Genomic DNA, 98,472 nt, shown 5'->3' with positions numbered 1-98,472 from the left:
CTGTATTGGCATAGTTTCCTGTAGCATTTACAGTAGCAGTAACTGTTAAGGTAGCGTTGGCTCCATTGTTTAAAGTACCAACGGTCCATAATCCTGTCCCGCTGTTAAATGTCCCAACACTTGGTGTAGCGCTAACAAAAGTATAGCCATTCGGCAGTACATCTGTAACTTCAACCCCTGCAGCATTGTTCGGTCCTGCATTGTCTGCAGTCAGAGTAAAAATGACGTTGCTCCCTATATTTGGAGTAAGATTATTAACTGTTTTGGTAATACCTACATTGGCTTGCAATATTGTTATTTGAGCAGTATTAGATATTATTGGACAAATTTTTCCACTATGAGAAACTACAGCTCTAAATTGATTGCCATTTTGAGCGGCAGTTGTATTGTTTACTGAAAGCGAAGCAGTAGTTGCTCCACTATATTGCCCTCCATTGCTTATATTGGTCCATGTCGAGCCACTGTTAGTGCTTATTTGCCACTGATAAACAAGGCCAGCATTTGCATTTGTTGCCGGTGGTATGGTATAATTAGCGGTACCTGCGTTAAATGTAGTAGTATTTATTCCGGTAGCACCTACTGTGAAACTGGTATTAGCTCCCGCATTTACAATTGAATTCGATGGCTGTGAGGTAATATTAAGTTGTGTGGCAACGGTTACATTGTTATAATTACCTGTATAAGATGCCGTGGTGACCTGACCTTCCGAACCTACTAAAGGCGTTCCTGTGCCATAAGTACCACCATCACCACCATCCGCAATTGCTGAATTATAATATTCGTTGGCATCTGTGCAACCATCATTATCAGAGTCTAAATCAAGATAATTGGATATTCCATCAGCATCAGAATCAACTATGGAATAATCGGAACAATAAATCAAACTTGTAATTCCAGTTGTAACAGTATTAGAATTGGTTCCTGTGAGGTTTTTATAAGATCGTATCTCAATTCGTGTAACCGCTCCCGTAATTGTAGTTGTAAATAGGTTCTGATCAACATCAGCACCACCCGCTGCAAGAGCATTTGTAACTTTTAATCCATTCCCCAAGTCACTAACGGTCCATGTACCTGCCGTTCCCAATGCAGGGCTAAAATTAGAAAGGTTAGAGGGATTTAAAGGAATTGGAGTAGCCCCGTTGAAGGCATAAATTTCGTAAGCATCGTCAGAATTCAATCCTGCTGAAATAAACTGAAAGTTATCCGTTTTATAGGGAAGTAGTAAAGTATACAATGCATAATTACTAGGATTTGCCACTGCACCCGTATTCGTTGTTCTGGTATTTATAGGTTGTAAATAAATATAGTCACCAACAGCCGAAAAGTTGTTTTTAATCTGAACACCTCCTACACGATTGACATTTCCAGATGTACCGCTGGCAGCACCCCACGTTGCAGTCCCAACTAAGGAGGCAGTAAAGTTTAATGTGCCGTAGGAAAGGTTGTCAATTGTAACTGGTGTCGTATTCTGCGCGGCATTGAACAGCGTATTTAAAGGATACGGTACGGTGTTCATACTTGTAGTTACAGAATTTGTACACGTAAAGCGACCCTCAACAATATCTGTAATTCCATCATTATCACTATCGGTATCACAACTGTTGGCAAATCCGTCTCCATCAGTATCCGGATTCGACCCTGATGGTGCACATTGTGCATTTGCTATAATTGATGTAAAGAAAAATAAAACTATAGTGGAAATAATTTTTGCATAATGCAACAAAAAGTCCAGTTCAGTGCGTTTATTTTCTTTCTTTTTTGAAGTAATGATTTTCATAGTTACTGCTTTAAGATTATAGTACTGGTATAAAAAATTGCATTTTGGTTATTCAAGGCATCTCGAACTCTTTCCCCAAAAAGAGAAGCAGTTCCGGTAGTTACCATACTATTAAAATCAACTATTGAAAAAAAGAATGAATTATAAAAAGATTTTTTTGCCGGACCTTCCTGTAAAACAGGAGCGGCAACTAAAGGTGTTTTCGAATAACTTTTATTCGCGCATATTAACAATATAAAACAGAGGAGAAATATATTTAATCTCAGCTTTACGGTGTTTGTTAAAATTTTCAAAAAAGTAAAGTTCATCATATAATTAAAATTTAAAAAAAGTATTTTTTAGTCATTCCTGGGATTAGTCCTACACATAAAATTTATGTGCTTTGTTTATCCGGATCTCATTTTTTTATAGTAGTGCAAAACTGATGAATCTCTCTTTAAAAAAGGATAAATATGTTTTACCTATTACGCAATAACTAAAATACGTATCTAAAAAATAAAACATAAACAACTGACAAACAATTAGTTATATTTATTTCAAATATTTTCAATTGTGACCTCATAAACTTCATTGTCAGGCAAAAAATCATTTATTTTTATTTTTAGAATTGCGATAAACAAATAACAGTTTCACAGATCGTATAATACCTGTTGAGTTTATAATTATATAGAGTAGAAACAATTGATATAATGAAAGAAAGAAGGAAATACAAATACAGTTTTTAAACTAGTTTTGAATAAAAATGCATATTTTTGTTTCTGTCAGGCAATAAACAGGAAATTTAGATTTTCAAAGAGAGTTCCTGAATATTTCCTGTACTATATTAAATTTCAGCAAATTAAAAAATCATATAGTCTATATGACTAATTAAAAAGAAACTATGGTAATTATAGTAGTATCTTAATTTATATTTATTCTTTTTATATGCGTTTAAAATCACTTATCCTCCTTGCAATAGCTATTCTTTCACATCAATTAAGTTATTGCCAAAATTCGAAATACGATCGTATTTTTTCAGAAACAGCCCAGATATTGCTTGCTTCAAATCCGAAAAAAGCTTTACAAAACACCGATTATCTTTACAGGATTTCAAATAATAATTTAGAACGCATTAAAGCCTGTATGCTAAAAGCGACTCTTCTGCGTCAGTATGGCTTACGTACTGAAGCCATTGCGTCTTTAAAAACTGCAGACAGCCTTGGGATAATTGACAAGAATTATACTATGCAGGCAAGAATAAATGGCTTCTTATCAACACTGTACAGAGAAAATGATATTTACAGTGTAGGGAAAATTCATTTACATAAAGCAGTTGCCGTAAGCAGAAAAATCGAGAATAAAAGTGAAATGTATAAATTTCAGGGAAATTTATCTCAGGAAATAGCCTACTATGAAATGTATGCTTTAAATTATTCAAAAGCAATTTCAAGTCTTAAAGCAGGAAATCAATTATTCAAAAAAGCCGGATCGAGTATTGATGTAAATTTTCAAACAGCCGTAAATGACGAACTTATTGCCAAAAATTACCTTTTAATGAAAAAGGTTGATTCCTCTTTAATTTATTATCAAAAAGCATCTAAAGAACTTGAAGTTTCTCAGTCCTCAAACAGCCCTTTGAAAGGTTTTCTTTATAACGGCTTTGGAAATGTATATGCTTCAACAGGCAATTATGATAAAGCGCTGCAGAATTACCAAAAAGCCGAGCAAATAGCTGAAGATTCAAATTTTTTCACACTTAAGCAGGAGGTATATACATCTTTATTGGATTTTTATAAAAAAACAGATAACAAAAAATACATCACTTATAATGAAAAGAATTTAAAGCTACATAAGGATGATGAATACAATCGTAAAATTATTGCAGATGATTTAATTAAAACACTTCATAAAAAACAGGCAGATAACCAGTCTAATTATCAGAAAAGTAAATATATGATTATTGGTATTTGTATTTTTATTGTTTTAATTACGATTGGAATCTACATCTTTAGACGAAAACAGGATTATAAAAAATTTAAAGATTTTATAGACAAAAGTGAAACAGCGCCTGCGAATGAAGAAGAAAATCCAGAAAAAAGCCAAAAAGAATATCCGGAAATAACATCTAAAAAAGAGATTTCAAAGGAATATATGTCAGAAGCGACTGAGATGAGTATTTTAAAAGGATTGCTCGATATTAAGAAGTCACATTATTACCTGAATAAAGATATATCCTTAAATTCTGTTGCAACAGAACTTAATATAAACCAGCGTTACTTATCGTATGTCATTAATAAACATAAATCAAAAGATTTTGCCAGTTACATAAATGAATTACGAATAAACTATATTATTGACCGATTAAAAAATGACGATACGTACTTAAAATATAAAATAAGTTATCTTGCCGATCAATCCGGTTTCTCATCACATAGCAGATTTACCATTACCTTTAAAAAAGTAACAGGTGTTTCACCATTGAACTTTATTACCTATCTGCAAAAAGAGCGTGAAGAAAATAAGAACATTAAGTAATACACTCAAATAGCTTTTTAGTTTTTTTATTATTGGAATCCAAATAAACAGGAGTGGTTTGCTTTGTTGTATTTCAGTAATTTCACTGCACAAAACTCAAAATTACATTTTTACTGAAATTGTATTTCCCGTGTAATCCACTACTTTACTAAATTTAGTTAGGTTTTGTTGATTTTCAGGATTTGCAGAAATTCTGACAACTTTAAACTGCCGTTGTTTGATCATTCCATCGAATTGTCCCTTTTGTTTTTCAATTGTTAAAACCTTCTTAGAATCGTTCCACTTGAATGTAATGTTCGTATATTTCCCTTTTTCGTAATTATAATTATCCCCTTCATCTTCATAAAGCGTAAATTCACCATCAGCTCCTTCATAAACTCTAATTTCAAGGTTGTCCCATTTCTTTTCATCAGCATATTGTACTTTGGGTCCAAAAGGAATAATACTGCCTGCCCTAATATATAATGGTATTTCATCAATACGGGTTTCCTTTTCAATTTCCTGTCCTCCCTTGTATTTATTATTGGTCCAGAAGTCGTACCACTGCGTTCCGGCTGGAAGATATATCTTTTTTGATTTTTTCTCGCTAAAGTCTATCCCGGGATTTTTAGCATTGTCCTTATTTTCTTTTTTGTCCCACCCTGTCTCTTCATTAGTTTTTACGATGACTTCAGGAGTATACTGAGCATTAACAACAGGGGCTACCAGTATGGACTGACCAAACAAATATTCATTGTTGATATCTTTGACTCTTTCATCATGATTAAAATCCATGACTAAAGCCCGCATCATGCTAGACTGTCCATTTGTCACTTTCCAGGCATTTGAATAAATATAGGGCAATAATGAATAACGCAAATGAATTGTTTTTTCAATAGCATCGTAGATGGTTTCTCCTTTTTGTCCAAACTGGTATATTTCTCGTGGTATGTCTGTACCGTGGGAACGCATCATGGGCGTAAATGCTCCAAACTGCAGCCATCTTAAGTATAGTTCCTGGTACGATGAATTTTTAGCCCCCGAACCGTTATTTCCATTTTTATTGTAGGCACCGGCAAAAAAACCGCCAATATCACTATTCCAGTATGGAATACCACATAAAGAAAAATTTAATCCCGCAGGAACTTGATTTCGGAGATTTTCCCAGGAAGAATTCACATCACCCGACCATGTATTAGCTCCATAACGCTGTTGCCCGGCAAAGGCCGAACGTGTTAAGATAAAAACCCTTTTTTCAGATGATTGTGCACGTTGATGGTCATAAACTCCTCCCACTGTCATTAATGGATAAGCATTTCTGACCTTTCTGAAGGATCCCAAAAATGTTTTATTGTCAAAGTCTTCCAGCTTAATATCTAAATGATCCGGTTCTGTAGAATCCATCCACCAGCCGTCAATACCTAAAGAAAATAAGCCTTTGTTAAGGTATTTCCAATAAATATCTCTTGCCTCAGGATTATAGGCATCATATACCTGTACCCCTGAAGGGAAGTTCATATCCGGCGGCCATATCTCTTTTGCTGATTGTGGCCAGGTCTGAAAGTCCATCAGCATATTTTTACTTTTCATCTCCTGAAATTGTGGTGTTTTCGGGCCAAAGGACGACCAGATTGAAATAAGCAGATGTGCATTCAAATTATGAATATCATCTATCATTTCCTGAGGTTTTGAAAATTCCGGATTTAAAAAACTCATCCCATTCCAGTGATAATTATCGCCCCAATATTGCCAATCCTGAATAATTCCGTCTAACGGAACTCCTAAATCACGATATTTTTTTACCACCTCAACGGTTTCGTTTTGGCTTTTATAACGCTCTTTACTTTGCCAGAAGCCAAAAGTCCATTTAGGAAACATCGGTACCTGCCCGGTTAAATCACGCATTTGGGCGATTACACCATCAGCATTGTTGCTCTTCATAAAATAATAATCTACCCCATCCCCTACTTCAGATTTAAAAGAAGTTGCTTCAGGAGTATCGCTAAAGTCGGTTGGTGAGTAATTATCCCAAAAAAGTCCATATCCTTTATCAGACTGAAAAAAGGTAACAAAATCCCAAGTGTTATTCTGTACCATGTGGATTTTTTGATTTCTTTGGGACATTTTCCCATTTTGGAGAATCCCCAATCCGTAAATTGACTCTTTTTTATCAAGAATAAAAGATTGTGCTACGCTGTTCGTCTGAATACCTGAATCATTAAAATCTGTAAAAAGTGCTTCTGAAGTTTTTTCACTTAACAATGGACTACCATTAATTGTTTTAAAAGTTATTGTTGCACTATTCAGATTCAAAATGGCTTCAATACTTGTGCTCTTCAAAGAAAGAATGCTATCTTTTTTATTAATGGTGAACTTTGTGTTTTCAGCAGCCTTTATAACCGACAGGCTTTTTTTATCAAATTTCTTTCCGACAGGATATTTTACAACCCGAATTATTTGAGAACTGTAAAACTGGATTTCTACAATGGCAGTTTTAGTGGATGCTTTTATCCCAAAATCTGTTTTTTCATAGGATTGAGCAAAGCCAGTCAGGCTGGTAAAAAATATTGTTGTGAATAAGAAATAAAATTTTAATGACATAATTTATAATTTTAATAAATATTTTTTCTTTCTATTTTTTTTATGCTTTTGCTTACACCAAACAATTGGAACAGCAATAAATGCTATTGATTTCCCTATAATTTAATGGAACTCCTTACTACAATTTTTACTTGTGGCCCATTAAATACAAATAGTCGGAATTGCAGCCTTTTAATATATCAGTGACAGCCTGCCATGGTAAACTTAAAACTACTTTAAACTTTCAACTCCCGTATGGGTAGGAATTACTTCTTTTATTGTTCCGTCCGGGTTGAATTCTAATTTATCAATGCAGACTTCACGATGAAAACCTCCGGCATCGCCCATTTTTATTCCGGTCGGATACGAAAATCTATGGTACACCAGATACCATTCGTCTTTGTCAGGAATTTGTACTACTGAATTATGTCCGGTAGCATAAATTCCAATATCAGGATTTCCCTGTATTACAATATTATTTTCCGGAATTTCAATTGGCCCTAATGGCGATTTTGAAGTTCCGTATCTTACTTTATAATTTGGACTTCTGGTATCATCTTCACTCCACATAAAATAGTAAGTCCCTTTTCTATAAATGACATAGGTGCCTTCACGGAAGGTATCATCAACTTTAATTACTTTAGTACTTCCTGATTTTATTGAAATCATATCAGCATTTAGTTCGGCTACAGCCATATAACCATTTCCCCAATACAAATAACTTTTACCCGTTTTTGGATCTGTAAAAACATCCGGATCAATTTCCTGTCCTCCTTTTATCCCCTCTGGCCTTGTACTTACTAATGCTTTACCGCTATCCTTAAAAGGTCCGGCCGGATGGTCTGACGAAGCAACACCTATTTTTTGAGCTGCCGTAAAATAGTAGAAATACTTGTATTTCCCTTTTATTTTTTTCTCTACAATACAAGGCGCCCAGGCATTTCTGTTGGCCCAGCTCACATCTTTTCTCAGATCAAGAATAATTCCTTCCTCCTTCCAATCCGTTAAATTATCTGATGAAAAAGTTTTAAAATAATTTCCTGACCATCCGTCAAACCCATCACTTGTTGGATAGATATAATATTTCTTTGTTTTATTTGAATATAAAATTTCAGGATCAGCGTAATAACCTTCTAAAACCGGATTATTATTTATTTTTGGGAATTTCTCCGGCATTCCCCATTTCGCAATAAGCCTTTTCAATTCAGAACGCGTTATTGGCAGGATAGTTCCGTGACGCGGGTTAAAATCCATTGAAATGTCGTTATCAATAACGGTGAAATGCTCCAGATCTTTAGTTTTCGTAAACTGATATTTCCCTTTAGTGTAAACATCGTACATCAGGATATATTCATCGGAATTGTTGAGTTTGAAAACGCCTGAACCTTCAACACCATCATTGGTTTGTTGCAGATAATTGTCGTTTTCAATCCATTTTCCTGAAGTTAAATCGGTTGTTGTTGCTACTTTTATTCCTGCTTTCTCTGTTTCAGTTTTGTAAAAAAGATGGTAAATTCCATCTTTTTCGATAATATCCCCGTCAATACAAGCCCGCTCTGATTTTGGAACAAATAACAATTTTGGAGCACTTTCCAAAGCGGTGAAATCTTTATTCGCATACCCATAATAAATCTTATCGGGTCCTCCGGCATATTGCAAACTGAAATAAACCAGGTATTTTCCTGCTTTCGCATCATAAATAGTTTGCGGTGCCCAGACACGTTTCAGGTTTTCATTTCCGGGAAAAGCAGTCTGAATATTAACGACGCTGCTTTTCCATTTTACAAGATCGGTACTTTTAAGCAAAATCATCGCCCGATTACTGTCCCAGCCTTTTGATGAAGTCATATCGGTCAAAACCATATAAAATGTTTTGCCATCTTCCCCTCGTAAAATATGTGGATCACGAACGCCTCCGGTTGAACTAATCGCTTTACTGTCGATGACCGATTTATTATTATTTAAGTGATAATAATGATAACCATCGGCACTTATGGCGTACCTAACCGCTTCTTCTTCAACAGAATTCCCGGTGAAATAAACGAATAAATAGGCGGTCAAATCTTTATCAGCAATAACAGGCGGAGTTCCTTTTGTAGTATCCTGCGCTTGTAAGCAATTAAAAATCATTACAAATAATACAAGGCTAAAATATGTTTTTTTCATTATGCATGCTGTTTATTATGGTTTCCATCTTTCAAAATATAATTTTAAATAGTTGAAAAATTATTTGGTTTTAATACGAATTACAGTAAATGAATAAGGAGGCAATTCTTTTGAAAATGCTTCTGTTACTGTTATAGTTTGGGAAATAGGTCTGACAGTTGTGCTCTCGGGACTTCCTGAAAATGTAGTGTAATTTGCTTTTTCAGTCGTCGTTACATTCGATACATCAATTGATGGAATTACCGCAACCGGAAGCATATTGACCAGCTTTACAATCAAATCTCCTGAAGCATTATCCTGAACCACTGACACACCAATTCGTTTATGAACTTCATTAGTAGTATCTGATAGTTTTATTTTACGCTGCAAATAAATATCGCCCGGATTTTGGCCGTACAATTTCTGTACAAAATAATTTACTGTGGGTTTTACTTCATTTCCTGTAAAATAAATCAAATCCGGATTCCATTGCGTGTGTTTCTCACGAGCTAATAAAGGCGCATAAGAAGCCATTGTAACTACATCGCCATTTCGTTCAATCGCTGTAAGATAAAGTGCCTCGGCTAAAGCGTTGTAAAATTTATTGCCACGGGACGCATATTCTCCCAAATACACTTTTGATTCAGAGCGGTCGTAGCGGTCATAAAAATCCTGATTATTAATAAACCAGCCCGGACTCTGATAATAATGTTCGTCTACCACCGGAAGTTTTAAATCATTGGCAATTGCCCATCCTTCGTTATAATCTGTACCTTCAAAAAAGGGTCCTACAGTGCCTATAATGATAATTTCCGGATATTTTTTCTGCACGGCTTTCACAATCATTCGATAACGTTCTTCAAAAACATCACTAATCAAATCTTCATTACCAATACCAACATATTTTAAATTAAAAGGTTTAGGATGCCCTGCTTCAGCACGTTTTTTGCCCCAAACACTTGTCACGGGTCCGTTGGCATATTCAATTAAATCCAGAACATCCTGCACGTATTCATCCATGTCTTCCATCGGAATACCAAATTGTTGTCCGGCACCTCCGTCAGATGAATTTTGACAAGGAACTCCCGCTGCTAAAACCGGAACAGGAAGCGCACCTAAATCTTCACAAAACTGAAAATATTCAAAATATCCTAATCCAACAGATTGGTGATACCCCCAAATATTACGCATTGGAGTTCGGCTTTCTAAAGGCCCGATCGTGTTTTTCCAACGGTAAATATTTCCTATTCCATCGCCGTGAGCGACACAGCCACCGGGAAAACGCACAAACTTCGGATGCATATCGGCAATGGTTTCAGCCAAATCAGCACGAAGTCCGTTTTTATGATTTTTGAACGTTTTCTGAGGAAAAAGAGATACCATATCAATGGCAACTTCTCCATCAGAACTAATTTCTAAATGCGCATCGCTTAGCGTTTTTGATACTTTTAGCACTACGGTAATTTTTTTCCACGAAGGATTTGGTTTTAGTGTGGCTTGCGCCAAAGTTTCTCCTCCGGACCCAACTAGTTTTACCGTAAATTTTGCTCCTTTTGCAAAAACACTAAAATCGTATTTTTCATTCGCTTTAAGCGGAATTCCGTCAAAACCGGAATTGCTGATGGTACTCTTTGTAAGTACGGCATAATGTGAATTATTAGGGTGAACCGGATTTTCCTTTTCGACCTTAAAATTTCCGCCCCAGGCCATTGTTTCATTCCAGTTTTTATCGCTGCCTTTTTTATCGTGCAGCGAATATTCAAAATCACGATTCTGGATCAATTCAGCATATAAACCACCATCTGCAGCGTAATTAATATCTTCAAAAAATATTCCGGTAAGCATATTGCTTATTTTTTTAGAATCTTTTCCGTCAATGCTAATTTGAGCTGTTACGGGTTTCAGGCCAACAAACAGCAAACTATCACTTTTAGGTGAAGTGTTGTCTTGCTTGTCTCTAAACTTTGATGATTCCATGTTTTTAATCAACGAATCGATTAAATTCCAGTCGACCGAAGTAATGGTTCCTTTTTGGGTTTCTCCCAGTACTGTAATTTCACTAAATTGAGGACCGTTATTGTCTTCAGTTATTGCTTTAGAATAGGTTTTAAAATCTTTGGTAACACTCGTATAATTAGTGTTATCTGCCTTCCAGTGAATGGCATACGCTCCTTCTTTTTTGCTTACTTTTATATTTTGAATAATTGATTTTCCCGATTCTTTTTTCGTCACATTTTTCATTGCCTGAATGTAACTTTGTCTTGTCCAGTTTATCAAATCTTTACTTGAAGCAGCTGCAAAAACATCATCCTGCACTCCCCAGAAACAATGAAAAATTCCGTTATCGTCCTGAATTAAAAAAGCTTCGGCCATTGATTTACCCGTTGGTCCCCAACTCCCGTAATCTGATTTCAAAAAAGGATATTCAGGACCTATACCAAACCAGTTTTTCTGATCTGTACTCCAGGCAAAATGAAGCCCGTTTCTTCCATTATCTTTTGATGTCGAGTACGCGAAAAGATACACCTTGTCCGGTTTGTCTTCTTTTGGTTTTAAACCAAATGCAAATGAAATAAAAACGGCAAAAAGTACAATCAGAATTCGATAAGACAGTAAAAACTTCTTCATTATTTTTTAGCTTTTAATTGAAAAAGCACTGAACTATGAGGTTTTAATTCTGCCGAAATTGCTGCAGTTGAAACTTTTGATTGAGCACCTGTCCAAAGATTTAAAACGGTAACATTTCCTGAAATTCCGAGATCTGATACATTTACCGAAATCGTTTCTGTCGCAGTATCCGAGATATTGAATAACGCCAGATAAACACTTCCGTCTTTAGGATTTTTCGAAGTCACAGCAATTTTTCCGTCTTTTTGAAAAAGTTGTTTTACTGCCGTGCTCTCCTTATGCATTTTCACTACCTCTTTGTTCGTTAATAATGATAAAGTAAAAGCATCGTTGCTCGGTAAATCTCCACCAAAAAACAAGGGCGATTTAAAAATATTGAAGAATGTAATTAAGGTATATTGCTCGTCTTTTGTTAAGCGCGTCATTCTGTCTTCGCCACGTTCTCCCCTGAGTGAGATACGGCCTAATGGGATCATATCGCAGTCCGGCCAGGTTCCCGGAGCAATGTAGGGATACCATTTTTCGCTTACTTTCATTAAATGTGTAAGGTGTGGCCAGGTGTCCCAAACGTCATCGACCATTCTCCACATATTGGCATGTTCAGTTACGTGTGGGGCAGCTTCAATTGGAGTTTCTCCCGGCGAAGTACTCAGTACAATTTTACGTCCGCATTTGTCAATTGCCTTTCTGATTAAGTTAATCTCACCTTCGTGATACGGTCTTGATAAATCATCAATCTTAATAAAATCTACACCCCATTGTGCATAAAGCTCAAATATTGAATCGTAATATTCCTGTGCTCCCGGCTTATCAGCCAAAATCGTATAATTGTCTTTTAACCATTCGCATTGCAATGCCGTAGTATAGATTTGATCTGCTGTAATTCCGTTTGTTCCTTTAATTGGCAGTTTGTCTTCAACTGCTTTTTTAGGAATTCCGCGCATGATATGAATTCCAAATTTCAATCCTTTTTTGTGGATATAATCTGCTAAAGGTTTAAAACCATGTCCGTCTTTTGCCGTTGGAAAACGATTTAAAGCGGGCTGATATCTTCCGTACTGATCGATTACATAACGTGGATCTGTCTGATTATAGCCTCCTGCTTTGTCATTCTCAACAAACCATCTGATGTCCACCACAATATATTCCCAACCGAATTTTTTCAGGTTTTTCACCATATAATCGGCGTTGGCTTTTACTTCGTGTTCTTCAACAGTCGAACCATAACAATCCCAACTGTTCCAACCCATTGGCGGTGTTTGTGCCCATTGTTTAAACTCTGAATTTTTCACTTTTTTAGTTTGAGCACTTGCAGCCGATACTAAAACAACACCTAAAACCAGAGCAATTCTGTTTTTTATTTTCATCTTAATTTAAATAAATGTAAATATAACACTTTAAATATAGTGTTTTTTTATTACAAACAATTAACCCGCCGGCAAAACCAAAAATGCTGACAGGTTAATTGACAATTTAAAAAACTACTAATTTATGATCTAAGGAAAAACTTATTTTGTATTAATGGTAACCTCAGTCGGTCTTAACCACTGACTGGTAAAAGTAACTTTGATCGGTTGTGCTTCACCGGTTGCCTGAATATAGGCTGCAATATGCCCGTGAAATGCTCTCTGAACATTATCTGTATAATCGGTCATGTCGCTGTTATTTCCGGCCTCGAGTCCTAATAAAATCCCAGGCCCGTTAATTGTACAAGTCACTTCATTGTCTGAAAGCATCACCGGCAGACCATTTTGATCCTTGATCTGAACCATTATTTTGGCAACTCCTTTCTCTTTATTGATCGTGATATTGGTATCGGCAATTGTTAATTCAAAAGGCTGCTGTGTAGCATTAATAGCATATCTGCTCACTTCTTTGTCGTCACTGCTTAAACCAATTGCTTCTAATTTCCCGGGAGCATAAGGAATATCCCAATACATAATTCCCGTTTTTTCGTCGTATTGTTTTACGCCACCCACTATTTTTCCGTTTAATTCCAGACGTGCTTTCTGAGCATTTGTATAACACACCACACGAATATTTTCTCCTTCTTTGTAATTCCAAATGGCCCAGGCATCTTTAGAAATATCTTTTTCATTTTTCAACGGATAAGTTCCTATATAAACCATTGGTTTATCTGACCATAATGACTGACGGAAATATCCTCTTGGCTTTATAACCCCTGCAAAATCCACTAATCCTGAGTAAAATCCTCTTGAAGGCCATCTTCCGGATTCTCCTAAATAATCAATTCCTGTCCATAAAAACTGCCCAAAAATATGTTTGTTATTTTTTACCGCCAGCCAGGGTTCCATATCATGAACATTTTCACTTCCAAAAATTACCCGGTTTGGATATTTTTCATGATCCGATTGGTATTTACTTTCCGTATAATTGTATCCTGTAATATCCAAAGCGCCGGGATATTCTGTTTCGTTAGACATTGCAACACCTGCTAATCCAGCCGTTACAGGACGGGATTTATCGTATTTTTTTACTGCTCCCACCAAACGTTTTGCAATTACTCCAAGACGCATGGCATCCGGTGCCTCCTTTTTATAACCTCCGTAAGCTGCTTGTCCGAAACCGTCTTTCCCCTTATCCAAAACCGGATGAGAATAAGGATCATTAGGATAATCCACTTCATTACCAATACTCCATGCAAAAACTGAAAGGTGATTTCTGTCACGACGAACAAAATCTTCAAGATCTTTTTCTCCGTATTCAGCAAAAATATCAAACGTTCCTTCAAATCCAGGAGTTCCGTAATTCCAGCCTTCCAGCCATTTACGTTTTGGAAATTCCCATTCGTCATAGGCTTCATTTAAAACCAATAATCCTAATTCATCACAAAGCTCATAAAAAACCGGGGCTTGCGGATTATGACTTGTACGTATGGCATTTACGCCAATTTCTTTCAGTGTTTTGAGTCTTGTTTCCCAAACTTCCCTTGGAACGGCCGAACCCAAAACTCCGGCATCGTGATGCAGGCAGACTCCTTTCATTTTCATCCATTTCCCGTTTAATGCAAAACCATTATTTGGGTCAAATGTGAATGTTCTGAAACCTGTTTTTGTAACTGTTTCATCGATTTGTTTTCCGTCTTTTAAAACAGTGGTTTTAAGCTGATACAAATTCGGGTTTTCCAAATCCCATAATTGAGGATTCTTTACGTTTATTTTAGCCGAGATTTTTCCGGTTTTGTTTGCCGCAACTTCCACTTTAGAAGCTGTTTTTGCAGCTGATTTTCCATCTTTTGCAATTAACTCATTAATTACTGTAATGTTTGATTTTGTTGAAGCGCCATTTTCAACCTCAACTTCAACATTTAAAGTGCCATTTCCATTTTTCACTTCCGGATAAGCGTAAACTCCCCATTGTGCAATATGAACCGGATTTGCATAAACTAACCAGACATTTCTGTAAATTCCTGAACCTGTGTACCATCTTGAATCGGCACTCTGGCTATGATCGACACGAACTGAAATCGTATTTTCTGCTCCGTATTTTATAAAAGGAGTTGCATCATAAGCAAAAGAAATATATCCATTTGGGCGTTTTCCCAAAGAATGTCCGTTGATAAAAACTTCACTTCTGTTGTAAACACCTTCAAAATACAAATAGACTTTCTCCCCTGTTTTACTTTGAGGAATATTGATTGATTTTCGGTACCAGCCTATTCCGCCCGGCAAATAACCGGTACAACTTGCTAAAGTCGGACTTAATTGTCCTTTTACACTCCAATCGTGAGGAACATTTACCGATTGCCATTTGGTATCATCATACGTTGTTTTTTGAGCGTCCGGAGTGTCCTGAAGATTGAATTTCCAGTTGTCATTGATTTTTTTTGAATCTCCAAATGATATCTGACTGAATGCAGACAAACACGAAAAGAGAAATACGGGTAATAAGATCTTTTTTGTAAACATTTCTTTAAGGTTCTAAGCTTTTATTATTTTTTTGTTGTTATTTTTTTGTTTCAGGTTTCAGGTTTCAGGTTTTTAGTCGCAGTCGCAGTTTTCAGTTTTCAAAATGTGACTGAAAACTGTGACTGAAAACTGAAAACTGCGACTAAATACTAAAACTCTAACTCCCCCACAAACGTTACAATTGATTTTGCAGGGATTTCGAGGTTGTCCATTTTCTGAATGTCAGCTCTTTTTAAATTAGACGTATCCGAGGTAATGTAAGGTGTAAGTTCATTCCTTTTTACAGTTCCTCTTGATAAGTCAAACTTATATTTCTGATCCGATTTTCCACAGTTTACAGCCACAATGATCAGTTTTTTGTTTTCGGCATCTTTATAAGCTGTCAGCATCACATCGTTTGCTGCATCCAATTCGTTTTGGTCCGGAATATCCACTCTAAGCATTCCCGGGCGTACAAATAAAGAGTAGTTTCCTAGTGCCCAAAGCAATTTCGAATCATGAAATTCGCCATCCTTTCTCACATAATCCGGAGCTGTTCCTCCAGTACTTTTTCCGTCATCGAGATAAATCAGACCGTCTTTATAATCAACACGGGTGATAGCGGTCCACCATTGCCAGGAAGCGGCATTTGCAACAGCAATATCATTATGAATTAAACGCGCCACAAATAAAGCTGTCTGCATTCCCAAATCCCGTCCTCCGCCTGAACCTCCCGGAATTTCAGCTTCACCCGGATTTTCTAAAATGCAATACTCCGATTGCCAGTATTTTAATCCCGGGGTTTGCCTGATGTTTGCCGCTATTAATTTTCGGCTTAAAACCTGTCGTTCCATTGGCCAGGTTGTAAAATAACTATGCCCTGAAATGGCATTTTTTACATTGGGGAATTTTGAAATATTAGTTTTTGTTTTTCCGAAGAAATACTCCATTTGATTGTCGCGGTTTTCTGCATTTACATTTCCATATAAATAATCAATTTGCGCAGCCTCGGCAATCACAATTTCTGTACTCATTTTTTTAGCATTGAGTTTTTCAGAAAGTGATTTCGTTACATCATAAATTTCCTGATTGGTTGCCGGTGTTCCTTCCTGACTATTTGTATCGCCTTGTTTTGGCATCCACTCCCACTGCGGCTCGTTTATCGGACTTACGTAATCGAATTTTATTCCCTCTTTTTTCTCCAAACCCTGAATACTTTGAACTAAGAAATCGGCAAATTTTGGAATTGCTCCACTTTTTAGATTCAGTTTATTCTTCTGAGAGGCAAAAGACAATCCGTTATTTGTCATATAAACCGGAGGGCTGTTTGTGAAAATCAGAAATTTTTCAACCCCGCGTTTTTTGGCTGCCTGTAAAAACCATCTTTGCCCTTCCTGTTTCGAAAAATCGTAAGTTCCGTCAGCTTGCAGAAAAGATTCACTTCTTCTCCATTCGTCTGAAACTTTACTTTTTTCGCCTTGTTCGGCACTTCCTGCACCAAGATTAAACCTCCAGATCGAAAGCCCGATTCCTTTTGGATTTCCCTGTGCATCAATTTCTTTACTAAATAGCAAATCGGCAATAGCATTCCTTTTTTGTTCCGGCCAGTTCTTTCCGATAAACTGGCATCTCCAGGCATCAGAAGCTCCGAAACCGTCTATGGTTTGTACAACATTATCCGTGCTAATGGTAACGGCCCGCTGTCCAAAAGACAGCGAGCTCACGACCAGTAAAAGTGATAGAGATACTATTCTCATTATTTTATTATTTTTTTGTATTTAAATAATCATTCCGCAATCTTGTCATTTCGACAGAGGAGAAATCTTCGCAAGTAGTACTACAAAGATTGTCGTTCCTGATTGCAGAGTTACTTACGTGTCCTTCGACTTCGCTCAGGATGACAATGCTCTGCGGTTATAATCGCAATTTTGTCATTTCGACGGAGGAGAAATCTTCGCAAGTAGTACTACAAAGATTGTCGTTCCTGATTGTAGAGTTACTTACGTGTCCTTCGACTTCGCTCAGGATGACAATGCTCTGCGGTTATAATCGCAATTTGTCATTTCGACGGAGGAGAAATCACACTAGGAACTCTACAAAAGAATTCGTTAATCATTGTCGAATACTGGATGTGATTTCTCCCTTTGGTCGAAATGACAAACCTTGTCGGGCTACTTGTTTCCTTCGACTTCGCTCAGGATGACAATATTATGGTTATTACTGCGGTTACAACCTTTGTCAAAGTTTAAAATTTTGACAAAGGTCTTTACGGTTAATCACAATAACTTTTTAGGCATATAACAAAAACCTTAGTCCCTTAGCAGCTTAGCCCCTTAGAACCTCTTATTTATATGTTCCAACATACGTCACAATTGACTTAGCCGGAATTTCAAAATTAGTAGCATCAACTGCTGCCCCTTTTTTCAGACTCAGCGTTTCAGAAGTCGTATAAGGCGTAAATTTATTGTCTGCCAAAGTTCCTCCTGTAAGATTCAACTTGTATGTTTTTGCCAATTTGCTGATATTCACTGCTACCACAACCAGTTTTTTAGTTGTCGCGTCTTTGTATGCCGTCACCATTACATCATTTACGGAAGCGGCATTATCTACAGTCGGAATCTGCACTCTTACCATTCCCGGTTTTACGAAGAATGAGAAGTTTCCTAAAGCCCAAAGTATTTTGGCGTCTCTAATATAACCATCGTTTTTGCAATAATCAGCATTTCCCGCTCCTTTGCTGGAACCATCATCAACGTGAATTAATCCGTCTTTATAATCGCCGCGACTAACCGCTGTCCACCACTGCCAGGAAGTAACACCTCCCACTGCAATATCTGTACTAATGATACGAGCCGTCCAAAGTGCGGTCTGAATTCCTAAATCTCTTCCCGGGCCTCCGCCACCTGGAAGTTCAGCTGTTCCCGGACTTTCTAAAACACAATATTCAGTTGACCAAACGCTTAATCCTGCCACTGATTGTGCTCTTGTTGCGGCAGATTGTCTGGAGTAAACCAACTCTGTCAAAGGCCACGCCTGCCAATAGCTGTGTGCTGAAATGGTTTTCTTTACATTGCTTAATCCTGCAATATTTTTAGCTGAATTCACACCAAAGAAATAATCAATCTGATTGGATCTGCTTTCTTTTCCTGAAATTGTTTTGTACAAAGGCTCATAGGAACCTCCTTCACCAACTACAATTTTAGCGTCTAATCCTTTTGATTGTAATTTTGGCGAAAGGATATTTACAAAACTGTAAATCGCAGCATTTGTAACCGGAGAACCTTCTTGTGCGGTTCCGTCCCACTCGTATTGCGGTTCGTTAAACGGGCTTACATAATCGATTGTTAAACCTTGTTCTGTTTTTAATTTATCTAAAGATGTTGCCCAAAAATCAGCTAAATCCGGCATTTTCCCATCTTTCAGATTATAATATTCTTTGATGGTTGCGTGTGCTTTTCCGTTTTGAGTTAAATAAACCGGAGCACTATTTGTGAACGCTAACAGCTTGTCAACACCACGTTCTCTGGCGGCTTTCATGAACCAAACCTGACCGGCCTGTTTGTTCATATTATAGGATACGCCATCTGTGGTGAAACATTCTGTACGTCTCCACTCGTCGCTAATATCACTGGCATCGCCTTGTTCTGTACTTCCTGCTCCAAGGTTAAAACGCCATAATGATAATCCAATTCCTTTTGGATTTCCATCAGCGTCAAATTCTCTGCTAAAAAGCAAATCAGCTATTTTATTTTTTTTATCCGAAGGCCAGTTTTTACCTATAAAATTACATTGCCAGGCATCAGAAGCTCCAAAACTTTCCATCGTTTGAAGGTTTGCATCGAGATTGATACTCAATTCGGCGATAGTAGATTCAGAATTTGAATTTTGATTGTTTTCAGAATCGCAGCTCACTAAAATAGAGTTTGCGAAAAGCAAGCCTGCGCACAGCAGACTTACTTTATTGTTGTTGATAAACTTCATAATTAGTAACCGGGATTTTGTGTAATTAAACCTCCACTTAAATCAATTTCCAGCTGTGGTATTGGCCACAATAGGTTTTTAGCCGGATTAAAATTGATTCCTTTGTCTTGTGGTTCTCTTAAGTTTGTAGTTTCATACGGATCTGCAGAATTCAGGTTGTACTTAACAAAAGTTCCGTTTGGTCCCATTAAACCTTCAATAACCGGTCTTCCTGTTGATGGATCTTTTTCACGACGAATGTCATATAAACGTAATCCTTCGAAAGCCAATTCAAGACGTCGTTCTTTATAGATTTGTTTTAAAAGTGTTGGTCCTGCCAACCCTGTTTTTGGATCTAATTTTACACGCGCTCTTAAAATATTGATATCTGCCAAAGCATCTCCGCCTGTATGATAAGTAGCTTCTGCTCTTGTCAAATACATTTCGGCCAAACGAATCAACGGAATATTCAATGGTAAATGCCCGTCTTTTTTGTCTAATGCACGACGTGTTGCTACCGGAATATAATATTTACGGCAGATACGTCCTGATTTATTATCGTTTAAACTGAATTTGTGCGTTGGGTTTAAAACCTCATCCCCATAAGCTGCTTCTCCCCATTTGGTGATGGTGCTTCTGCGACGGATTACATCATTTTCAGAAAGATAAGCGTTCTCTAAATCACTCGTTGGCATACACCATCCCCAACCATCAAGAACATCCTGAGCATCATTACTGGGAAAGTTTTTCTTATCCTCACCTCTTGCACCTGATAATGTTGGCAACATCGAACCTAAACTTTTGTCCTGAACTGATGATGATTGTGCTTCAAGAATCGATTCTACTCCGTTATGATTGTTTACATTCCAGATGTTTAAGAAATCACTTTCCAGAGCATAAGGTCCTTCTGCAATCACTTTGTTTGAATATTGTTTTGCTTCTGCCCATTTTTCCTGAAATAAAGATACACGGGCCAATAAAGCATACGCTGCCCATTTGTTTACTCTTCCTTCTCTGTTTACCGGAATGCTTTCTAATTTTGCAGCAGATTCTTTAAGATCGGCTTCAATTTGTGCATAAACAGCAGCAGCAGAACTGCGTTGTAATTTTAAATCGGCAGTACCGAGAGATTTTGTATATAACGGAACTCCTCCAAAAAGATTCACTAATTCGTAGTAACAATAAGCACGAACGAATAATGATTCTCCCATATATTGATTTCTTTGAGTTTCTGAAATTGGTGATGCGGCCATTTTCTCCAAACCAATATTAACCGATTGAATCGTGTAATAATGAGCGGTATAGGCACTGTTCATATCCCCCATATTATCAGGCGTAATAACGTATTGCGAAGACGGTCTGTGTGCACTGTTATCCTGCCCGGTGTTACCCATCCAGGCATCATCTGTAGCCATTTCGTTGGTCACTCTTGGCGCTACTAATGCATACCAATCATTAGGAATCAACAATCTTCGTGTTAATTCATTAACGTAATTCTCACATTCCTGTGCAGTTTGAAAGTAGTTCTCTAAGGTTTGCGTCCCTCTTTCTTCTTTTTCTATAAAATCACTGCATGAAACTGCCAGTAATGAAAAAGTTACTATTGCTATTATTATTTTTTTCATGTCGTTTTTATTAAAATGCTACATTAAGACCCATCAAAATTGTTGGCTGAACCGGATAATTCCATCCTCCAAAACCTGATCCTTTAACTCCATCATCCTGCTTAGGATCTCCACCTGCAACTTCAGGATCAACTCCGGTGTATTTTGTCCAGGTCCATAAATTTTGACCTGACAATGAGATTCTCAATTTGTCTAAACCAAATTTATTGTAGAATGAAAATCCAAGCTGAAGGTTTTTCATGCGCACATAAGAACCATCTTCTACATAAAAAGAAGAGAATTTAGTGTAGTTTTCGTTGTTATCGTCTTTAGACAAACGCGGAACATAATTTGAAGTTCCTTCGCCATGCCAGGCCATTTGCTCTAATCCATTAACTTTATTGGTTAAACTTGCACCGTTGTATAAGTCTGAAATGTTCTGATTTACAATATCGTTTCCTATACTTGAATAGAAATTTGCTACCAAATCAAATTGTTTGTAGGCAAAATTCAAATTCAAACCAACATTATAATCTGCCCAGGGAGAACCAATTTTAGTTCTGTCTTTATCGTCCAGTTTTCCATCGCCGTTTACATCTTTAAAACGAATATCCCCTAATTGTGCATACGGCTGTAATTTGGTTCCGTGTTCGTCTGTGTGCGCATTTAGTTCCGTTTGGTTCTGGAATAAACCATCGGCTACATATCCATAAAAATATCCCGGTTCTTCACCTTGCACCGTTAACGTTCTGTTTCCTGCTCCGTATAATCTTTCTCCGTTTGCAGATAATGACAACATTTTTACATTTACGGTGGTGAAAGTCACGTCAACTCCATACGTGAAATCTCCTTTTTTGTCTTTGTAAGAAACCAATAAATCAATTCCGCTGGATTGCATTGATCCCACATTTGTCCAGATTGTTGAATAATTTGGAAAACCACTGTAGGTTGGAAATTGTTTCTTAAACAACATATCTTCTGTTTTCTTCTGATAATATTCTAATGATCCGGATAGTTTGTTTTTCCATAATCCAAAATCAAGTCCAAAACTGATATCTTCAACCGTTTCCCATTTAATGTCTTTATTCGCCATTGATGACGGAAAAGAAGTATCTGTAACCACAGATCCGATAGGATAAAAACCTTGTCCTATGTTTGATTGATAAACGGCTGTTGGCAAGCCTTGATTACCTACTTTACCCCAACCTGCTCTAAATCTTAAATCGCTTAAAACATCTTTTGCAGACGACATAAATCCTTCATTTAAAATTCTCCAGGAAACGGAAGCCGAAGGGAAATTTGCCCATTTGTTATTGGTCATAAACTTTGAAGAACCATCACGTCTAAATGTTCCTGTGAAGTAATATTTACTGTCGTAGTTATAAGAAAAACGCGAAATATAAGACATCAGAGAACTTGACCAGCTGTTACCGCCACTGTTACGATTTTTGGTTGCTGCATTCAGCTCTCTCATTGCATCACTGTTGTTAGGAACACCTTCTCCGTATCCCCAAAGATCCTTGCCATTATACTCTTCCATAGTATTACCTACCATCAAAGACACATTGTGTTTGTCTGCAATTTTTTTAGAATAGGTAATTGTATTTTGCCATGTCCAGTCGACATTTGTTGTATTCCATCTTTCGATTGTATTAATCTCTGCTTTTTCATGTGCTGCATCGATAATGAAATCGGGGTTAAATCGGCTTCTTACCTTATCCCCAACTTCTATAGAAGCTTGTGTCCGAAACACTAATCCTTTGATTGGCGTGTATTGCAGGTACCCATTTGTGTTTAAATTGTACTGATCTGTATAATCGTCATAACGTTTTACAGCTGCAACGGGATTCCAAATGTATGATGGAGAACGTGCATAAATACTATATTCGTTTTCTAATCCTGTCAATTGATCTGCCGGTTTGTAGATTGACGTAATGGGATCGATTTTATCAAAATCTGACCAGTTTCCAGGTCCTCCGTAAGTTTCATAACGCGGGTTTAAAGTAACTCCTGCTGAGAATTTATCCGAGAATTTAAAATCATTATTGATTCTCATCGTAATTCTTTCCCATCCTCCGACTTCGTAAATAGATTCTGAGTTGTAATAGTTTAAACTAACAGAAAAAGTATGTTTTTCTGAACCTCCGCTAACTCCAAGAGAAGCATTGGTTACGGGTGAAGCTTTTCTAATTCCGGCATCCCACCAATCTGTAGTTTTTCCCCGGTATTGAGACGGATTAGGCAAATAATCAGCATAACCCGAATTATTATACGCTTTATTCATAATCGAAGCATAACTCTCGGCATTTGCCATATTGTAGGGATTATTCATAAGCTGCATACCGGAACTCGTGTCAAAACTGAATCTGGTTTTTCCAACTTTTCCTTTTTTAGTTGTAATCAGAATAACTCCATTAGAAGCACGGGAACCATAAATGGCACTTGCCGATGCATCTTTTAAAACCTCCATTGATTCAATCTCGTTATTACTCAGGAAATTGATACTTGTTCCCATCGGAATACCATCAACCACATAAAGCGGGTCTGTACTCAGGTTTACTGTCGAAATACCGCGAATTAAAACCCTGGGCTGTGCTCCGGGACCACCTTGCCCCGTAATCTGAACACCGGCCACTTTACCTTGTAATGATTCTGCTACATTACCAACGGTCATGGTTTGAAGCTCTTTTCCCTTTATGGAAGAAATCGAACTCGTTACATCGCTCTTTTTAACAGCCGCATAACCAACCACCACAATTTCATCCAAAGCCTGGCTGGATTCTTCCATAACCACCTCTAAAACTGTTTTATCTCCTACCGGTATAACTTTATTGGTAAAACCAACAAATGAGAATTCGATCTGAGCATTTTTATTAGGAACTGAGATAGAGAACTTTCCGTCAAAATCTGTTGCAGCAGTTGTTCCTGTTCCCTTCACAATTAGGTTAACTCCGGGAATTGGTATAGCACCCTTATCCTTAACAGTCCCTTTTATTGTTATTTGCCCAAATGTTGCTACACTGCACAACATGGCAATAAATAACCCTATAAATCTATATTTCATAGTAAGATTTTTTTTAATTAAATGTTATAACTAAACGTATAACAGCTTATTTTTTCGTGATAAAGACTCTTTCTAACTCGGTATCAAGTACAACTTTGTAAACCCCCGGAGCGGCAGGATATTTTGCATTTCCATTTTCTCCCGGCGACATTGTAGCAATACCATTTTTGATTAATCTCCAGGACGGACTCCACCACTGTCCTGTAAAAGTTGCTTCCACAGTTCCTGTCAAAGTATATTCGCCAAGTAATTGGTACGGGTTATTTGGGTTATTTGCCAAATGCAGTCCGGTTTGAACCCAGGCAGTCCAGGTGTCCCAGTCGGCACCCTGAATTCCTCCGCCGCAAACACTCACGAAAGGTCTTCTTTGCGCTTCTACATCGTGCCATAATCCATTGGCAACATCTGCCCAGACTTTGCTGGAAGGTGTATATTTAGTAACCGTATACACTAAGGTATTTGGATTTACTTTTATGCTGTAATATCCTTTTGACGGCAAAACAATTGGAGCGGATGCAACATCATCTGTCAAGTTTCCTGACTCATTCAGACCAAAACAATGTGGGGCAAAATCAGATTCCTGCCCTAAGAAATAAATTTCTTTATTGTCTTTGTCGGCATAATATTTAAATTCGAAGTCTTGTCCGTTTTTCTCGTGGAAATACATTGGAACGCCCACAGCATCCGTTGTAAGATTAGTACCTTTTGGCTGGTCACATAAATAAATCGCCGGATACTCATTTGTAGCCACAATATTTATATTTAAAGTTCCCGTGTTAGGAATTGCGAATTTATCTTTTGCCGTAATGGTTAAAACATAGTTAGCAGCAGTTACCGGTAAGGTATAGGTTTTATTAAAAGTATACGATTGAGGGCTGTTGGATAACTGAATCATATCATCGATACCCAATTCAGCACATTTTACCTGAACATAATCGATACCTGAATCATCGTTAACAACAAAATTTACGGGCATTTCTTTACTGGTAGACAAAAGAATAACGGCGCCTTCCTTAGGTGAAATCATGCTAATAGCAGGAGCTGCAAATTCTCCGTCTAAACGTAAATTAATATCTTCATCAATTGAATTTCCTGAAACGTCTGTTATTGTCAATTTGATTTTAAAAACTTCAGAAGTTCCTCTATTGGCCGGAATTTCGAAAAAATAACTCAAATCATACGTTTTAAGTAATGGATTTGTAGCAAACGTGATTACTTTATCAAGGGATAATTCAGGAATTTGAATTTGTACACTCTTTAATCCTAAATCATCTGCCAAAGTGGCTTTAATTTCAAATTTTCTGGTTGGTGCCCCATAAATTTCTTTTGTAGCAACAACAACCGTTGGGTTGTCTGAACTGGGAAATCCAGTTTCATTATTTTGACATCCTGTAAAAAGGACAGCAAAAAGGGCAAGAAAAAATAAAAATACATTTTTTTTCATTTCTTTAATTTTAAGGTTGGTTAGTTAGTTTTTATTCTAAAAGTGAAAGTTTGTAATGAATTCTATTGTTCCTTTTTAGGAGCAATGTCGATAGCGATCGTTTTTTGCGGGGAAAAAATCAGGACTATTAAAAATTGATTTTTCGGTTTTTCTCATAATTATTCAGGTTTGGTTAAATGTTAGTCTTTTTTATATTTTCCTGTTTACAATTCTCTTCTTATTTTTTTGTTTCGGTTCCGAATTTGTTTTGGGTTTGTAAACCCGCAGTTTTTAACCTGCGGGTGTAGTCACTAATACACAAAACCAACTTTTACATATTATCTTAAAGAAAGCTCAATTCTTTAAGCAGACAAAAACGTAACAAAAAGTAAAACTCATAATTTTATACAGTAATGCAGCTTAGCCATTACTATAAGTGCAAAGAAATGTTTAATTCACACTTTTAAGGAGGGGTAAAATGGAAAAAAAAGGAGGTCAAAACAGTAATTAACTATTTATTTTGGATTAAAATTAATAAGTATGAAAAAATAGCCGCTTATTTTTAAACAATACGCAATTATCAATTTACACCCTGTCTTAAACTAAAACGTTTGAGTTTTATAAAAAGAAGACTTTTTTCCTGATATAAAAAATAAAAGAGAGCTCAGAAAACAAAGCAATTGGTACACTAAAATTTATTTGATAATATTCAAATCGGAGTTAAAAGAGCTCTTATATTTTTTAATATATTCTGAAGGAGTCATTCCAAAAAGTTTTACAAATTGCTGCCTGAAATATTTCGGATCTTCAAAACCTACCTGAGCACTTGCCTGCGCAATGTTGATATCTTCTGTCAGCATCAGCATTGCTGCCCGCCTGATTCGGACTGAGCGAATAAAAGCATTTAAAGTTTGCCCTGAGATGATTTTAATTTTTGTGTATAACGTTCTATGGCTCATTCCCATTTCTAAAGCAAAGTTTTTAATTGTAAAATCTCTTTTATGAATATTAGATTCTACGATATCAATACATTTTTTTAAGATTTCCTGATATTCCACCGGAACTTTAAGCGTGTTTTCCTTAAGGGTTATACTGTCCAGAAAATATTTACGCAAATTACTTCGATTCTTTAATAAAGACTCTACCCGGGCTACAAGTATATCATCGTCAAATGGTTTTATGATATAATCATCGGCTCCGTCGCTTATTCCCTGAAGATGGGTTTCAGGATTTTTTGATGCCGTCAATAGTATTACCGGAATATGAGACAATTCATTATTTTCTTTAATTTTTCTGCACAATTCAAGACCGTCCATTTCTTCCATAGTAATATCGCTTATTACTAAGTCCGGCAGGTGTTTTTTGGTCAGTTTTAAACCTTCTTCCCCATTTTCAGCACTATAAACGATATAGGTTTCAGAAAACAATTTAATCAGATACGCTCTTATTTCGGCATTATCATCAATAATTAAAACGGTGCGTTTGTCTGTCAGCATAATTTTCTGAAAATCATTTCCGGAAACGCTGTTAGAAGACGAATTGTTTTCCTCCATTTCATCCACTAAAAGTTCATCAAATAATTGGCTTCTTTGCGGTACAACATTTGTAATTTCAATGTTTTCAAAATGACTGTTTCCTTTTAGGAATATCAGTTTAAATTTACTTCCTTTTCCAATTTCGCTGGTGCAGCTTACAGTTCCTTTGTGTTTATCTACAAAATATTTCACAATATAAAGTCCAATTCCGAAACCCGTTCCAACAGCTGCTTTTGAATTTATTTGCCTGAATTTTTCGAATATGACAGCAATATCTTTTTTCTCGATTCCGTCACCGTTATCAGAAATTTCGAGTTCAACTTCATGCTCATTTTCAGCAAGTTTAAGATTGATTTCTCCTCCAATTGGCGTATACTTAAAAGCATTCGACATTAAATTGAATAAGGAAATTTCAATTTTCTCATAATCGCCTATAATTTCAATATCATAATCCGGAATGGTAAAATTGTAATTGATATTTTTCTCTTTTGCCTGATTTACAAAACACTGATATACTTCATTGCAAAGGCTATTTACATTGATAGCAGACAATCTGAGCGAATCAGCATCATTTTCGGCTTTACGAAAAAGCAGCAACTGATCCACCAGACTCAGAAGTCTTCGGGCATTTCGGTGTGCAATCGCCAAATCACTTCCGGAAGAACCATTTTGAACGCTTTCTTTTTGAACTGCTTTTTTTAGCGGATTTATAATCAGCGAAAGGGGCGTACGAAATTCGTGCGAGATATAGGTAAACATTGACGATTGTTTCTCTGCCACTTCCTTTTCTTTCTTCCTTTCCAATTCTGCAATCTTTACTTTATATTTCAGCTCTTCTTTGTTTTTATTGTACGCTATGTAAGCAAAAACAGCTCCGATGCCTGCCAATAAATATAATGTGTAAGCCCACCATGTCCTGTACCAGGGTGGTAAGACAAATATTGTAATCAGGCTTTCTTCTTTATTCCAGCCTCCTTTAAAATTGGTTGTTTTTACCTTAAAAGTATATTTTCCTTCGGGTAATCTCGAATAATTTGCTTTTCGCGACTGACCTACAAAATTCCATTGCTCGTCCCAGCCCTCTAAATAGTAAGCGTAATTTATTTTGTCGGCATTATTATAATCTAATGCGACAAATTCGAGCGATAAAGTAGTTTGATCGTAAGGCAGGCTTACTTCTTTGATTTTTCCCGAATCCCATTTTGACACTAAATCTGTTTTACTTTCTTCAATCGGTTGATTGTTGACATAAAAATCACTCAGCAATAAGTTATTTTCCTGATTAAAACTTTTAATTGCTTCCGGAAAAAAGATATTGAATCCATTTATTCCTCCAAACAGAAATTCTCCTGTTGCTAATTTTAAACCGGCATTAAAACTGAACTGATTGCTTTGAAGTCCGTCATTTACGGAGAAATTCCTAAATGTTTTTCTTTTCTTGTCAAATCTGCAAACACCATTATAAGTACTCATCCATAAGTTTCCTTCTTTGTCCTCAAGCAATCTTAAAATCGTATTTGAAGGTAAGCCATCGTCGGTAGTAAATCTTTTAAACGTTTTTGTTTTCCGGTCAAATAATAACAATCCTCCTTCTTGTGTACCCAGCCAAAGATTTTTATCCTTATCTTCATGAATACATCTTACGGGATTTCCAATTGTAATTTTATTGATTTTTTTCGTCCTTTTTTCAATAGAAAATAAGGATGTATAATTTCCTCCCCAAAGTTTTCCGTCGCTTGTTTCAGTAATGCATTGCAAATTATTGATTGAGGAGTCAAAAAGAGTAAAGCTGTTTTTGTTTCTGTCAAAAATGTAAAAAGAACCTTCGTTAGTGGCACTTGCCCAGATATTTGCCTGAGAGTCTTTGTAAACGAACCAAATATTTTTTTCAGTTTGTCTTGTAAACGGATTGTAACAGGGATATTGCGTAACTGCATTTGTTTGAGGATTAATCCGGTTTACGCCGCCGGCCCATGTAGACAGCCAAATATCGTTATTATTGTCTCTTATAATACTGGTAATGAAACTGCTCGAAAGTTTATTGGCATAATTTATATAGGTATTGTTTTTTCGATTCCAGTATTTTAAACCGGCACCATCTGTTCCTACCCATAAATTATTTTTTTCATCTTCACAAAATGACAAAATAAAGTTTTCTGCAGGATCATTTCCTTTTGCATTATATCGAATACTTTTAAAATATTTAGGCGCATTGCTCAGCATACTGATGCCACCGCGCAGAGTTCCGATCCATTTGTTTCCAGCTTTATCTTCGAATAAACTCCAGACCGAATTGCTTTTTACCAGCTGATTGTTTGTAACAGCATTGTAAGAAGTCACTTTTTTATTTGTTCCAATGACTTTATAAATACCACAGCCATCTGTAGTAATCCACATTTCCTTTTTCTTATCAATAAGAATATCGGTCACGCTGCATTTATTCGAAAAATAATTGTCTGAAAGTAAACCTGATTGTGTATTAAAGAGATAAAGTCCTTCATCAGTCCCTAACCAAAGATTTCCATCTTCTGTAATTTTCATTTTTTTTACTTCCATCGAAACCGGAAATACTGCTTCTAATTTTTTTGACTTGTACGTATAAGTACAAATTCCGACGTTACGGACATAGATCCAACAACCTGTTTTTTTTTGGTTTTCCTGAATTGCGGTTGCATCGTAATTATTGACATTTCTGTTGTCTGATAGTGTTTTTAGCGGAATATGAACTCCGACAAATGAGCCGTTTTCAAAAGCAATTAACCCCAGACTCTGAGAAGCAACCAGAACCAGTTTATTAGATACGGCACATATTTGATGTATAATATCTTTTAATACCTGCGGTTTGTTAGTAGCAAAAGTATATGCTACAGAATGAAATGCGGCGGCGGTTTTGTCATAAATGCAAACGCCATTTGCTCCTCCTAACCAGATATTTTTTTGAGAGTCGCCTTCGATATTATAAATCGTATTGAACTGTAATGACTTTTTATCATTAATCCTATTCCGGAATACTTTAAAATTATAACCATCATAGCGGTTTAATCCATCATAAGTTCCAAACCACATAAAGCCTTCCTTATCCTGATATATTGTAGTAACCGAATTGTTAGATAAACCATCGGATATATCCAGGAATTTAACCGGATCATCTTGTGAATATCCAGCAGCAGGAATGCACAGCAATAAGATAAGATATAGGCAAAAATGCTTCAAAATATTTTTTTTTATTGTAGAAAGTACAATTATAAGGTAATTTTATAAAATTTCAGAAAAATAAGGATCAAAAGATACATTTTCAATGTTCGTCATAAATACCCATATTTATCTGTCTTTAAGAAAATGTCGTACTCAAAAAACAATTAAAAACAACGATTTTTCATATCATACAGCCCATACGGCTATTCTCTGACTGCTTTCAGTTTACAATCTATTCTAATGGTGTCAGGGTGTAAGTCATTCCTTTTTGGGTGTCGAATACAGCAGTATAGCCTATAGAAGATTTCTCACTTTTGATATTAAGCTTTTTAATTATAAATGGGGATAAAGCCCGGACGGAACATTTGCCACCCCTATTCGAACGTATTTTTGCCTCGCTCATTTTTCCATAATTCCATTTTATACCTACGGTAAAATTACCCTTTGCCGAAATACCTTTTATTTCACCGTCTGTCCATGAATCGGGAAGAGCCGGAAGCAGATGAATTTCATTATTCTGGCTTTGCATTAACATTTCTATTACACCGGCGGTTCCGGCAAAATTCCCATCTATTTGAAAAGGCGGATGCGCATCAAAAAGATTCGGATAACATCCACCATGTCTGCTGTACTCCGGATCATTATCTTTTGTCAGTCTCAATTGATTTTTGAATAATCTGTAAGCATGATTGCCGTCTAAAAGTCTTGCCCACATATTAACTTTCCAGGCAAGACTCCAGCCCGTACCATCGTCTCCCCTAAGTTCTAATGTTTTCTTTGCGGCTTCAGCCAGTTCCGGTGTTTTCAGGGGTGATATTAAATTGGCAGGATGTAAAGCATATAAATGGGAAGTATGCCTGTGATGCGGGTCTTCATCTTCAAAATCTTTATACCACTCCTGAAGCTGTCCTTTGCTGCCAATTTGAAAAGGAAGTAATTTGTCTGCCGCCTGGCTTACTGTTTGTCTGAATTCTAAATCGGTATTGAGCACTTTAGAGGCTTCTATTGTATTTTCAAATAAATCTTTTATGATTCCAATATCCATCGTCGAAGCAGTGGTGACAACACCTCCTTTTTTTCCATCATAATAATATTTGTTTTCCGGTGATGTCGAAGGCATAGTTACCAGATAACCATTCTTGTCTTTTTGAAGCCAGTCTAAACTAAATTCTGCTGCTCCCTTTATGATTGGATATACTTTTTTCAGATACGCTGTATCTCCTGTGTATTGGTAATGCTCCCATAAATGTCTGCTCAGCCAATTGGCTCCCATGTACCAGTTGGCCCACATAGGGTCTCCTTTTCCAAAATCACCTACAGGATTTGTTGTTGCCCATATATCTGAATTATGATGCAATACCCAGCCATTAGCATGGTAAAAACTTTTGGCAGTTTCGGCTCCTGTTACAGAAACATTTTTAATGAATTCGTCAAGCGGAAAAAACAATTCAGATAAACTTCCTGATTCAACAGGCCAGTAATTCATCTGTAAATTAATATTTGTCGTATAGTTGCTGCTCCAGGGGGCTCGAAGTTTATTGTTCCATATGCCCTGCAAGTTGGCTGGCGTATTGTGTGTGCGAGAAGAGGAAATTAACAAATAGCGTCCGTATTGAAAAAATAAAGCTTCAAGTCCGGCATCTTTTTCTCCTTTTGCGTATTGTTCCAGTCTTGTATCTGTAGGCAGATTAGATTTATTGGTTTCTTTTTCATTGAGTTTTAATGAAACTCTGTTAAAGAACTGCTGAAAATCTGCAATATGCTCTTTTAATAAACGATCGTACTTTTGGGAAGCTGCTTTTTTAAGAGGCCTTTCAGCGAATTGATGTTCGTCTTTTCCCTGACTGTCCGGACATTTATCAAATCCGTTAAAACTGGTTGCAGCTGAAACGAAAAGTAAAATTTCAGATGCTTTTTTAATAATTATTTTATCTCCGTCATAACTTATCTCACCGTCTTTGATAACGGGTTTAATAATTAATTCAAAACGCATTCCCCTACAGCCTGTTACATCATCGTACACAATCGGTTCTTTATTGTAATCTATATAATTAGGATCGGCATGTGAAGGTGCTTTTCCTTTTAAAACCAGTGATTGATTTTGTATTGATTTTTCATTTCTTAAAAGACTTGCGGCGTCAATTACCACAGAAAGTTTTTTTATCTCATCTGCCGAAAGTTTAATGACAATACACTGTGCAGGTGCCGAAGCAAATATTTCCCTTTGGTACTTCACACCGTCAATAGTAAAAGTGGTCACCGCCAATCCGGTTTGTATATCCAGGCTTCTTTGGTACAGACCGGGTTTCTTTCCATCAAAATCCTGTGTCAGGATAAGATCTCCCAACGGCATAAAACTTTCGCTGTAGGCGCCCTGCATATTCTTGGTCAAATCATACGCTTTTTCGAAATTTTCATTCGTTAGCGCTTCCCTAATCAGAGCAAGATTTTTAAAAGCATCCGGATTTACATTATTCTGCACCGGTCCGCCGCTCCACAAAGTCGCTTCATTCAATTGAATTAATTCAGCATCGACTCTTCCAAAAACCATTGCGCCGAGTGTACCGTTTCCTATTGGTAAAGCTTCTGTCCATTCAACCGCAGGCTGGTTGTATTGCAATTTTAAATCCTGCTGCGCATAGGAAGAAAATCCTGCCGTTATCGACAGAAGAAAAAAACTTTTTTTGATAGAATTGTATAGCATCTACTTTTAATTTAAGATTGAAATAATATTCTAAGCCTATTACATAATTAAATCATTTTGAGTCTTAAAACAGTCACCGAATAAGCCGGAAGATTTAATTGCTGGTTTCCTTTTGTTATTTTGTACTCAGCTTGTTTCGGAGTGATTTTTTTTGGTTCCGCAAAAGTATTTTCATCTTGTGTATTTGGACTTGCAAGTCTCGTAATTGTTCCTTTTGATCCTAATTTTACTCCTTTAAAATCAAGACTAACATCCTGCGCTGATGCGGCTGTATTTACCAATTTCACAATTATTTCTTTGCTGTTTATATCTTTTACTGCCGATGCATATAAATCGTTTTGTCCCGTTAAAGCTTTCCCGTCTTTGGTAATGCTTAACAAATCTGTTCCTTTATTGGTTGAAAATAATTGCTGCACATAATAATTGGCGGAACCATAGGATTCTAAATTGTTGAACCAAATCATGTCGGGAGTCCATTGCCAGGCATCTTCATGAGCCATCAGAGGTGCGTAAGAAGTTAAATGCACTACTTCTGCATTTCGTTCCAGCCCGGTCATAAAAGCGGCTTCAGAGAACGCGCATTCCCAATTGTTTCTGTTGTTCGGATTGGCTCCTGACACACTTTGTGCCGCATATTCCCCTGCAAATATTTTTGGGCCTTTTCTGTCGTAGTTATCATAACGACCCGCGTTTTCCCTAAACCATTTTGGACTTTGATAATAATGTTCATCGACAAGTTCCGCATTTAGTTTTTTAAGTTCCTGCATCGCAAAATCAAAATGCTCGCCATCCGGAGAAGGTCCGCTTCCTGAAACAATAATGATATCCGGATATTTTGCTTTTATTGCTTTCTCAAAAACTTTATATCTGTCAATGTAATCCGGTCCCCATTGTTCGTTTCCAACGCCTATATATTTTAGATTAAAGGGTTTCGGGTGTCCCATATCTGATCGGATTTTTCCCCAGCTTGTAGTGACAGCACCATTTGCAAATTCAATCAGATCTAAAGCATCCTGCACATACGGATCAAGTTCGTTTAATGGAGTCAGTTCTCCTGTATTGTACTGACAAGCCATTCCGCAGCTCAGAATCGGAAGCGGTTCTGCCCCAATATCTTCTGAAAGCTGGAAATATTCAAAAAAGCCTAATCCAAAACTTTGAAAATAATCGGGCGTTAGTTTGTGATTGAATTCTACATTCCAACGGTTCATCATGGTTTTTCTTTCCTCTACATTGCCAATTGATTTTTTCCATTGATAACGGTCTGATAAGGTTCTTCCTTCAACAATACAGCCACCGGGAAAACGCAAAAAACCAGGTTTCATATCGTATAAAAGCTGCACCAGATCCTTACGAAGTCCGTTTTTTCTGTTCTTCCAGGTATCTTCAGGAAAAAGTGAAATCATATCTAAATCGATAGTTCCTGTTCCTTCAAAAGTTATTCTGAGCTTTGCTTTTGCTTCGGTTTGGGTCGCTGTAATTTGTGCCGTATAATTACTCCATTGCTCTGATTTTGGAACAATGCTGGTTTCTCCAATCACTTTTTGATCTTTATCAATAAGCTGAATTATAATCTTTTTAATAGCTGAATTATGATTGGCTGCTTTTAAAGAAAGATTGTATTTTGCATCCCTTTTCACGCCCATTCCCCTGAAACCTTCATTTACTAAAACAAAACCTTTATCATTATTGATTTCGACCCTGCAAAAATTAGTATTATTTGCCGATAAATTGATTGGTGTTGCACTACCTGATTCTTTGTTTAAAGAAGATCTTTTTGTATTGGGCTGATCCCATCCCATTAAAGGTTTATCAAATTCAAAAGACCTGTTTTTAATCATTTCGGCATATAATCCGCCATCTGCCGCAAAATTGATGTCTTCAAAAAACAAACCGAACATGGTAGGCTGGATTTTGGTAATAGTCTTTGTGGCATCAACTTCTAAGGTTGTTTTTTGAGCATTCACACAAAAACTGCTTAACAGCAGACTGCAAATAGTAAATTTGGTAAGGATATTATTTTTCATATTTTTTGAAATGGAACTGATTATTTTTTTACTGCCTCTAATTTAGCAGGAAAAGCTGATTGTCCGTCTAAATTTGTTACAATTAATTCATCTACATTTTTACTTTCGACTGCGTATTTAAAATATTCGGGTTTGTTTTTCCCCCATTGTACGGTACAATTCTGCACTTTAATACGTTCTGCAGAATCAAAATAAAACCCCGAAGTACTTCCTTTTACAAAACCTTCGACATTAGAAGGTCGTCTGTCATAGACTCCGCCCGGAAAAGAGGTGATTTTATCAATGAAAACACTCACATTATCAAAAACAATATTACTAATTTTATCTTTTGATTCTCCGCTAACAAACACGCCATTTTCTCCTGTACACTGAATATTGGAAAAATAGATGTTTTTTATTTCGCCCACTTTTCCTTCTGTTGCTCCTTTTGGAAAACGCCAGTTGGCATCTTTATGATTCCCTTTCGCTCTGCTGAAAGCCGTTACATAAATTGGTTCTGCCTTTCCCCACCAGGTATCTGTCGTCAATTTACTTTCAATAATGATATTGGAAAAAATAACATCACTCACTGTTCCTTCATCTCTATTTTGAATTCCCAAAGCCCGATTGCTGTTTTTAATGATACAATTATTGAAAACTACTTGTCTGATTGCGTCCATATTTTCTGAACCTATTTTAATCGCACAGCTGCTGCTGGTCATCGTACAGTTGGTCACCGTAATGTTTTCGCAGGCGCCAAATTCTTCAAACTCTCTTCTGTTTTTTAAACAGATACAATCATCACCGCTTTCGATATAACAATCGCTGATTCTCACATTTTTGGAATGATCCAGGTCGATTCCGTCACTGTTACGGACTTTTAGACTGTTTAACAAAGTAATACCGCTAATAACAACATCATTACAGCCAACCAAATGAATGGTCCAATAGGCCGAATTTCCGATATGGACATCTTTGATTCTTATATTTTTTCCTCCAATAATAGTCAGTACGTGTGGTCGTGGATCGAGCACGTTAAAAGGCTTTAAAACATAGGAATCTTCCAGTTCTTCCCCCATAAAAGAAATTCCGTTTCCATCTATTTTTCCGCTTCCGCTAATGGTAAAATCCTCTACATTTTCTCCACCAATCCAAATTGTCCCTTCTCCCGGATTGGTTCTAAAGGCACTTTTTGTGTATAATTTCTCCTCCGGACTTGCCAATAATTTTGCTCCGGCTTCGATATGAAGATCCACTTTGGATTTTACCTCAATTGGTCCGGCCAGAAATGTAAACGGTGCCGGAATTAAAACTCTTCCGCCCGTTTTACTGCAGGCATCAATTGCTTTTTGAATAGCCGCCGCATCATTGGTTTTGCCATCTCCTTTTGCTCCGTATTTTTTTACGTCGTAAATGTTTTGTGCTGCAACGGTAAACGAGAGACAAAAAATCAGGATTGCGATTATAGATTTCTTTTTCATTCTTTATTTTTTATTTTTTAATCCCGCCAAAAGGTTGATTAAGATGAATCTCTATGTTTCCTGCGGTTGAAACCGCAGGCTATGTTATATTATGAAAATTTATTTTACGGGTAACTCAAATTTATTCTGTTCCGGTTCTGTTTTTCTTTTTAAGGATTCACTATCCAGATTGCTGGATGGAACATCTTTAAAAACAATCTGATTGATTTTATCCGAAGGCATATCAATCGCTTTCATCGTGAGATTTTTTACATTATCAAAAACAAAGGCGGGACGAAAATCTTCTTTCTCTAAAATCAGTTTTATATTCTTCATTTCGATTCCGTTGACGTGACGCACATAAAATCCCCAGGAAGGCAATTCCCCAAACATGGAAAATTCAGGATAACCGTTTATGTTCTCTTTTACATCTTTTAATCGGCTCAAAGGATGATAAGCCATTCCTTTTGAAGCTCTTCCCGGATAGGTAATTTCAATATTCTCTAAAGTCACATTTTCTATCAAATGTCCCGGAATTCCTGCAATTGAAGCCGGAAACGGATTATGGAAATAGTCCACTTCCGGTCCGCGCATATCATAATCGATATCCGGACGGCCAAAAGGAACCTGCACTTTTACATTTTTAATCGATACATTTTTGATATAACCCGGCTTGTCTCCATTTCTATGTCCCAAACGAATCAGTATTGCATTTCCTGTATTTACGGCTGTGATATTTGAAACTTTAATATTCTCAATCTCGGCTCCGTCTACAGATTCGATCGCGATTGCTGATCTGAAAGTATCATAGACCTCAATGTTCTCGATCGTTACGTTTTTGAAACTGCCATAAGAACCTGTACCAAATTTAACGGCATTGGCACTCGATCTGATCCTGCAGTGTGCAATGTAAATATTATTGTTCTGCAATCCGGGCGTCTCCGATTTTAGGCAAATTCCGTCATCTGCGGCATTTACGTTGCAGTTGGTAATTCGAACATTCTCACATCCGTCAACGTCAATTCCGTCATTGTTCCAATAAGCAGTACTATTGACTTTCATTGCATCAATTACAATGTTTTTACAATTTGTAAAACACTGTACCCAGCCCGGACTGTTTTTTAAGGTGATATTGATCATGGTGACCGAATCGCATTTTACAAACGAAATCAGTTTTCCTCTTCCGTCTTCCGGACGCATTCTTCTGTAATTGTATTTGGGATCAATTCGAACTCCGGTATGATGCAGACTGTCAATTGCCAATGCCAGTTCTCTTCCTTGTCCATCTATGCTTCCTTTTCCGTTTACTGCAATATTTTTTGCTTCATTGGCTATAATCAAAGCTCTTATTCCTTCATACTTCGGATAATCATCCGGATTGGTACTTCCTAACAAAATGGCTCCTTCTTCAAAAAACAATTCCACTCCGCTTTTTAAGACTATACTTCCTGATAAAAATTCACCTTTAGAAAACACAACTTTTCCGCCTTTATTTTTGTTAGCGGCATCAATGGCTTTCTGGATTGCTTTTGTGTTTAAGGTTTTGCCGTCTCCTATGGCACCGTATTTTTTAATATCAAATACCTTTTGTGCAGAAACGGTTAAGGAAATACAGAAAATTAGGATTGCGATTATAGATTTCTTTTTCATTTCTTTTTATTTATTAAAAACCTTGTTTAAGACAGTCTACGCAAAGTTTTTGGTTTATTTTTTAATGTCGCAAAGTTTTTTTGTTTCACGCAGATGCTGCAGATTTAATTAGATTCTTAAAAAAATCTGCAGCATCTGTGTGAATCTTCTTAAATCTGCGTGAAGCAAAAAATTTCCAATCTGTGGCAAAAAACTTTGCGCCTTTGTCTTTGCGATCAATTTCCCTTAGCTTACCAAAAAACGGTATATAAAGCCACTAATATTCCGCAGATAATAAAAGACCCTACAATAAACTCTGATGACACTTTAAACATCGAATTATCGACTTCTATTTTATGTATTTCAGCTTCTTCTTGAGATGCTGGATTTGCCAGGCTAATCGCAACCATTATAAACACAATTAAAAAGAATACAATAGTCATTCGGTCTAAGAAAGGATAATCAGGAAATGCACCATCTGTCCACATTGGCAGGAATTTCAATATAGCAGCAAGCGGCACTGTTAACAATGCTCCCGCAAGTCCGGCTGATGGTGTTGTTTTTTTCCAGAACATTCCCAATAAAAAAACTGCTAAAACACCCGGAGAAAAGAATCCAACGTATTCCTGTATAAATTGATACGCCTGATCTAATGATTTCAATGCCGGCGCTACGATAGCGGCAATAATCATACAGACCACGACACACCATCTTCCGGTACGTACCAGCTTTTTTTCTGTAGCCTGAGAATTAAAATATTTTTTATAAATATCTAAAGAAAAAATAGTCGAAATACTATTTGCTTTTCCGGCCAAAGAAGCTACGATTGCCGCTGTAAGAGCTGCCAAAGCGACGCCTTTTAATCCGGCAGGAAGCAAATTCATTAAAGTCGGATACGCATGATCTGGCTTTAAAACTCCTGCTGCATCTGCCATTTCCTGTTGAAACATTCCGTTTGAATGCATTACAAACATTGCAATACCCGGTAAAACAGCAATAATTGGCACTAATAATTTAAGAAAAGCGGCAAATAAAATTCCTTTACGGGCCGTTTTTAAATCGGCTCCCAAAGCTCTCTGAACGATATATTGATTGCATCCCCAATACGCCAGATTGTTGATTAACATACCGCCAACCAAAACAGACATTCCCGGTAATTCATTATAATGCGGATTTGTCTTGTCTAATATCATGTGTAAATGTCCTGGTGCTTCATCAGCAATAATGGCAAGTCCCTTTAAAATATCTTTTCCAAAACCAAATTGATCTGAAAGTAAAGTCAATGCCAGATAAGTGGTTACTAATCCTCCCAGAATTAATACAATAACCTGAAACATATCGGTGTATCCGATCACTTTCATTCCTCCTAAAGTAACAATCACAGAGAATAGACTCAGCGCAATAACGCAAAACTGAAAGCTGACCGGCGCAATAGATGAAATAGCCAAAGCGCCTAAGTAAATTATAGAAGTAAGATTTACAAATACATAAATTAACAGCCAGATAATAGCCATAATAGTACTTACTGTTCCGCTGTATCTTTTGGCCAGAAACTGCGGCATGGTAAATATTTTATTTTTAAGATAAATCGGCAGGATAAACATGGCCACGATAATTAATGTGGCAGCAGACATCCATTCGTAAGAAGCAATGGCCAATCCGATGGCGAAACCTGAACCGCTCATGCCGATAAAATGTTCTGCTGAAATATTGGAAGCAATCAATGAGGCTCCAATGGCCCACCAGGTAAGTGATCCTTCGGCTAAAAAATATTCGTTGGAGCTTGTCGCTGCAGTTTTCTTGCTTCTGTAAATGTACATTCCATAAGCGGTGACTATGACAAAGTAAATAAAGAAAACAATATAATCTGCGGTTTGTAATACATTCATGATTCGTGGTTATTGTGTGGTTAGTTAGTAAAATGTATTTAAAATTTAATCTCTTAAATTTTTAGAAACCATTTCCTTTTATATAGAAAATAAAGTAAAAGAAGCTGTATGACAGTTACTGATAAAGCGGCAAATACAGGCTGCCAAATAAGCGGCAGAAAATTTATAAGTCCGCCAAAGACGTAATCTGCCGTATGTTTAAAATCTACTAAGCCTTCAGCAGCTATGTAAATTAAAATAGAATTTGAACCGATTAAGATTAAAGGAAATGCCCATTTATGAAAACCAAAAAGGTCAATTATCAAATAGAAAAAGACAAAAAACAAAATACTGAACCCTCCGACAAAACATACAAATGAACTTGTCCATAAATGTTTATTGATGGGAAAATTACTATCCCAAATCAGGCCTGCACTAATAAGAACTACAGCCGTAAGAGCCATTAAAAGCAATTTTACTTCTACCGAAAAAGCGCCTTTTGCTTTTAAAAATGTTCCTGTAAAAACGCCCAATAAGGCTGTCGCAATTGCAGGTATGGTAGAAAGTATTCCTTCCGGATCATAAACTTTACTGTGCAGTCTGCCCGGTAAAAACAGGCGGTCAATATAGCCTTCCAGTGATCCTTCTTTGGTCAAAACTCCTGCACCAAAATCGGGTACGGGAATCCATTTCATCGCGACATAGTAACCAATCAAAATACCGAAGAACCAAATTAGCTGTTTTTTTAGATCAAAATTTAAATATATGATCCCGGCTAAAAACCAGGCCAGACCAATTCTTCCTAAAACACTGGCAAAACGCGTCTGATCGAAACCATCAAATCGCAGCAATCCATTTACTACAAATCCCAGAACCACTAAAATACAGGTTCTTTTGAGCATTGACAGGTATATTTTTCGCTTTTCGTTACGCGGTAAATCTTTTGGCGTTTTTACTCCTGCCAAATGCATTTTTTTTTCAAAAGAATAAGGCATCGATACTCCTGCAACAAACAGAAAGACGGGAAAAATCATATCGTAAAATGTAATTCCATTCCATTCCGCGTGATGCAGTTGCGATGACATCCATAGAAAAACAGGAATTGGAGCTGTTTTTGCCAGAGCATGAATGATATGTTCTCCGCTCATAATCCAAAACATAACAAATCCGCGTAGCGCATCTAAAGAAATTAATCTTGCATTTGTAGTGTTACTCATTTTTTTAATATTCAGTGGTCAGTTGATAGTTTTTTTAGTATTCAGTCCCGGTTTTCAGTCGCAGTCCTTAGTCTCAGTTTACAGTCTCAGTTTACAGTCTCGGTTTATACTGACGACTGAGACTGTAACTGAAAACTTTAAAAAATTGGTTTGATAACAAATCCGTAGCTGTATTCATTATTTTTCAATAAATACTGTTCGTGTGGATATTCTCCCCAGCTATTGTCTCCACCTAAACCACGTTGGGCAAGGTCAACACAAACAACCACCTCTTTTCTTGGCGTAATATCGCTGGAGTGCAGGTTTTTCTTTGTCATTCCGCCATCAAAATCGCCTGGATAATTATTTAGAGTGCTCATACATAAAGGCTGCAGACCTTTTATCTCCAGGCCATTTCCTTTATTGCCTGACAATCTAAACCAGCGTATATCTGTTTTGTATCCATTTTCCTGTGGGCGTGTATAAGGCACATATTGGTCTGCAACCTTACTTTGGTAAATTCCTTTAAACGAGGCTGTATTTCTGTCTGAATAATTTTCTAAAGGTCCTCTCCCGTAATAATCCAGATTTTCAAAGTTTTCTTTTAAGACGAAAAGCATTCCAAAACGAGGCATTTCAGGCACTGGATTATTTCCTTTTTTATAAGAAGCAACAATCTCTAAAGCTCCATCAGTATTCAAAGAATATTTAATTGAATAATCAGAAAACACGTCGTTGAGTTTCATTTTTGCGACAATGCTTTTTTTGCTATTTTCTTCCATTACTTCAATATTTTCTAAAGTCAGGTTTTTACCGGCATTACGCCATACGTTCAGTTTTTGGGGCATTTTATTTCCAAAATCGTTATCTGTTGGCGCCCTCCAAAAATTAGGTTCGGGATATTGCTGAAAATATTCTTCGCCGTTTAAACTGTAATAAGAAATTAATCCTGTCTTTTTGCTGATTTTTACCTTTACATTGGCTGCAGTTAAAACAAAAGCATCTTTTTCATTTTCAATGGAAGCAGAAGTTGTTGCAGCTGTTTTCTCAAAATAATTTTCTCCTTCTAATGCGAATTGTTCCCTTGCAATTTCAAAATGCTGAGGCAGTAATTCAGAACCTGTTTTGGTGTATGCAAAAACATTCAGTAAATATTCTGTTCCTTCTTTTGACTGTAATTTTGGTAAATCAAGCTTAAACTGTTTTTTTGTTTTCGGCTCTAAAGCAACATCAATTGTTCCTTCTTTGATTACTTTTCCGTTTTCTAAAACCTCATATTTAAAGTTGTATTTATTAAGGTTTGTAAATCCGAAATCGTTTATAATTTCAATTACTCCGTTTTTGATATCCACAGCATTAAATAAAATATCCTGATATACTTTTTTTACTTCAAATGCCCCGGGATGTGGTGTCCTGTCAGGAAAAACAAGTCCATTATGACAAAAATTTTCGTCATTGAGATAATTCTGGCTTCCCATATCACCACCATAAGCCCAATATTTTCTGCCTGCTTCATCCGTTCTTTCAAATCCCTGATCTACCCAGTCCCAGATAAAACCACCCTGCATATTTTTGCTTCCGCGAATGATATCCCAGTATTCCTGAAAATTACCGCTGCTGTTTCCCATGGCATGCGAATACTCACACATGATATACGGACGGCTGACTTCTTTGCGCGCCGCGTATTCTTTCATGTAAGCAATGGTTGGATACATCGGACACACAATATCTGTGTTTTCGTTTTCTTTTGCCTGCTCAAACTGAACTAATCTTGTATTATCTCTTTTTTTGATCCATTTATAGGCTTCATGAAATACGGGGCCATTGGCGCTTTCATTGCCTAATGACCAAATAATTACCGATGGAGCATTTTTATCTCTTTCAACAAGACTATAAATTCTATCCAGATGTGCTTCTCTCCATTCCGGAAGATAACCCGGATTTGTTTTTGGATTCATCCAAATTAGAGGCTGCCCCTCCACTCCCATTCCATGGCTTTCGATATTGGCTTCATCCACCAAAAACAAACCGTATTTGTTACATATTTTTACCCATAAAATATTGTTTGGATAATGACTGCAGCGTACTGAATTAATGTTCAGCTGCTTCATCATTTTGATGTCTTTCATCATCGTGGCTTCGTCCTGATAATGTCCTGTTACCGGATTATGTTCGTGGATATTAACACCATGAACCATCACTCTAACTCCGTTTACCAGTAATTGCCCGTCTTTTAATTCTACTTTTCTGAATCCGATTTGAGTGGAAACGGTTTCTACAATGTCTCCTTTTTCATTTTTTAAAGTCAAAAGCAAAGTGTATAAATTTGGCGTTTCACTGCTCCATAATTTTGGATTGGATACATTTTGAGAAAAAGAAATGGTTTCAATTTTAGATGCTTCAAAATTGACATTGAGTTCTTTTGCAAATACATTTTTTCCCGAAGCATCAACTAGTTTTGCAATCAATTTTTGATTGTTAACAGCCGCTGCAGTCAGGTTTTTTAAACTTACTTCTACATTCAGGCTTCCGTTTTTGTACTTTGCATCTAAGTCTGGTCTGGCAAAAAAATCTGAAATACGGACATTATCTGTGCTGTATAAATACACATTTCTGTCAATTCCGGAAAGTCTCCAGAAATCCTGATCTTCCAGATACGAACCGTCACTCCATCTGTAGACTTCTACGGCCAGATCATTTTTCCCGGGTTTTAAATATTTAGAAATATCAAATTCAGCCGGGCTTTTGGTGTTTTCGGTATATCCTACTTTTTCACCATTCACCCAAATATACATGGCGGATGTTCCTGCTTCAAAATGAAGAAAAACATGTCGGTTTTTCCAGTTTTCAGGCAGTACAAAATCTTTTTTATAGGACCCGACAGGATTATCCCAATGATTGATAAACGGTGGATTTTTTTCGAAAGGATATGTAATATTGGTATAAATTGGCACACCGTAACCATTCAGTTCCCAATTGGATGGTACCTGAAGTTCGTTCCAGTGCAACGTACTGAAATCTGTTTTATAAAAATCCTTTGGGCGCTGATCCGGTGTTGGTGACCAGGAAAATTTCCATTTACCGTTTAAAGAAAAGTACCAGGGAGAATTTTCGTATTTATCGCTTATCGCAGAAGTTTCATCTGCATAAGGCAGAAAAGCAGCACGTGCCGGTTCTCTGTTAATTTGAAACACCTGAGGATTTTCCCAGTCATTACGATCCTTGTCCTGAGCCAAAACTAAAGTTCCGCAAAGCAGCAGCAGGGGTACTAAAAGTATATTGATTTTGGTTTTATGCATTATTTTGGTTTTAGATAGCCTTCAAATGAAATTTTTGATATTCTAGAACTTCAATTTCTCCGGTAAATATTTCGCCACTAATTCTTTATAATAAGGAAGCAATTCTTTTACATCTTGCGTAACGGGAGCTTTAGTATACAAATCGTACGGATTGAATTTTTTAACCCAATCAAACATTTCTATGTCTTTTTCATTCATTAAATGAGCATAAGCATTTTCTTTATGCTGTGAATAAAAGGAATGATAACGAATCATGTATAAAGCCGGATCCGGAAGATAATCTTTCATGATCTGATATAAATATTCGTCATGTCCCCAGCTCATTTTTACATTATCCAATCCGCAGTTTTGGGTGTAAACACCAAATTTGGTATTGAATCTTTGATCTGTATAATCGGGGTTTTCTTTAAAAAATTCGGAATAAACAATTTTATCTGAATATGCACAGCCCACCGGAAATGTATCGCCCACAACTGCCCACTGAGGCTCTCCAAACAAACATAAAATTTTACCCAGGTCATGAATGAAACCCGTCAGCACAAACCAATCCGGATGACCATCTGCCCGAATCGCTTCTGAAGTCTGCAAGAGGTGTTGTGTCTGATCTAAATCTATATCCGGGTCACTGTCGTCTACAAGTGTGTTTAAAAAATCAACCGCTTCCCAGATTGACATTTCTTTTTTATTGAATTGTAAAAACTCCTGCTCTTTGCTGCATACAAAATCATAAGTCTGATACGTATGGTTTATTCTGTAAAACTCCTTAACTGTTTCCAGTCTTTCCGAATCAACATAATTTCTGAATTCTTCTTTTTGCTTCTCCGGTATACTTTCTGAAGGATCAGGATATCGCAATAACAAATCATCTTCCCATTCATCTAAATTATTCAATGGGTTGTCTGTATCTATATGCTTTTTCATAATGCTGAAAAGTTTAAAGTTATATGACAAAAATAGAATTACCTGTACCGTTCAAAATGGACTAATACATCAAAAACATGGAGGATTTTTATTATTGTAGGATTTTTACAATTGTTTAGGTGATTATTTTGATGTGTTCCCTAGGTTTCAATCACGGGAGACATAGCAGGAGAAAATTAGATTATGGTTATATATTGCGTTCCCACGGTTGAAACCGCGGGCAATGTTTTGAATATTGAAATGAAAGATTGAGGAATAGAAGTTCAAATATAGCCCGTGGTTTCAACCACGGGGACATCGAAGGAGAAATTAGATTATGGATATATATTGCGTTCGCACGGTTGAAACCGTGGGCAATGTTTTGAATATTGAAATTAAAGATTGAGGAGTCGTATTTCAAATATAACCCGTGGTTTCAACTATGGGGACATCGCAGGCGAAATTAGATTATGGATATATATTGCGTTACCACGGTTGAAACCGCGGGTAATGTTTTGAATATTGAAATTAAAGATTGAGGAGTCGTATTTCAAATATAACCCGTGGTTTCAACCACGGGACATCGCAGGAGAAATTAGATTATGGTTATATATTACGTTCCCACGGTTGAAACCGCGGGCAATGTTTTGAATATTGAAATGAAAGATTGAGGAATAGAAGTTCAAATATAACCCGTGGTTTCAACCACGGGAGACATAGCAGGAGAAAATTAGATTATGGTTATATATTGCGTTCCCACGGTTGAAACCGCGGGCAATGTTTTGCATATTGAAATGAAAGATTGAGGAATCGAAGTTCAAATATAGCCCGTGGTTTCAACCACGGGGACATCGAAGGAGAAATTAGATTATGGATATACATTGCGTTCCCACGGTTGAAACCGCGGGCAATGTTTTGAATATTGAAATTAAAGATTGAGGAATAGAAGTTCAAATATAACCCGTGGTTTCAACCACGGTGACATCGCAGGAGAAATTAGATTATGGATATATATTGCATTCCCACGGTTGAAACCGCGGGCAATGTTTTGAATATTGAAATTAAAGATTGAGGAATCACATTTCAAATATAACCCGTGGTTTCAACCACGGGGACATCGCAGGAGAAATTAGATTATGGATATATATTGCGTTCCCACGGTTGAAACCGCGGGCAATGTTTATGTTTCAGGATATCTTTATCAAGGTTTAAAACTGTGACAAAGACTGGCTACGATATTCAAAAAGGAAATTAATTGATCAGCTTACTTGGTGGGAAACCAAACTGTTTTTTAAAACATCGACTGAAATATAAAGGGTCATTAAAGCCAACTAAATTGGTTACTTCAGAAACATTATACTTTTTACTTTTGAGTAATTCTGCTGACTTTTTTAAACGAATGGTTCTAATAAATTCGTTTGGAGCCAAATCGGTCAGTTCCTTAATTTTTCGATATAATTTTGAAGAACTCACGCCCAATTTATCGCATAAAAACTCTGTGGAAAGATCCACTTCACTTAAGTTATTATTGATTAAAGTAGTCACTTTTTCCATAAACTCTTCATCAATTGGAGAATGTGTCAGCATGCTGATCTTCCCTTCTACTTCGCCGGAGAATTTTTGTTTGAGTTCTAATCTTGATTTGATAATATTTTCAATAACCGTTTTAAGCAATAACGGCTCAAAGGGTTTTACCAGATAGCCATCGGCTCCCATGTCATATCCTTTTACTTTATCTGTATTTTCAGCAAGTGCCGTGAGCATTACAACCGGAATATGACTGATGAATTCATCATTTTTAAGTTCCCTGCAAAATTCCAGTCCGTCCATAACGGGCATCATGACATCAGCGACGCATAAGACGGGTTTAATTTGCCGACAGATTTTCAAACCTTCTTCACCATTTTCTGCATCGTAAACTTTATAATAATCGGACAAATAGTCCACCAGATATTTTCTAAGTTCACTGTTGTCTTCAATCACCAGTATTTTCTCTTTAAGATCGGTATTCTGAATGATTTTCTTAGCTGCTTTTTCAGGAATAAGCATACTTAGATTGTCATTTTTAAGTGCATATTCAAACACTTCCTTAGGCTCGTAAGAATCACGATCAATAGGAATTTCCACCCTAAATGTACTTCCTTTCCCCGGTGTGCTCTCTACGGAAATTATTCCTTTATGAATTGCCACTAAAGATTTTACCAGCGACAAACCTATACCCGATCCGGTATTATTGGCTTTACTGTTTGTGGCCTGATAAAATCGCTTAAAAATTTTATCCTGACTTTTTAACGGAATTCCAATTCCATCGTCGGTTACTTCAATCACTAGAATGTCTTCCACTGTAGCTTTCAGCCGGATATACAAATCGACATTTCCATTTTTATTGGTAAACTTTAAGGCATTTGATAATAGATTGTATAGAATCTTATCATATTTGTCATTATCCAGCCAGCCGTTTATTTCATCGTCTTCAGAAATAAAATTGAGCTTAATCTTTTTATCATAAGCCATTTCCTTAAAGGAGTCAAAAATATTTTTCGAATAAGCCAGAATATCGGTTTTAGTCACTTTAAGTTTTAATTCGCCTGATTGTGCTTTTCTAAAATCCAAAACCTGATTTACCAGATTCAGTAACCTGCTGGCATTTTGATAAATCAGATTGTATCTGCTTTTTTCATAATCGGTTGCGTTGTTACTTTCATCCAGCAACTGTTTGGCCGGACCTAAAATAAGCGTTAACGGCGTTCTTAATTCATGCGAAATATTGGTGAAGAAGCGTAATTTTTCATTGTTCAGCTTAATATCATGCTCCCGGTTTACTTTCTCTGTAAGCAGTTCCTGTTTTAAACGGATTCTGTTCTTTATTTCTTTTCTGATGAAATAAAAAACACCAAATAAAAGTGCTAAAACCAGTAAAAAAGAGGTCGGCGTCAGCCAGAACGGGGGCAGAATTTTTATTTTATAAGAAACCGCTTTGCTCCAGTATCCGTCACTGTTACTGGATTTTATTTTAAAGACATAATTTCCGGGGTAAAGATTGGTATATTGCACTATTCTTGACGTACTGTTAGCCGTAATCCAGTGTTTATCAAAACCTTCCAGCATATATTGAAACTTATTCAGCTTTTCATTTGCAAATGAAGGAGCCGAAAACTGAATCGAAAAATTGCGGTTTTTATGAGTAAGTTCTATCTCCTTTCCATAATTCAGATCTTTTGAGAGCGGAATTTCCCCATTGATTTCCATTTCCGGAAATACTTCTTCGTTCTGAATTTTAAATTCGGAAATAACAGGCAACGGCGACCACTTATTTCTTTTCATTGCGGGCGGTGAAAAAGAAATGATACCATTTTTACCTCCCAGAAAAATATTAGAATTATTAAAGTAAAAAAAACCACTTGAACTGAAAACGTCCAATCTGTTACCACTGTTCACGTGGTAAATACTAATATCTTTTAAATTAGATTTAACGAAAGCAATATTGTTGTTATTGATATTCAGCCATAAATTTCCGTTTGCATCTGACAAGAGATCAGTAATCCATTTACCCGATAGTTCCTTAAGATACTTTACGGGTTCAAATTCGTTCTTTTTCGGATTGTATAAACAGAGTCCAAAACGCGTTGATGCCCATACTTTACCTTTTGCATCCACCAAAACATCACTTACATTTTCATCATGGGGCACTCCTTTTTCTTTGATAAAAAGGGAGGAATAGGTTTCTATTTTTCCCGAATTGATATTGTATTTTACAACGCCTGTTTCTGTAGCAAACCATACATTTTTTTTGGCGTCTTTTTCAATCGCATTAATCTGAAAGTCGGGCAAAAGTTTACCCGAAGTTTGTACCTGCAGTGTTTTGGTATTCAAAATTACTGCGCCTTCCCCAAAAGACCCCACTATCATCGAATCGTCTCCAATCTTTCTAAAGGCAAAAACGGGCGATTTTTCAAATCCTGTCTTTATTTCTCTGGAAGAATTTGTGAGGTAATTGTAAACTAAAATAGTACCGTCCCAAAGACCACAGTAAAAAATCTTTCCATTATCAGAATAAATACTGGCGATATCTTTTCCGGTATTGTGCAATGGTGTTGAGCCTTTTGTAGTAGAAATAAAAAGCCCGTTGTGATAGGTTGCCACAATCACTTTTTCGTCATACGTTTTGGCAAAACCTCTTATACGCGGCGCCTGATTCCCTATGGAACGTGATATATCTTTGTTTAAAGTAAACTGATTTTCGTAAGGATCGTACTTATCCAATCCGTCCTCTGTTCCAATCCATAAGACTCCGGAAGCATCAAAATAAAGGGCTGAAATTAAATTATCGACCAGTGAGGTGTCATCTGATAAAATGGAATAATACCATTTGTAATTTCCTTTTTGAATGTCTTCTAATTGATTGCAAACGAGTAATCCGCCTAAAGTTCCCACCCAGTATTTCCCGTCTGAAGCGCGGGCAACGGATAAAAAATACGGGCCTAAAGCACCCCTAACCTGTTTGTTTTCTATATATAAATTAACAAACTGATCGGTGGCCTTGTCCAATTTATATAAACCTTCCCGGGTGCCGACAAAAATATCCGATTTGGCGTCTTCGTAAATAAAATTAAGATATGGATTTTTTATATTTGAATACGGAACAGAAAGCATATAAGTATTAATTCGTACGATTGCTCCTTTTGCATCCATAGTAATTTTTGCTACACCTGATTTTTCATAACTTCCAATCCAGATATTTCCTTTTTTATCTTCAAAGATTTCTTTGACGTAATCGAAACCTTTAAGCTTAATTTTTTCGAATCGGTTTTCTTTCAAAAAGAACAAATACACCCCTTTTGTTTTGGTACCAACCCAGACTCTTTTGAATTTATCTACATAAACGGATCTCACCTCATCGTCAGGCAGACTATTCGGATCTTCGTTTTTATGAAAAAAAGTGGTAAAAACATGGGTATCCATTTTGAAAAGAGTCAGTCCTTTTCGGGTGCCAATCCATAAATGATCTGATTCCTCATCCAGTTCCAAAGCTGTTATGTCATCGTTGTACAATTTATTCTTTCCGGGAGTAGAACCCATGTAGTTTTTGAATTGATAACCGTCAAACCGATTTAATCCTGAGAATGTTCCAAACCACATGAACCCTTTTTTATCCTGCACAATATGGCGCACAGAATTATGAGACAATCCGTTATTGTCATTATAGTGTGTGAATTTTATATTCTGTGAATAAGAATGATAAAAAAGGACAAAAAACAAGAATAGGATGAAAAATCTTTGTCTCATGGAAATAAATTATAAATGCAATTTAATCTTTTTGATTTAATAAATATCAAAATTATTTAACAGATAAATTATCAATTTTGTTATTTTTCAAATCAATCTTAAAATGATCCGAAGGCTCTCCATTCATGGTTTTCAAAAATATTGAAGCCCATAAAACCAGTTTTGTATCATTTGATTTCTTTAACTGCCTGCAAACCAAATCATATTCCTTTAATCTATGATTTCCAATTTCTGAAATTGCCAGTTCATCTGCGTTTTTTAGGCGGTAAAAATCAAAAATCATATCAAAACCAGTCCATGATTCAAAATCGGAAAGAGCCAGAAAATCTGATTTCAAATCTGTATCAGTTTCTGAAGTGTTTTTATTTATTTCTAATAAATCTTTACCTGTAAGATTTACAATTGATTTTAAAAATTCTGCAGGAAAATCTTCCGGTAAAAATCGCAAACGAACCAGTTCCTTTAAATGCCAGTTTGTAAATTCTCTGTAATCTTTTGCCTTTAAGATTTCTTTATTCCAAATAGCATCATTTTTACTATTTTGAAGATGCGTATATTCTTCTTCATAAAAAGGAAATAAACTGCTGAAATCAGCCACATTGCCCACTACAACCGTTTCCACTTCAAGTTCAGAATGAGAATGAATGGTCAATATTTTATAAGCCGGCAGATAAGCGGCCAGCGAAGGTGTCTGGATATTAAACAAAGTATTCCCTTTGGCGGAAGCTCTCACTCCCGTATCGTTAATATGCATATGTCCGCCAAAATGAATCTGAATGCCCGCATCTGCAAATTGCTGCGCCACTGCTTCATCAGGAACTCTTTGCAATTGCATTTTATCGGCTCCAAAAAGCTGTTTCAATTCCGGCGATGCATTGTCATTAAATTCAACCATCGGATAATGGCTAAAAGCAATCAGGATTTTTCCGTTTTTCCTAGCTTCTGCGGACACCTTTTTAACCCAGTTTAATAAATGACTCTTATAAATAAGAACGTTATTATAACCTGTATTGGCTCCCGAAAAATCATTCGGATTATCGGATTCTCCTGATAATTTCCCGTTCGGAACATAAGCATTCGCATCAATTGCCAACAGCCAGATTCCTTTAATTGGTTCAACCAGATAACTCGCATCCGGAAGAAACAGCTTCGTATTTTTAATAGCATACGTTCTTTTTTCTAAAACAGCTTCTTTTTGTGCTTCTTCAAAATTATAGTGCTCGTAAGTGTAATTAGAAAAAGGCGTTTCCCAATACAAATCAGTCTTTTTTGGAAAAAAACCAAAATCTCTCATTTCGTGAATAGTTTCCTTATAACCCCAGTTTTTTATATCGGCTGTGATAATGGGTTCCAGTTCACTTTTACTGGTATTAAAATTGTTTTTAGAACTGCTGATAATCTGCTCTTTTCCGTCTTTGCCTAAAAAATCGGTTTTAACGGCATCCTGAGAAAATGGTCTTACAACATCATGATTACCAGTAGTTACAAAAAAAGAAAGACCGTGTTTTTGGGAATATTCATTGAGTATTTTTCTCAGGCGGCGTACGTGAACGGGCTGTCCGTCGTCGCTGAAATCACCCGGAAGCACAACTTGCCTGATGCCTCTTTTTACAATGTCATTCAGGGCTTCTAAAAAGGCAAAATAATTTTCATTGAAAATTCTGGTGGAATGCAGCTGGGAATTCATGGTTCTGATGCTGGCGTATTCGCCCGTCACCGGATTTTTGATTCCCTGATACTTGTTGTCTTCAAATTTGGCAAAAATATCCTGTAAATGAACATCGGCGATAAAAGCGATTTGTACATTTTTCTCCTTGAAATGTTGTTCTGTTTTACAGGAAACCAGCACTAAAAGAAGCAAGGAACCACAGATATTTTTGAATGACATTGTTTGTTATTTTGATCGTATACTCTAAACCTGAGAGGTTCTTAAAACCTGTCAGTACTGATATCCCTTAACTATTTCTTTTTTTAATTTATAGTATCCACTACTTTCACTAAAGTAAAATTTATCCCTAAGGGATTCTTTTTTATTTTACAAATTAATGGAAACTCAGGATTTTTTACGATCCACATTTCGGTTTCATCGATTTGTGCGATAACGTGTAAAGCATCTACAAATTTTCCGTCAATTGAAACGCCCTCTTTATCTTCGTTTTTGTCCAGCACATAAGTTGTGTTATTATACACAAAAGAATTGTTTTTGACTAAATCCTGATAAGCGGACTGCGAAATCATAAAAAAAGTTTCTGTTGGTTTTAAGTTTAAAACAGGTGCATATTCTCCCTGATTGAAACTTAAGGCATTACCGTTTTTCACTGCTTCGGGAAGCATCACTATGCTGCTTTTCACCCCCCTTGTTTCCAGTTTGAAAGTCAGCTTATGGTCTGCCGTTTCAGCAGTAAGCTGCAAGGTTCTGGTCTGTCCGTGAAGTTTGCAGACATAGTGCAGTTCTGTATTATTTTTTAGTGTAGGAATGTAAGTCTGTGCTGTTCCTGTTCCATAAAATGATAAAAACAGAAATACTAAAATTATATTTTTCATCTTGCTCATCATTTTATTTTTTGGGTGGTAAAATTAGGGTTCCCCAGGCAGAAGGTTTCGAATCCATTTCTAAAATCAATTCTCCTCCATTAATAATATCATCATGTAAAATCCATGCTTTGTTATACAATTTTCCATTTAAAAAAGCTGTTTTTATGTATGTATTTTTATCACTCCATTTTTTAGTGGAAATGGTAAACTTTTTACCGTTTTCCAATTGTATTGTTGTTTCCTTTAGCAAAGGCGTATTAATCAGATAGTAGGGCTGTCCGGCATTCGGATACAGTCCCATCATATGAAAAGCCAGCCACGAAGACATTGCGCCCGAATCGTCATTGCCGGGAAGTCCTTCTCTTGACGTATTAAAATTATTTTTGATAATTGTTCTGATTCTGTTGCTGCTCAAATAGGGTTTTCCAATCCAGTGATACAGACAAGGCGTTAAAAACGAAGGTTCATTGGCAACATTATACAAATCTGAATTAAAGAAGGTATCGAGTCTTTGCTCAAAAGCTTTTTCTCCTCCCGATTTGATAATGAGTTCCGGAACGTCGTGTGGAATGCTAAATGAATATTCCCATGAATTTCCTTCGTAAAAAAACACGCACCAATGGCAGACATACCAGGGCGATTCAGTAATTACAGGAGTGTATTTAAAAGTAGGCTTCTGGATTTTTGATTCTCCAAAAACAACATCATCCAGCCATTTTCCGTCTTTGTCTTTCGGCATGATAAATCCTGTAGAACCATTATTTTCGTAATCTGAACACCATAAATTCTGCCAGCTGTCTGCCTGTCTGATGTACTGATTATACAAATCCGTTTTGCCTAATCCTTTAGCTACGATGGCAATATTATAATCGTTGTACGCATAATCAATGGTTCGGTTTCCTGCGCGGTCGGTGCCGTACGGAACGTATCCTAATTTTAAATAATCCAGTAATCCGCCTCTTCCTTCTTTTTCTTCATTTCCGCCCGGTGGAACGGTCGCATCTTTCAGCATTGCCTGCAGCGCCAGCTCATAATCTATTCCTTTTAAACCTTTTACAAAAGCATCGGCCAAAACAACCTCAGCGTTAGAACCGCCCTGAGTTCTTCCGTTGTCGTTGCCGCTTCTTCCTTCGGGTAAAAAACCTTCACGCTTGTAAATATTGAGCATCGCATTGATAATTTCAACTTTACGTTTACTGTCAATGAGGGTAATTAAAGGACTTGACGTTCTAAATGTATCCCAAATGGTATAAAAATCATCATAATACGGTTCGTCATTTGTCCATAACGGATTTTCTCCCGTGCGGTCAACAGGCATAATCATGGTATGGTACAAACCGGTGTAAAACATTTTTTTATAGTCTTCGGATGTATCTGAAGAAAGCTGGATTCGGCTTAATAAAGCGTCCCATTTCTTTTCCAAAGTGGATAAAACGGCATTAAAATCCCAATGCGGAATTTCAACTTCGATATTATTTTTCGCTTTTAATTCGCTTAAAAAAGAAATTCCGATTTTCACATTCAGCGCTTCTTTTCCTGTATTTCCGAATGAAAGCAAAGCTGCCGTTTTCTTTCCGGAATCAAACTGTGCTTTTTGGTTGTTATAGAATGTACCGTCTTTAAAGGTTACATATTTTGCAATCGGCTGATCAAAAACGACCCAGAAATAAACGGTGTAAGCACGTCCGTTGTTCCACCCGCCCCGAATTCGGCTGTAGCCCCGAACTTCTGTATCTGAAACAATTTCGATCTGCGAACCTACAAACTGCTGTGCTTCTCTGGCATCCGGAATCTTTTCTTCTCCCAGAAAAAATCCCGGATCAATTTTTAATTCTTTGGAGGTGTTTTTGGGATAAGTTATACGGTAAAAAGATACTTTTTCACCTGTAGTTATTTCGGTTTTAATCGTATTCTCCCTGAAAACAGTTTCATAATATCCCAGTTTTACATTTTCTTCTGTTCTAAATGCAGTTTGATCCATTTTATCCAAAGCACCTGAAAATGGCATAATCTGAATGTTTCCGTATTTAGGACCTCCGCCTGTTCCGCTTACATGCACCTGACTGAAGCCTGTTACTTCTTTTGGCATAGGAAGCCAGCCGCTGTTCGGACTCGGGGTACAGTCCGGACTTGGTTTTACCATTCCGTACGGACACGACGGACCAATAAAAACCCTTCCTACTCCTTCTGATCCAATCATCGGGTCTACATATTGATGTACGGATTGCTGGGCATTGGTTGTACCTGCAATAAGAAATGATATTCCTAAAAAGAAGATAACCCTGGTCGATATTTTCATTGTGTATTATTTCTTTAGTCTTTATTTTTTTCTTTTAAATGTTTCCCTACCAGAACCTTAGGGGTTTGGTGTATTCGACATTTCTAAAATTAGTTCCCCTCCGTTAGTAATATCCTGATGCGAAAGACTAAAATTTTGTACTGTTTTATGGTTGAATTTCAGGTCTTTTATGTAAACATTTTCACTGCTGTTACCTGGGGCCTTAATTACAAATGTTTTGCCTGAATAATATTTAGGATTTAGGTCAATCGAAATTTTATTGAATAGCGGGCTTCCTATCTGATACACGGCATCTTTGTCTGTGCCGCCATTTATTTGAAATAATCCAAGTTTAAGCAATACATTGAGACTTCCCATTAATCCCTGATCTTCGTCACCGTTATAGCCCGTTGCCGGAGATAATCCGCTGAAAGTTTCTTTTACTACGTTTCTGGTCCAGTATTGGGTTAAATCTGGTCTTCCTAACAGGGTAAAAATATTGGATGTCTGTATAGAAGGCTGATTCCCGAAATTGACGGCGATTCTGCTAAATTCCGGATGTAATTCGGCATCGTGTGATGTACCAGAAGTATATTTTTGGTTTTTAGCCGTTTCAAATTGTGCATTTAATTTTGCAACAGCCTTTTCTTTTCCGCCCATTAAAACTGCCAGACCTTCGATATCATGTGGCACAAACCAGGTTGATTGTGCTCCATTCGATTCTATAAATCCATTTTCATACTGATAGGGATCGTAATTTTCGCGCCATTTTCCTTCCACGTTTTTTGGGCGCATCCATCCTGTGCTACTGTCAAATACATTTTGGTAATTCTTTGATCTTTTCATGAAATAATTGTAATCTTCTTCATGATTTAGTTTTTTAGCCAGTTGCGCCAAAGTCCAATCCTGATAGGCATATTCCAAAGTCTGGCTTGCACCGTCTTCATGGCTTCCGAAATGACCTTCCGGAAGCGGATAAGGGACATATCCTTTTTCTAAATAATATTTTAATCCGCCGCCAATATTGGTATTGTGTTCGTATCCTGCCTTTTCCATAATACCGCCAGGCATATGGTTTTTTTTGAGCGCAATATAAATCTCTTCTAAATCTTTTTTTACAATTCCTTTCTGAATGGCGCTTACGATAAAAGGCGTTGCCGAAGCTCCTGTCATTACGTAGGTATCATTTCCTCCCGCAGGCCCTCGCGGAATTATACCGCCATCTTTATAATATTGCATTAGGGAATATACAAATTCTTCCATAATTTCAGGATATACCAGTCCCCAAAGATTATTTATCGTCCATTGTGCTCCCCAAAAAGCATCTGAATTATAATGATTGAATTTGGGTTTCCCGTCAGCATCTAAAGGTAAATGTCCTACCCTGAATTTGTCTCCTGTATTATCCGGATAGGTTCCATTTGCATCGCTGATCATTTTTCTCCCTTGCAGCGCATGCCAGAGATCTGTATAAAATCTTCTTTGATCGGTTTCTGTTCCGCCTTCTATTTTTATTCTTCCTAATAAACTGCTCCATTCTTTTCTGGAATCCGCAACTGTTTTATTAAAGTCCCAATGGGCTAATTCGGTTTCAATATTGTTATTGGCACTTTCAATTGAAGTATACGAAATGCCGACTTTCATCAGTAACTCTTCAGTCGTTTTAGCAAGATTGACTAAATAATTACCGCTTACATGATCTCTTTCGACAGAAGTAACCGGTTTATTTGTTTTAATTTTAAAAAATACGGTTAGTGGTTTTGGGCGTCTGAAATTGGTCCCCAAAACTAATGATCCCGACAGTTCGTAATCATTGTTTTTTTCTAATTTCCCATTCTTATTTTCACAAGGCCCCAAAATAGTATTGAGATTAAAAAGAATTGCTTTTTGTGCCTGTACAGGAAAAGTATATTTGTGAAAACCAACTCTAAGCGTGCTGGTTAATTCTGCCGTTATTTGATATCTATCCAATTTTACGGAATGATATCCCGGTGTAATTGTTTCGTTTTTATGACTGAATTTGGAATAAAAATCTTTAAAAATAGTTTGCTTCTCTTTAGCTGCTATTGTTACGGGCATTACGGATACACCGGACATCTGCCATTCATGAACATGGCTAAAACCTTTAATTGTATCTGTAGTATATTTATAGCCGCCTCCCCAATCGCTGCTAATTTCTGTATCGGGACTTAAGTTTACCATCCCAAACGGACGGCTTGCTGATGAAAAGTAAAACCATCTTGAATTTTCGGTGTCCAACAACGGATAAACCATATCAGATAACTGTTTCTTTTTTAAAGAAATAGCCGTCTGAGCATTGCATGACACTAAAAAAACAAGCGTTAAACCTATTGCAATGCGTCCTGTTTTATAGATTTTATTTAAGTCCATTATTCTGCTGATTGTTGGGGCAATATTATTTACACAGGATTTCTTATACTGATTATTACGGAAACGAAATATAAGGCAAAAGACTTACCTGAGAATTATTGGATTATAGTGTATTCTGAAAACAGAAATGGAAAAGAATGTTACAAAGCTTAATCTTTCACTGATTTTTGAACGGCATTCAATTAAGCTTTGTCTTCATTCAAAAAATGAAACTAAAATGATTCTGAACAACTGAACAAATCAGCTGTTTTTATTAAAAAAGGAGGTCTTTTTGATATTTCTCTCCTTTTTATAATTAAAGTTATTTTTAATATCCATCGTTCTGAGTGAGGGCTGGATTTAAAATCATAGCATTGGTTGGAATCGGGAAAACACGACGATAAACATCTGTATTGGTTTTGTACCCCCATTGCCCTTCATATTTCCCAAAACGTATCATATCATTTCTATGCCAGGCTTCCCAGGTAAATTCACGGCTTCTTTCTTTGTAAAGTTCTTCTAAAGTTACGCCGCTCAAAGCTGAGGATGTTGTACGATTAGAACGAACCATATTTACTAATGCATCTGCACTTTGCCCTAAAGTTACTGTTCCTCCACGAAGAATTGATTCTGCTTTCATTAAAAGAATATCTGAATAACGCAGGAAAGGAACGTCGTTATTCTGGTTACGGTTTGTTGAAGTCGCATCCGGATAGAATTTAATATTTCGATACCCAATGTTCCAGGCAATTTCATCATTTCCAAGATCGAATAAGGTTACACTTTGACGAAGGATAATATCCGGTGTTAAATTTACCTGATAAGTATAGGCCGCACCTCCGTCGGATCCTGTATAAAATTGGTCATATCCTTTTTTTGTTGTCGTAACCATTACCGGGGTAACGCCATCATTCATGTACTGCAGGCCTGTAAGCCATTGTTTGTTACGAATATCATTTACATCATTGAAATTAGCATAGAACTCCGGAAGGGTACTTCTTGGTGCACTTGGCGTATAAGGAAGACCAAACTTAGTTCTTTCAGAACGTGGCACATCATAACGTGCATGATACATTTGTCCGTTGTAGCCAACTGTAACTGCAGCCGGATCATAAGGAACTGCAAAAATGAATTCCTTCATTTGTGGTCCGTTATTAGGATAAAACATTTGAAGATAAGTCGCTCTTGGTTCAACAGCATATAGGTTAGAATTAATTACCTCATCACAAGCTGCGATACATTCATTATAACGCTGTGTTCCCGTATAGACCTCCGCATTCAAATATAATTTTGCCAGCAAAGCATTAGCAGTCTGTTTGTTTGGTCTGCCATAAGTTGTAATTCCTGATGCAGGATTTAAATTAGGAAGTGCTTTCTTTAATTCTTTTTCAATAAAAACAAAGACCTCTTTTCTTGGCGTTTTGGCGCGAGAACCAAAATCTCCGTAAACTGTATCGAGTGGCACATTTCCGTAACTATCCATTAACATAAAATAGGAAATAGCACGCATGGTTTTTAACTCGGAGATTAAAGTTGATTTCTTGGAACCTTCCGGCATAGTCTGGCTCAAAATTGAAATGGCCTGATTACTGGATCCTATTACTTTAGAAGACCAGTCCCAAAGACTTCCTATGATACCATTATCTGCATTCCAGTCGTGAAAATGCATTGCAATATAATTTCTGTTGTCAAACCAGTTTCCTCCTCTTGAAGGTAAGATCGCCTCATCTGTAGATAAAGACTGCGACCACCACCATGCGAATGAATACTCGCCACGAAAGGCTGCATAGACAGGTCCTGTTACCTGAATGTATTGTGCATCGTTTTGAGGAAATACCTCAGGTGTCAGCTGTGTTGTAATGGGCACATCAAGATCTTCACAAGACCATAGTATACCGGCCATAAGCATTGGAAGTGCTATATATTTTAATATCTTTTTCATAATTTTTAGAGTTTAATTTTTAGAATGTCACGTTTAAACCAAACATATACGTTCTGGTTTTTGGATAGAAGTTATTTGAATCTACACCAGGAGCAGTTCCTCCCTGTTCAACTTCCGGATCAATTCCTGAATATTTAGTAATTACAAATAGATTATTTATCGTCTGATAAATACGTACACTGCTTATGTATCTGCCTACTTTTCCAAAATTATACCCCAAAGTCATATTGTCTAATCTTAGGTAACTTCCATCCTCTATAAAACGGGAAGAATACTTGTAAGAGTTAAGGTCGTTTGGCGATTCGTTTCCTGCATCAGCTAAAATATTTGTAGTCATTGCGGTACTCGGCCTAAACAAATCAGCACGGGTAGCATTAAAAATTTTATTACCAAACACTCCTCTGAAGAAAATGCTTAAATCAAATTTTTTGTATTGAAAGTTATTTCCCCAGCCTAATAATAGTTTTGGCTGCGCGCTTCCTACATAATGATAATCTACTCCGTTTAAAGGTGTAGTCGTCAGATTTCCGTTTTTGTCGTAATATTGTGAAACTCCATCTGCATTTTTTCCTGCATATTTAAGAGTAAAAAATTGTCCAAGAGGTCTTCCTTCTTTAAAAATCTGCAGAGTACTTCCTGTTTGTCCGCCTCCGTCAGGCTGTACACGTCGGATTGAATCGCCGCCTATGAAAAAAGGATTGGTTAATTTAACAATCTTATTTGTATTGCTTGCCAGATTCAGATTTGTCGACCAGCTAAAATCTGCTGATTTAATAATAGCTGCACCTAAGCTAAGTTCGATACCTTTATTCGACATTGCGCCACCGTTGGCCACAATTGTCCCTACAGGCACAAGTACCGGATTAACAGAGTAATTAAAAATCATATCTGTTGTTTTCTTATCGTATACATCTACAGAACCTGTTATTTTTCCTTTTAAGATTGAGAAATCAACTCCAATATTTGCTGTAGTTGTTTTTTCCCATTTCAAATCAGGATTAGCCGCCTGATTAGGACCATATGCACCTATTTGCTGTCCGTTATAATAAAAAGTACCTAAACTTCCTGAAATAAACTGAGCCGTATAAGCATTAAATCCTGATGAGTTTCCTGTTACTCCATAACTACCACGGAATTTTAGATCACTGAAAATCTCCTGATTCTTCATAAAACTCTCTTTGTCTACTCTCCATGCCCCGCCTACAGAAGGAAAGTATCCCCAGCGGTTGTTTACGCCAAACATTGAACCTCCATCTCTTCTGATGGTTCCCTGCAAAAGGTATTTGTCTTTGTAATTGTAGTTCAAACGAACAAATTCACCTATCAGACGCGTTTTTTGATATGCTTTACTGTCTCCAAAATTTACTACATAACCATTTACTGAAGTATAATTACTTAATGCAAGGTTGTTATAGCCCACATTGTTTACAGGGAAATTAGTTGTTGTTGCCTGAAATCCGTCCCCTAATGTATTTTCCTGCCAGGAGTAACCAATCACCGCTTTTATTTTATGCTCTCCTAATGTTTTATCCCAATTAAGGAAGCTTTCAATGATATTGTTTCTGGTTTCATAAGAATTTCTCAATGCAGAACCATTTACACCAAAATTAACCAGTGTTTTTGTCAAAGGTGGATCTGGGTTGTTGTAAAAGTTGGCACTGTTGTATTGTGAATAATAACTGTCATAAAATTCTCCATGAGACGCCGTTAATCTTTGGTGTGCAACATTTAAATTATAAGTAAATCCAAACGGAAGTTTTACTTCTGCAGTAAGGTTACCTACAAGGTTATCCGTTTTAGTTTCATCAGTACCATGTTCAATTAAAGCTACCGGGTTAAAATATCCCGGACTGGTAAAATTTTCAAAAAAACTTCCATCAGCATTTCTTACCGGAGAAACAGGGAGATAACTTGCTGCCTGCAAAAGAGCAGTATTTCTCTGTGGTACATTTTGATATTTTGTGCTGGAATTAGTAACGTTTAAACCAAATTTAACCTTATCGTCAAAAGCAAATTGTTCAACAGATAAACGGGCAATAATACGAGAAAAGTCACTTTTTAACATTACTCCTTCTTTATTAAGAGAAGTAATACTTGCTGTATAGTTTCCATGATCTCCGCCACCGCTCATCGATAGGTTATGGCTGCTTGATGCTGCACGTCCTGATCTTAAAATTTCTTTTTGCCAGTTTGTCTTAGCACCTTTATCATTTTCCGGAGTAAAATTCAAATTGTTTTTAGTTGTAAAAGCTCTCAGCTGATCTGCATTCATCATGTCAAGATTATTTGAAACTTCTTCCCAACCAACATAACCATTGTATGCAATCTGCGTTTTACCCTTACTTCCTTTTTTTGTAGTTACCATGATAACCCCATTTGCACCACGGTTACCGTAAATAGCAGTTGCCGCAGCATCTTTTAAAACATCGATAGTTGCAATATCATCTGGAGAAATTACGGAGATATCAACTCCCGGAATACCATCTATTACATAAAATGGTCCTTGTGAACTATTTAATGTAGAAGCTCCACGCAAAACTACAGAAGCTGTTTTTGTAGGGTCACCGCTTGATGAAATGTTCAAACCGGAAACTTTACCCTGTAAAAGCTGTCCTACATCACTAATTGCCCCTCTGTTTAAATCTTCGGCTTTTACTGAAGTTACAGAAGTAGTAAGGTTTTTACGGGATCCTTTTCCATAACCTACTACTACAACTTGTTCTAAACTGTTTGTAGTAGGCTTCAATTTAATCGAATAATTTGTTTTTGCTTCCTCTAGTTTTAAAGTCAAATCTTCAAACCCCATATAAGAAACTATTACTGTCGCATTTTTGTTTGAAGCCGAAAATTTAAATTTTCCATCAAAATCTGTTGTTACTGAATTCGTTGTACCTTTCTCGAGTACATTTGCGGCAGGCAGTGGAATGCCTTTGTCATCTAAAACTACACCGGACACTTCTGTTTTTTGTGCCCAGGTATTAATTGAGAAGCAAAAACAAAAGGCTAATAATAAAAGTTTAAGTTTTTCCATTTTGATATTGGTTAATTGGTTAATATAGTACTGACGAAATTACTGGTAAAGAAATGTTAACAAATGGACAGGTTATTCATAAACATGGATAATTCCTTTAAAGTCAATAATAGCAAGGCTTCGCAGGGTTGGTTTTGAAAAAATCTATAGTTAAAAACTTATTAATTAATCGATTTCGTAAAGATTTCATTTCATATATTCAGTATAGTTTAAGGTAATGGTTAAAAGTTTAAGTTATATTTTGGTTATATACGTATTAATTATTGTATCGGTATATTTTTTATTTATTTTCGGTCCATTTGATTTCCCAATTTTTAATTAATTCTCTTTCTTTTGTTTCATCAAAAGGAGTGTTATCCACTACTGATTTTTTTAGAGCTTCTAAAAACATTTTCCATCTTGGCCAGTAAAATCCTTTATACATTCCGTACCAGGATCTGGAAGCATAATCATTCAAATGGCCTTCTCCTCCCCAGAGTGTAATCAGCGTTTTTGCATTTTTTACGTACAAATCAGATACTTCGGGTGAACTTCCATAATCAGCAGCAGATTTTATCCAGTAATCCAGACTGTTTAAAGGCTGCTTAGCGATCATATTGTCTACCTCTAAAGCTTGTTTTTCTATTTTTTTAAATAGCTGATCACCTTTTGCTATATCTTTTTGCTGATATGCTTTTACACATTCAATTAAATCCTCATCCATACAAAGTGAATAGTAATGTCTTGAAGCATCGGTTAAATCGTAATGAATAAGATTCTTTTTATTGTATTTTTTCGCTTCTTTGACTAAAATGTCTAAAGCTTCTTTTAGTTTTTTCTTATCTCCGGGATGTCCTTTAAAGTCCGTAACTGTCGCCGTAGGACGTTTAAACAACAAATACGCTCCAGCCCTATCATTCCACCAACGGGGTTCCCAGTATTTAGTACTGTAAACGGATTCCAGCAACAATTCCCACGCCTTAAAAACAGTTGCAGAAGTTTTTTGTTCGTATCTGGCATTTAAATATTTGGTTAGCCATTCCTTTACAGGTTCATTTCCCTGATTCCACGGAAGATCATAAATATATTCATAAACAATTGAATTCGTATTTAAACCTTCCGGCATTGCCCCATAACCAACCACATTCCCTTTATTTGGATTTTTCAATAAACCCGTCAATTCGTTTTTATAGAAATTCAGGTCTCCATAGACAGGATTTGATCCGCCATAATTGTGCACATAACCGTACGTCCATTGTTTTCCATAAAAGGCTTCCTGATTTTCCCATACTTTATATCTGTCATTTGCGTAATCCTGTATCATCAATCGATCATTTGGCACTTTACTTAGAAATGCCCTGGTAGCTTCTTTTGTCCAGAATTCTTTATTGTCTCCAAAAAGCCATCCCTGCATCACCCATACTGCACCCGGAGCTGCTTCATTAATAGTTTCATAAATTCCGCTTCCGTAATTTGAAAGTTCTTCATATTTAGTATGCTCAGAAACCGGAGGTTCAATTTCATTAAAAGAATCTGCCAGATAGAAATTGGACTTCCCGTACATTTTAGTATAAATTTCAATAAAGCGTTTTCCTATTTGTTTAAACAAGGGATCTTTTGAATCTAATAGAAACGTACTTGCAAAACCACCTCCCGACCAGGATTTTAGTTCGGTTATTTTGGCTTCCGGATGTTTTTCTGCAAAAGCTTTAGGAACATAACCACTAAAAGCAGGTACAACAGGATGCATGTCTAATGCTCTCATCCGGTTTAAGATTTTCTTTTGAAGCTCTTCCTTTTTACTGAACCATTCCTGCGGCAGCGGCCCTTCAAGACTGTTAATATTTCCCATACGCTGCCATGGTAAAAAGGCAGGCCCTGCAAAATGGGCTTCTAATTGCGTTTCGGTCAATCCGTATTCTTTCCATAACAACTGCCAGACGGTTTCCTGACCTTCCATAGCTGTAGGCAGATTAATACCGTGAAAAGCCATCCAGTCTATTTCCTTTTCCCAACGTTTCCAATCCCACCAGGGTGTGGTATAACCAAATGTACAGGCATTTAGATATTCCCTGTATTGAAATGGCGTGGATACTTTTTTCGAATATTCAGGCCAGACTTTAGGAAGATTAATTCTGTTTCCTTCCCAACTTACTAAAACGGCCCCTATATCTCTCAGAAAAATATAAGCCCCATAACAAATTGACGTATTAGATGTTCCTTTAATTTTTATCCTGTTTCCAGCTGTTTCCACTTCAAAGGAATCCGAACCAATTTGACCATTACTTTCCACAAGATATAAATCGAAATCTTTCGCACGATCGCCAATCAGTCTTTCTAACACGGCCATCGAACTTTTTGTGTTTTCTCCATTTTGACAATAGCCTTTGACTACTACTAAAAATAACAACACAAAAAAAAAGGTTACTGCTTTTGAAGGGTTACCTTTTTTAATTTTCAAATTCTCTCTTTCCATATCGTTACACATTTATTTAATTATCATACTTTTTTAGTCTAAACAAAAAACAAGGGAGATTAATTTTTTTATTAATCTCCCTACAAACAAAACAAACAAGAAATCTTTTACTTATAACTAACTACTTTATTCATGAAATTCAAGCTTGTTTAAAAGGACATTGAATTGAAAATAAAATTATACAGAATGTATCATTTTAAGATGGACTTATTAATCAAATTCATAGACATATTTTGCAGTTTCTTTTCATAGATAGTGGTGAAGTCTCCCAAAAAAATGAAATGTAAACTTTTTGCATTATTACCTTTTTATCCTAAAAATAGAATCTGTCCATCTTGGAGAGGATACCTTTTTTACCACAAAAAAATAAGGCTTTTTGAAAATTTTCCATTTAAAAAAGAGTGAACTATTTTTTTATATTTTGTAGTCAACATCGTGTAATGCGGTTTTTTTTAATCGAATTGAAACCAAATATTTAGCGCTGATCTTTTTGTTTGGTTGATCACAAAGGTGCTTTATGCATCATTTCTATTACATAATGCTTCAAATGTATTACTATGGGTAGTACCGTAAAACTATATTTACAATCCTAAAATTCAACCTATTTAATGCACATACAGCTGCAAGGGCACAAAAGATAATGCTGTACATATCTGACTTTACTAACCTCCATAATAATACTAAAACCACTATGATGAAAAAACAAATTAAAAAATATGCCCTTTTACTCCTAATCGTTTTTGGAAACGGATATGCTCAGACAAAAAAGTATATGGATCCCAAAAAACCGATTGAAGACCGAATTTCACTTTTGATGAAAGAAATGACATTAGAAGAAAAAGTAGGCCAAATGAATCAGTATAATGGTTTTTGGGATGTGACGGGACCAGCTCCGAAAGGCGGAAGCGCTGAGTTAAAATACGAACACTTACGAAAAGGCCTGGTTGGATCAATGCTTACCGTTAGAGGCGTTAAAGAAGTCCGTGCCGTACAGAAAATCGCAGTAGAAGAAACCCGTTTGGGAATTCCGCTGATAATTGGTTTTGACGTGATTCACGGTTATAAAACGTTAAGTCCTATTCCGTTGGCAGAAGCGGCAAGCTGGGATCTGGAAGCCATTAGAAAATCGGCGGCAATTGCGGCAGATGAAGCTTCGGCATCCGGTATTAACTGGACTTTTGCCCCTAATGTCGATGTTTCGAACGATGCGCGCTGGGGACGTGTCATGGAAGGTGCCGGTGAAGATCCTTATTTGGGAAGTAAAATCGGTTATGCAAGAGTAAAAGGTTTTCAGGGAGAAACCGTTGCAGATCTGGCTAAAGTAAATACGATTGCGGCTTGTGCAAAACACTTTGCGGCATACGGTTTTGTTGAGGCAGGGCTAGAATATAATATGGTAGACATCAGTACTTCTAAATTATACAACTCGGTTTTGCCGCCTTTTAAGGCAACTGTTGATGCAGGAATTCGCACGTTTATGAATTCATTTAATACGTTAAATGGCGTTCCGGCGACGGGAAATGCATTTTTACAAAGAGATATCCTGAAAGGAAAATGGAATTTTGACGGATTTGTGGTTTCGGATTATGCTTCTATTCGCGAAATGATTGCACACGGTTATGCCAAAGACGAAGCCGATGCAACAGCAAAAGCGGTCCTTGCAGGTTCTGATATGGATATGGAATCGTATTTGTATGTAGCAAAATTAGTGGCACTTGTCAAAGAAGGAAAAGTAAAAGAATCGTTAGTTGATGATGCTGTTCGCAGAATTTTGCGTGTGAAATTTGAATTGGGTCTGTTTGACGATCCGTACAGATATTGCGACGAAAAACGTGAAAAAGAGGTTGTCGGAAGTAAAGCCAATAATGACGGTGTTCTGGACATGGCAAAGAAGTCTATCGTTTTATTGAAAAATGAAAAGAATTTGCTTCCGCTAAAGAAATCCGGACAAAAAATTGCTCTGATCGGCGCTTTGGCCAATGATAAAAACAGTCCGCTTGGAAGCTGGCGAATTGCAGCCGATGATAATACTGCCGTTTCGGTTTTGGAAGGAATGCAGCAATACAAAGACAATCAGCTGACTTTTGAAAAAGGTGCCGATTTACTTTCACAGAAAGCTACTTTCCTGACAGAAACAGTTTTCAATACAACAGATAAAAGCGGATTTGAAGCAGCAAAAACAGCTGCAAAGAATGCCGACGTTGTGGTAATGGTCTTAGGTGAATATGGTTTTCAAAGCGGAGAAGCAAGAAGCAGAACTGATCTAAATTTACCGGGAGTTCAACAGGAATTACTAGAGGAAATCTACAAAGTAAACCCGAATATCGTTTTGGTTTTAAACAATGGACGTCCGTTGAGTATTCCGTGGGCTGCCCAAAACATTCCGGCAATCGTAGAAGCCTGGCATTTAGGAACTCAAACCGGAAATGCGGTGGCCCAGGTTTTATATGGAGATTATAACCCAAGTGGTAAACTGACAATGTCTTTCCCTAGAAATGTTGGACAAGTTCCAATTTACTACAATAAATACAGTACAGGAAGACCCATTGATAGTGATAAAAATGTCTTTTGGTCACATTATATGGATGTAGAAAAAACGCCTCAGTTCCCTTTTGGTTTTGGACTGAGTTATACCACTTTCGATTATAAAAATCTTAAAATAAACAAAACTGCCTTTTCTAAAGGAGAAAAAATTCAGGTGAGCGTTGAAGTTACCAACACAGGAAATGTTGACGGAAAAGAAGTCGTTCAATTGTATATAAATGATCCTGTTGCCAGCATCGTAAGACCTGTTAAGGAACTAAAAGGCTTTGAGCTTGTTGCCTTGAAAAAAGGAGAAACTAAAACAGTACAATTTACATTGACAGAGAAGGAACTTGGTTTTTATGACAATGAAGGCAAATATTTAACAGAGTCCGGTTTGTTTAATATCATGGTGGGCTGGAATTCTAATGAAGGCCTTACAAGTAAATTTGAACTGAAATAACCGGAAAGAAATTCCTAATTCTTTGCATAAAACACAATTGTGTAAAACAATCTAATAACCTGGGTACGATTAGTTAATAATCGTACCCGGGTTTTTGGCAATAGGATAAAATTTAGACTTAAAAAGTATATTTCCTGTTTAGTTTTATTAATATTGTCTTTATTACACTTAAAATAAAAGGAAATTCTAGGCGGAATTGATCAATACTACTGTTAAATGAAAAAGATTAAATATATCATCCTTTGCTTCTTTATCGGTCTGAATTGCCTGTTTTCTCAGGAAAAATTTGACAACTACCAATTTAGAAGCATCCAGGAAACTACTTCAAAAAGAGCTATTTCCTCTATTATTCAGGATAAAAATGGTTTTATCTGGATCGGTACAAACGGCACGGGTTTGTATCGATATGACGGTGTAAATTACTTTGGATATGAATACAATAAAAAACCCGGTTCAATAAACAGTAATTTTATTTATGCCACCTTTATTGATGCTGATAATAATTTATGGGTGGGTACCGATGACGGTTTGTGCTTGTACAACAGGGATTTGGATAATTTTACCAAAATCAATATTGAAGATGTTATTAGAAAAGGTTACGACGAACCCATTACCGTAAAAACAATTATTCAGGATAATAACGGCAACTTAATCCTGGGGACGTATGGTTTTGGATTGTTCAAACTCAACACCAAAACTTTAAAAACCACTATGATTCCGTCAAAGGTGCTGGAGAAATTTAATTTTCTAATCAAATCTTCAGTAAAAAATAAACACGGAATTATTTATTTAGGAACCAGCTATGGCCTTTTAGAACTTGATTTAAACGGAAAACTTAAGCAGGTTTACAAAGACAAATTTAAAAGAGAACCTCTTTTAGAGGATATCGAAAATCTTGTTATTGATAAATTTGGATATATATGGCTGGGCACCACTGAAAATGGTCTGATAAAAATTAAACCCGAAACAGATAATTACCAATTTGAGAATTACGCTATCACCAAAAACAAAATCTTGTCGATTATAGAAAGCAGTCACGATTATATCATCTGCGGTACTGAAAATGACGGATTACTGGTTGTAAATTATAAAGGGCAGGTATTGCAGCAATATTTGCATAGTAAGTACAATGATTCCAGTTTAAAATCCAATTCGGTCTGGTCGTTATATGAGGACAAAGAAAAACGTCTCTGGTTAGGCTATTTCAATAAGGGACTGGGCGTATTTGACAAACCCAATAACAAATTCAATACCCTTGAATCGCAGGTCAACAACGATAATTCACTACAAACCAGTTATGTTACATCCGTTATAAAAGACAAAAAAGGAAACCTGTTAATCAGCAATGAAGGCGGAGGTCTTGATATTTACAATCTTACCAATAAGAGTTACATTCACGTAAACAAAAACAATCAAAGCTACTATTCCGGTTTGGATGCTGCTGATATCCAGACCATATTTATAGACAGCAAACAAAATATCTGGATAGGAAGCTGGGATCGCGGCATCTACTTTTTGAAAAATGGCACTACCCGCTTCATAAATTACAATACAGCCAATACTGACGGATTAAAATCGAATCGGATTTTCAGTTTTTCCGAAGATTCAAAAGGCCGCATCTGGATTGGAACTTTCATCAAAGGACTGCATTATTTTGATAATAAAAGCAACACGTTTATTCATTGTGAATCGAAATCATTTACAGAAAACGCCTTAGACAACGCTTTCATCCGTAAGGTTTTTGTAGACTCCGATAATGTTTTGTGGGTAGGAACAATCCTGGGGCTGTATCAGGTAAGTTTAAAAGACGACTCTGATTTTAAAGTCACCAAAATGCGCGATGCCATGTTCAGGGACAAAACGAAGTATAACAGTATTCAGACTATTTTATCGATCTATGAATCTAATGATAAAACAATATGGATCGGAACAGATGGCGAAGGATTGTTTAATTATAATAAAAAAGACAAGGCATTTTCGAACTATAATAACTTTCCGGGTTTTAAAGAAAAATCGGTTCGTGCCATAATTTCCGATAACAACGGTTCTTTATGGATCAGCGGCGGATCAGGATTAACAAAACTCGATTTCAAAAATAAAAAAAGTACCCATTTTACAAAAGATGATGGCCTTGTTGATAACGATTTCAACAATAATGCAGTCTTTAAGGATGGAAACGGGGAATTGTATTTTGGCAGTTACGAGGGAGTAAATTATTTTAATCCTAACGAAATCAAAAAAACAGAGAAAGCGCCAAAATTGTATTTCAGCGACTTCAAATTGTTCAATAAATCCGTAAAACCAAATGAAGATGCCTCGCCGTTAAGCAAAGTAATTGCCCAGACGAAAGAAATCACCCTTAACTACACCCAATCTGTTTTTACGATTGAATATGTGGGGATTAACTATAACTATTCCAAGAAAAACCAATATGCCTATTATCTGGAAGGCTTTGAAAAGGACTGGAATTATGTGGGCAATAACAGAACGGCAACCTATACCAATCTGGCGCCGGGCGATTATGTTTTTAAAGTAAAGTCTGCCAATGCAGACGGTTCCTGGAGCAATACTTCATTAGAACTAAAAATAAAAATCCTTCCTCCGTGGTGGAAAACCTTTTGGGCTTATTTATTATACATTTCTATTTTAGTTTTCCTGATTATATACCTTAATAAAATTTATCAAAATCGATTTAAAGCCAAACAAGCGATACTTTTAGAGAAAGAAAAGAACATTCAGTCAGAGAAATTAAACAATAAGAAATTACAATTTTTTACTAATATTTCGCATGAATTCAGAACTCCGCTAACGCTGATTATTAATCCTCTGGAAGATATTTTAAGAAGCAAAAATCTGTCTCCGGAAATACATAACAAATTAAAAATTGTACACAAAAGTTCCGACAGGCTTTCGAGACTGATCAATGAGCTTATGGATTTTAATAAATTAGAGTTCAACAAAATTTCTCTTCAGGCCAAAAAAATTGAGGTCGTAGCCTTTACACAAGGAATCATTGGTTATTTTGATGAAGAAGCTGCTGCCAGAAATATTACGATTAATTTCGAATCTGCATTTGACGGGCTTGAAGACTGGCTGGACCCTAAAATGCTGGAAAAAATACTCTTTAATATTATTTCAAATGCCTTTAAATTTACCCCGGATAATGGTTCTATTACCGTTTCGATAGACAAATCAGAGGCTGATAGTGCACTGTTAATCAATAACAATAGAGTTCCTTCTTTTTCAATCACAATTACTGATACGGGTTCCGGCATTCACAAGAAAGATCTAAAAAGAATATTCGACCGATTTTACCAGGTTAATAATGTAAACAAAGATTACTACGGCAGTACAGGAATTGGTTTAGAGGTTGTAAAAGAATTTGTGGAGCTTCATAAAGGAAGAATTGATGTTGAAAGTCAGGTAGGACAAGGCACAAAATTTACGGTAACATTTCCTTTAGGTAAATCTTTGTATAAGAAAAGCGAAATAATCGACGTGGTTTTTAAAACAGAAAAAACTAAAAACCAATTTCTGACTGAATCTGTTAATCATTCTTCTGAAGACGATGATGAAATAAATCAAACTGTCGAAAATACAGGTGTTGAACCTGCAAAACCCTACACTGTTTTAATTGTTGAAGACAATCCTGAATTAAGAAATTATCTCAAACAGGAACTAAGCAAAATATATAAGGTTATTGCAGCCGAAAATGGTCAGAAAGGTTATGAACTTGCGGTTCAGAAATTACCTGATTTAATCATTACAGACGTTATTATGCCTGTAATGGACGGATTACAATTGTGTAAAAACATAAAAGGGGATTTAAAAACAAGTCACATTCCTTTATTAATGCTCTCGGCAAAAGCAATGGTAAAAGACCGATTAGAAGGGATAGATTCCGGTGCTGATATGTATTTGAGTAAACCATTTGAGCTGGATATTCTAAAATCGAGTCTGGCGCAGCTTATTACAAGCAGGCAGATCATGTTTAAGAAGTTTTATAGCGGCATCACAAAAGACGGCAAAGAAAAAACAACTTCACTCGATAATGATTTCATGCAAAAGATTCTTGCATTTATTAATGAAAATATTAGCGAACCTGAATTAACTGTAGAACTTTTGTCTTCTAAAATTTTCCTGAGCAGAAGTCAGTTGTATCGAAAAATAAAAACTTTAACAGGCGTTTCCGTAAATGAGTTTATCCGAAACGTTCGGTTAGAAAAAGCAAAACAACTGATCGAAAAAGGAAATAATAACATCAACGAAATTAGCTATAAGGTCGGATTTACTTCTCCCTCTTATTTCACCAAATGTTATAAAATTAAATACGGTCATTTGCCAACACAAGAAAAAAAGACAAAAGAATAAGCGTTAAAAATGTCCCTTTAAATGCAAATACAATCAAAAAAAGAGTTCCGATATAAAAATCGGAACTCTTTTTTTTGTAAGTCTATTTTTTCAAAAAGTGTGATTCCTAATTCGGACCAAAAATTAAGATATATAAAATATTGTTTTGTTTTTTTATACAAACAATACTTTTTAAGCAATTTTTATAGCAATACTTCAGTATCTGTTTTAATGCCTCAATTGTCTGTTTTAGTCATAATCGCGTGTTACGCTCCTTTTTTGCATCATTTGTTGCAGAAAATGCTTCATCTGTTCTACAATAGCACCCCACTAGATTTTACTTTCGTTAAGAAATATTTAAGAAAAAGTTTTCTTCGCATGATTCCAATTTTTGAGCATGCAAAAAGACACTTCTGGTAGATATTTTCCAATAAAATACTAACTAACTTAAACGACCAAATTTTATGCAGAAAAGAACATTCAAAAAACTATTATGTTTAATAGTATGTATGTGGGGAAATTTTTTCTTTGCTCAGACTGTTAAAGGAAAAGTAACATCAGGCGGAATGGGCTTACCCGGTGTTGGTGTACTTGTACAAGGAACAAAAAATGCAACAACCACCGATTTTGACGGAGGTTTTATCTTAAACAATGTAGAGCCAAAAAGTACATTGATTTTTAGCTATATAGGATATAAAAATGTCTTACTGCCAGCAGACACAAAATCAGTAATGCAGGTCGTTATGGTTAATGACCTTGAAAAATTGAATGAAGTAGTCGTAATTGGTTACGGAACTTCAAAAAGAAAAGATGTAAATGGTGCCATTTCTTCCATTAAAGCTTCCGATATTCAGGACAAGCCTTTTACTTCTATCGATCAGGCTCTTGTGGGTAAAGCTGCAGGTGTAAATGTTACTCAAAATTCCGGTACACCGGGAGGAGGAATTTCGGTACAAATTAGGGGAATTACTTCTATTAACGGAAATGAACCTTTATATGTAATTGACGGAACTCCTGTTTTTGCGGACAAAAACAACGACTCCTTTTCGTTTAGCGCTTTAGGCGGCGGAAGCGGACAAACTAAAAATTCCGCTTTGTCAGGATTGAATATTTCGGATATCGAAACTATTGATATCTTAAAAGATGCTTCATCAACGGCAATATATGGTGCAAATGGTGCAAATGGTGTCGTTTTGATTACAACCAAAAAAGGAAAAAAAGGAAAATCGACTTTTGCCTATGAAACGTATATGGGAACCCAGCAAGTGACCAATTCGGTTGATGTTTTAAACTTGCCTCAATATGCAGCTTATCAGGCTAAAATTTTCAAACTAAATGGTGAGCCAGTTCCCTATCAGTATCAAAAACCTGATTTATTAGGGAATGGCACCAACTGGCAGGATGAGCTTTTTAGAACTGCCACGATGTACAACCATCAAATATCCTTTTCAGGTGAAAAAGACGGAACAAGATATTATACTTCTTTGAATTATTTTGATCAGGAAGGAATTGTTCTAAACTCCGATTTCAACAGAATGTCGATGCGGTTAAACGTGGATTCAAATGTAAAATCATGGTTGAAAATTGGTAATAATATGTCAATCAGTAAATCAGCTCAACAAGTGGTACGAAACGATGACAGAGGTGGTTTAGTAATGAATACCTTAAGACAATCTCCGGAATTACCGGTTAGATATGCTGATGGTTCTTTTGCAGGTCCTACAAGTGGTTTGGGTTCTTCCGCAAACGAGGCAACCAATCCAATCGCTTTGTCTGAATACAATAATGCCAAATCGGACCGATATAAAATCAACGGAAATGTATTTGCTGATTTCACTCTTACCAAAGGTTTGGTTTTTAGAACGGAATTAGGATATGATTTAAATTTTGCAAAAAGCAGCTCTTTTGCACCTGCCTACACTTTAGGAAATGTGTCTGAACTTTTAAACAAATCATTCAAACAACAGGATCAGAGCTTTTACTGGAGTTTAAAAAACTATTTAACGTATAATAAAACCATTAATGAGAAACACAATTTTACGTTCTTATTAGGTCAGGAAGCACAGGAAAGTCAATACGAATATCTAAGCGGTTACAGATCTGGTGATTTCTTAAGTAGAGATTTTACCAACTTAAATATAGGCGATATAGATACTGCCGTTAACGGAAATGGTTCCGGAAGATGGTCTATGACTTCTTATATTTCGAGATTAAATTACAGTTTTTCTGATCGTTATTCTTTTTCAGCGTCTTTAAGAGCAGATGCATCTTCGAACTTTGGACCTAATAACAAATGGGGGTATTTCCCATCATTTGCCGCAGGCTGGACGGTGAGTAACGAAAAGTTCTTTGAGCCATTATCTTCTACGGTAAATTATTTAAAATTCAGAGCGGGTTATGGTTCTGTTGGAAATCAAAATATTCCGGCAAACAGATACCAGACCATTCTTTCCCTGACGGCATCTCCATTTGGAGGCGTATCCCCAACAATCGATAATTTAGGTAATCCGGATATCAAATGGGAATCACTTAAGTCGTTTAACGTTGGTTTCGAATTAGGAATGCTGAATAACAGAGTAAAATTAGACTTTGACTATTATGTTAAAAATTCTTCTAACTTCCTGACGAAACAAATTAATGATGAATCGAATCAAAGTGCACTTAATTATTACCTGAATACCGGTGAAATTGAAACCAAAGGAATCGAACTTACCCTGAATACCAGAAATATTATTACCGAAAACTTTACATGGGACAGTACGGTTATTTTTTCAAAATATAACAATGAACTAACCAGTTTTCAGGGCGCAGGGAAATCTTTATTAGGAAAAGTACAATTTGATTTATATAACGTGACCAGAACTACAGAGGGACAGCCGGTTGGACAGTTCTATGGATATGTTACGGACGGATTATTTAAAAATGCTGCAGAATTGGCTGCAGGACCCACTCAGGAAACAGGAACCGGAATTGGTGATATCCGTTTTAAGGATCTTAACGGTGACGGAAAAATTGATGCTAAAGACCAAACCGCTATAGGAAGCGCAATTCCTGATTTTACCTATTCCGTTACCAATAACTTTAAATATAAAAACATTAGTTTATCTGTTGTTTTAACCGGAAGTCAGGGGAATGAAATCTACAACTTTACACGTCATTATACGGATGGTATTTATCCCGGATTTGGAGATCGTTTTGCAAACGTGAGTACAAGGGCCATAAATGCTTTTGAACCGGGAGTAAACGAAAATACAACTGAACCAAGAATTAGCCTGAATGATCCAAATGGAAATGGCAGAATCTCGAACAGGTTTGTGGAAGACGGGTCGTATTTAAGAATTCAGAATGTTTCTTTGAGCTACGATTTACCAAAGAAAATATTCGAAAATTCCATTATATCTAAAATTAGATTGTATGTCAATGTACAAAATTTATATACATGGACTAAATATTCCGGTTTTGATCCTGCTTTAGGAAATTTAGATCAAAATATAACGCTTAGCGGTATTGATTTGGGAAGATATCCGGTACCAAGAACTACTTCTATGGGATTAAATTTAGAATTCTAAAACTGATAAAAACACAATTAACTTAATGATTCATAGTCGTTAAAATAAAAAATAATAGTCATGAAAAAACTTTTTAAACTTTTTATGATGGGAATGCTGATACCATTGCTGTCTTTGTTTTCCTGTTCTGATGATTTTTTGGATGCACCATCTGAAAATCAATTAACACCGGGCGATTTACCGGAAGGAGTTACTGCTTTTGACGGAATCGCTGAGAGTTTATATTTTAAGCCCTGGTTTACTTTTAATGATAAATTCCTGATTGCCGTTGGAGATATGTATGCCGGCAACGCTTTTACCTTTGATGGTGCTTATGCTCAATTTAAAGATGCCCAGGTAACCTCACAAAATCCAATCCTGACAGAAGGATATGTTTCGTTATTTTCGGTTATCGATCAATCGAATAATTTAATGCGTTTAGTCGAAGACAGAAAGAGCGAATTGCCTGAAGCATCTTATAAAAAAGCCATAGCAATATCCAGATTTATGAGAGCCAATGCCTATTTCTATCTGGTAAGAAGCTTTGGAGCTGTACCCATTATTAATAAAGCAGGAACAGCAGCTCAGCCAAAAAGAAATCTGGTTACAGATGTTTACAAATTCATAAAACAAGATTTGGAATATGCCATTGAAAATTTGCCTGCCACTTCAGTAAAAAAAGGATATGTTACCAAATTTGCAGCAATGGGAATTCTGGCAAAAGTGCATTTAACATTAAACGAATATGGAGAGTGTGCTGCATTAACTCAGAAAATTATCGGAAATCAATACACTTTGATTCCCGATTACGGAAACTTATTCAGCAGTCCGGAGAATAACAATAGTGCCGAAAGCATGTTTGCCCTGCAATGGAAAGCAATTGCTACAGAATGGGGAACACAAAATACAAATCAGGCCTACATAGTTCCCGGAAGCACCGGAATTACTGGCGGTGGAGACGGTTGGGGAGTTTACCTGCCTTCTATTTCACTGCAAAGCGGCTTTGAGCCAAACGACATCAGAAAAAAGAGCACGATTATGACAGATGGTGACTTTTATCCGGAATTATTAAAAAAACAAGGTGGTTTCAGATATAAAAAAATATACTCTTCAACAGCAGCTAATTTCAGAAAATACATTGTAGGTTCTGCTGCCGAAAGAAACGATGTGTTTTTTATGAAAACTTCACAAAACACAATTATACTTAGATATTCTGATGTTTTGCTTATGAATTCCGAGGCGCTTTTGGCAGGAGCCGCTTCAACAACTTCTGCCGCTGCTTTAAGCTCTTTCAATGAAGTTAGAGCCAGAGCCGGATTACCAGCCAAAACAGTACTTACAAGAAATGATTTATTCAACGAAAGAAGAATTGAATTTGCACTTGAAGGGCAATATTTCTTTGATTTAAAACGCCGTGGTCTGGCAGAAGCAACAGCAATTATTTCGCAGCAGGAAGTAGGTTTTTATTCTGATGATGCCAGAACAGATTTGATTTCCAGAAAGATCACTCCGGGTAGTAACTATTTTGAATTGCCATTACCGCAATCTGCTATTGATACTAATCCATCATTATTAGAGCCTCCGGTTCCTTTTAACTTTAACTAACTTTACTATGATTAAGAAAATAACATATAGAATTATAATTCTTTTGGCATTGGCCTCTTTTACAGCTTGCCAAAATGACGATTCGACTACTGCAAGTATAGATGCCATGGTTGCTGAACCGGGAGATCTGTTGAATCAGGCTTTTCCATTAAATAAAGTCAGAGTTGAAGGTGAAGGTTTAAAAGGATTAAAAAAAATTACGCTGGATAACAAAATTAATGTCAGTTTCAATCCAAACTATAATTCAGATAAAGCGTTTATTTTTACTATTCCTTTTGATGATAAACTAGGAAGCAGATTTGGGGTTCAGCCTATTACATTTATAACCGGAACCGGATCTGTAACCAAAAACATTGAGATTTTACAGCCTGTTCCCACTATTACAGTAACAGATCCTGTGGTAGCAACTCCGGGATTTCCGTTAGAAATTCAGGGAACGTGGTTTTATAATATTTCATCGGTAACCTTAGCAGGAAAAGAAGTGAGTTATACGCTAAAATCATCTTCTGCAATTATTATTGGTGTGCCAGCAGATGCAGTCTTTGGCTCAGAGTTAGTACTTACTACGCCGGGAGGTATAGCAAAAAAAGTGATACAGATTCCACCTCCCGTAACTCCGGAAATCGTTGTTATTGTGTCTGATTTTGACGGAAACGGTACAAGAACGACTTGGAATTCTTATGGTGATGTCGATAGTTTTAACGCAAATACTCCAGGCGGCCCAACAGGTAATTATGCAACTCTTGCGTGGACTGGCTCAACTGCCAACGGTTACAATGGAAGCAGTGCAGGCGGTGGAGCTAATTTCCTAAATTCCTCCAATAATGATGCAACAAAAACTTTTATAGATATTGACGTAAGTGCCAATGTAATTGGTGCTCAATTTGCCATTCAATTAAATACTATTGATAATAAAAACTATGGCTATAATTTTAAAATAACGGATGTTAACTGGACTACTAAGACAATAACTTTGGCGGATTTTAAAGATAATTATGGTTTTGGGGAACCTGCCACTACGCTGGATGCTTCTAAAGTTAATGAAATCAAAGTAGGAATAGTGCAATCAGACACCCCTAATCCAAGTATAATAAAATACGATAATATTAAGGTTCGTTACAAATAATTAATGATTGCATTTTAAGCTCTCAGGAAAAAAGAGGTTGTGACCAAAAACAACCTCTTTTACACTAAAAAAAACAGAAACTATAAATAAGGATATTCAAAATCACAAAAGGATATTCTATAATAAAAACACAGTATGAAAATTAAATTTTTACTAATGCTGACTGGTATCTTCTTCCTTTTGAATTCTTGTTCAAAAGAAGACAATATCGTTGCTAATAGTTTAGAAACACCTGTTGCAAACGCAGCAAAAGACGCAAACGATGCAGGTTTTAGAGCAAAATGGAATTATGTTTCCCATGCAAAAAGCTATCTTCTCGATGTTTCAACAAGCGAAAATTTCTCCACTTTTGTACCTAATTACAATGCAAAAGAAGTTACTGATTTAAACGAAGTTGTCGTGGGTTTAACCGGAGGTACACAATATTATTACCGTGTTCGCGCAAAAAATGAAACAGAGACTTCGGGTTACTCCAATGTTATAAGTGTTGTAACCACAGGTTCCAGCAACGTTCCCGAAGATCCTGCATTCTTAAAAGTAAAAGCAAATAAATTAGCCAATCCATTTTTTATTGGTATGGCCATAAAAGCTTCACAATTAACTACCGGAAGTCCTTATGATATTATTCTGAAAAATGAATTCAGCAGTATTTCTGCCGAATACGAAATGAAAATGGATCAAATTTCTACCGCGAGTGGCGTTTACAACTGGACGGTAGCGGATAAAATTGTTGCTTACGGAAATTCTAATACGATCAATGTTCACGGTCATGCTTTGGTCTGGCATAATTCAGTGCCGCAATGGTTAAAAGATTTTTCCGGTACTGATGCCGAATTTAAAGCAGAAGTAAAAAAATACATTACGGATGTTGTTACGCATTACGCAGGAAAAGTAAAATCATGGGATGTGGTTAATGAAGCCGTAGATGACAATGGCGGAGCTATGAGAAATACAATTTTTCTGCAACGAATGGGTGCCAGCTATGTCAAAGATTGTTTTCAGTGGGCAAGAGATGCAGCAAAAGCAGCTGGCGACAACTCTTTATTGTTGTTTTATAATGATTATGCAACTTCAACTAATGCGCCAAAACAAGACAAAGTTTTTAGCATTGTAGATGATTTAAAAGCAAGTAATCTTATTGATGGTCTTGGTTTTCAGATGCATAACAATTACTTAAACCCAACAAAAGCCCAAATTCAAACTGATCTGAACAAAGCGGTAGCAAAAGGGCTTAAAATCCATGTTTCGGAATTGGACATACAAGTGAATCAATCGAATGACATTTCGACTTTTACGAATGAAAGAAGACTGGCTCAAAAAGCAAAATACAAAGAGATTGTGCAACTCTATAATGCACTTCCTGCAGCAAATAAATATGCCTTAACTGTTTGGGGAATGAAGGATAATGAATCCTGGATTCCGTATAGCACAGAACTTAACCACCCGGGAAATGACTGGCCTTTATTGTACGATTCAAATTTTGCAATTAAAAGCGCTCATACCGGATTTCTGGAAGGCTTAGATTAATTTTTTTCAAAACTATAATACTTTACTTCAACTATCAATAAACCAAAAAATTAAATTATGAAAAAATTAAATTTATTAGCATTAACAGTGACCTGTGTATTTGGCTTAGGATTTACTTCCTGCGCAGAGGATGCATCCCCAACGGCAAAAGACCAATCTGCAACTGCGGGTACAAAAAACAGTACAGCCAAAGTAGCCGGTGCCCCATGGGTCAAGCAATTTGAAGATACATTTAATGTAGGTTCAAATTTGTCACAATGGACGAAAGAACAACGGGCGGATTATAATTCCTGGTATTGCGACTATGCCAGTTCAGTGCCCACTACGCAATGGAGAGATGGAAAACAATGTCTGGAAATCAAGACTACAAAATTGAGTACGTACAAATATCAATCCGGATTCATTTCTTCTCATTATCAATACAAGCCTGAAAATAATACCGAGTATATGCTTTCTGCCAATATTAAATTAGTAGCGATGGATGGCGGAACTTATAAATCTTTCACACAAACTTATGGTGCCTGGCCTGCCTTCTGGTCTGTGCAGCAAAATGCGTGGCCAACCAAAGGAGAAATTGACATCATGGAAGGGTATTCTTTTGCCCCTAATGCCAGTCGTTTTACTTCAAATCTTTTCTATGGAACTTCCAGCGGAACAAACCTTATAGGAAACGCTGCAGAGCGAAACTATCCGGGTAATTTTGATGTAAACGGAAATGGCGGATGGCATTTATATGAATCCTTCTGGAAAATGAAAGACAATGTGGTAACTGTAACCATAAAGGTAGATAATGTAACGGTCTCCACGTATACCAATAGTAGTGCAGGAAATCTTAATTTAAATAATTTCGGACCACACTCGATTATATTTAATCTAAATGTTGGATCAAAAGATTCCAATTTCATAGACCCTAATAAAATCAATTTATTTTCATCTGTAATGATGTGGGTAGATGATGTAACGGTTTACAAAAGACCAATCTAATTTATACTAGAGTCGATTTTTACCTTCAATTAAAAAAAGCAGGTATAATCAGGAAATACGAGGGTTTCCGCCTTAAGGTCCGAATACTCTCCCTACAAGAAGTCCTAATGAAAATTAGGACTTTTTTATGGGCAAAATTGAAATTAAAAAATACGTTTAACTTTTCCATAAAAAAGCCTGATACCAAAAGATATCAGGCTTAATTTTTAGAATATAATTACGCATTCAATTGAATACTAAGGTTGCCCTGTTAAAACAAAAGTTAAATTTTAATTCCGGACATTAATTTTTCAATTTTAGAATACGAAATTTCAGGATTGGCACCTGGTGCTTCGGCTACTAATGCTCCAACTGCACAAGCAAAATCGATTGCTTTTTGCGGTTCTTTTCCGGTAAGCAATGACGTTATTAACGCTGCCAAAAACGAATCTCCTGCACCTACCGTATCAGCAACTTCAACAGGGTAACCTGCATTTTCAAAGATCTGGCCATTCCACATTAATAAAGCTCCATGTTTGCCTCTGGTAACGCACATGGCAGTTACTTTGGTTCTTTCTGCTATAAAATGCATATTGTCTTCTAAACTTACAGAAGGCGATCTCATCTCTTGGGTAATCTCCAATAATTCTTCGTCATTGAACTTAATGAAATCCGAAGAGTGCATTAATTGCTCCAGCATTTCATAAGAATAATGCGGTTTTCTTAAATTAACATCAAAAACCTTATAGGCCTTTGTCTGCAGCAATTCTTCCAAAGATTTCCTTGAAACCTCGTCCCTGCAAACCAGACTTCCATAAATCAGAACATCAGCATCCAGCGCTGTTTTCTTTGCAAAATCATTTAGTACAATCTTATCCCAAGCCGATGGATAACTGATTTCATAACTTGCAGAGCCGCGTTCGTTCACCGTTACCTTTACCAAACCCGTTGGAAATTCCTCTGATTTAATAATTGCAGCTGTTTCAAGACCTAAACTTTTTACCTGATCTATAATTGCCTTTCCATCTTCATCATTTCCTACACAGCTAATCATGGCTACTTCGCAGCCTAGTGTTTTCATGCGCAGTGCTACATTGAGCGGTGCGCCGCCAATCTTTTTTTCATTGGCAAAAACATCCCAAAGCACTTCTCCGTAGGCCACTGCCCTAAGGTTTTTTCCATTATTCATTCTAAAATTATTTTATATTAATGTTATTCTGGTCTTGTAATCTGAAGATTAGAAAAAGTACTGTTTTGTCCTTCCGCAATTAATCCCCATTTGTTTTGATCTCTACCGTAAATACGATTTGTTAAAGCTGTTTTTCCGTTAATGTAAAGTACTACCACACTTCCTTCGGTAATTATTTCAATCGTATATTTGGTATTGACCTGAAATTGAAATGGCATCCCGGTTACTTCCTGTGATGCAGAGTTATACCCCGTAACTTTACCTTTCGCGATATCAAAAACAATCTTATAATAACTTCCGGCATCATTCGTATGAAAAACAAATCCTGTAGTTCCTGCCTCATTAGAAAATGTAACTTCTGTTTTTATTTTGGCTTTTTTGCCTATAGCCTTAAACGTTACCATTGCTTTTTCTGTTGTGCCTGCCAAAGTATAAGTTCCGTTATTTGCTGTTACATTTGCTGTCATCGCATCAACTTCGACATTCCCGCTTTTTTTAGAAAATAAATCTTTAACCGATTGTGGTGCCTGGGTTGCTAATGTTCCATCGGTATTTTGAATGAGTTCATGAATCACCATATTCCCCGCCCAATCTTTATTTCCTAAATCATTTTCGGGTGTTTTTCTGGCATTCCATCCAAAAACATATCTTTTATTTCCGTCAGAAGCTGTTTTTCCGGCATAGAAATATTCTCCGTCAATCTTATCCTTTTCAGGTTTGATCCATGGTCCGTTAATAGAACTTGCCATTCTGTAATGCGTGCCTTTATCACTACTCCAGTTTTCAGAGAACATCAAATACCAATAAGTACCCATTTTAAAGATATCAGCGCATTCCATCATCAAATAACTCTCCTCTGCTGTTGTCGTATAAATTGGCGCCTGAACATCCCATTTTCCGGATGCCGGATCAGCAGTTGTAAAATGCAGTAAAACCGCTTTTCTGCCTGGCGCTGTCTGTGTACTAACCAACATCGAGTACTTTTTTAGCTCATCATTATAAAAAACATGAGGATCCCTGAAATCATAATCATAATATCCTGCCGGTGCTGTAATTTTAAAAGCAGGCAGTTTTGTCCAGTTTTTCAAATCAGAACTTGTAGCACACAACACACTTTCTCTGGCATTGGATTGTACAAAAGCGGGCGTTTCATTGTGTCCTGTGTAATAAAAGTAATAAATAGTACCCACTTTTACCACTGATCCCGTGCCAATAGCAAAATCAGGATCAGTCGTTTTTCCGTATGGGATCATTTGCCCTTCGTAGGTAAAATGAGCCAAATCTGTACTTAGAAATTCATGGATATCATGAAATCCTTTTCCTGCAGGTTTATTTTGTGCATCATGAAGGAAATAAATATGGAATTTTCCGTTGTCGAAAAAAGGCATAATATCTCCGGTGTAACCCGCACTGTAATAGGGATCACCTGCCCCCATCCACTGTGAGGGCGGAACAGGGAAAATGCTTGTTATCTCAGAATTGCCTCCTGAAATAGAGCCTCCAATATACTTATCGTCCTGACTACAGGAAACAAGTGAAAAGAAAACGCAGGCTGTTGTCAATATATTGTTTCTATATTTCATTTTTGTTGATTTCAGGATAGATTAATTTTTAGCCAGATAGTTGATACTATTTTGTGTTAAAAGCCTGATATTACCGATAAATTCATTTGCCTGACTTGGAACACCGCTGCTGTTGGTTTCATTATACCAATCATAAGCTCCCATAGAAATGACAATCACATTTTTATTGGTTCCGGTATTTGGGAACTCTGCAATTGTTACTCTTCCATCAAGATTATTGTCCCAGGCTTCGCTCGCTAAGTTGGTTCCGCCGGTTTGGTTTCTCCAGCCTTCTCCATTAACATATCCGCCCCATTCCGGTACAAACCACCAGGCAGTATGATTTAGTCTGAAAGTGCCGCTTTGCAATAAATTTGCCTTTCCGCTTTCATAGGTTGTCAATCCTTCAAAAATCGGGTGATTCTCATGACCTTTAAAAGACATTCCCCAGGAATTTCCATCAACAAATCCATTTGGTGGAAAATCTCCAAAAACATTATTAGGTCCTTTTCCTGAAGGAACAATTCCTAACGCATCTACATATTGTGAAGCAAAAGAGGTTAAAAGTAAATTTCCTCCGTTAGCCCTGAAATTCTTTAAAGCTGCAGTAACGGCAGGTTTATAGGCAATTGCCGGTAAATTAGCTGCAGCGTCAAAATGCCACCAGATTACATCAACATCGCTTAAATCTGCACCGTTTTCAATACTAGTAAACGAAATGTATTTTGCTCCGCTAAAAGTGGAAAAGAACCAGTTGGCAGCAGTAATTTCATCCAGGTTGGTAATTTCGGCTCTCGTTGCGGCAGTTCCTAAAAAAGCAACTACTAAACCTGTTACCGGAACCCCAACATTAGCGCTATAATTGACACTTTTTCCGTTAGAAGTTATGACAAAAGTCACTGCATTTGTAAAATCAACTGTGGCACCGGAAGCAGGCGAAACAGAAACACCTTCCGTTACTTCGATAACTGGTTTCAAAGCGGTTAAATTAGTGCCTTCCGGTAAGGTCATGACAATAGTTTTGTTTACATCGTTTACTGTCGCTGCAACTCCATTAATGGTAAAACTTTTAATTGGACTTAAAACTACCGTCGTTACTGTATAGTCTTTAAACAAATTACCATTGACAACTCTAAACTTAACCGGATTTGTAAAATTGACCGGCACTGTTACATTAAGATTTGATGTTGCTCCGGTTTCCAGAACCATTTCAGGTTTTACGGCTGTAATGTCAGATCCATAAGGCATTGTAATAGTAATATTTCCTGTTTTCTGGTCAATTTTACCTTCTACTCCGTTTATTTTAAAAGAAGTGACATTAGACGGCGAATTCACATCAAAACCGCCATTCTCAAAACTGTTTTCGCAGGCCGTAATTGTAAAAAACACTGCCAGTATCAAAGACACTCTGGCCCAATTTTTATATATAAATTTTCTCATGTTGCTGTTCTTAAAATAGATTAATAACCAGGATTTTGTTTGTATAATCCCTGACTGAAATTAATTTGTTTCAACGGAATTGGACAATATTCTTCTTTATGCGCATCAAAAAAGGCATCCTGGTAATAGGTGCGTTTTGTTTTTTCTTCAGCGTAAAAATCATTCATCACCTGATCTGTAACACCCCAGCGAACAAGGTCAAAAAAGCGGTTTCCTTCCATAGCCAATTCTAAACGACGTTCGAAACGCATCGCTTTGCGGGCAAAATCCTGTGTCCAGTTGCAATTTCCTCCGTCAACATAGGTATTGATTTTAAAGTTTTTCACATACGGAAGTCTTCCTGTACTTTGAGCTGCCCTTTCTCTAACCTGATTGATTAATGGCAAAGCTTCGGCTTGTCTTCCTAATTCAATCAAAGCTTCGGCACGCATTAAAATCACATCAGCATAACGAATCTGGATTCTGTTTTTTGAGTTTCCGTAAAACGGATCAATGTTTACCACACAGCTGCAGTTTGGCGCCACATTTTCTTTTAATGAAGCAAAATAACCGTAAGTTCCCGGAGATCTGACCCAGGCCTCCACATATAGGAATTCAGGATCATATTTGTAAGGCAGTCCCGGCATCGCAACGGTGTGATACAATCTTGGATCAACGGTATTGGCATCTATATTTTTATAATCAAAATCCTCGTTATTATAAGTGTCAAATTCCGGTAAACCATTTGTGCCTGTTTTAAAAGCATTTACTAAATTTTGACTTGGTTTGTGAAAATCGCAGCATCCTAAACCTTGTGGAGTTGACAATACATCTGAGAAATTTAATCTTCCGTATAAAGTTCCATCGTTGTCTGAGAACTGAATCGAGAAAATAGATTCGGGTCCGTTTTCATAAGTTCCCGGTAAAAAGTTATTGGCAAAATCAGGCTCTAAACTGGCTTTCCCGATTACTTTGTCTGTCGCTGCAATTACTTCCTGTAAATGCTGCTGATTGATTCCTGTAACTTTATAAGTTTCATCCTGCGTATAAGCCTGATACAAACGGGTTTTTGCCAGATACGCATAGGCTGCCTTTTTAGTCGCACGGCCAACCTGTGGCTGAGCTTCGGGCAAACCATCGGCTGCAGCCTGGAAATCCTCAGCAATTTTATTCCAAAGTTCTTCGTTTGAAAGTGCTTTATTGGAGATCGTTTTATACGCTTCTACCGGAATGTCTTCTGTGATATAAGGAACATTTCGGAACATAATTTTCAGCATAAAATAAAAATGTCCTCTTAAAAAACGCATCTCGGCCATACGTGTTTTCTTTAGCGGATAATCGGCTTCTGAAATTTTCTCTAAGGCTTTCAAGGCTTTATTCGCCCTTGAAACGCCCACATAGCTGATGTACCAGAAATTATCCAGTTCTCCGAAATCCGGTCTGATATTATTAGAGACTTCAAAGAAGTGAAAGTCCTGAATATCATTCGTGCCGCTGCCTCCTTTGTAGGCATCATCAGAGCGTACATTTCCAAATGGCCACAAACTGTAAGGCGAATCATAGTGGTCGTTTCCTAATTGTGCATAGGCCGCATTCATAAATCCTTCAACTGACGCAGGGGTCACAATATCTTCTTCAGATAAAACTCCGCGAGGATTTTCTTCAAGAAAATCAGAGCAGGAACCAAAGATTCCCAGTGCTACAAATCCTGCTATATATAGTATTTTTTTCATGTTTTTTGATTTAATCTTTATAAAGTAAAATTAAGACCAGCCGTAAAAGTCGTTGGCTGCGGATATCCAAAACCTGCATTCTCAGGATCAACGCCTGTGAAACTCTTAGCATCAATAATCAATAAATTTTGTCCGCTGATGTAAAATCTAAAGCTTTCCAAATTTATTTTTTTCAATAAATCTTTTGGCAAACTGTATCCAAATTGCAAAACACGCAGTTTAAGATAATTACCGTTTTCTACATAATACGTGGAGAATCTTGATTCTGCATTTCGATCTACTGTAGTTAAGGCAGGAATTGTAGAATTCGGATTATCCAAAGACCAGGCATTTAATAAACGGGTTCCTTTGTTTGAACCCACGTCGTCAACGCTCCAGAAATCAGTTTGATATTTGGTATTATTAATCACGTCAACATCACTTGCTCCTTCCCAGAAAGTGGTAAAATCCCAATTTTTATATCCTAAACCTAAATTAAATCCGTAAGTCAATCCCGGATTTGGATTGCCAATCCAGGTACGATCTTTGTCTGTAATGGTTCCGTCACCATTTAAATCTTTGTAACGAATTCGGCCAAGGCCTTTTCCTTCCTGAATAGCGGAGTTGTTTACTTCGTCCTGACTTTTGAACAATCCGTCAGTAACATAACCGTACATAGAGTTAATTGGACGTCCCAGAATATTATCATTTAGTCCGTCTCCTCCATAATTATTTTTTACCTCATCCGGTAATTGGGTAATCTTATTTTTGTTTGCCGAAATATTTCCGGAGATGTCATATTTTAGTCCAAATGAGGTTTCATCGTGGTATCCTAAAGAAAATTCCCATCCTTTATTTTCCATTGAAGCTCCGTTTACCCAGCGATTTCCGCCTTCGCCAATTACTCCCAAATAAGGTGGTAAAACCAGGATATCTTCTGTTTTTTTGATGTAATAATCAACAGAACCGCTTAATTTTTGCTTGAATAATCCGAAATCCAGTCCAATATTAGTTTGAGTCGTGGTTTCCCATTTCAAATCATCATTTTTGGATTGGGTTGCGATGAAACCTGATGGGAGTAATCCGTTTCCGTTTCCTGCAATATCATACGCAGTTCCGTAAGAGGTTGCCCAGGTCGGGCTTCCTCCTGCATAACTCGCCAAATACAAACTGTAAACAGCTGTATTGCTGATTTCCTGATTTCCGGTTTGTCCCCATCCTGCCCTTAATTTTAAATCAGTAAAGACAGGTGCATTATCTTTAATGAAATTTTCATTAGAAATTCTCCATCCTGCTGAAACTGCCGGAAAGGTTCCGAACTGATTGTTTTTACCAAAACGAGAAGAACCATCGCGGCGAATTGTAGCCGAAACTAAATAACGGTTATCAAATTCATAATCCGCTTTTCCAAAATAAGACAGCAGTGAATATACTGTTGAAGTGCCGCTTGTAAACGATTCTCCTGTTCCTGCATCAGGATACATATAGTCAGGCGTTTCGATCAAAAAATCATTTTTACGTAAAGTTGTGGTCTCAAAAGTATCTTTATACATCTCGGTTCCTGCCATTAAATTCAAATTGCTTTTTCCGAAATTCAAACTATAAATAGCCGTATTGGTCCAGGTCCATTTATCACTTACGGACTGATCCATTGTAACCGATGTCTGATCGTTTTGCAAATAACCGGACTGGTAACTTCTTTGCAGCGTACGCTTTTTATAAAACCCGTAATCGATACCAAAACTGCTTTTGATGTGAAGGTTTTTGATAAGCTCCAAATCTGCATACATATTTCCGAAAAGACGCAAATAATTATACTTATTGTCTTTGTTATATTCTAAAAGACGAACCGGGTTTTGTCTGTCATTCATTCCGCCAACTGGTCCTCCCCATCCTTTTCCGTCAACCGTACGTACCGGAATAATCGGCAAAGCACGCAGTGCCGGATCTAAAACGCCCGGATCTGTCACTTCATTAGTGCGATTGAAACTAAAGTTTTCCCCGATAACCAGTTTACCGCCAAAATACTTATAAGAACTATTCATTCTGGCAGAAATTCTTTCAAAATCAGTTGTTTTTACAACTCCCTCATTTCCATAATATCCCATAGAAAAAACGTAACTTCCTTTGTCTGATGCATTAGAAACGGATAAATCATACGACTTTGCGATTCCGGTTTGCGAAATTGCATTGTACCAATCGGTATTCGATGCTTTTAAAGTCTGAGCAGCATCTAAATATTCAGGAACCAGAACTTTGTTTAATTGTGGTTTGTTATTAGCAACAGACCAGTCAAATTGGTAACGTAAATTATTGTTATTCGGATTTAATCCGTCGTTGATATTTGCCTGCCATAAAGCCTGGCCAAACTGATTGGCATTTAACACCTCAAGCTTTCTTGAATAATCAGAAAAAGACGTATAGGTGCTAAAATTGATTCTCATTTTACCTTCTTTTCCTTTTTTGGTAGTAATGATAATTACTCCGTTTGAAGCACGGGAACCATAAATACTCGCCGAAGAAGCGTCTTTTAAAACCTGAATGGTTTCAATATCATTCGGGTTCAGTTCATGCATTCCTGATTTAGTCGGCATTCCGTCAATCACATAAAGAGGATCCGTGTTGTTTAAAGTTCCGACACCGCGAATGACCACTTTAGTATTAGAACCGCTTGGAGATCCGTCAGAAGATACTTTTACCCCCGCTACCCTTCCCTGCAGCGCTTTAATTGGGTTAGGTTCGGTCTGTTTCATGACTTCCTTCATGTTTACAACAGCAACCGCACCTGTAATATCTGTCTTCTTTTGTTTGGAATATCCTGTTACGACAACTTCATTCAGTTGGTTGTTGTCTACTTTTAAAGTTACGCTTACTGTTTTTTGCCCTTTTACCGAAATGGATTGTGGTGCATATCCGATAAAAGAAACAACAATTACAGCATCTGAATTTATATTCCCGAAAGAAAAATTCCCGTCAAAATCTGTTACGGTACTGGTATTGGTACCCGAAATAAGTACGGTGGCTCCCGGAAGCGGCATTCCGTCATCTGACGAAATTACTGTTCCTTTAATCCCGCTTTCCTGCGCTGTCATCATCAGCATTGGAAAGAAGAAAAACAGAAAATAAATAATTTTACTTTTCATGAGGTTAGTGGTTTTTAGTTAGTTTATATTTAATTGGTTAATTACGAGGCCGCTCAGCTCCACTCCTTCGTTTGAAGAAACTGACAGAGACGTAAATGGCTGGTTTGTGAAAAAGATTTCGGTGATTACTTTTTCGCCATTATTGTAAAATAGTTCAATAGAGGTTTTGTCCAAAATGATTTTAAAGACACCTTCTTTTTGATTTCCTTCTAAAGCCGCTTTGGTAATTGTGGAAGCGAATTTTTCTGAGAAATCGTTTTTTCCTGCCTTCGAACGATCCAGAAATAAATAATGATCTGAATTATTTAATCCGAAAGTCAAAGATTCTCCAATTGCGTTTGAAAGCGTAAAAGTGTACGTATCCGGTTTTAAGTTCTTTAAATTAAAATTGACAATGACCTGAGTCAAATCGATTTTTCCTGCTTCAAGAATTGAAAGTTTTCCTTTTCCATTCAGGCTTTTTTCCTTGATTGTTTTAGAAACATATTTGTTGATTTCTTTTACAGGATTACTGACCAGACTATAGTCATTTCCTTTTTTGATCAACTGAATTTCGCGGGCAATTGTAGTGCTGCTTCTCCAGGTAAATGTTGGAACATCCTGCGCGTACTCCCAGTTCGACATCCACCCGATAAATAATCGACGGCCGTCTGCAACCGGAACATTATTCCAGGTTACGCCGGCATAATTGTCTTTTCCGTAATCAATCCAAACCCCTTTTTCCTGTGCTGCTCTTTTGGCAAAATTGGAATCTAAAGTAAAAGTTGTTCCATCAAAATCTCCAATAAAATATTGCGTTCCGGAACCTCCGTTAGCACCGCCGGGATTTAAACTCTGAATTAAAACCCATTTGGTTTCATTGGTTCCTTTAACTTTTATCGGAAAGAAGTCCGGACATTCCCAAACACCTCCGTGAGCTCCGGTATTTTTTCCAAAATCAGAAAGATATTCCCAGTTTTTAAGATCTTTTGATTTGTAAAACTGAGACCGGTCCTGAGCTGCCAAAACTAATATCCATTGCTTATGCGTTTCATCCCAGGTTGCTTTTGGATCACGAAAATCACGAATTCCGGGGTTTTTCACGACAGGATTTCCTTCCTTAAATTTCTGCCATGTAAAACCATTGTCGTTCGAATAAGCAATATCCTGCTGCTCCACATCGATTTTGTTTTCTTTTTCCTTAGTCATATCATGCAGCGTATAAATCGCCACAATTGGGGCCGTTTTCCCGGTACCTAAACCTGAAGTATTGTTTATATCAACAACAGCACTTCCTGAAAAAATATATTTGTCGTTGTCCGGATAAATCGCGATAGGCTGCTCTTCCCATTTCACTAAGTCTTTACTAGTGGCATGTCCCCAATGCATTGGTCCCCATTTATTTCCGTCAGGATAATACTGATAGAACAAATGATAATATCCATTGGCATAAAACATTCCGTTTGGATCGTTCATCCATCCTTTTTTGGGAGTAAAATGAAAGTTAGGACGGTACATTTTTTCTTCTGCAGAAGCTGAAACTGCAGCTTCTGTTTTTTGAGCCACAGCCAGATATGGTTTACAGCCTGCTATTGAAAGTACGAGTGCACTATAAAATGTCAGCGATAGATGTTTCTTTGATTTCATTTTTTTTGATGTTTTTTTTGGTTAGGTTTTCACTTAATACTTCTAAGGATATTCCCTTAGTTTCCGGCATTATAAAAATGACAAACAGTAGTTGCAATACCATCATGAGTGTGAAAATTAAGAATACGACTTCCGGACCAATTTCTGAAAACAGCATTGGAATTAAAGAGGGAATAATCGCGGCCAAAACCCAATGTACTGAACTTCCAAAAGCCTGACCCGATGCACGAATGTGATTTGGGAAAATTTCTGAAATAAAAACCCAGATTACTGCTCCCTGTCCAATGGCGTGAGAAGCGATAAATAAGAAAAGGAAAATAGGTACCGATAATCCTCCCCAATTGAAATAAAAGGCAGCCGAGACTAATCCTAAGGAAATAATATATCCAACAGAACCAATGTACATTAACAGCTTTCTTCCTAATTTGTCAATTAATGCTACTCCGATTAAGGTAAAGATAAGATTCGTAATCCCGATTCCGATACTGCTCAACAAAGCTGTGTTTTGTCGTAAACCTGCTTCTTCAAAAATTCTTGGCGCATAATATAAAAAGGCATTGATTCCTGAAAACTGATTAAAAAAGGCAATTAAAAACGCGAGCATTAAAGGGAAACGGTATTTCTTCATGAAGATATTTTCATGTTTCGTCATTCCGTTTTCTCTTGAATCATCCATAATATCGGAAAGATTGGCTGTCGGATCGATTTTGAACAATACTTTACGTGCCTCTTCATCTCGGTTTTTAGACAATAACCATCTTGGGCTCTCCGGAATTGTAAGTATAAAAAGAATATAAATAAAAGATGGAATAGCCTGAACTCCAACCATCCAACGCCAGGCATTTTCTCCAATATCTTTTAAAAAGTAGTTGGAGATAAAGGCAATTAGAATTCCCAATACAATATTAAATTGGTATAAGGCTACTAATCTTCCTCGTTTGTCAGCCGGAGCAATTTCAGAAACATAGGCCGGAGCAGCAATGGTTGAAGCACCAACACCTAAACCTCCAATAAATCTGAAAGCGGCAAATACAAAGGGGTCACTTGCAAAAGCAGCACCTACAGCCGAAATAAAATATAAGATCCCAATCCAGAAAAGTGTTTTTTTACGACCTATCTTGTTGGTTGGAATTCCTCCAAAAATAGCACCTACAACAGTGCCCCACAGTGCCATTGCCATAACAACAGACCCGTGAAAAGCATCAGATGAATGCCAGAGAAGCTGCAATTGTTTATCAGCTCCAGAAATAACCACGGTATCAAAACCGAATAGAAAACCTGCCAGTGCAGCAGTAACAGACCAAATCAATATCTTGTTCATTTGTAGATGTATTAAAAACTTATTGCTAAGATATCCGCAAAAAAAACAACTTATTTTTAATGATGTTACAATTTAATTCTATAAATATTGATAGTTTAGCATTTAAACAACAAAAGCTTTATTTACAAGGCTTTAGGCAGTTTAAAATTTATTTACGAAAACCGTGTAGTTTCGATTTTGTTACATCAGGTTTAAAATTGATACCTGATTTGTATCAATTTTAAACCAATATCAATTGGAGGATTTGTATTCCTTTGGCGAAATTCCAAATTTATTCTTAAAAGCTGTAGAAAAATAGTTTGGGGAAGAGAATCCGAGTGAGTACGCAATTTCTGAAATATTCATGTTATTGGACTTTAAGAGCTCTGCCGCTTTCTCTAATTTTACATTATTAATATGGTCACTGATATTAATTCCGATGATTGCTTTTACCTTTCGATACAACTGAACTCTTGAGACCCCGACTTTATCGGCTAAATCCTCCACAGAGAATTTAGGATTTTCGACATTCATTTTAATAATATCATTCATTTTAGTAATAAACGACTGTTCCTGATTGCCAAATTTAGATTCCGGCTCAACGCGATAAATATTATTGGTATAATAATAACGAAGCTTTTCTCTGTTGAAAAGCAGGCTGGAAACAGATTGTTTTAAAATCGAAAGACTAAAAGGTTTTGTCAGATATTGATCAACACCACTCTGTAAGCCTTTTAAAACCGATTCTTTATTGCTTTGGGCCGTCAGAATAATAATAGGAATATGTGACGAACGAAGGTCCTTTTTCAGTTCTTTGGTGATTTCATATCCGTCTTTATCAACCAGATTAATATCACAAATGATTATATCCGGAATGATTTCCATGGTTTTTTCAATAGCATCGCTTCCGTCTGAAGTATAAACGACATATTCACCGGATAATTTGGCTTTTAAAAATGTAACTAAATCTATATTGTCTTCTATAACCAAAAGGGTATGTTTTTCTGATTCAGAGATTGCAATCCCGTGATTCACATCTGTTTCTATATCTAAATTATCCGATATCAGATTGGGAGTCATATTTAATTTTTCGGCTTTATTTACGATTTCCGAAGGCTGCAAATGACTGTTTCCTTTTAATAGCGTAATTACAAATTCAGTTCCTTGTTTCGATTTTAATTCAATTCTTCCCTGATGCAAAAGCACAAATTCTTTGGAGAGATGAAGTCCAATTCCTGAACTATTCTTATTATTATTGGAAGCTCTGAAAAAAGGATTAAATACATTCGACAATTCATTTTCAGGTATCCCGATTCCGGAATCTTTAAAACTAATTCTAACGGTATTATCCTGATTTTCTAAGATCGAAATACTTATTTTACCATTATCAGGCGTAAATTTAAAAGCATTTGAAAGCAAATTGAAATATACTTTATCCATCAGTCCCCTATCGATAAATAATTCCAGGTTTTTGTTTTTGCAAATAAGCTGAAAATCAATATTTCTGCGGGCCGCTTCCCCTTTAAAATTGGTCATTACTTCGTTTGTAAAATCATAAATTTTTGTATTCGAAGCTCTTAAGGTGAATTTTTGTTCTTCAATTTTTCTAAAATCCAGCAATTGATTTATTAATCTGAGTAATCGGTTTGAATTTTTATGAATTAGTTTTACTTCGTCAATCAGTGCCGTTCCTTTAATTTTTTCATTTTCAATCAACGATTCTACATAACTCATAATCAATGTTATGGGTGTTTTGAATTCATGCGAAAGTCCGGTAAAGAAATTCAATTTTGCGTCGTTGCTTCTTTGGGCAATTTGAGCCATTTCCTGAATTTCATTATTCTGATCAATTACAGTCTGATTGATTCTTTCGAGTTGTTTTTTCTTTCTCGAAATAGAAATAGTCGAATAAATACTGTAAACTGTCAAACTCAGAATAATCACTAAGAAAAAACTCAGCAGCCGAACCAGGTTATTCTGCGAAGCATATTCCTTTTCCTGCACTTTTATTGCCCTTTGCTGTGACTCGATAACTGTTTGTTGCTGATCGACTTTATCCATTTGATTTTCGATGATTTCAGCATTATTTTGATCGATAACAATGGTATTGAGAATATTGTTTTTTGAAATCGGTTCTTTATTATACATTTTCAGCGCCAGTTTTAAGGCTTCATTTCCTCCGGTCGGATATAAAATAGTCCCGTCCAGAACACCACTTTTTACCAATTCTATACCGCCGTTGACAGTATTCAGCCCGTCAACACCAATAAATTTAATTTTCTTTTCTACCCCTAAGGTTTTGGCAGTTTCCCAAGCACTTAAGGCCATACGGTCATTATGGGCAAAAATATATTCAATGTCTGGATTTTTTGCAAGAATTGCTTTTAATGGTGCTTTAACCGATTCTCCCTCCCAATCACCATGAACAGTACTCTCCACTTTGAAGTGCCTATTTTCATTAATGACCTGATCAAATCCAAGGCTTCTTTCATAGGCAGGTGAAGAGCCATTTGCACCGGTAATTTCAATAATTTTACCGGAGCCTTTGCTGTGCGAAATAATATATCGGGCTGCAATTCTTCCAATTTCAATATTATCAGCACCTAAATAAGCGGTATAATTTTCACCTTCAATTTTTCGGTCCACCACAAGAACGGGAATTCCGGCTTTAATCGACTTTTCTACTACTGCGGTTAGCGGTTTTGACTGAATTGGAGAGACAATAATAACGTCAACTTTATTAGAAATGAATTTTTCAATGTCTTCAATCTGTTTAGCAATATTGTTATTGGCATCGCTGATTTTTAAATCCACTTCAGGTCGTAACGAAGCTTCAATTTTTATAGAACTGTTCATTTGCTTGCGCCAGTCGTCAGTCGTCATGGCCTGAGAAAACCCGACTTTGATTTTATCTCCTTGTTTTTGTCTGCAGGAAGTTAAAATTAGGGATGCCAAAAAAAGCAGCAAAATATATTTTACAAATTGATACATGAAATTTTGAGTTTTGTAAATAAAAATAAGCACTTAAAATGCATTCTTTAATCAAGCTTGTCTAAATAATTAGGAAGGATTATTTTGTAATGACAAGAAAAAGATGAGTATAGTTTAAAAAGTAAAATTAAACTTTTATTTCATGCACGCAAATGAGTACTGAAATATCTTGGATAAAAAATTAAAAAGGTTTGTTTTTCATTAATCAAAATCACATCACATTTGAAATTGAGCTGCAAGATGTTCGCATTGAATATGCACCGGAACCTAAAAAAGAAAAGAAGAATTTACAGCCAAATTAGTAATAAACCGCTGATTGATAAACTTTGCGAACTTTGCGCTTTTCCTTGCGTGCTTTGTGGTTGAACTGCGTGCCTTTCGCTTGAACTGCGAATTACCATAAGTAACAAATCCCAAACTCAGTTAAGGGATGTAATAAATAATAAATGACACGGAATTTTGGAGGTTATATCCAATAAAATAGAGGCTGCTTCACAAATTGTGAAACAGCCTCTTAATATTTTGTAAAGAGTGCTCTAATTCAACTTCTAATATAGATAATTCAGGGCTGTAATATCATTAGCATTGAAAGCTCCCGTTTCGCTTGAACTGAAACATGCTCTCATATATGAAGTTGCATCATATCCTGAAGGTGTTCCAGGGATTTGGATTGCTCCAACGCCAGCTGTTCCTTCGTTTGAATTTTGCCCACAGCTTTGACGGCTAAACCAGTCAGTATGACGTAAACCGATACAGTGACCGATTTCGTGCGCCGATACGTGTGCATTTACACCCGTAGAATAAGAATCTAATCCGGAATATAAGGTAACTGAATTATAAGGTGCCCCTCCTGAAGGGAAACCAGCTACTCCTCCGGCAGATCCGGTTTGTCTTCTTACCACAATATTTGCACCTGAAGTACTTGAACTAAAGGTCAGGGTAAAGTTAATAGACAATCCCAGATTGTTATATCTGTTTATTGCTGCCTGCAATCCGGCACGCATATTTGTTGTCAGAGCTGTTGTACCAGTCCCTGATAATCCAACAACTTTGATCGTTCTTGGTGCAGATACTAAATTAGTAGTACGGTATTGTTCTGTGGTAATACCTCCGTGAAGATCCATTTTGTTTAATTGATCTTGTGTGATGATAATATCACCCTCAACTAAGAAAGCATCTTCAATACTACCATCTAATTTAGTGTGTTTAATCACCTGAACGTCGGAGTTATTTAGTGATAATGAACTAATTTTATTTAACACTTCTGGTGTTACTTTAAGAGATTCCTGACCGGATTGAGTTGTTTCCTCTTCTTTGTTACAGGAAAATAGTGTCAGCGCTATAAAAGACAAGGCTAAAATTGATTTAATTTTTTTCATAATAGGTTTTTGTGGGTTGTTAAATTAAGTTTCTAAAAGGGGTTTCTTTACAAAATATTGTAATATTTGTCATCAAATTTATATAATTTTTAATCTTAAAATACTTATAAAAACAAAATTTAACAAATTTAACAATTTTTGTTATATTTTTTCAATCCCTTTTTTTAATAATAATTATCTGATTATTAGTGCAAGCCCACTAAAATCAATAATTGAATACAAATCAGCTTGTTAGGCAAAATAAATTCTGTTTCCATATTTTTTTTATTTCACAGGTGTTAAAAAATGATTTTGCAATTGGAGATATGCCGGGAAATAAAAACTGCCGATAAAATAATATTCCCCTTACAGATATCAAATCTGTTCCGTGAAAGAAAAAATCATAAAATTATTACAAATAATTTAATAACTTTGGCTTATCTGCAATGATAAAGATTTAAAAAAGAAATCATTACCCATAATTTTCATCTTTGCCTTATTTAAATTAAAAAGTCCAAAGACGTGTAACAATCAATGTGGAAGCGGTGACAGCTATCTTTATAATTGCCCTAACAGCTACAGTAAATGAAGAAACAAATTACTTTCCTCCTTTTTATGATAACAACAATCAGTCTCTCACAGAGCACTGAAAAATGGAAACAGTATCTAAAAAAAGAAGGCGAAAGAAAATTTGAGAAATATTATTTTACCTCTCTGGAAAATGCACATGAAAACAAATACAAAATTGTTAAAAAACTGGACAGCGCTTTTTGCATTGTTGAAAATGAAAATTTAA

The 98,472-nt window shown here is 36.5% G+C and carries 45 protein-coding genes and 1 pseudogene (1 of these 46 cut by a window edge); 9 read left to right on the top strand and 37 right to left on the bottom strand.

Annotated elements, in window-relative coordinates; translation table 11 throughout:
• Nucleotides 1-1,777 (bottom strand): annotated as a pseudogene (locus LPB89_RS11535) (DUF11 domain-containing protein); the annotation flags it as partial.
• A 924-nt stretch (nucleotides 1,778-2,701) separates the two neighbouring features.
• On the opposite strand from LPB89_RS11535, the gene LPB89_RS11530 reads away from it, so the two are divergent.
• The gene (locus tag LPB89_RS11530) at nucleotides 2,702-4,291 is read left to right on the top strand and encodes a helix-turn-helix domain-containing protein (protein ID WP_230701945.1); all 1,590 of its coding nucleotides are present in this window, start codon (nucleotides 2,702-2,704) and stop codon (nucleotides 4,289-4,291) included.
• Between the two features lie 102 nt (nucleotides 4,292-4,393).
• Here the strand turns inward: LPB89_RS11530 and LPB89_RS11525 are convergent, their stop codons facing one another.
• From LPB89_RS11525 to LPB89_RS11395, 27 genes are all read right to left on the bottom strand, one after another.
• On the bottom strand, nucleotides 4,394-6,871 hold the full coding sequence (locus LPB89_RS11525) for a TIM-barrel domain-containing protein (RefSeq protein WP_230701944.1): 2,478 nt from the start codon (nucleotides 6,869-6,871) through the stop codon (nucleotides 4,394-4,396).
• Nucleotides 6,872-7,081: 210 nt separating this feature from the next.
• Nucleotides 7,082-9,016: a family 43 glycosylhydrolase gene (locus LPB89_RS11520; protein ID WP_230701943.1), complete on the bottom strand. Its 1,935-nt coding sequence runs from the start codon at nucleotides 9,014-9,016 to the stop codon at nucleotides 7,082-7,084.
• A 60-nt stretch (nucleotides 9,017-9,076) separates the two neighbouring features.
• On the bottom strand, nucleotides 9,077-11,623 hold the full coding sequence (locus LPB89_RS11515; RefSeq protein ID WP_230701942.1) for an alpha-L-arabinofuranosidase C-terminal domain-containing protein: 2,547 nt from the start codon (nucleotides 11,621-11,623) through the stop codon (nucleotides 9,077-9,079).
• The gene (locus LPB89_RS11510; protein ID WP_230701941.1) at nucleotides 11,623-12,990 is read right to left on the bottom strand and encodes a glycoside hydrolase family 27 protein; all 1,368 of its coding nucleotides are present in this window, start codon (nucleotides 12,988-12,990) and stop codon (nucleotides 11,623-11,625) included. The genes LPB89_RS11515 and LPB89_RS11510 overlap by 1 nt, the downstream gene beginning before the upstream one ends.
• Before the next feature lie 141 nt (nucleotides 12,991-13,131).
• The gene (locus LPB89_RS11505; protein ID WP_230701940.1) at nucleotides 13,132-15,552 is read right to left on the bottom strand and encodes a sugar-binding domain-containing protein; all 2,421 of its coding nucleotides are present in this window, start codon (nucleotides 15,550-15,552) and stop codon (nucleotides 13,132-13,134) included.
• Between the two features lie 149 nt (nucleotides 15,553-15,701).
• A complete protein-coding gene (locus LPB89_RS11500) occupies nucleotides 15,702-17,288 on the bottom strand; it encodes a glycoside hydrolase (protein ID WP_230701939.1) in 1,587 nt (528 codons plus the stop codon).
• 586 nt (nucleotides 17,289-17,874) lie between these two features.
• Nucleotides 17,875-19,512, bottom strand: a complete 1,638-nt coding sequence (locus LPB89_RS11495) for a glycoside hydrolase (RefSeq protein ID WP_230701938.1) — start codon at nucleotides 19,510-19,512, stop codon at nucleotides 17,875-17,877.
• 2 nt (nucleotides 19,513-19,514) lie between these two features.
• Nucleotides 19,515-21,116, bottom strand: a complete 1,602-nt coding sequence (locus LPB89_RS11490) for a RagB/SusD family nutrient uptake outer membrane protein (protein WP_230701937.1) — start codon at nucleotides 21,114-21,116, stop codon at nucleotides 19,515-19,517.
• A gap of 10 nt (nucleotides 21,117-21,126) precedes the next feature.
• Nucleotides 21,127-24,159 carry a TonB-dependent receptor gene (locus tag LPB89_RS11485; protein WP_230701936.1) on the bottom strand — a complete coding sequence of 1,011 codons (3,033 nt, stop codon included), beginning with the start codon at nucleotides 24,157-24,159 and terminating at the stop codon, nucleotides 21,127-21,129.
• A gap of 46 nt (nucleotides 24,160-24,205) precedes the next feature.
• Nucleotides 24,206-25,603: a DUF4625 domain-containing protein gene (locus LPB89_RS11480; protein WP_230701935.1), complete on the bottom strand. Its 1,398-nt coding sequence runs from the start codon at nucleotides 25,601-25,603 to the stop codon at nucleotides 24,206-24,208.
• Nucleotides 25,604-26,277: 674 nt separating this feature from the next.
• On the bottom strand, nucleotides 26,278-30,330 hold the full coding sequence (locus LPB89_RS11475; RefSeq protein WP_230701934.1) for a two-component regulator propeller domain-containing protein: 4,053 nt from the start codon (nucleotides 30,328-30,330) through the stop codon (nucleotides 26,278-26,280).
• A gap of 214 nt (nucleotides 30,331-30,544) precedes the next feature.
• Nucleotides 30,545-33,016 carry a glycoside hydrolase N-terminal domain-containing protein gene (locus tag LPB89_RS11470; RefSeq protein WP_230701933.1) on the bottom strand — a complete coding sequence of 824 codons (2,472 nt, stop codon included), beginning with the start codon at nucleotides 33,014-33,016 and terminating at the stop codon, nucleotides 30,545-30,547.
• Nucleotides 33,017-33,063: 47 nt separating this feature from the next.
• Nucleotides 33,064-35,043: an alpha-L-arabinofuranosidase C-terminal domain-containing protein gene (locus LPB89_RS11465; protein WP_230701932.1), complete on the bottom strand. Its 1,980-nt coding sequence runs from the start codon at nucleotides 35,041-35,043 to the stop codon at nucleotides 33,064-33,066.
• Between the two features lie 20 nt (nucleotides 35,044-35,063).
• Complete coding sequence (locus LPB89_RS11460) at nucleotides 35,064-36,503, bottom strand: glycoside hydrolase family 28 protein (RefSeq protein ID WP_230701931.1); 1,440 nt, start codon at nucleotides 36,501-36,503, stop codon at nucleotides 35,064-35,066.
• 99 nt (nucleotides 36,504-36,602) lie between these two features.
• A complete protein-coding gene (locus LPB89_RS11455) occupies nucleotides 36,603-38,132 on the bottom strand; it encodes a glycoside hydrolase family 28 protein (protein ID WP_230701930.1) in 1,530 nt (509 codons plus the stop codon).
• Nucleotides 38,133-38,362: 230 nt separating this feature from the next.
• Nucleotides 38,363-40,000 (bottom strand): sodium/sugar symporter, encoded by a 1,638-nt coding sequence (locus LPB89_RS11450; RefSeq protein WP_230701929.1) that lies wholly within the window; start codon nucleotides 39,998-40,000, stop codon nucleotides 38,363-38,365.
• Nucleotides 40,001-40,053: 53 nt separating this feature from the next.
• Nucleotides 40,054-41,196: an acyltransferase family protein gene (locus tag LPB89_RS11445; protein ID WP_230701928.1), complete on the bottom strand. Its 1,143-nt coding sequence runs from the start codon at nucleotides 41,194-41,196 to the stop codon at nucleotides 40,054-40,056.
• A 137-nt stretch (nucleotides 41,197-41,333) separates the two neighbouring features.
• Complete coding sequence (locus tag LPB89_RS11440) at nucleotides 41,334-44,474, bottom strand: glycoside hydrolase family 2 TIM barrel-domain containing protein (RefSeq protein ID WP_230701927.1); 3,141 nt, start codon at nucleotides 44,472-44,474, stop codon at nucleotides 41,334-41,336.
• A 42-nt stretch (nucleotides 44,475-44,516) separates the two neighbouring features.
• Complete coding sequence (locus tag LPB89_RS11435) at nucleotides 44,517-45,395, bottom strand: inositol oxygenase (RefSeq protein WP_230701926.1); 879 nt, start codon at nucleotides 45,393-45,395, stop codon at nucleotides 44,517-44,519.
• 1,230 nt (nucleotides 45,396-46,625) lie between these two features.
• Nucleotides 46,626-50,660, bottom strand: coding sequence for a two-component regulator propeller domain-containing protein (locus tag LPB89_RS11430; RefSeq protein ID WP_230701925.1), 4,035 nt, complete (start codon nucleotides 50,658-50,660; stop codon nucleotides 46,626-46,628).
• Between the two features lie 52 nt (nucleotides 50,661-50,712).
• Entirely contained in the window at nucleotides 50,713-52,548 is a 1,836-nt protein-coding gene (locus LPB89_RS11425) for a metallophosphoesterase (RefSeq protein ID WP_230701924.1), read from the bottom strand.
• Between the two features lie 83 nt (nucleotides 52,549-52,631).
• Entirely contained in the window at nucleotides 52,632-53,204 is a 573-nt protein-coding gene (locus tag LPB89_RS11420; protein WP_230701923.1) for a hypothetical protein, read from the bottom strand.
• 13 nt (nucleotides 53,205-53,217) lie between these two features.
• The gene (locus LPB89_RS11415; RefSeq protein WP_230701922.1) at nucleotides 53,218-55,494 is read right to left on the bottom strand and encodes a GH92 family glycosyl hydrolase; all 2,277 of its coding nucleotides are present in this window, start codon (nucleotides 55,492-55,494) and stop codon (nucleotides 53,218-53,220) included.
• Between the two features lie 57 nt (nucleotides 55,495-55,551).
• Nucleotides 55,552-57,864, bottom strand: a complete 2,313-nt coding sequence (locus LPB89_RS11410; RefSeq protein WP_230701921.1) for a GH92 family glycosyl hydrolase — start codon at nucleotides 57,862-57,864, stop codon at nucleotides 55,552-55,554.
• Between the two features lie 307 nt (nucleotides 57,865-58,171).
• Nucleotides 58,172-59,785: a RagB/SusD family nutrient uptake outer membrane protein gene (locus LPB89_RS11405; protein WP_230701920.1), complete on the bottom strand. Its 1,614-nt coding sequence runs from the start codon at nucleotides 59,783-59,785 to the stop codon at nucleotides 58,172-58,174.
• Between the two features lie 19 nt (nucleotides 59,786-59,804).
• The gene (locus tag LPB89_RS11400; RefSeq protein ID WP_230701919.1) at nucleotides 59,805-62,816 is read right to left on the bottom strand and encodes a TonB-dependent receptor; all 3,012 of its coding nucleotides are present in this window, start codon (nucleotides 62,814-62,816) and stop codon (nucleotides 59,805-59,807) included.
• Between the two features lie 280 nt (nucleotides 62,817-63,096).
• Nucleotides 63,097-65,271, bottom strand: a complete 2,175-nt coding sequence (locus tag LPB89_RS11395; protein ID WP_230701918.1) for an alpha-N-acetylglucosaminidase — start codon at nucleotides 65,269-65,271, stop codon at nucleotides 63,097-63,099.
• A 694-nt stretch (nucleotides 65,272-65,965) separates the two neighbouring features.
• On the opposite strand from LPB89_RS11395, the gene bglX reads away from it, so the two are divergent.
• From bglX to LPB89_RS11360, 7 genes are all read left to right on the top strand, one after another.
• Entirely contained in the window at nucleotides 65,966-68,257 is a 2,292-nt protein-coding gene (gene bglX, locus LPB89_RS11390; RefSeq protein WP_230701917.1) for a beta-glucosidase BglX, read from the top strand.
• Nucleotides 68,258-68,473: 216 nt separating this feature from the next.
• Entirely contained in the window at nucleotides 68,474-72,628 is a 4,155-nt protein-coding gene (locus tag LPB89_RS11385) for a two-component regulator propeller domain-containing protein (RefSeq protein WP_230701916.1), read from the top strand.
• A 443-nt stretch (nucleotides 72,629-73,071) separates the two neighbouring features.
• The gene (locus tag LPB89_RS11380) at nucleotides 73,072-76,176 is read left to right on the top strand and encodes a TonB-dependent receptor (protein ID WP_230701915.1); all 3,105 of its coding nucleotides are present in this window, start codon (nucleotides 73,072-73,074) and stop codon (nucleotides 76,174-76,176) included.
• 60 nt (nucleotides 76,177-76,236) lie between these two features.
• The gene (locus LPB89_RS11375; protein WP_230701914.1) at nucleotides 76,237-77,760 is read left to right on the top strand and encodes a RagB/SusD family nutrient uptake outer membrane protein; all 1,524 of its coding nucleotides are present in this window, start codon (nucleotides 76,237-76,239) and stop codon (nucleotides 77,758-77,760) included.
• A gap of 7 nt (nucleotides 77,761-77,767) precedes the next feature.
• The gene (locus LPB89_RS11370) at nucleotides 77,768-78,886 is read left to right on the top strand and encodes a hypothetical protein (RefSeq protein WP_230701912.1); all 1,119 of its coding nucleotides are present in this window, start codon (nucleotides 77,768-77,770) and stop codon (nucleotides 78,884-78,886) included.
• Nucleotides 78,887-79,021: 135 nt separating this feature from the next.
• Complete coding sequence (locus LPB89_RS11365; protein WP_230701910.1) at nucleotides 79,022-80,413, top strand: endo-1,4-beta-xylanase; 1,392 nt, start codon at nucleotides 79,022-79,024, stop codon at nucleotides 80,411-80,413.
• Nucleotides 80,414-80,470: 57 nt separating this feature from the next.
• Entirely contained in the window at nucleotides 80,471-81,397 is a 927-nt protein-coding gene (locus tag LPB89_RS11360) for a glycoside hydrolase (protein WP_230701909.1), read from the top strand.
• Between the two features lie 262 nt (nucleotides 81,398-81,659).
• On the opposite strand, the gene LPB89_RS11355 is transcribed toward LPB89_RS11360, so the two are convergent.
• From LPB89_RS11355 to LPB89_RS11315, 9 genes are all read right to left on the bottom strand, one after another.
• On the bottom strand, nucleotides 81,660-82,565 hold the full coding sequence (locus tag LPB89_RS11355) for a carbohydrate kinase family protein (protein ID WP_230701908.1): 906 nt from the start codon (nucleotides 82,563-82,565) through the stop codon (nucleotides 81,660-81,662).
• A 23-nt stretch (nucleotides 82,566-82,588) separates the two neighbouring features.
• A complete protein-coding gene (locus LPB89_RS11350) occupies nucleotides 82,589-84,148 on the bottom strand; it encodes a glycoside hydrolase family 32 protein (RefSeq protein WP_230701906.1) in 1,560 nt (519 codons plus the stop codon).
• Between the two features lie 21 nt (nucleotides 84,149-84,169).
• Complete coding sequence (locus LPB89_RS11345; RefSeq protein ID WP_230701905.1) at nucleotides 84,170-85,567, bottom strand: DUF4960 domain-containing protein; 1,398 nt, start codon at nucleotides 85,565-85,567, stop codon at nucleotides 84,170-84,172.
• Nucleotides 85,568-85,587: 20 nt separating this feature from the next.
• Nucleotides 85,588-87,279 (bottom strand): RagB/SusD family nutrient uptake outer membrane protein, encoded by a 1,692-nt coding sequence (locus LPB89_RS11340; protein WP_230701903.1) that lies wholly within the window; start codon nucleotides 87,277-87,279, stop codon nucleotides 85,588-85,590.
• 17 nt (nucleotides 87,280-87,296) lie between these two features.
• Nucleotides 87,297-90,401, bottom strand: coding sequence for a TonB-dependent receptor (locus LPB89_RS11335; RefSeq protein ID WP_230701901.1), 3,105 nt, complete (start codon nucleotides 90,399-90,401; stop codon nucleotides 87,297-87,299).
• A gap of 18 nt (nucleotides 90,402-90,419) precedes the next feature.
• Nucleotides 90,420-92,027, bottom strand: a complete 1,608-nt coding sequence (locus LPB89_RS11330) for a glycoside hydrolase family 32 protein (RefSeq protein ID WP_230701899.1) — start codon at nucleotides 92,025-92,027, stop codon at nucleotides 90,420-90,422.
• A complete protein-coding gene (locus LPB89_RS11325; RefSeq protein ID WP_230701898.1) occupies nucleotides 91,990-93,348 on the bottom strand; it encodes a sugar porter family MFS transporter in 1,359 nt (452 codons plus the stop codon). Before LPB89_RS11325 ends, LPB89_RS11330 begins: the two co-directional genes overlap by 38 nt.
• Nucleotides 93,349-93,579: 231 nt before the next feature.
• Nucleotides 93,580-96,318 (bottom strand): substrate-binding domain-containing protein, encoded by a 2,739-nt coding sequence (locus LPB89_RS11320; protein WP_230701896.1) that lies wholly within the window; start codon nucleotides 96,316-96,318, stop codon nucleotides 93,580-93,582.
• 548 nt (nucleotides 96,319-96,866) lie between these two features.
• Nucleotides 96,867-97,697: a M57 family metalloprotease gene (locus LPB89_RS11315; protein ID WP_230701894.1), complete on the bottom strand. Its 831-nt coding sequence runs from the start codon at nucleotides 97,695-97,697 to the stop codon at nucleotides 96,867-96,869.
• 564 nt (nucleotides 97,698-98,261) lie between these two features.
• Between LPB89_RS11315 and LPB89_RS11310 the strand changes: the two genes are divergently transcribed.
• A protein-coding gene (locus tag LPB89_RS11310) for a S8 family serine peptidase (RefSeq protein ID WP_230701892.1) crosses the window boundary here: on the top strand, nucleotides 98,262-98,472 show its 5' end (the start). Its footprint extends 2,504 nt past the window's final position; the window shows 211 of its 2,715 coding nt (coding positions 1-211); its start codon is at nucleotides 98,262-98,264; the stop codon falls past the right edge of the window.

This window comes from Flavobacterium sp. ENC (assembly GCF_020991415.1).
Lineage (GTDB): Bacteria > Bacteroidota > Bacteroidia > Flavobacteriales > Flavobacteriaceae > Flavobacterium.
The sequence above is the reverse complement of the archived record's forward strand: the minus strand, read 5'-3'. Positions and strand labels throughout refer to the sequence as shown.

Coding starts and splice junctions, on each gene's coding strand:
- LPB89_RS11530 (WP_230701945.1), top strand. CDS start 2,702: ATGCGTTTAAAATCACTTATCCTCCTTGCAATAGCTATTCTTTCACAT.
- LPB89_RS11525 (WP_230701944.1), bottom strand. CDS start 6,871: ATGTCATTAAAATTTTATTTCTTATTCACAACAATATTTTTTACCAGC.
- LPB89_RS11520 (WP_230701943.1), bottom strand. CDS start 9,016: ATGAAAAAAACATATTTTAGCCTTGTATTATTTGTAATGATTTTTAAT.
- LPB89_RS11515 (WP_230701942.1), bottom strand. CDS start 11,623: ATGAAGAAGTTTTTACTGTCTTATCGAATTCTGATTGTACTTTTTGCC.
- LPB89_RS11510 (WP_230701941.1), bottom strand. CDS start 12,990: ATGAAAATAAAAAACAGAATTGCTCTGGTTTTAGGTGTTGTTTTAGTA.
- LPB89_RS11505 (WP_230701940.1), bottom strand. CDS start 15,552: ATGTTTACAAAAAAGATCTTATTACCCGTATTTCTCTTTTCGTGTTTG.
- LPB89_RS11500 (WP_230701939.1), bottom strand. CDS start 17,288: ATGAGAATAGTATCTCTATCACTTTTACTGGTCGTGAGCTCGCTGTCT.
- LPB89_RS11495 (WP_230701938.1), bottom strand. CDS start 19,512: ATGAAGTTTATCAACAACAATAAAGTAAGTCTGCTGTGCGCAGGCTTG.
- LPB89_RS11490 (WP_230701937.1), bottom strand. CDS start 21,116: ATGAAAAAAATAATAATAGCAATAGTAACTTTTTCATTACTGGCAGTT.
- LPB89_RS11485 (WP_230701936.1), bottom strand. CDS start 24,159: ATGAAATATAGATTTATAGGGTTATTTATTGCCATGTTGTGCAGTGTA.
- LPB89_RS11480 (WP_230701935.1), bottom strand. CDS start 25,603: ATGAAAAAAAATGTATTTTTATTTTTTCTTGCCCTTTTTGCTGTCCTT.
- LPB89_RS11470 (WP_230701933.1), bottom strand. CDS start 33,016: ATGCTATACAATTCTATCAAAAAAAGTTTTTTTCTTCTGTCGATAACG.
- LPB89_RS11465 (WP_230701932.1), bottom strand. CDS start 35,043: ATGAAAAATAATATCCTTACCAAATTTACTATTTGCAGTCTGCTGTTA.
- LPB89_RS11460 (WP_230701931.1), bottom strand. CDS start 36,503: ATGAAAAAGAAATCTATAATCGCAATCCTGATTTTTTGTCTCTCGTTT.
- LPB89_RS11455 (WP_230701930.1), bottom strand. CDS start 38,132: ATGAAAAAGAAATCTATAATCGCAATCCTAATTTTCTGTATTTCCTTA.
- LPB89_RS11450 (WP_230701929.1), bottom strand. CDS start 40,000: ATGAATGTATTACAAACCGCAGATTATATTGTTTTCTTTATTTACTTT.
- LPB89_RS11445 (WP_230701928.1), bottom strand. CDS start 41,196: ATGAGTAACACTACAAATGCAAGATTAATTTCTTTAGATGCGCTACGC.
- LPB89_RS11440 (WP_230701927.1), bottom strand. CDS start 44,474: ATGCATAAAACCAAAATCAATATACTTTTAGTACCCCTGCTGCTGCTT.
- LPB89_RS11435 (WP_230701926.1), bottom strand. CDS start 45,395: ATGAAAAAGCATATAGATACAGACAACCCATTGAATAATTTAGATGAA.
- LPB89_RS11430 (WP_230701925.1), bottom strand. CDS start 50,660: ATGAGACAAAGATTTTTCATCCTATTCTTGTTTTTTGTCCTTTTTTAT.
- LPB89_RS11425 (WP_230701924.1), bottom strand. CDS start 52,548: ATGTCATTCAAAAATATCTGTGGTTCCTTGCTTCTTTTAGTGCTGGTT.
- LPB89_RS11420 (WP_230701923.1), bottom strand. CDS start 53,204: ATGAAAAATATAATTTTAGTATTTCTGTTTTTATCATTTTATGGAACA.
- LPB89_RS11415 (WP_230701922.1), bottom strand. CDS start 55,494: ATGAAAATATCGACCAGGGTTATCTTCTTTTTAGGAATATCATTTCTT.
- LPB89_RS11410 (WP_230701921.1), bottom strand. CDS start 57,864: ATGGACTTAAATAAAATCTATAAAACAGGACGCATTGCAATAGGTTTA.
- LPB89_RS11405 (WP_230701920.1), bottom strand. CDS start 59,785: ATGAAAAAGATATTAAAATATATAGCACTTCCAATGCTTATGGCCGGT.
- LPB89_RS11400 (WP_230701919.1), bottom strand. CDS start 62,816: ATGGAAAAACTTAAACTTTTATTATTAGCCTTTTGTTTTTGCTTCTCA.
- LPB89_RS11395 (WP_230701918.1), bottom strand. CDS start 65,271: ATGGAAAGAGAGAATTTGAAAATTAAAAAAGGTAACCCTTCAAAAGCA.
- bglX (WP_230701917.1), top strand. CDS start 65,966: ATGAAAAAACAAATTAAAAAATATGCCCTTTTACTCCTAATCGTTTTT.
- LPB89_RS11385 (WP_230701916.1), top strand. CDS start 68,474: ATGAAAAAGATTAAATATATCATCCTTTGCTTCTTTATCGGTCTGAAT.
- LPB89_RS11380 (WP_230701915.1), top strand. CDS start 73,072: ATGCAGAAAAGAACATTCAAAAAACTATTATGTTTAATAGTATGTATG.
- LPB89_RS11375 (WP_230701914.1), top strand. CDS start 76,237: ATGAAAAAACTTTTTAAACTTTTTATGATGGGAATGCTGATACCATTG.
- LPB89_RS11370 (WP_230701912.1), top strand. CDS start 77,768: ATGATTAAGAAAATAACATATAGAATTATAATTCTTTTGGCATTGGCC.
- LPB89_RS11365 (WP_230701910.1), top strand. CDS start 79,022: ATGAAAATTAAATTTTTACTAATGCTGACTGGTATCTTCTTCCTTTTG.
- LPB89_RS11360 (WP_230701909.1), top strand. CDS start 80,471: ATGAAAAAATTAAATTTATTAGCATTAACAGTGACCTGTGTATTTGGC.
- LPB89_RS11355 (WP_230701908.1), bottom strand. CDS start 82,565: ATGAATAATGGAAAAAACCTTAGGGCAGTGGCCTACGGAGAAGTGCTT.
- LPB89_RS11350 (WP_230701906.1), bottom strand. CDS start 84,148: ATGAAATATAGAAACAATATATTGACAACAGCCTGCGTTTTCTTTTCA.
- LPB89_RS11345 (WP_230701905.1), bottom strand. CDS start 85,567: ATGAGAAAATTTATATATAAAAATTGGGCCAGAGTGTCTTTGATACTG.
- LPB89_RS11340 (WP_230701903.1), bottom strand. CDS start 87,279: ATGAAAAAAATACTATATATAGCAGGATTTGTAGCACTGGGAATCTTT.
- LPB89_RS11335 (WP_230701901.1), bottom strand. CDS start 90,401: ATGAAAAGTAAAATTATTTATTTTCTGTTTTTCTTCTTTCCAATGCTG.
- LPB89_RS11330 (WP_230701899.1), bottom strand. CDS start 92,027: ATGAAATCAAAGAAACATCTATCGCTGACATTTTATAGTGCACTCGTA.
- LPB89_RS11325 (WP_230701898.1), bottom strand. CDS start 93,348: ATGAACAAGATATTGATTTGGTCTGTTACTGCTGCACTGGCAGGTTTT.
- LPB89_RS11320 (WP_230701896.1), bottom strand. CDS start 96,318: ATGTATCAATTTGTAAAATATATTTTGCTGCTTTTTTTGGCATCCCTA.
- LPB89_RS11315 (WP_230701894.1), bottom strand. CDS start 97,697: ATGAAAAAAATTAAATCAATTTTAGCCTTGTCTTTTATAGCGCTGACA.